The following is a 115,343-nucleotide window of genomic DNA, read 5'->3' on the forward strand; positions in this document are numbered from 1 at the left end:
TAAATGTGATGTAACGTCGTTAGACTTTGGCAGCTTATCAATTTCAGCTTTAAACTTTGACAAATCTAAAGATGCATAATTGGTTTTCATGGTACCGATTAAATCCAAAAAATCATCTTTAAGCGCATTACTGATTTTTGACCTATGCTTCTCAAAAAATGCTTCGACTTTTGCAACATCTGACGCTTCTGGTTGTCCATGAATCTTTATCCTTAAATCCATAAAGGGACTGTAATCCTCTGAAATTGTCTTGGATTGACTACGCATCAATTGTGCTATGTTGCTATCACCATTGTGCGGAATATCTTTTAAAGCCTGCTTAATGAGGTAATAATTGTTCTCAACAAAGTGTTTGTCTTTGAGAATGGTTTCAAAAAATTCCCTTCCCCAAACTTCTTCATCTTCAGATTGAATGGCGCCTCTATAAAACTGACCCCTTCTTAGCACCCAACCATCGTCTACGCTTGCAAGATATTTGTTGATCTGGTATTGTTTTAAACGGTCGAAATTTTTCTTTTCATCAAGAAATTCATATTTATCATTCGAAGCTAAAATCTCACCAAAATACAAACCATTGGTCTTTCTGAGACTTAAAGCACTCTCCTTAAATGTAGCATGTTGAATACCGTCAATCCCGTCTGGACAAGGATCTTTTGGATCTCTTACAGTACCGTCTTCACAAAACCACTTAATGCGGTAATATGGTCCTCTTATATCATTTTTATAAGACGTTATTAAATCTTTAATCTGGGTACTGGAAAGGGATTTTTGTGCAGCTATACTTTGAATGGCAAATACACTTGCTAAAACAACGGTTAGGGCTTTCATTCTAAATAATTAAAATATAATACAAATGTAACGTTTTTAGGTACTGCATAAACAGAAGGGATGTATTGCGTTAACATTTATATGCATTGTATCCATTAACATCTAAAGTATGACGATACATACTATTCAAAATAATTTCCCATAGTAGTTTAAATCTACGATTTCGCCTTTGGTAGTTTTATAATCTCTTCGGATTGTCCCTTCCAATTCAAAACCATTTTTAAGGATAACAGCAATACTGCCTTTGTTTCTAGAATTAGCCCTACATAAAAGCTTTATGAACTCATATTCTTTAACTATATGGTCCACCACCAAGCTTGTGGCTTTAGAGATAATGCCCATTCTTTCGTATCTGCTGTCTATAAACGACCCTAATTCTGCCTTAGGCACATTCATATCTATATTTTTTACATCCACCAGCCCAACAAATTCATTGGTATCAATATCTATAATCATGTAAGGCAAATAGCTAAGGGTTTTGATTCGTTCTTGTATATCATCACAATAGTTAAGAGTATCTTCTAGAGTTCTTGTTTTTGATACTGTTCCTGCAAAGAAATCCTCAAGTCTTGCTCTATTTTTATTAATTAAGTTATAGAACGCTTCTCCTCCACTTTCGCTTAATAGTTCGATTTTAAAATTGCTAAAAGTCATAGGCTATCTATCTAATAAGCGTCTGTGGTAATTAATTTGTCCTAAATGATAGGCTAAATGCGTCGTTAAATGCACTAGAAAATACTCGGTAGTCATAGGTTCCTTAAAAACACTAATCTTATAGTTCTGTTGTAAATCGGCTTCGGTCAATTGGCTCAATACGTCTTCTACAACTGCAATAGTATCATCAACATGTTTTATCAATTCTCTCCTAGGGACATCTTTAAGAGAAAATTCTAAATCCCGTTGCCTTATATATGCTGTATTGCCTAGAATCGCCCCTATAAAATGATTTAGGTTGCCTACCAAATGTAAGCATAGGTTGCCAGCAGAATTAGACACCAATCCATCAAGCTTCCACAGATTAGCTTCATCATTATACAAACTGATTTCCTCCTTCAGCTTATATAAATCTCTTTTAAACAGCTTTCTTAAAGTCTCTGTTAGCATATTGAATTGTTGTTGAATATTAATGTAATATCTATCCAAAAATAGGCAATAATTGACTTACTTTTACGCTATGCAAAATCAAAAGCGGTCTCAATTTGAATTCGTCGTCTTAATGGCTGCTCTAATGTCTATTGTAGCATTATCGATTGATGCTGTATTGCCTGCTTTACCAATGATTGGTGACTATTTGAGTGTTTCTAATCCATTGGACAACCCTAAATTGATTACATCAATATTTTTAGGGCTTGGTGTAGGCCAACTTATTTTTGGTCCGTTATCCGATAGTTTTGGTCGCAAACCTATTGTTTATTTTGGGTTTATACTATTTATAATTGCATCCATTATCTGTATAACGACCAAGAGTTTTGAAATGATGCTTTTTGGTCGTGTGTTACAAGGTATAGGTTTAGCGTCGCCGAGAACCATGTGTATTGCTATGGTTAGAGATTCTTATGATGGCGATTATATGGCTAAAATTTTATCTATTGTAGTGATGGTCTTTATTTTAGTACCTGTCGTTGCACCTACCTTGGGACAATTTCTTATGAACCATTACGGTTGGAAATTTATATTTACCTTCACACTTGCTTTTGGTGTTTTAGTTATGCTTTGGTTTTGGCTGAGACAACCAGAGACCTTAAAAGATAAATATAGAATTCCGTACCGATTATCTATTTTTAAAACAGGAACTATTCAATTTTTGAGAATCAGACCTGCCGTAATTTACACATTGCTTTCAGGGTTTATTACAGGCTCGTTTATGGTGTATTTGAGCACATCTCAGCAAATTTTTGAAAACCAATACGATTTGGCAGAAGAGTTTCCTTTAATATTTGCCAGTTTAGCTATTTCGGTAGGCTTAGCAACCTTTATGAACAGCCAACTTGTTGTAAGATTTGGCATGAAATGTATTGTACATTTGGCCATGCTAAGCTTTGTATTGACTTCATTGGTTTTTATTGTCTTGTTTAACTCTGGCAATAACCCTAGCATAGAAGTCTTAATTGCTTTTTTCGCTATTCAATTTTTCACTATAGGATTCTTATTTGGTAACCTGAGAGCCCTGGCTATGGAACCGATGGGACATATTGCAGGTATCGGATCTGCATTAAATGGATTTATTTCTACTGTAATGGCGGTACCAATTGCTAATTATATTGGAGGTTTTGTTACCAATTCTGTAACTCCGCTGTTTATCGGCTTTTTGGTCTGTGGACTGATTTCTCTGGTATTATTTTATGCAAATAGCAATAGAGTTAGAAAAACTATCGGAAATCTCACTTAAATAAGTGTCACATCCTTAAAGTATTATTTTGCCAAGCTTAGTACTTAAACTCAAAAGGGACAATCGTCAAAATATTTCCAAACTACCTTTACCTTCCCTTATAATCTCTGGTGGTTTAACAGATAAATCTATAATGGTAGATGCTTCATTACCTCCATAACCTCCATCAATTACAACATCGACTAAATTATTCCATTTTTCTAAGATGAGTTCTGGATCTGTAGTATACTCAATAACCTCATCTTCATCTCTAATAGATGTGGACACAATTGGATTGCCAAGTGCGTTGACCAAAGCCAAAGCAATAGAACTATCCGGCACTCTAATACCTACAGTTTTTCGTTTTTTAAACGGATTAGGGAGATTTTTAGAACCGGGTAAAATAAACGTATATGCACCAGGTAATGCACGTTTTAAGATTTTAAAAGTCGTTGTGTCAATTTGTTTTGCATAATCACTAAGATTACTCAAATCCTCGCAAACGAAAGAAAAATTAGATTTTTCGAGCTTTACACCTTTAATTCTCGCTACACGCTCTAAAGCTCTGATATTAGTAATATCGCACCCTAAACCGTAAACCGTATCAGTAGGATATATCACCAATCCGCCGTTTTTCAAAACTTTTACAACTTTTTGAATCTCTTTGGGATTAGGATTTTCGGGATATATTTTAATAAATTCAGCCATCAATTAAATATACGCATAAATACTAAAAAAAATATAATTTTCATCAATACTGTAACATTTAGCATTAACTTACAGTCTATATAGTATGCATCAATCAATCAAAATCATCATTACCCTGTTTATTTCAGCGAGACTTTTCGCTACAGAAGTCTCACCGCCTGAAGCTAAACCACCAATTATTTTTACCAAGGCCGAAATAGTGAACGCTTCTACTACGCGTATTCCTTTTAAGGTTGTCGATCAACTCATAATTGTTGAAGTAGAATTACTAAATCAAGAAGGTAATTTTATTATTGATACGGGATCGGAGTCTCTTATCCTAAATGGCAATCATTTTAAACCCACACGAAAATATAGAGATGATGGCAAAAATAAAAGTGGCGTACATAGGGAGATAGAAAGTATCAAAGAAAAATATTTAGATTCTTTAAGTTTTAATAGGCTCAGCTTAAAAAAACTCAATGCCGATGTAATCGATCTTTCGCACATTGAAAAAGCAAAGAAAATTAGGTTGCTAGGCATTATTGGTTATAGTATTTTAAAAGATTTTGAAGTCTTTATAGACATGCACCTTAACCAATTGACCTTAACCAGAATTGATAAAAACGGTAACAAACTATCTGATAAGGTTTATGCAGAAACCATTAATGACAGCATTGATTTTGAGCTTAAAAAGCACACTATAATTTTAGAGGCATTTGTTGGCAATAAAAAAGTTAAGTTTGGTTTAGATACTGCTGCAGAGTACAATCAACTCAACAAAAAAGTAGATTCAGAAATTTTAGACTACTTTTACCCTAGCAAAGAATTAAAACTTACAGGTGCAAGCGGTAAAAGGAAAAAAGTTTTGGCAGGGAAATTGTATAGAGTTAAGTTGAACGATTCAATTTACTTTGGACCAATGAAAACTGTGCTCACCAATTTAAGAAAAATGAACAATGCTTTTGGCACAAATCTCGATGGTATTTTAGGTTTTGAATTCTTCGCTCAAAAAAGAACCATTATTAATTATAAAAAGAAGAAGCTCTACTTTATTAAGAGTCCTATCATTAAACCTTGAAAATAAAATTAAAATATTTTCACTTTTTTATTTTTCTACTACTCTTTTCGTTTAATAGTTATGCACAAGACAACACTATTAAAGGTTATACGATAGAAGGAGAAGATGTCATTTTTATATTCAATATCAATGATTACCCAAACATTAAAAATAATGGTGACACTGTAGATAATGTCTATGTTTCAGGCGAATTTAATAATTGGGCAAAGGATCAATGGAAGATGAACAAAGTCAATGATTCCTTATACAAGCTGAGAAAAAACTTGTCCCTATTTACTTCAGATTTTGATTGGGAATTCAAATTCATAGTTAATAGTGAACACTGGGCCGAGCCTTCCAGCGATTTTGAAAACATTGTAGATGCCAGAGATTACAAAGGTCATAGACTGATGGTTTATAACCTAAAATTATATAGTGCCTTTGCAACAGATTATGGAAACGTAAGCTTTAAACTTAAAGGCTACAAAGATGCCGAAAGTGTCATATTATCTGGTACGTTTAACCGTTGGGATGAATCTGGGTTTGTAATGAAGCCAACTGAAGACGGTTGGGAAGTAACCCTACAATTAAGACCAGATATATACCAATATAAATTTATTATTGATAATCATCATTGGATAGAAGACCCTCATAATCCATCAAAAATTGAAAATGAATTTGGCGGTTTTAATTCAGTTATTGATGTTCAAAAAAATATTGAATTCATATTATGCGATTTTCAAGATGCCGAAACCGTTATATTAAGTGGTGATTTTAATGATTGGTCCGAAGACAATTATAAAATGGAAAAGATAAACGATTGCTGGACCTATAGCATAAGATTATCTGGTGGGAAATACCATTACAAATTTATTGTTGATGGTGAATGGATAACTGATCCTTATAATACAGTAAAAGAGTATGATGGCAAAGGCCATATAAATTCTGTTTGTATGGTAAAGTGATTAACTTATCACTTCGAGCTTTGCAAAGCGCAATAATAGCTTTTTGGTATCACCATTTTCAAATTTAATTTCTGCTTTTAAATCTCCACCTTTACCTTCAATATTCATCACTTCTCCCCTACCAAAGCGTTGGTGGTTTACTACATTACCTACCGTAAGCTTACTATCAAATAAGTTTGAAGTATCATTAGACTTACTGACAGGCTTTAATTTTTTTGGAGTACTAATTTTGAAATTTTCTGGTTTCTTTTTCGTTTCTTTCTTTTTAAACTTTGGAGATTTAGGTTTTACAAATCGTATTTTATTCGGTTCAACATCACCAAATATTGAAGCATCTAACATTGGGTTAAAACGTTGCTCTTTGAGTGGAGTTGTAATATTTATATATTCGTCCTCTATTTCTTCAATAAATCGGCTAGGCTCAGCATCAATGAGTTTTCCCCAACGGTAACGTGAAACCGTGTATGTTAAATAGGCTTGTTTTTCGGCCCTGGTCAATGCCACATAAAACAAACGGCGTTCTTCTTCGAGCTCGCTTCTAGTATTCATACTCATGGCACTAGGAAATAAATCTTCTTCCATACCAACAATAAATACATGTGGAAATTCTAACCCTTTTGCCAAGTGAATGGTCATTAAAGCCACATGGTTGGGATCGCCTTTATCACCATCTAAATCTGTGGCTAAAGCTATATCTTCTAGAAATTCCGCTAAGGAATCCCCAGCATCAGCTAATTCAATTTGACCTTCAACAAAATCCTTTATACCATTCAGCAATTCCTGCACGTTGTCCATTCTGGTAACACCTTCGGGAGTTCCGTCTTTATTTAGCTCTCTAATAAGTCCACTTGTTTTGGTAACGTGTTCGGCCAAATCAAAAGCATTGGCATTTTGGTTCATTACTTTATAGCTCTCAATGAGCATTACAAAATCCCTAAGCTTATTTTTGGTTCCATTATTAATATTGATAGTTACGTTATCAATATCCTTCATAACATCATAAATCGTCTTACCAGTTGCATTTGCAGCAACTACCAAACGGTCTATGGTCGTTTGTCCTATACCTCTTGCTGGGTAGTTTATAACACGTTTTAAAGCCTCTTCATCTGAAGAATTTAAAATTAAACGTAAATAGGCTGTAACATCCTTAATCTCTTTACGCTGATAGAATGATAAACCACCATAAATTCTATACGGAATATCACGTTTTCTTAACGCATCTTCAATGGCACGAGATTGGGCATTAGTACGATACAGCACAGCGAAATCGCTATTTGGTAATTGCTGGTTCATTTTGGTTTCCCAAATCGTGCTCGCTACATAACGTCCCTCATCACCATCTGTCATAGAGCGATGTACAATTACTTTTTCACCTACTTCATTGGCCGTCCATACAATTTTATCGAGTTTGGTTTTATTGTGCTCAATAACTGAATTTGCCGCACCAACAATCATTTTTGTAGATCTATAATTTTGCTCTAAACGATAGACTTTTACATCGTCATAATCTTTTTGAAAATTGAGAATATTATTGATGTTCGCCCCTCTAAATGCATAAATACTCTGTGCATCATCACCAACAACACAAATATTTTGAAAACGATCCGACAAAGCTCTAACGATTAGATACTGAGAATGGTTAGTATCTTGATACTCATCTACCAGTATGTAACGAAATTTGTTTTGATATTGAGCTAAAACATTCGGAAAACGCGTCAACAATTCATTGGTTCTTAGCAATAAGTCATCAAAGTCCATAGCGCCAGCTTTAAAACAGCGGTCTACATACTCCTTATAGATTTCTCCCATTTTAGGACGACGTGCCATGGCGTCTGCTTCCATCAATTCAGGATTACTAAAATAGGCCTTGACGGTAATTAAGCTATTTTTATAAGATGAGATTCTGCTATAAATCTGCTTGGTCTTATAAATATCCTTATCCAAACCCATTTCCTTAATGATTGAGCCCAAAAGCTTTTGGGAATCTTGAGTATCGTAAATCGTAAAATTGCTCGGAAAGCCTAAATGGTGCCCTTCAAATCTTAGAATCTTGGCAAATACAGAATGGAATGTCCCCATCCAAAGATTCTTTGCTTCACTATCCCCCACAATATCTGCAATTCTACCCTTCATTTCGCGAGCAGCCTTATTGGTAAACGTTAGTGCTAAAATATTAAACGCATCTACTCCTTGACTCATCAAATATGCAATGCGATACGTAAGCACACGAGTTTTGCCAGAACCAGCACCAGCAATGACTATCATCGGACCGTCTTTCTGAATTGTTGGTGCTAATTGGGCGTCGTTAAGTTGACTGAGATACTTTTCCAAAGTTTGATTTTTTCGAACTGTGAAAATACATATAGTCTTAGATTTTTCCATACTTCAAGACCATTAATTATAAACAATATATTAAGAGTTTTCTTTTACTAAATTTCAATATATTAGTCCAAATTTTAAATCATAAATGGATACCATTTCAGAATTTTTAAGTTCAATTCCTTGGTGGCTTTGGGTTATTATGGTAATTGCTATCGTTGCCATAAGAGATATTTTTTTTCAGCGTAGACATACTATTAGTCATAATTTTCCTGTTGTTGGCCATTTGCGCTATCTGTTGGAAAGTATTGGGCCAGAAATGCGTCAGTATTTCGTAGCCAACAACAGAGAGGAACTGCCTTTTAACCGTATTGAACGTGGATGGATTTATGCCTCCGCAAAAAAAGAAAACAACTACGAAGGTTTCGGAACCGATAGAGACATCTATGCACATCAGCATATTTTTATAAATAATGCTATGATGCCCTTCAAGGTTAAAGATGACCATCCTAGCAAAACAGATAAGACCTTTGCGCCATGTGCCAAAGTTATGGGAGAATACAATAAACGTAAGCGACCATACAGACCTGCATCGATCATTAATGTATCTGCCATGAGCTTTGGATCTTTATCAGCCAAGGCTATCGATTCCTTAAACAAAGGTGTTAAAATTGCTGATGCATACCACAATACTGGTGAAGGCGGATTGTCTCCTTACCACAGTAATGGTGGTGATGTCGTCTTCCATTTCGGAACAGGTTATTTTGGAGTTAGAGCCGAAGATGGCGGATTTTCTATGGAAAAAATGATAAAACTTGTTGAAGATAATCCATTTATAAAGGCTATTGAAGTAAAGCTTTCACAAGGAGCAAAACCCGGTAAAGGTGGTGTTTTACCTGGTGCAAAAATAACTAAAGAAATAGCAGATATTAGAGGTGTAGAAGTTGGTAAAACCGTCTTATCACCTCCAAATCATAAAGCTTTCTCTAACGTTCCTGAATTGGTTGATTTTATAGAAGCCATCGCAAAAGCCACAGGGTTGCCAGTAGGCATTAAAGCCGCTATCGGGAAACTCGATGAATGGAAAGAACTTGCCGAAATCATGAAAAAGGAAAACAGAGGCCCTGACTTTATTGCTATTGATGGTGGTGAAGGTGGTACCGGTGCAGCTCCACCAAGTTTTGCCGACCATGTGTCCTTACCTTGGATTTATGGCTTTAGTGATGTCTACAAATTGTTTCAAAAGCATGATTTGACTGATCGTATTGTATTTATTGGTAGTGGAAAACTTGGTTTTCCGGCTAAAGCCGCTATGGCATTTGCCATGGGAGTAGATTGTATTAATGTGGCGCGCGAATCGATGATGAGCATAGGCTGTATCCAAGCACAAATTTGTCATACCAATCGTTGTCCTGCCGGCGTAGCTACACAAAGTAAATGGTTACAAAATGGTATTGATGTGCCCTTGAAATCTGAACGCTTGGCACAATATTTTAAAACCTTTAGAAAAGAATTGATAGAAATTACCCACGCCGCTGGTTACGAACATCCTTGTCAATTTACCATGAATGATATTGAAATGAATGTCGATGACCATAACTTAGCCAAAAACTTTGATCAAACGTTTAGATACGAAAAAACGCCTATTGCATTTAAAAGTATGCAACATTTAAAAGATTGTGTTTATCTTGGCGGAAAAAAGAACAACTAAATTTATGGAACAACAGCTTTTAGATCTTTTAATGTATTCAGTTCCTGCTTTGATTACAGGAGCGATTGCATATTTGTTTTTTAGAGAACATGTAGAAAACGAGAACAACCGTCGTAATTTTTTAATCACAAAAGATTTACAAAAAGAAGCCTTTCCTACTAGGTTACAAGCTTATGAGCGTATGTCGCTTTTCTTAGAGCGCATCGCTCCTTCAAAGTTGCTTACCAGAATTCATCCAACATCCTCAAATAATGAGGATTACGAAAATTTACTTATAGCAACAATCGAACAAGAATTTGAACATAATTTATCACAACAAATCTATGTCAGTGACCAATGTTGGAGTATTATCATGGCTGCTAAAAATGCTACTATTCAACTTATTAGAAAAGCCAATATGAATGATAAAACCGACACAGCAAACAAATTACGTGAAGTCGTTTTAACCGAACTTATGGACAGACCCGCACCGAGCAATGCAGCGCTTTCCTTTATAAAAGAAGAAGTTGCAGAGTTGTGGTAGTTAGATTTAGACGAGTAAATAATCAAAATTCTAAAAAATAGTCTGATTAACTTCCAATAGACAATTTCATTTAAGTTAAGGTAAATTGAGATTCACCATAAACTAATCAGAGTGCTTTTGCTCTGCATAATCATAACCTTGTTGCCACCATTTTTCCATTAGGCGTTTACTGAAAATTAGAGAGTTTTCGGTTAAGCTTGTTGGCGTATAATACAAGTTAAGCTTTACATTTTTATTCATAGCGGCTAATTTTCCAATAACTATATCGTTTCGCTCAACTTGGTCAAGTAAGTGCCCGAATAAATTCATCATTAAAGAAAATGGGTTTTTACCCAACACACGTTGCTTTCCCATATTTTCAGCCTCTAAAACCACAGCATCAACTTCGGTAGCACCACGAATAATAGCTTCTCTAATCGGAATTACGCAACCCAAACCTCCATCTGCATATTCGTAACCATCCACTTTAGCCAAAGACATAAAGGGAATATAATTGCACGAGATCCATACCCAATTGCAAAACTCTTCGTAGGTACAATCGTTTATAGACTTATACTCTACTCGGTTCATTGATAAGTTAGATACGGTAACAACCACATCGTGTTTTGTTTCCTTAATTTTCTGATATTCTTGATGTGTAAAGTTCTCTCTGATGTTTCGCTTTAAAGCCTTGCTTTCCCCAAAAGTACGCTTCATTCTAATAAACTGCCACAGTGAATTCATAAAGTCTATAGACACATATTCCCTATCCCCTTTTTTTCGTTGTACAAAAGGACTAACGCTAAAGATGTCTTGCTGCTGCACATTAGTAAAAATATCGTAGAGCTTAGAAATATCATTAACGGCTAAATGTGGTACTAAAAGACTTCCTGTAGAAGTACCCAAAAACATATCATAGTTTCGCTTTTCGCGCTCTATAAGATACTGCGCAACTCCACCTGCAAAAGCACCTTTACTTCCTCCACCAGATATAACCAATGCTCGCATTACTCTTTGTTTTGAAGTTTTTCTGAAAATTCTTTTGCAAATTTAACCAATCTCCAATTGTGGTGAGACTTAGCATTCTCGATATTTGATATGCATTTTTCATTACAGGATTTTATGAGGTCTAAATATTGAAACGCGCTAATTCGTAAATCGGCATTGTATTTCTCGTCTGTATAACTAACCAATTCTTCAAACAACCCTTGTTTATTATCTGCTTGATAAAAAGGTGTGCTAAGATTTAGAACAATCCATAGCAATCGTACGTTTTTATCACTAAGACCAACCACATTTCTGGTTTTTGACAAATATTTAGCACGTTCTTCTGGAAAATTTGACCAGAGGTTATAAAGTGCATTTTCAATGGTCATGTAAGATTTATCATTGAGTAATGATTCGTACTCCTCTTTTAGGTTTTTAGGAATTTTAGTTACGTACTGCGATATGGCCTGTCTTACTTTTAGTCCATGCTTAAATGTATCTTTAGTGACCAAATCCGGAGCTTGGGAAATAACTTTTACCTTAGCCTCATCAGACACATAATACTTGAGATATTCTGTACATTTAGACGATTTTGTCTGGCAATCTACCATGAGATACTCATTGATATAGGTCGAATGGTTTTTAAGTAAGTTGAATGCCGCATCAACAGGAAACTCTTTTTGTTTTATCCAAAGATTTACAAAGCCATATAGAGACTTTCCATATAAACTCTCAACTTCAGAAATAAAATCTGAAGTTTCAACATTAGCAAATTGATGTTTATTTAAATAATTCCTTACAGCCTGTTTAAATATGGCATCACCAACTTTATTACGTAAAGCATGTATAACCCAAGCTCCTCGTTGATAAAACGTCAGACTACTTGATTTTGGATTTAAAAGCGAAGTGCCTTTACCAGCAATATCCTGTCGACCCAAATCTACAGCAGACTCATAAAGTTTGAAAAAATAATGGTTGTCGTCAAATATATCGCGCTCGGCCAATAATGCATAGTAAGTTGCAAACCCTTCTTGCAACCAATGATGCTTGCCAGATTTTGCCGTTACAAGGTTACCAAACCATTGATGCGCCAACTCATGGGCATTGACATTGATGTAGTTTTTATCATTAAAGCCAATGGAATCCACCACAAAAGCATCCGAAAAAATCGTGCAACTTGTATTTTCCATTCCTGCGTACAAAAAATCGTGCACGGGAACTTGCTTATAGTTTTGCCAAGGATAAGCAAAACCAATTTCTTCTTCTAAAAAATCGAACATTTGTTTGCTGTAACGATAGGTTGGTTCAACCTTTAATGAATCTTCCGGATAATAGTAATATTCTAAAGGAATTCCGCTTTTTGAAGTTTCTATTTTTTTATCGTATTCGCCAATAGCCAAAGCGACAAGGTAACTTGGCATGGGCATTTGCATATTGTAATTCCAAGTTGTCGTAGAATCATTAACATGCTTCTTCTCTAATAGTCCGTTAGAAATAACCTCATATTTTTTATTATGGGTTATCTTTAGGTCAAATTGAATCTTATCGTTAACATCATCTATACTTGGCAACCAATTACTGGTATATTTACCTTGGCCTTGAGTCCATATTTGCAAATTTCCATTTCGCTCTACAAAATAAAGTGCTTTTTTGGGTGTTGCAGTGTACTTGAAGCTTAGATGATATGTTTCATTTTTTTTGAAGTCACTGTATATAATTAGACGTTTCTCGTCATTTTTAAGCACCATTGGCACGGATTTGGCATCGGTGTTGTTTTTAATCAATGTTAGATCAAAAAATTTCATTTGTCTAGCATCAATGTATACTGAATCAATATCCTTTATAATATCAAACTCAAAATTAAGAACACCTTTAACATTCGTAGAATCAGGAATAAAAAACAAATCAGCATTGAGTTGCTTAAAATCCACATAATCCGTTTGCTGAGCAAAAGACACGCTTAGTAAAAAGAAGACCGAAACCGACAGTAATTTTTTCATACTATAAAACTATACAAGGATAACGCCAAAGTACAAATTTATGGTATTACAAGTTAAGTTGCTGGCTCCAAAAGATCAATAAATGTCTCAATGAAACTATTTTTACTGAATGGTACAAATTGACTATTTTTAGTCTATGAAAAAGCACATTGTTGTATTAACCGGCGCTGGCACTAGTGCCGAAAGTGGTGTCAAAACATTTAGGGATCATGATGGACTTTGGGAGGGACATGATGTAATGCAGGTCGCTTCCCCCTTGGGTTTTAGAGATAATCCCGAACTGGTTTTAGATTTTTACAATCAAAGACGACGACAGCTAAAAACTGTTGAACCCAACCAAGCACACAAAGATTTAGCCAAGCTAGAAACGGATTATAAGGTGACCATAGTCACCCAAAACGTTGATGATTTACATGAGCGTGCCGGTAGTAGCGATGTAGTGCATCTTCATGGTGAATTATTAAAGGTGAGAAGTACAGGAAACCCAAGCGACATAAAAGATTGGACAGAAGATCTCAACTTAGGTGACACATGTGAAAAAGGACATCAGCTAAGACCTCATATTGTTTGGTTTGGAGAAGATGTACCCATGATAGACATTGCTATGAAAATTTGCTATGCAGCCGATATATTGGTTATTATTGGCACGAGTATGCAAGTCTATCCTGCAGCTGGTTTAATAAATTATGTACAACCAGATACACCAATTTATTACATTGACCCTAAACCTGCCGTGACGAGAAACCCTAACATTAACGTTATCGCCAAATCGGCTACCAAAGGTATGACAGATCTCTTAACTATTTTAAAAACCAGTTAATATAAAATTTTGCCATACCAACTTAGTCAGTTCGATTAATCGCCATTTTTCAAATAAAGGTCAGAACATCATTATCACTCCGACCTTTTTAAGGTATGTGAACTTAATAGATTATTCATCAAATTTTGTAAATATAATAGTGAAGTCCTCTGTTACACCAACATGTTGATCGTTAACCTCATCATAAAGTTCCATTTCAAAACCATTTAGTATAGTAACTGTTATAGTATTTCCAGAGATGGTTCCGACTATATCGCCTTGCTCATCATCATTTTCGACTGTAATGGTATTTCCATCTTGTGTCCAGGTCGAAGTTAATCCAAAACCATTTTGGCATTGATAAGCCTGCTCATTGTTAATATCTACATAAACATTAGTAAAATCGATATCTATGATGACATCTCCATCATCAAAAAATTCGATAAAATTTCCATCGTAACAAGGAGTTTCTTCAAACAAATCTCTTGAGGTTGTACCATCTCCGTTAAAATCGAAGGACGATTCTACTAAAAGTGAACTTACAAGCCATCGTCCTTCTGGAGTTAAATTTGTGTTTCCATCATCATCAGAAGAACAAGACGACATAGCGATACATAGTACAAAAAAAATTAAAGATTGAATTTTAGTTTTCATATTAGTGTTGATTTTGTTATTCGTCACTATATAGAAATACTAAAAGAATGTCATCACTAAATGCAAAAACAATTTAAAAATAATAATGACCACACTAATCATTATCACTCAACTTAAAAAAGTCATTAACGGGTTTATTAAATACTTTTGAGAGCTTTAACGCTAAAACCGTTGAAGGTACATAACGATTAGCTTCTATTGAGTTTATAGTTTGGCGGGAAACCCCTATTTTTTTAGCCAAATCATCTTGTGTTAAGCTTAAAATGGCACGTTCTACTTTAATTGTATTTTGCATTATCTATTGCGCTTTAAGACTTCAAAAAACATCATCTGAATTAACAGCATAAAAGATAATACCTGAAAATAACTAAAACCATTGTTTTCGCTAGCTTCATACAAAAAATTATGTATTACATAATCTACTACAGGTTGTATCAAGGCATATAAGACTCCGATAATAAATGCCAAAGTAAAAGACTTGGCACGCAAGGATACGATCATCTCGTCTTCCATCTTTTCTTTGGATAAGATAATGATGAGAAGCCCCACTAATAATACTTTTCTTAAAATATCTTTTAACCATAAAGGCTCTGCTTCTGTAAATTTTAGACCTATCATAGTTAAAAAAGTGACCAAGCATAATACTGTCCCAATAGTTTTCCAACGGTTAGATAACTGAAATTGTGACCATTTTTCAATTTTGGTACGCTCACATTCTATAATCTTTTTGGTATTCATAATTGACAAATATATTTCATATTAAGTAAAATTATTTTTACTATATGACAAATATACTTTACATTTTTTTATTACACAAATTGAATTTAACATACTTTAATTTATCAAAATTTTCCTCAAAATTCGTTTAAGATTTAGATAAGTCTATTACTGGGCTTAATAGATATATTAAAACAGACAAAATCACTAAAATCAACAAAAATCAAAACTACCGATTCTTTTCCTCTATCCACTTGCTCAAATACTTGGTACTTTGCAACGTTTGATGTTGTAACATATTCCCAATAAAATTATTTTGTCGATGCAATTTTAAATTTTCTTTTAACTCTTCAAGCTTATTGAAAAATGCACCTTCAAAATCAGACATATTATAGCGTTGCTTTAATACTTCAAATCCATTTTGTTGTTTGCCTTGCCAAACCTTATTATTAGTATAAAGCTCAACAGCTTTTAATGTAAAAGCAGTTGAATTGTCTTCAATAAAACCTGGTACCTTCAAATTACCAAACATACCTTCTGCTGCAATACTGGACATTATACAAGGTGTTCCGTTTTGTATCGCATCAATCAGTTTACCTTTTAGTCCAGCTCCAAAGCGCAAGGGCGCCAAACATACTTTTACATTTTGCATCACTTTGTTTACATCTTCAGTAAATCCCTTTATTAGAAATCCTTCCTTTTCATTGAGCAATTGTGTTACTTTTTGGGATTCATAAGCGCCATAAACATGTAACTCAGCTTTTGGTAATTGTTGTCGTATTAAGGGCCAAATCGATTGTTTAAGGTATAGAACCGCATCATAATTTGGTGGATGCAAAAAATTACCAATGGTAATAAAATGTTGTCGTTCTTCAAACGTTGGTAATTGATTTTTGTTTGCTTCAGAAATTGGCTCTAGCAGAAATGGCAAATAATAGAGTAAGCTTCTATCAATTTTGAATTGCTTCGTCAATACTTCAATTTCGGCTTCCGAAATAATTAGGTTCAAATCGCAACGATACATACTAGCTATTTCGCGTTTTGCAATATCGTTCTGTAAATGTTCTACTGAAACTTCAACGTCTTCCTTTAAAGCCAATTGCCTGGCTTTTCTTAAACCATGAAAATCTTCAGTATCCAATATTCGTAGTGCATCAGGACATTGCTCAGCAACACGCCAACCATATTGTTCTTCAGTCATAAACCGATCGAACATTACAATTTTTGGATTTAATTCAGATATAAAAACATCAAACGAGATGTCATTCAAAAGAATAGCTTGCGTTTTTACATCAAGCTGAGATAAATCATAAGTGTTATTAGACGTTTTGGCAGCACAAGCAAATGTAATTTCATAACCATTGTTCTGAAACAGTTGAACTAATTGCAACATTCTACTGCCAGCAGCAGAACTTTTGGGCTCAGGCCAAACCAGACCAATTATTAATAATTTTTTCGAACCCATAAACTACTGCTAACTATTCAATACGGTCACAAACTTATTACTGTGGATCTTTTAAAAACGAATATTTTATTCGTGCGGCTTTTGCCCAAGACACCATGGCATCAATCTGTTCTTGAGATAACTTTGCATAACCATGTGACCACGTGTAGCTTTTCAACGGCATGGTTTTGGCCTCAACCATTTCTATTAACTCCTCAAGTTTATGATCTTTTTTCTTCTCGTTGTAGTCCTCCCATTTTGATACATTGAAATGTCCCTTGCCATGGTCTATATGACTCGCCAGCCAATAATTAACAGGTGTTACGGCATTATACCAAGGATAGCGTGTATGGTCACTGTGACAGTCTAAGCAAGCATTTTTTAAAACCATTTTTACATCTTCTGGTGGATTGGTGTCTGCAAAGAATGCATTGACCGAAACGATATTGCCATCGTTCTTTTCTGGACCAAAAAATTGCGCAATTATAAAAACTATTAAAAGTAGTAGTCCAAGTTTTTTTACAATCTTCATTTTTGATTAATTTTAAGGCTCAAAATTAAGGATTTTCTATTGACAAAAGCAGAACTTTATAACGAATTAAGTTACGTTAACCACTCTCGCGAAAAACGATTGTATTACGCCAATCTGGTTATTGATAATCCAGAACTGATAGCGCCACTTTTGGAGATTCTATTCGATGTGGATGATAAAATATCTTGCAGAGCAGCTTGGGTTTTTGAGTTTATGTGTGGTGAAAATCTTGAGGAAATCATTCCGCACCTAGACACATTTACCCAAAATGTCTCTAAGGTACATTTAGACTCAGCTGTGCGACCAATGGCTAAAGTCTGCGAATATTTAATAAAAGCTAATTACTCTAAAGCAGACCATAAAATAAAGCACCATCTTACCGACATACACAGGGAAAGAATTGTTGAAGCCTGTTTTGATTGGATGATAAATGACGAAAAAATAGCACCCAAGGCCTACTCAATGAATTCGCTCTACCTGTTAGGTTCTGAGTACGATTGGATCCATCCGGAATTGGCCATGATTTTAGAGCGCGATTTCTCAATGCAAAGTTCTGGGTTTAAAGCTAGAGCTAGGCATATTTTGAAGAAGATAAAACAATAATTAGTTTAAAGTGGTGGTATTAAGTGTCTCGCAAAACTACCTCTAAAGAAGAACGCAAACTGAATACTGAGACTGCAACCACAAAATTTATACTTTATACCAACATACTTTTTACTTAACACTAACATACTTCAAACTAACTTCACTATCTTTGATGCTTCAAAATTTTACAGCAAATGGCACTTACACAGCTTAGCGCAATTTCACCAATAGATGGTCGTTACAGATCTAAAGTTGAGGCTTTAGGGAACTATTTTTCTGAAGAAGCATTGATTAAATATCGTGTTTTGGTAGAAATCGAATATTTTATTGCATTATGTGAATTACCATTACCTCAATTAAAATCTGTATCTAGTTCAGTTTTTGAAGATTTAAGAGCCATCTACAAAAATTTTACTCCAGTAGATGCTTCAGCAATTAAGGACATAGAAAAAGTTACCAATCATGATGTTAAGGCTGTAGAATACTTTATTAAAGAAAAGTTTAATGCTCTAGATCTGTCGGATTACAAAGAGTTTATTCACTTCGGATTAACATCACAAGATATTAATAATACAGCGGTTCCTTTGAGTATTAAGGAAGCCATGAACGATGTTTATGTTCCTGAATATCAAACTTTATTAGAGAAAATAGAAGGGTTGGCTAAAGAATGGGAAGCCATACCAATGTTGGCAAGAACGCATGGTCAGCCTGCATCACCAACACGATTGGGCAAAGAAATTAAAGTGTTTTCAGCACGATTAAAAGAGCAGTTTAACTTATTAAATGATATACCTAGTGCTGCTAAATTCGGTGGTGCTACAGGAAATTTTAATGCACATAAAGTTGCCTATCCCAATGTAGATTGGAAAACCTTCGGAACCAAATTCGTTCAGGAAAAACTGGGTTTACAGCATTCTTTTCCAACAACGCAAATTGAGCACTACGATCATTTGGCTGCTTTGTTTGATGCCCTAAAACGTATTAATACCATTATTATAGATTTAGATAGAGATATCTGGACTTACGTATCAATGGATTACTTTAAACAGAAAATAAAAAAGGGTGAAGTTGGCAGTTCTGCTATGCCACACAAGGTAAATCCTATAGACTTTGAAAATAGTGAAGGTAATTTAGGAATTGCCAATGCTATTTTTGAACATCTATCTGCCAAACTGCCTATTTCGAGATTACAACGCGATTTAACAGATAGTACTGTTTTAAGAAATGTTGGTGTGCCATTTGGCCATACAATTATTAGTTTTAAATCTACTTTAAAAGGTTTAGGTAAATTATTATTAAATGAAGCTAAGTTTCAACAAGACTTGGATAATAATTGGGCCGTTGTTGCAGAGGCGATACAGACCATACTAAGGCGTGAAGGCTATCCTAACCCCTATGAAGCCCTTAAAGGATTAACACGCACCAATGAAGCAATTACGGAAACATCCATTTCTAACTTTATAGATACATTAAAGGTTTCTGACTCTATTAAATCTGAGTTAAAGGCGATTTCACCAAGTAATTATACAGGTATTTAAACTTACATGCCAATGAAACTCTTTCCCTTAAGTAAAAACGCCATGGCATTAAGCTTTATAGGTATTATTGCTATTGGCTTTTTTGTTGCCGGTTTATTTGAAGTATTGGACTATTTTATAATAAAAGCTTTGCTATTTAGTAGCTCTGGTGCTTTATTTTTTATTGCCTTAAACTATGCTTTAAAAAATGAAAGCAAAAAAAACCGCCCTAAAGATTAACTTCAAGACGATTCCCATTAACATTTTAAATAATTGTCAGTTTATTTAAAAAAACTCTTTTAAAAGTCCCAGTTGACCTTCATCTACATTAGAACTTTCTATAATATCAGATAGTTTCATAAGTTCCCCAGCATTCATATTATCGCCCAGAACTCTCACTATGGCAAAACCTTTGTCACTTGAGCTTCCAAATACAATAAGCTCATCAATACTTGTTTCAGATTCGCCTAAAAATTTCACCACAAACTTTCCTTCTTTTGTAGATCCTCGCATTAGTTCTTCATACTTAACATCATTGAGAATACCTTTTACCTTCTTTAATTCTAGCTTGTATTCTTCAGTATTATCCTCAGATAATTTAAAAGCAAGTATGTTAAGCTTATCTACAGACTCATAGGCTTCTCGTTGTTCGTCAGTCATATCTACACTTTCAACATTCAATAAACTTGTTGGTGCATCTATAGAGATAAAACCGTTTTTTTCCTGATTATTTACATAATAGGTTTGTAATGTTGGTCCTTGGTTGCAACTCGTAAAAGCCGCAACCAAAAACAACACCACTATTGATTTTTTGATTGATTGTAACATTAGTTCTTAGTTTTTCTTTCCTGCTTTTTTCAATTGCTCACCACCTGGCATATCGATTTGATTTGCGATTTTTGATACCTGTCTTAAATCAATATCTCCAGTTAAGGTCATAATTACAGTTTCAAACTCACGTTTCTCACCATTAATTTTAACTTCGCCACCTGTCATTTCCTTAAGTCCGGTGATAAACATTAAAAGCTCTTTAACATGGTTTTCGTCCTTTCCTTCTTTAACATAGAACTTAACGGTTTGCTCACCATCTTTAATTCGCATCAGCTCTTCAAGATCAGATGATTTTAAATACTTGGTTACCGTGGCTTTCATGTCTGATGATATACCTTTATCTCCAGTAGTGAATACTTTAAAGCCTGTAATGCTTTTAGCCATCTGTACATATTCCTTAGCTTCTGGATCATCAATATCGACACCCATAGTGGCCAACATCTTAAACATTTTTTGATTTAAAATAACCGAAGTTACACCTTCTAAATCTTCAAACTTATCAAATACACTCTGACTGAATGAGGTCATCGAAGTAAGCATTATCGCTGCTATAATTACTATTTTTTTCATAATTCTTGTTTTTAATTTTTGTTTTTAATTCTTTAATAATTTGTTTGTTGTTTTACTAAATTCTGCAACGTGGCTGGCTTTTTCCAAACCAACGTTAAAGTTTTCAGAAGCTAAGCTTAAGGCGTTTATGCTCGAAGTTCCATCGCTGAACTTATCTGAGAGCATCGCCAAAGCAGCTTTAGTTTCTAAATACATTTTTTGCTCTTCTGGCGGATAATCTGCCAAAGTTTTTGGGCCATTATTCCAATTAGGAATAAATATTCCAAGCATAAGAACAACAACAGCTGCGACAGAAATCCATTGGTACAATTTTGTGTTCTTAGGTTTTAATGGAACGTCTTTTGTGTACTGTTCTTGTTGCGATTGCGAAAAGTATAAGAACATTGGTTTGTAATGTTCTAAATGTGGGGCTACATCTCCGTTTGCAAAATAGGCTCGTAATTGAACTTCTTCCTGTAATGTAGTCTCTGCATTATTATACTTTTCTAATAATTTTTCTATATCATTTAATACCATAGCGATGTGTATTAGTTAATTTTTCTCGTATTGTTTTTCGTGCTCTAGATAATGCAACTCTTACTGCTGTTTCGCTCATATCTAACATTTCAGCTATTTCGGCAAAATCGTATTGTTCTATATCTCTTAGCTGCACTATTATTTTTTGTTGTTCGGGTAAATCTTCCATAATCTTAGATACCCAATCTATACTATCTCTGGCTTCAACCTGTTTTTGTAATGACGAATTGTTATCTGTATAATTACTGTGAACAATTTTTAAATTTTGTGCTTGCTTGGATTTTAACCGGTCCAAACAAAAATTCTTTGTCATGGTCATTGAAAAGGCTTCCACATTTTTATAATCACTTATCTTTTCTTTATTTCTCCACAATTTCAACAGTATCTCTTGCGTAGCATCTTCAGCTTCTTCACGAGAAACCAGTAATCGTTTTGCTAAACGAAACACTTTATCCTTAAACGGCATTACTAAGCTTACAAAATCTGCCTGCTTCATTACTAATTTGATTGGTAGTAAAGTCGGTTTATTTCCTTCTTCATACTTACGACGATACACATTACATTTTGTTACAAAGTTTTTTTATTTGTAATAATGTAAGTAAATTTAGGGTTTTACAGACATAAGTAAGAAATTGTTATAAAAAGAGAAAGATGAAAAATTTTAAAACATTACTATTAACGAGCCTAATTCTATTATCCGTAACCAGTTGTTTTGATGACATAGACGATAATACCAGCTTTTCTAATAGTGAAGTAAAGGATTTTGTTTGGAAAGGTATGAACGCCGTGTACCTATACAAAGCTGAAATCCCTGATTTGGCAAACGACAGATTTAATTCGAATGAAGAATACAACGATTATCTTAATAGTTTTGCTACACCTGAAGCTTTGTTTGAATCCTTAAAATATTTACCAGAGTCCGTAGATAGGTTTAGTCGTATCGTTGATAATTATTTCGATTTACAAAACCAACAACAAGGAATTACCTTAAGCAATGGCATTGAGTTTAATTTTGAGAGGATTGCTCCTGGTAGTGATGAGCTTTATTGTGCAATTACCTTAGTTCTAAACAATAGTGTAGCCAGTGATCTTGGTTTGCAACGTGGACAAATCTTTAGAGCGGTTGATGGCATTGATATAAATGTAAATAATGCTGTAGCTTTGCTCTCCCAGAATTCATATACCTTAAATTTCGCAGACTATGATGATAATGACACACCACAAATTGATGATGATACGATTAACTTAAATGGAAATAGTGTAACACTATCGCAAGAGGAATATACTGAAAACCCTGTCCATATTGCTCAAACAATTACACTAGAAGACAATACCAAAGTTGGCTATTTAATGTACAATCAATTTAACTCTAGTTTTAATAATGCCTTAAACAATGCTTTTGGAGATTTTCAAGCAGAAGGTATTGATGAGCTTGTGCTGGATTTAAGATATAATGGCGGTGGTTCAGTACAAACTGCTGCATATTTGGGCAGTATGGTCACTGGTCAGTTTACAGGACAAGTGTATTCAAAATTATTTTATAATGAGAATTTACAGGACAACAATGAAGATTTCCTTTTTACGAATTCTATAGCTGGCGGTGGCTCTATAAATAGCCTTAACTTATCTAAAGTTTATGTGCTTACGACCAATTTAAGAACGGCTTCAGCAAGCGAGTTGGTTATTAATAGTTTAAGCCCTTACATTGATGTTGTTGTTATTGGTGAAAATACAGTAGGAAAAACACAAGCTTCAATAACCATTTATGATTCACCAAATTTAGCTTTTGAAGATGTTAACCCTAACCATACCTACGCTATGCAACCACTTGTAGCAAATTCCACCAATGTAAATGATGAATTGGTACCATCTTCAGGCTTAACTCCAAATATTGGTCTTTCTGAAACATTGAATAATTTGGGGACTCTTGGTGATGTTAACGAACCACTATTAGCTGCGGCTATCGCCTATATAATGGGAATGGGCAGAGTGTCCTATAACACGACCTCAATTGATATTGATAGATCGGTTAAAATTCAATTAAACACTAATCCTTTTGAACAAGACATGTTTTTAGATTAGATAATAATTTAAGGTTAAACACAATTAATTGTCTAATCTAAAAACATATTCTTCATTCGCTTAGCATAAAGTTGTTTTTAATTGAAATGAAAACTATTTGGTGCAACATCAGTAGTTATAGTATTTAGCAAATTACCGCTCGTGTCGTATTCGTATGCAGTGCCTGCCGATGCGAAATCACCAGCATCTGCTATGTACAATACGTTATTTCTAGCTGAAAAGCCATACATAGAACCGAATTGAGAGGTAGAAACATAGGTCATCACAGGCACATCTGACACTGCTGTACTACCAGTAGCAAAGCTATATACTGATGTACTATTTGTAAAATAAATGGTATTGCCATCTATATCTAAATGTCTTGGAGATGTTAATGTTGCAGGTAAGTCTATTGAAGAATCAATGGCATCATCAGATAAGTTTATTTTAAAAACTTTACCATTAGATGTAGAATTACCAGACAGCACATACAAGAAACCATCATCAGCCTCAAGTGAATTTGGCGAATTACCCATACCTAAATCTATAGTTGTCATTGAACCCAAGTTTGAAGGATCTAAAACTGTTACACTATTACCTGAACCAAAGGAACCGTTTGCTATATATAATTTACCATTTGCCGCTTCAATACGTTCCGCTATTTTACCAATAACAATGGTGGTTGTAGAATAATCAGTAAGGTCTATAATAGTAACAAAATCATCTGTTGATGTACCAAAGTCCCCAGAGTTTGTTACATAAGCTTTATTATTATAAACTGCTCCGTATCGTGGATTAATTAAATCCGTGGTCACAGTTGCTATAAACTCGAAAGTATACCTATTTAAAACAGTAACTGTTTGTCCACCACCCGAAACGATAAAAGCTCTTGTATCATCAAAGAATAAATCTTGCTTAAATGCTCCAATGGGGTCAGCAGTTGGGTTTACATTTTCAAAGACATTCTGTTCCACCGTGCCATCTTCGTCGACATAGGTAACCGGAGTAATTAAACCACCTCCTTCATGCAAAATAAAATATCCATTTTCGTAGTCACCCAAAGGTTCAGATGGTGTAAAATCATCATCATCGCTACATGATGTAACTAATAATGCTAAAGCAAAACTGTAAATGGAAAATTTAAATAAGTGTTTCATTATAATCAAAAATTAAAGGTTAAATAAATATTGTAGTTTATGCCAGGCATATAACGATTAGCTACGCTCTGGTAATTTTTATTAAATAGGTTTTGAATTCTAAATCCAAGAGTACATTGATCCAAAGGCTTGTATTCCAGACCTAGGTTGTGCACCCAAAAAGGTGCCACAACACGATTGGGATCGTTATCTGACTGAATAAAGACTTCACCCACATAAGCAGTTTGCCAATAGACACTAAGCTTGTTATAGGCATAATTGAATGATCCTGAACCTTTATGATATGGCACATAAATCAGTTGTTTATTATCAAATTGATTTTCTGAAATCGTATAAGCATAATTGGCGTTTAATTGAAGTTGATGCCCTTTGAATTGCCTAGAGTATTGCAAGCGAGACTCTAGACCATAGGAAACAACGTTGTCTGTATTTATAGGTCTCCAAACCCCACTGGTATTTGGCACCCAACGAATCATGTTTTCTATATCATAATAAAATCCTGTAAGACTAAATAACCCGTTTTTAAAATTGAATTGATTGCCCAATTCTATTTGATGGGAAGTCTCTGGGCTTAAATTTGGATTACCTGCATTAGCCCAATACAAATCATTGTAAGTTGGAATTCTAAAGTTTTTAGAACCATTGACGTTGACCGTATAAAAATCCCCAAATTGCTGTTTTACGCCTAAACTAAATAATAAAGGGCTTTCATAAGTATTGGTGACTTCCTTTCTAACTGTGGCTTCGTAATAAAATGATTTAATACGTTGGTTTAACAATACACTAAATGCCGAAATGGTACGAGAGGCTTCGACAATACTAGAGCCTTCACCATTAGTGTAATTAATATCTGCTACGGCCATGGCCTTTGCATTATCTGCCCATTTGTAACTTAGCTGATAATTACCAATAAAGGTCTCGGCCTCAGCAAACGTAAAGTTGTCATTTTCAATATTCCCAAAATATTTATACGATTCTGTTAGATATGCCGCTCTTAAAACTGAAAGAAACTTACCATATCTTCCCTCCCATTCCAGTAACTGCCGTGTATTGAAGTCTCTATATTTTGTTCGAATTTCAGTTGGCAATATCAATGAAAAATGACGTTCACCATCAAATACATGATTGTAATAGCGCAGTATATTTTTTTGGTCAATTTTATAGCCTAAAGTTGTACTAAGCCCTACATTATAGAATTGACCGTTTAAGTTTTTCCTATCGCTGTCCAAATAGTCATAATCATTATCAGAATGCGTATAAGTCACGGTAAAGCCCACACTGAATTTATCATCTGCATACCGAGTTCCGTAACTCAAGTCCTGCGTATTAAAACTACCAAAACCAGCAAACAAGTTATTTTCAAAAGGCATATTAAAATCTACCTTGTCGCTTAAATGAATACTTCCACCAATGGCTCCACTACCATACAACACGCTTCCCCCACCATGTCTAATCGTAATTTCATCAAAATTTCTGGTGTTTATGGTACTAAAATCCGTTTGGCCATTAAACTGCGAATTTATATTAATGCCGTTCCAGATCACTGCTGTTTGTTGTGCTGTCGTACCCCTAAATGAAGGTGAAGAGACCATACCCAACCCATTTTCTTTAAAATACACAGGCGAATTAAAATTTAACAATTGTGTCAAAGAAGAAGTGTTTCGCTTTATAATACTATCTGAAAGCACTTGAGTAGTTTGTGTCTTAGAAAATGTTTTTAACAAGCGATCGGCTCTCAAAACAACCTCATCAAGATTTTGAATTGAATCTAGTGTTTGAGACACTACCACAAACGGTGATATTAAAAAAAATAATATAAATATATGTTTCATACCCATTGAGCCTTTTACCCGAAGACTAATTTTATTAGCGGAAATTGGCAGGTCTCCTGACTTGCGTCTTGTTATCGGTCTTCCCAGAAAATATTTCCAGTGACATTGAAGGTAATAACAAGCTTTATAGCTTACAGTTGCGGGAACAGCTCAGGAATGGAGATTTTAGAATTAATATGTGATATTTTTGAGGTCTAAACTCATCAATCAGCAACCATAAATCTTTAATCGCTTCACCTGATTCCCTTTTAATCCATTTAGTAGAACTAAACAGAACCAAAATTCTCTGCGAAATTAAACAATTTGTTTAAGGATTTACTTTAAACTTTAAATAATCTTACTTTTGGACTCAAAATAAACCTTTCCTTTAAAATGAGATTATCCGCTTTTTTTCTATTTTTAGTTGCTTTTGTTTCTTGTAAAAATGAACGAAAGATAGATTTGCCCAACACATCTGAAACAAAAACATTGGAGCTTAAATATGCTGAAGGCTTTTCCGTAACCGACAATGGCAATCATAAAGTACTTACTATTTTAAACCCTTGGCCAAATGCTGATAAGAGCTATAAATATTTGATAGCATCTAGTGAGGCGTTATCAAAAATGACTTTCCCAAAAGATTACTATGACGGTGTAATAACCAATGATATAAAAAAATTAGTTGTAACCTCTACAACACATATTCCTGCTTTAGAATTGCTTGGTGCAGAACAAACTTTAGTCGGTTTTCCTGGTACGGATTATATATCTTCAGAAAAAATAAGAAAACGTATTGATGAAGGTAAAGTCAGGGACTTGGGTAAAAACGAAGGTATAAATACCGAAGTGTTATTAGAACTAAACCCCGATGTCGTTATTGGTTTTGGAGTTGATGGTGTAAACAAAACATTTGAAACCATTAAAAAAGCTGGAATTCCCGTAATATATAATGGTGATTGGGTGGAGTCTTCTGCGTTGGCAAAAGCAGAATGGATTAAGTTTTTTGGTGCATTATTTAATAAAGAAATGGAAGCAGATGCTATTTTTAATCAAATTGAAAACGACTATTTAGCTGCAAAAGCCATTGCAAAGCAAGCCAAAAACCGACCAACAGTTTTGAGTGGAGCGATGCACAAGGATGTTTGGTATTTACCAAACGGCTCTAGCCCTGAAGCTCAATTTTTAAAAGATGCGAACGTCAATTATTTATGGGGTGAAACTTCTGGAAACGGAAGTTTAGCATTGAGTTTCGAAGCCGTTTTAGACAAAGCTAAAGATGCAGAGTTATGGTTAAGTCCTTCATACTATAGAAGTTTTGACCAACTTAAAGAAGCTAATGCACTTTACACCAATTTTAGTGCTTTCAAAAATCAATCAATTTATACGTTTACCAACACAACAGGTGTTACAGGTGGTACTCTGTACTATGAATTAGGTACTGCAAGACCAGATTTGGTTCTAAAGGATTTAATAAAAATTTGTCACCCAGAACTATTGGAAAATTACAAGCCATTTTTTTTTAAAAAGCTAAAATAGATTATAGGTATTCGTAATTAAAGCAAAGAATCTTTTTTGTCTAAATTTGCATCAAAGCATTACATGACCGTTCTTAGGAACGATAAACAATAATTGAATACTCAAAAGACATATCACTTTCAATTTACATTACTTGTTGTAATCTTACTTATATGTTTTTTCACCAACATTAGTTTAGGCTCAGTAAGCATACCTTTGAACAGTATTTTTGGAAGTCTTTTCGGAACTATCGATAATTCAACTTGGCAACTCATTATAACCGATTTTAGATTACCAAAAGCGATTACGGCAATTTTAGTGGGCTCTGGTTTAGGTATTTCAGGTCTCCTCATGCAAACACTTTTTAGAAACCCTTTGGCCGGTCCTTTTGTTTTAGGAATAAGCTCAGGCGCCAGTTTGGGTGTAGCCTTAGTTATTTTAGGCTCAGGATTGTTTGGCGGTTTGTTTACAACAGCTTTAATTTCTAAATGGAGCATTGTAGTCGCAGCAAGTTTAGGAAGCTTCCTTGTATTACTTGCGGTCTTGGCAGTTTCGAGTAAAGTACGCGATACCATGGCTATTCTAATTATAGGTTTAATGTTTGGAAGCATTACCGCAGCTGTGGTTAGTGTTCTCTCCTACTTTAGCTCAGCCGAACAATTACAACAATACATTTTTTGGGGTTTTGGAAGTTTAAGCAACTTATCCTGGAGTGATCTCATCATTTTCTTCGGAATTTATTTAACAGGACTCATCTTAAGTGTAGCTTCCATAAAAGGATTAAACAGTCTTTTATTGGGCGATAACTATGCCATGAGCTTAGGCGTAAGCTTAAAGCAAAACAGGTTAATAATCATTTTGGCAACAAGTTTAATAGCTGGTACTATTACCGCATTTGCTGGACCAATTGCTTTTATAGGTTTAGCAATACCGCATTTAACACGTCAGTTGTTTAAAACCTCTAATCATAAAATTTTAATACCAGCCGTTTTTTTATTTGGTGCCATTGTTATGCTAATTTGTGATAGTATTGCTCAAATTCCTGGAAGCGACTACACATTGCCTATCAATGCCATAACAGCTTTAGTTGGTGCTCCAGTAGTGATTTGGTTATTGGTAAGACAACGTAAAATGATGTTTTAATTATAATGGAGACCACAAATCAATGATTGAAAAAAAAATAAATATCATCCTTCAAACGGAACAACTTTCCATAGGCTACAAAACCAAGAAAGCTGAAACTGTTGTTGCTTCTAATATTAATTTCGAGTTACATAAGGGACAATTAATAGGTTTGGTTGGTGCTAATGGCATTGGTAAATCCACACTTTTAAGAACATTGATAAAAGTACAACCCGAGCTATCTGGTTCTATAAAACTAAACGGCATCGCTCTAGAATCTACCAGCAACTTAGATTTAGCAAAGCAATTGAGTATTGTATTAACCGAGCCGTTAACCTCTAAAAACCTTTCAGTCTATGAACTTGTAGCTTTAGGAAGACATCCATACACCAACTGGATAGGGAATTTAGCCCAAGTCGATACCGATATTATAAACAATGCTTTGGAGCTCATAAATATTAACGATTTAAAAGACAAACGATGCTATGAGTTAAGTGATGGCCAATTACAAAAAGTAATGATTGCACGGGCTTTGGCTCAAGATACAGATATAATTGTTTTAGATGAACCCACCACACATCTCGATATGTACCACAAAGCATATATATTAAAGTTGCTTCAAAAATTGACTAAAGACACCCATAAAACCATTTTGTTTTCTTCTCACGAAATTGATCTCGCCATCCAATTGTGTGATACCATGATTGTAATGCGCAAAGATGATGTAGTTTGCGACCAACCCTGTAATTTAATCTCGGAAGGTGTTTTTGAATCGCTATTCCCAAAAGATTTAATTTCTTTTGATGATACGACTGGAAGTTTTAGAATTAAAAAATGACACTGTTAGTAAGGCATTATACTTGGTCGAAGCAAATGAAACGACCTAATAATCTCTTAATAAATATAGATTCTTCGCTTCGCTCTGAATAACAAATCGATTATCTTTGATAAATTTCTTTCGGTTAAATATGAACGACATCATCCTTTTTACAGCTATAATTGTTTCTGCAGGAATTGGTGCTTTTATTGGACTTAAATTCGCTCAGCTTAAAAGTAAAAGCGATAAAAGTACACTTGAAGAACGCCAGCTACAACTCAATAATACCATTGGAGAACTAAAACAAACGATTGAAAAAATTGAAACCGATCGAGAAGCGATTAGACAAGAAAAGGAATTTTTAAATACCGAACTGTCGAGACGAAATACAGAATTTGAAAATCTGCAACAGCAAAATCTAAAACGCGATGAAGAATTAGTAAAGCAACAAGAGCAATTGCGTAAAGATTTTGAATTGATGGCTTCAAAAATTTTGGATGAAAAATCAGAGAAATTCACACTTCAGAATAAAGAAAATATTAAAAACATTCTCAATCCGCTTGAAGAGAAGATAAAAACCTTTGAAAAGAAAGTTGAAGACACACAGAAAGAAAGCATTAGTATGCATTCTGCTTTAAAAGAACAGCTTTTGGGTTTAAAAGACCTCAACCAGCAAATGGCAAAAGAAGCCACTAATCTTACTAAAGCTTTAAAAGGTGACAGTAAAACGCAAGGAAATTGGGGCGAACTGGTTTTAGAACGGGTTTTGGAAAAATCTGGTTTAGAAAAAGACAGAGAGTATTTTGTACAACAGAATTTTATACGCGAAGATGGCTCTCGTGTTATGCCAGATGTCGTACTTCATCTTCCAGATTCTAAAAAAATGATTATTGACTCTAAAGTATCGCTAACGGATTATGAGCGTATGGTCAATGCAGATGATGATGAGCGTACGCTCTTTTTAAAAGCGCATGTTAACTCAATAAAAAAACATGTGGACCAACTGTCTGCCAAAAACTATCAGGATCTTTATGATATAGAATCGCCTGATTTTGTGCTGATGTTTATTCCTATTGAACCTGCTTTTGCAGTAGCCATTAATGAAGATAACACATTATACAACAAGGCTTTTGAACAAAATATCGTAATCGTTACACCTTCTACCCTATTGGCAACGCTTCGCACAATAGATTCCATGTGGAATAACGAAAAGCAACAGCAAAATGCTATTGAAATTGCTAGACAGGCTGGTGCACTTTATGATAAATTTGAGGGCTTAGTTTCTGACCTGACTGGTGTTGGCAAAAAAATTGATGCTGCCAAAAACGATTACTCCTCTGCCATGAATAAATTAGTCGAGGGTAAAGGCAACCTGATTTCGCGTGTTGAAAAAATTAAGAAAATGGGTGCTAAAGCTAAAAAATCACTTCCAGAAAACGTTATTAAACGTGCTTCGGAAGATGAATAAAAAAATATAAATAAAATCTGACTTATGTATAAAACCGCAGACGATTCCAGGATTCAAATCTCTGAGTTAATGCTACCATCTTTTGCCAATTTTGGAGGTAAAATCCATGGGGGTTATATTCTGGGTCTTATGGATCAGATTGCATTTGCCTGTGCTTCTAAACACTCCCGTAGTTACTGTGTAACAGCATCAGTTAATAAAGTTGACTTTTTAAACCCTATTGAGGTTGGAGAATTAGTGACCATGAAAGCTTCTGTTAATTACGTTGGCAAATCATCCATGGTTGTAGGTATTCGTGTAGAATCCGAAAACATTCAAACCGGTCTTAAGAAACATTGTAATTCGTCGTATTTTACCATGGTTGCAGTTGATAAATTAGGAAAAACAGTTACGGTTCCGGGTTTAATACTTACAACCAAAATGGACGCTAAACGCTTTATAAAATCCATCATAAGACGGGAAAGTGATGCCAAACGTAGTAAAGACTTAGAAGGTCTTTATAAAAATGTTGAAGATCATTTAGAGCAACTTAAGGATTATCGTGTTAAAATAGACTTTAAATAAAAAAAGCCATTTCTCTATAAGAAACGGCTTGTATATTATTTGTGCTTAATTTATTACTGCTTAATAAATCGCTTGGTTTGTGTCGTTTTATCATTAGATACTCTAACCAAGTAAATACCACTTCGCCAATTAGATACATCTATCGAAGATTCCAACTGATTAATTGAGCCTCTATAGATACGCTTACCTAAGACATCAAAAACCTCTAGTTTTGAATCTGTATCTAATACAGGCAACTTAATAGTAAGCTTATTTTTAGCTGGGTTAGGAGAAATTATAAACTCAGTATTTTGAAGTCTAAAATTAGAAGCACTCAAAGGAGCACCAGCGGTAATGTTATCCAAATGCATTTCTGCATTAGTAACTTCACCAATCCAAGATGGATTAGGGTTACTTAGTATTCTAATTTCAGTAACGCCAGATAAGGTAGCGTTTATGTCAGTACCTTCTGCACTACCATCGTTTCCAGCTGGTGCTGAAATCATGTCCGTTTCAGAAATTGGAATTGTAATTTGACCCCATCCAGATCCTGCTGTCACCACTACTGCAGGAGATGAAAAATTACCACCAGGACCAGTCAAAGATACACGGACGGATACATCAACATTTAATGCTCTTACATCCATTAAAATAGATCCTACACCAGCAGAGGTGTAATTGCCTATCCATTGCGTTAAGTTTCTTACAATCAATCTTGATCCGGCACCACCTGGGTTTTGCGTCGTATAGTCTCTTAGATAATTATCATCGTCGCCACTTGGCCCGCCAGTGTCAATATTCTCTGCTGGAGCACCAGAAGCAACGGCTTCAAACCAATTCTGCTCAGTACCATCCTCAAAATCATCAGATTGATTTAAAACTATCTGAGCTGGTATGGCATAAAGCATGAAAAATGCTAAAAACGTGAGTAAAGTTCTTTTCATATGTTATTCAATTTTAAGCTAAGTTAATAATTTTATGCCACTATTGCTAAATAGTCCATCGAAAACTATGCCATTATTTACTCAAATACATTTTTCTTCTAGAGTATAAATCGTAGAACTCATCTTCTTTTAAACTATTGATAAACAAAATACTTTCACCAGTACTCTTCATCTCTGGTCCTAACTGCTTATTAACATTAGGAAATTTATTAAATGAAAATACAGGCTGCTTTATAGCATAACCTTCCAACTGAGGATTAAAGTCAAAATCAGTGACTTTTTTCTCGCCCAACATTACCTTGGTTGCATAGTTAACATAAGGCTCTTTGTACGCTTTTGCTATAAATGGTACTGTACGCGATGCTCTTGGGTTAGCTTCAATGATGTAAACTGTATCATCTTTTATGGCAAATTGAATATTAATTAACCCAACAGTATTTAAAGCTCTAGCAATGGTGTGCGTATGGTCTATTATCTGTTGCATCACTAAATCACCGAGATTAAAGGCAGGTAACGTAGCGTTGCTGTCACCAGAATGAATACCACAAGGCTCTATATGCTCCATAATACCAATGATATATACATTACCATCCGCATCGCAAATAGCATCTGCTTCGGCTTCAATGGCACCATCCAAGTAATGATCTAAAAGCAGTTTATTTCCTGGTATGGATTTTAATAAGTCGATAACATGAGCTTCCAATTCATCTTTATTAATTACAATCTTCATGCCTTGGCCACCAAGTACGTATGAAGGTCTTACCAATATAGGAAAATCCAAAACATCGGCAATAGCCAAAGCTTCATCTGCAGTTTCAGCAGTATCGAATTGTGGATATGGAATGTTATTTTCTTTCAATAATGTTGAAAAGCTTCCTCTATCTTCAGCCAAATCTAAAGATTCAAAGCTCGTTCCCATGATCTTAACCCCATAGCGTTCTAGCTTTTCAGCAAGCTTTAATGCTGTTTGTCCCCCAAGTTGAACAATGACTCCTTCTGGTTTTTCATGCTGAATAATATCATAAATATGTTCCCAAAATACAGGTTCAAAATAGAGTTTATCTGCAATATCAAAATCTGTCGATACGGTCTCGGGATTACAGTTAATCATAATGGTTTCGTAACCACACTCAGATGCCGCTAAAACACCGTGCACACAGCAGTAATCGAACTCAATACCTTGACCAATTCGGTTAGGGCCCGAGCCTAAAACAATAATTTTCTTTCTATCGGTTACTATACTTTCGTTATCGACAAATATCTTACCATCAGCAGATTCTACCTCACTTTCAAAGGTAGAATAATAGTATGGCGTTTGTGCTTTAAATTCCGCAGCACAAGTATCAACTAATTTGTATACACGATTGATATTTAGTTCGCGTCGTTTATTATACACCTGACTTTCTAAACATCCAAGCATGTGCGCGATCTGTCTATCACCATAGCCTTTCTGTTTGGCTTCAAGTAACAATTCTCTATCGATTGTGTCAATATTAAACGTAGAAATTTCTTTGTGCAATTGGAATAATTCTTCATACTGTTTCAAGAACCACATATCAATCTTAGTGATCTCGAAGATACGGCTCAATGGAATACCAATTTCAATAGCATCATAGATGGCAAAGACACGATCCCAACTAGCATATTTCAATTTCTTGATTATAGTCTCATAATCTTTGTAGCCTTTTCCGTCTGCTCCCAGTCCATTTCGCTTAATTTCTAAAGATTGTGTTGCTTTATGCAGTGCTTCTTGGAAAGAACGCCCTATTGCCATAACTTCACCTACGGCTTTCATCTGCAAACCAAGGGTTCTGTCCGAACCTTCGAACTTATCAAAATTCCAACGTGGAATTTTAACAATGACATAATCTAATGTAGGCTCGAATAGTGCCGATGTTGACTTTGTAATTTGATTGCTCAATTCGTCCAAAGTGTAACCTAAAGCCAGTTTTGCCGCTATTTTTGCTATAGGATAACCTGTTGCTTTACTCGCTAATGCTGAGGAACGTGATACACGTGGATTAATCTCAATCGCTATAATTTCTTCCTCTTTATCTGGGCTTACTGCAAATTGCACATTACAGCCTCCTGCAAAATCACCAATACTACGCATCATGTGAATTGCCATATCCCGCATTCTTTGAAATGTCTTATCAGATAAGGTCATTGCTGGTGCTACGGTAATGGAATCCCCTGTATGAATTCCCATAGGATCCATATTCTCTATGGTACAAATAATAACTACATTATCGTTTTTATCTCGTAATAATTCTAACTCATACTCTTTCCAGCCCAATAATGCTTTATCTATCATTACCTCATGGATTGGAGAAATTTCCAATCCTCGGGTTAAGGATTCATCAAATTCTTTTTCATCATATACAATGGAAGCTCCTGCTCCACCCAATGTAAACGACGCTCTAATACATAAAGGAAAACCAAACTCTTGCGCTATCTCCTTACCTTTTAAAAAAGATGTTGCCGTTTCTTGCGGTGCCATACCAACACCAATCTTTGTCATTAGATTTCTAAACTGCTCTCTATCTTCTGTAATGTTAATAGCATCAATATCTACACCTATAATTTCAACATTAAAATCTTCCCAAATTCCTTTTTCATCTGCTTCGATACATAGGTTTAAAGCTGTTTGTCCACCCATTGTTGGTAAAACTGCATCAATTTGAGGATGCTCCTTTAAAATTTTTATGATAGACTTTGTTGTTAATGGCAATAGATACACATGGTCTGCCATTGTTGGGTCTGTCATAATCGTTGCAGGATTGGAATTGATAAGAATCGTTTCTATTCCGTCTTCTCGTAACGAGCGTAATGCTTGAGATCCTGAATAATCGAATTCGCAGGCTTGGCCAATAATAATTGGACCAGAACCGATAAGTAAAATAGATTTGATGTTTTTGTCTTTTGGCATGAGATTGTTTTTTAGTATTATGCCAAATAAACTTCAAAATCATTGATTCGGAAATTCATTTGGCTTTGCAAAAATAAATATCAATAGGGTATAAAAAAAGGTGTTACACCTAAGTAACACCTTTAAAATATTAACAATTGTTAATCATTATTTTTTATGTCTTAATTCTGAAGATACAGACAATTTCTTTCTTCCTTTAGCTCTTCTACGCGCTAAAACTTTTCTTCCGTTTACAGAAGCCATTCTTTCTCTAAAACCGTGCTTGTTTCTTCTCTTTCTCTTTGACGGTTGAAACGTTCTTTTTGGCATGTCTTATCTTTTTAAAAAATCTTATATACTTATTTAACGTTTGAGTGCTATCTCAAAACTGCGTGCAAATATACAACAAGTTTTTACTTTAGCAAGTGCCAAAATAAAAATATTTCAACAGAATTTTATTAACTTTGCCAACCTTAAAAACTAAGCGAACTATGTTCAATAAAAATATAAAGTTAGTCATTGCTGCATTAATTATTGGTTATGCTATATACCAATTCACTGAAGGTTACATAGGCAATGGTGTAATGTATATACTCCTTTCAACAATATTTATTTTTCTTTATTTTAAAAATGAATTGATTTTGTTGGCCTTCTTAAGATTACGTAAGCAAGATTTCCCCGGTGCAAAGAAATGGCTGGATAAAATAAAAAATCCTGAAGCAGCTTTGGTAAAAAAGCAACAAGGTTATTTAAATTACCTGAATGGAATTATGGTTTCCCAAACCAATATGAATGAAGCCGAGAAGTATTTTAAAAAGGCAATTAGTCTAGGCTTATCTATGGACCATGATTTGGCTATGGCAAAATTGAATTTAGCAGGAATAGCATTTTCTAAACGTCGTAAACAGGAAGCGCAAAAATTATTATCCGAAGCAGAAAAACTAGATAAAAGAGATATGCTTGCTGAGCAAATTAAAATGATGAAGCAACAGATGAAAAAAGCTGCGATACCAAAGCAGCATTATGGCCAACCTACTTCAGCCAGACAACATCGCAGAAGTCGAAGATAAGTATCTATAGTAACGGAGCCGCTAATCTAGCAATGGCTTCAATAAATTTAGTGGTTTTAGAACGGTTTTTCCAAGATTGATAATCTATTTTTTCGGAATCCTTTAAGTCGTCATTGAAAAGATTTTTGAGTTCTTCACAAAAATCTTTTTCATACACCAGTGCATTGACTTCAAAATTTATATTAAAACTTCTATAATCCATATTTGCGGTTCCTACGGTACCAAAAACGCCATCGACAACCATAGTCTTGGCATGTATAAAACCCTTGTTGTATTGATAAACCTCTACTCCAGCCTCTAACAATTGCTCTAAATATGAGTTGGTCGCATACTCCGCAACCCATGAATCTGATTTTTTTGGAACAATAACCTTTACATCCAAATTACTACGTGCTGCCACTTGCAATGCTGTAATGATTTCATCGTTTGGAATAAAGTATGGGGTCGTAATATATATTGAATCTACTGCGTTGGTAATGGCCACAAAAATAGCTTCCATAATATTAGACCAATCCGTATCTGGTCCGCTTGCTGCAATTTGAAGCGGAACGTTCTCTTTGATATTATGGTTTGGAAAATAGTCCTTAGAGATTTTGAGTTCCTCACCGCTGGCAAAGTCCCACGTTGTGAAAAATAAAATCTGAAGCGGTTTTACGGCTTCTCCTTCAATTCTTAAATGGGTGTCTCTCCAGTACCGTTTGTTGTTTGAATTCACATAATTATCCGAGACATTGATACCGCCAACATAGCCTATCTTACCATCAATTACTATAATTTTTCTATGGTCGCGATAGTTCATCTTTCCTGTAGAGCCCGAAAACAAAACTGGCATAAAAGCATGCATCTCAACACCGCTTTGCTTGATTTTTGCTTTCATTTTGGATGAAATATTACTACCTACATCATCTATAACAATTCTAACATTAATTCCTTCCTTTGATTTTTTGCAAAGTTCATTTAGCAGTTCTGTTCCTATAATATCATCTTTGATAATAAAGTATTCTAAATGTATATGATGCTCTGCTTTTTTAATGTCTTCAAATAGTAATTTGAATTTTGCGTCACCATCTTTAATCAACTCCACCTTATTATTGATGGTCATTTTTGACTTTTCGCTATTGTACAATAAAGGAATGAGCTTGGATTTTTCATCCAATAATAGGTCTACTTCTTCAATTTCTTTGGTACCCAGTTCAAGTTCTTCTTGAACTTTCTTTACCACAGATTGATTGAGTACGTTTTTTCTACTAAAGATTTTAGATTTACGATATTCTTGTCCGAATAGATAATAAACCAACAAGCCTATAAATGGAAAAACCAATAAAACAATAATGTAACTTAATGTTTTTGTTGGGTTTAAGCGTTTAAACAGAATCGTAGCTACTGCAGAAAGTGCTAAAACATAGTTTAGAGCTATGAGAATCTGCCAAATATGATTTTTTACATACTCCAATCCTTAAGGTTTAGATGTGTAGTAACCTTCTTTAGGGATTTCTATTGTGTATAATTTCCTGGATTTGTTGTTTAAATGGTTTTCTCTCAACCAAGGGTTGTGCAACTTTAGAATTTTATAATTGATCCCGAATCGTTTTGCAAATTGTGAAAAATCAGTTACCGCAGTATCTACTTCAACTTTGTATGTTGGTATGTATTTGTATAAATCACTTTGATTAAAATTAAAACCGTATTTCGAAGGATTACTCATAATTTCTTTCAAGGCTAAAATTCTAAAAACATATCTTTCAGTCTCATCTGGCAATAGCGCATCATAATAACTATCAACTTGTTGGGTTTTAAGGCGTTTTGATACACCATAAATTCCTGCATTATATGAAGCGGCAGCTAAAGTCCAACTTCCAAAACGTTCTTTTGCCTTCTTCAAATATTCGGCTGCAACTTTTGTTGACTTTTCTATATGGTAACGCTCATCAACATTTTCATTTATTTCCAATCCATATTCTTTACCTGTTTCACGCATAAAATGCCACATTCCTGCAGCACCAGCACTTGAGGTCTCATCTATAAATCCACTTTCAGCCAAAGCCAAAAATTTAAAATCGTCTGGTAAATCGTATTTTTTTAGTAATGGTTCTAAAATAGGGAAATATTTTTGAGCTCGCTTTAATAAAAGCAACCCATTAGACTGCCAATAAGTATTTACCAACAATTCCCTATCCATACGTTCATAAATATCCGGATTCTCCATAGGAACCATTTCTCCTGCAAAGTTTAAACCCTCTGGCATCTCCAAGGCATAGACATTATAATCGTTTACAATTGGCTGCTCTTTTCCTAAGGTATCGTCTGATGGTGCTTTTTGCATCGAAAAGATAAAAAGACCAGAAATGCAGACCAATCCTAATGCGGCTAATATATTTTTTAAATTTTGCATGGCATCTTATTTTTTTACAATGTAAAAAATCTATTGAATTATACCAACCTAAGCTTCAATAAGTTTAGGTATATTTTCATTAAACCACTTATACTTATTAATAATCATAATATGCGTGCCCCCTTTTATAACAATACAATTACCTTCGCAGGAATGCGGAAAAACAACGTCTTTATCTCCGTGAATGTAAATGGCATTAGGATGAGGCTCTGCTTGTTCCCAACACACCACTTGTTTAATGGCCCAATCCAAATAGACTTTATCACTTACCGAAAGGTATTTTTTGTATAAATCCACACGTTTTTTAATCGTTTCGCCAAGCGCATATTTAGCCAACAAATCGATATTGCTAACCAATTGCGTTGGCAGAATTTTATAGGCTTTGGTAATTTTGAGCAACTTTAATCGTTTTGGCAATTCATGATGCGATTTCACACTAGATACCACAAAGAGCTTTTTTAAGTTTAAAAATTGACTCATTTCCTGTACCAACATACCTCCAAAAGAAACACCGAGCAATACCGCATTATCGTGTTCTATATATTTGCACATACGTTTTGCGTAATCTTGTAATGTTTCATTTTTATTAGGTATCTGCCACTCTAACCAGTGGATTTTATAATTTTCCTCTGGTAATTTAATGTGCTCAAAAATGGTTGGATTTGCTGCCATACCTGGCATTAAGTAAACATGTGTAACATTAGAATCCATGAGTTGTGACTTGGTTTTATTTGTTCAATTTTTAGTAAAAAAAGAGACACATAATTGTCTAAAATTTAAGGTTTTAACACCAAAAACTCTAAAGTGTCATTGATTTTTTGTACCTTTGCACTGCAAAACTATATAAAATATAGTATCTACTTGCCAACCGCTAACTTTAAAAACAAAGAAAATTATGACTGAAACTGCTGAACTGATTGATAATGACTTTCTGCGTCAATATGAATTAAAGGTTGAAGATGAAATGGCTGTTATTGAATATTCTTTACAAGAGCGTAAGATATTCTTAACTAAAATGGTTATTCCCGAAGCTATCAAAACTACAGAGTTTGAAAAAGAGTTCCTGGCAATGGTATTTAACGACATTAAGGAACGTAACATTAGTGTTGTGCCTACAAGCCCTGAAATTGCAAAATTTGTAAGAAGTAACAGAAAGTATAAACGAATGCTACCCGTTGGTATTCGCATATAACCTGAAAAAGAAATACACTTAAAAAGCCCAAAACTTTATTGTTTTGGGCTTTTTTCATTTTTAAATAGGTCTTTATAATCTTAGGATTTTCAATCCATTTCAAAAAAATAATCATAACAATGATATTTTGTTGATAAAGCATGAATTTGGATCACAAACTCACCAATTGATTTGTAAATATAGAGAAGTAACCTTATGTAATGATTGCTATAGGTCTTATTACTGAACTTCTTTAAGATGCATTAAAACTGACTTAAATTACTTGAGCTAAAGAATTAACAAAGCTACTCAGCCAACAACTCAGCTACAAAACCTTCAAATTCTGTCTTAAACTCGGTATATTTTTCGCCAGTAGCAGGCCCGTTAAAACCTGTATGTATTTTTCGAACTTTACCTTTTTTATCTATAAAAATTGAAGTGGGATACGACAACACATGGTTGAGCATTGGCAATTTTTCTTGGGCCTTTACTTTGTCTGACGTTCCATATTGTGCCAATAGTATAGGATACTCAATCCCAACATTAACAGCCAAGCGATCTATACGACTAAAAGCGGTTTCCTTATCCTTGGCATATTCAAAAGCCAATGCTATGATTTCCAAATCTTTATCTTTATTTTTCCTGTAAAAATCAGCGTAATATTTGCTTTCATCCAAACAGTTTGGGCACCAAGTTCCCATAATCTGTACAACCACTACTTTATCCTTAAACTTATCATCTTTTAATCCAACCAACTCATCAGAAGTATTAGGAAAGACAAAATCTATACTATCGTAACCCTCTTTTAAAAAGGTAAGGTCATTGGCACTTGGTAATTCGTAATCCGCATTGAACTTTGCGACAAAAGTTTCTTTCCAATGGTTACCAGAATAGAACGTACCCACCATTTTGGAATCTGTCACCTTGGCTTTAAATAAAAAAGCGTGCGCACCATCAAAAGTCGATAATTTTAGGGTATCACCATCTAAAACTCCTTCCAAATAGCGATAGTCCCCTGTTGTGGTTCTAAATGTTCCTGTTACTTTCTCTTTATCTTGTTCAAATACTCCTTTTGCAATATACCTGTCGCTTTTAATATTAGGGCTAAATACGGTTTCCCATGTGCCAGCAACAGTCTGCTTGGGTTCATTATTTGCTTTAAATCGTCGTCCATTATTATATACAGCTTTAAAAGGTACTATGCGATCTAAGCTTTCTTTTATAAAACTGCCTTTTAAATTATTTCCTTCAAAAATAGCGGCGATATAACCTTCAAAAACAGGTGCTTGTATAAAAACAGAATCGTTTCGGTACGTTATTTCATCAACTTCAATAACTTCTTCAGCATTGAAGATGTGCAATTTTTCAGGAGATTTTACTTCAAAAATAAAAGGCAACTCTTCATCATCTTGTACTTCTAAAATGGCTCTGTATGTCCCGACCTTAAGACCAGTCTCATTTACCATTTCTGTTTTAGTTGCTTCTTTACAAGAAAAAGCCGTTAATGCAATTAAACATGCTACAATATATCTCATGGGAAAAATCTTTTATATAAAGTTCGAAATTATAACAATGTCCTTACATAAAAAAGTAAACCAACGTGCATCTAAAATTTAGAGGAGGATGTTTCATTGCCTTACAGCTTTTGCTATCTTTGTGGCTTGATTAATTTGACAAATGAAGATATCGTACAACTGGTTAAAACAGTTTATAAATACAGATTGGGACGCTGAGAAAACTGGTGAACTCCTCACAGATCTTGGCCTAGAAATTGAAGGCATTGAGCGTTACGAATCCGTAAAAGGCGGATTGGAAGGTATTGTTGTCGGTGAGGTTTTAACTTGCGAGCAGCACCCAAATGCAGATCGACTGAAAGTAACTACTGTAAATATTGGGACAGATGCACCTGTGCAGATCGTATGTGGCGCTCCAAATGTAGCTGCCGGACAAAAAGTACCGGTTGCCACTATAGGCACCACACTTTATACAGCAGAAGGTGAAGCCTGGAAAATTAAAAAGGGGAAAATCCGAGGTGAAGAAAGCCATGGTATGATTTGTGCTGAGGACGAACTCGGTCTTGGCGAGTCTCGCGATGGTATTATGGTCTTGGATAAGCAGTACGTGGTTGGTACTCCTGCATCAGAAATATTTGATATTGAAAATGATGATGTTTTTGAAATCGGCCTTACTCCCAACCGAGCCGATGCTATGAGCCATTACGGTGTCGCCAGAGATCTCAAAGCTGGCTTATTACAAAAGGAAGTATCGCTAGAGTTGATTACTCCTTCGGTAAGTTCTTACCATGTAGATACACGTTCACTAAAGGTCGATGTTGATGTTAAGGACAAAGAAAAATGCCCACGCTACTGTGGCGTTACCATTTCTGGGGTTAAAGTAGAAACTTCGCCTAATTGGTTGCAACATCGCCTAAAATCCATAGGCTTATCTCCTATCAATAATATTGTTGATATCACCAACTATGTACTGCACGAACTAGGACAACCGCTACACGCCTTTGATGCTCATAAAATAATTGGCAATAAGATTGAAGTAAAAACGTGCAAAGCTGGCACAAAATTTACCACTCTAGACGAAGTCGTTAGAGAATTGCACGATGACGATTTAATGATTTGCGATGCTGAAAAACCGATGTGTATTGCTGGTGTTTTTGGAGGTATAGATTCTGGCGTAACCGAAAGTACAACCAATATTTTCTTAGAAAGTGCATATTTCAATCCTGTGAGTGTTCGTAAAACAGCTAAACGCCACGGACTAAATACAGATGCATCCTTTAGGTTTGAAAGAGGAATAGATCCAAACATTACTGAATATGCACTAAAACGAGCTGCATTATTAATTATTGAAATTGCAGGTGGTGAAATTACAAGTGATATTTCTGATACGTACCCAAATAAAATTAAGGACTTTGAAGTGCGTTTAAGCTTTGAAAACGCTAAGAAATTGATTGGTGAGGAAATTCCTAGAGAAACTATAAAAAGCATTCTTACGTCTCTAGATATAAAAGTAAATAATGTCACTGAAGCTGGTTTAGGGCTTACTGTGCCTGCTTATAGAAACGATGTGCAACGTGAAGCTGATATTATTGAGGAAATCCTTAGAGTATATGGCTACAATAAGGTTGGCACTACCGAAAAGCTAAATGCCTCAATTTCCAATTCGTCGCGTTTTGAAGATTATAAACTTCAAAATATCATTGGTAATCAGTTGGCATCGCAAGGGTTTTTTGAGATTATGGCGAACTCATTGACTTCTCCTAAATATATGGAGTTAAGTGAGCAGCTCAATGCAGAGCATAATATAAAAATTTTAAATCCGTTGAGCAACGATCTCGAAGTAATGCGCCAGTCCTTATTATTTTCTGGTTTAGAAGCCGTATCCCATAACATCAATAGAAAGCGTGAGGATTTAAAGTTGTTTGAATTTGGCAAAACCTACCATCAATATGCTGAGGAAAGAGAAGAACACAAACACTTATCGCTATTTGTCACAGGAAATAAAGTAGCAGAACGCTGGAATTCAAATGCTACACCCAGTGACTTCTTTTATCTTAAAGGTACTGTTGAAACCATTTTACAGCGATTAGGATTAAATCGTTTAAAATCAGCAGCCACAAAATCAGATATTTTTAGTGAAGGTGTAGGTCTTTCTCTAGGAAAGAAAAAAATGGTGGATTTTGGATTGGTTAAAAAGTCCGTTTTAAAACATTTTGGTATTGCACAAAACGTACTGTTTGCCGATTTTAATTGGAGCAATGTTTTAGATATGGCAAAACACAATAAAATTAAGTTTAACGCTATACCAAAATATCCAGAAGTAAGACGCGACTTTGCTTTACTTATAGACAATAGTGTTTCTTTTGATGATATACATACCATTGCCAAGCAAACCGAAAAACAGTTGCTGAAAAATGTAAATCTGTTCGATGTATACGAAGGCAAGAACTTACCTACAGGTAAAAAGAGTTATGCTGTGAGTTTTACATTGCAGGACGAAAACAAAACACTTACAGATAAACAGATTGATAAGATTATGTCTAAGTTGCAATCTAACTTTGAGAATAAGCTTGGTGCTGAACTACGATAAAGAAAACACTTGCACAAAAAAGGCCTTAATTTTACTTAAGGCTTTTTTTATTATGCTTCAACAACGTTACTGTTTTTATTTTTTTTAGGTTTAAACCTTACCTTAAGATTCTTAAATTCTGTAGTTATATATACCAGTAATGCATAGAAAAAAACTACAGCACCAGACATTTCCAATAATTCTTCGAAAGAATACATCATGGCATAAGCAAAAGTGTATTGCCCTTCTACTTCAGCATGCATACCGCCTATGGCTTCCATACCAACTGCGCCAAAAACGTAAAGTATACCAGCAATTACAAAAAGTTTCAATACATGTTTGGGCAAACGCATCATAAATTTAAAATAAGCCAATGCTATAATTATAGTTACTAAAGTGTATGGTATAAACCAAGCAAAATATAAAAGCCCAGTGGTATTAAATAAAGATTCCATTGGAGCTCTTAACTGTTCGTGGATTTGAATCATTTCATCAAAAGCCAAAAAGACAAAAATTATCGATAAGCCCAACCAATGCCAAAACTTATTTCCTATTGCCTTATGCCTACTTCCAATTAATGCCAATAATACTCCATTGGACAACAATACTAAAGAAGAAAAATACGTTGGTAGATTAGCTTCGAGATTAAAATCAAACAACTTAATTATCAGCCTTGTCATCTTGCTGTTCATACCTTCGGTATTAAACCTCAAAAAAACCGCAAAAAGATTCCCTAACAAGAGTATACCTACCACAATAAATAGATTACGTATAACCTTTGATTTTCGTAATTCAAATTTCATAAAAATAATGATTGAATAAAGGCAAATAGGGAGTTCTGCCTTTGCAATTTTAATATAATTAATAGCTCTTGCAGTCGCAAGTTATAATTTAAAATCTATAGTAATCAAAAATTTATGCGAAAGACAAAATACTTCGATTAAATGTTAATAAATTGTAAATTTTAAGTTAAGTCGTTATTTGTTTAAGAAGAGACGTGAACTAAATTTCTAAAAACATTATAATTTATTTAGCAATAGAAACATTAATAATCTTTAAATTTAGGCTTTAAAAAAATTCAACTAAAATGGCAAACGTAACATTAGGTGGCACACCTGTAGAAACAATAGGAAATCTTCCAAAAATTGGTGATAAAGCACCAAAATTTAAACTGACCAATACGGACTTAGAAGATAAAACAAATACTGATTTTGAGGGAAATAGATTAGTCCTTAATATTTTTCCAAGTGTAGATACGGGGACTTGTGCACAATCTATTAGAACCTTCAACGAAAAAGCTGGTCAATTAGAAAACACAAAAGTACTTTGCATCTCTAAGGATTTACCTTTTGCTATGGCTCGTTTTTGTGGAGCAGAAGACATTGACAATGTGGTGAGCCTTTCGGATTATAAGACTGGGAAATTCGGCAATGATTACGGTTTGACTTTTACTACCGGTGCATTTGAAACACTGCTATCGCGTTGTATCGTCGTTGTTGATACAGATGGAACCGTATTGCATACTGAGCAAGTCCCTGAAATTGCTGATGAGCCAAATTACAAAGCAGCATTAGATGCTTTGAAATAAATCAATGCAATTACAAAGCAGCATTAGATGCTTTGAAATAAATCAATGCAATTACAAAGTAGTAAAATAAATACTCATTCGTTTTTAGAGTAGCCATAGAAGCTTCGAGATGAATCTATTAATACATACATTATTGAGGTAAACTAAAGATGCCTTAGCTAATTTTAAAAAGTTAAACTGCCTTGGCAGTTTTAGCGCAGTTCTATGCATAAAAAAGAATCTTTTCTTATTAACCGCCTAAAAAGTATTGGCTTTGCTTTTAAAGGTATGCTCATTCTTATTAAGACAGAAGCAAGCATTAAAATTCAGCTTTTTATAGCTGTTGCCGTAACTATAGCTGGCTTTTACTTTGAAATTTCTAAAACCGAATGGCTAGCGCAGATGACCATGATAGGTATGGTTATGAGCATAGAAGGTGTAAACACAGCCATTGAATACATTGCAAATTTTGTGCATCCAGACCACCACCCAAAAATTGGTTTAATAAAAGATGTTGCAGCTGGTGCAGTTTTTATAGCTTCCATTGTAGCTGTAATAATCGCAGGAATTATTTACTTACCGAAGTTGTTTTAAATACCAAAACCACCAGAACAAGCGTTACATAATCGTATTTTTGCCAAACTTTAAAAACGCAATATTTCTAAGTCACCAAATGAAACAGCTATCGGTAATTTTTATTTTAATTTGCTTTGCTTGCAATAGTAAGACTAGAGAAACTACCAAAACCAAAGTTGCAGAGGTACCTACTGAAACTAAAAAAGAAGTCAAGAAAACACCAACTGATATTACTAAAGACTTTGTGCTTGGAAAGTTTGATTATAGAAAGGATTCCACATTTGTAAAGGTAGCCTCAAAACATTCCGCAAAAGAAATCTACCTAAAAAGCAAAGTATACGATGCGTTTTTACAAATGTCAGATTCTGCAAACAAGGTTGGAATAACATTAAAAATCATCTCTGGTACACGTAACTTCCATGAGCAAAAAGCCATTTGGGAACGCAAATGGAACAAATATTCAGACCTTAAGCCCATTGAGCGCGCTCTAAAAATTTTAGAGTACAGTTCCATGCCAAGCTCGTCAAGACATCATTGGGGAACCGATGTAGATTTAAATAGTTTAAATAATTCGTATTTTAACATCGGAAAAGGACTTGAAGTATACAATTGGTTAACAGTACATGCTAATGCCTTTGGGTTTTACCAAGTCTATACCAACAAAAAGAACGGAAGAACTGGTTATAATCTTGAAAAGTGGCACTGGTCTTACTTACCTTTGGCAAGTCAATATTTAGAGTTTTTTAATTTAAATATTGGCACTGAAGATATTAATGGATTTGAAGGCTCAAAACTTGCAGTAGAGATCAATATTATTAAAGATTATGTCAATGGTATTTCAGAAGAGGCAAAGAATTATAAATAAAACAGAGATTCTCATTTTTATGAGAAATACATATGGCAAAAAGAACAACTAAAAAGAAAAGTACAATCAAGGCAAAACCTAAAGCTAAACTAAAAAGGCCTTCGTTTAAATTATCGAATCAGCAAAAACTTATTTTTGGTAGTTTGCTGATTATTCTTGGTGTCTTACTGTTTATTTCGTTCTTATCTTTCATATTTACAGGAAAAGAGGACCAAAGTATACTAAGTACATTTCCAGAGCGATCCACCGAATATAAAAACTGGGCCAGTCAACTAGGCGCTAAGGTTAGTGAATTTTTTATTACTAAAGGATTCGGAATTCCTTCTTTTATATTTTCTGGTCTTATTTTTCTTTCCGGTATTTATGTGACCTTAAATTTAAAAAAGGCCAAGCTTAGAAAACATTGGATCTGGGGAACATTAATTATTATTTGGCTTTCCATCTTTTTTGGTTTCTTTTCACACAAATATGACATTCTTGGTGGTACTATTGGTTTTGAGATGAACCATTTCTTTCAAGATTATATAGGCAAAATTGGTACTGCTTTATTATTACTGTTTGGTCTTATCTCCTACTTAGCTATTCGCTTTAAAGTTACGGGAGATACATTTGCCAATTTATTCAAAAGTGCCAAACACGATCTTAAAACGGATTTACAATCTAAAGACAGCTCTAACAATACAGATGCCATTGTAGATAATAGCCATTCTGAAGAAGCTGAAGCCATAAAATCTGCCTTTGAAGTTCCTTTGGATAAAACCGAACCCACCATCAGCAATCATTCTAAACCGCAACCAAAAGCTGAACATCTAAAAATGGAGGTTGCTGAAAAATCCGAAGAGGAAACAATTGAAGAACCAGAGTTAAAAATTGAAGTTGAAGAAGCTAAGGAAGAAAAATCTGAAACTGATAATCTTGCTGATAAATTGGTTGAGGACTTTGGACAGTTCGATCCTACCTTAGAGTTGAGTAATTATCAATTTCCTCCTTTGGACTTATTGAAAAAATATGATAACGAAGGAATCTCAATAGACCAGGAAGAACTTGAAGAAAACAAAAACCGAATTGTAGAAACGCTTCTTAATTATAAAATAGGTATCAATAGCATTAAAGCTACCATAGGGCCAACGGTAACACTTTACGAGATTGTACCAGAAGCAGGCATTAGAATCTCAAAAATTAAAAATCTTGAAGATGACATTGCATTATCCCTTGCTGCTCTCGGTATAAGAATCATTGCGCCAATTCCAGGAAAAGGTACGATTGGTATAGAAGTACCCAATAAAAATTCGACCATTGTATCGATGCGTTCCGTAATAGCATCACAGAAGTTTCAACAATCCAAAATGCAATTACCAATTGCTTTTGGTAAAACCATTAGCAACGAAACCTTTGTGGTTGATTTGGCGAAAATGCCACACATGCTTATGGCAGGTGCAACCGGACAAGGTAAATCTGTAGGTCTAAATGCTGTACTGACTTCATTACTCTATAAAAAGCATCCTGCTGAAGTTAAATTTGTATTGGTCGATCCAAAAAAGGTTGAACTTACACTCTTTAATAAAATTGAACGTCATTATTTGGCTAAACTTCCAGATAGTGAAGATGCTATTATCACAGACAACACTAAGGTTATCAACACCTTAAATTCTCTCTGTATAGAAATGGATAACCGTTACGAAATGCTTAAAAACGCATTTTGCAGAAACATTGCCGAATACAACAAAAAATTTAAAGCCCGAAAATTAAATCCAAATGATGGCCATCAATTTTTACCATACATTGTTTTGGTTGTCGATGAGTTTGCCGATTTAATAATGACAGCAGGTAAGGAAGTAGAAACACCTATTGCTAGATTAGCTCAATTAGCGCGTGCCATTGGCATTCACTTAATTATTGCGACACAACGACCTTCCGTTAACGTCATTACAGGTATTATAAAAGCCAATTTCCCTGCCCGTATTGCGTTTAGAGTGACCAGTAAAATCGATTCTCGTACCATTTTAGATGGTTCTGGTGCAGATCAATTGATTGGTCGTGGTGATATGCTCTACACTCAAGGTAATGATTTAATTAGAATTCAATGTGCATTTGTTGATACACCTGAGGTTGAAAAAATAACCGAATTTATTGGCTCTCAAAAAGCCTATCCAGATGCACACTTATTACCAGAATATGTTGGTGAAGAAGGTGGCACAAATCTTGATATAGATATTTCCGATAGAGATAAGTTGTTTAGAGAAGCTGCAGAAATTATTGTTACCGCGCAACAAGGTTCTGCATCTTTGTTACAACGAAAACTAAAGCTAGGTTACAACAGAGCTGGTAGAATTATAGATCAGTTAGAAGCTGCAGGAATTGTCGGTAATTTTGAGGGCAGTAAAGCAAGACAGGTTTTAGTACCAGATTTGGCAGCTTTAGACCAATTGTTAGAAAATGAAATATAATAAATAAGTTTATACCAAAATAGAGATGAAAAAATTAATTGCAATAGCATTTTTAACACTCGGATTTACAGGTTTTGCACAAAACGATACCAAAGCAGAAGCCTTATTAAATGAAGTGAGCACTAAAATAAAAGCTTATAAAAATATTAGCTTAGATTTTAAATACGAACTAAATAACGTTAGTGAAAATATAAACCAAGAAACACGAGGAGATGTCGTTATTGAGGGCGAAAAATACAAACTCAATATTCTAGGTGTCACGCGTATTTATGATGGCAAAACACTTTATACCATTAGTCCAGAAGATGAAGAAGTAACAATTTCTTCAGACAATACCGAAGATGAAGGTACTATTACGCCAAGTAAAATGTTATCATTTTATGAAGATGGTTATATCTACAAAATGGATATTATACAGAATGTAAAAGGAAGAAAGATTCAATATGTAAAGTTGAGTCCTATCGATACCAATTCTGAAATAAAGCATGTACTGTTAGGCATTGATGCCACAACTAAGCACATATATAATCTTATTGAAGTTGGTAAAAATGGTACAAAAACCACATTAACCGTTAATTCTTTTAAAACAGATGAGCCTATCTCAAAAACCTTATTTACATTTGACGAAAGTAAATACAGCGATTACTTTATCAATAGAATCGATTAAGGTTTTTTAAATCCAAATACGTGAAAATATTAGATAGGTACATACTTATCACATTCTTAAGGACGTTTTTTAGCGTCTTTATTATATTCATGTTCATCTTTGCCCTACAAGGTATATGGCTTTATATAGCTGAACTTGCTGGTAAAGATTTAGATATTATTGTTACTGTAAAATTCATTATGTACTACATGCCAAAACTTATTCCTTTGGTAGTACCATTGACGGTTCTTTTATCCTCAATCATGGTGTTTGGTAACTTTGCAGAAAACTATGAGTTTGCTGCCATGAAATCTACAGGTATTTCACTTCAGCGTGCTATGCGAAGCCTTAGCGTTTTTATAGTAATACTTGGCGTAAGCTGTTTCTTTTTTGCAAATAATGTTATTCCTTGGGGAGAATTTAATTTCCACAATTTAAGACGAAATATTGCAAAAGTAAAGCCTGCCCTTGCCATTGCAGAAGGTCAGTTTAATGAAATTGGTGACATTAACATTAAAGTAGATAAAAAAACTGGAGATAGAGGTCAGTTTTTAGATGGTGTTATTATACACGATAAAAATACCGCCAGAGCAGGAAATTATAAAGTCATCGTTTCTGAAAAAGGGGAACTAAAAAGCAGTCCTGATTCTAATGTCCTTCAATTAGAGCTCATTAATGGAAATTATTACGAGGAAGTGATTGATAAAGATGCGCGTAAAAATGTTAATAAACCACATGTAAAAAGCTATTTTGATAGTTATACCATAAATGTAGATCTCGAAATTTTAAATTCTGAAGATTTAGACGAGAAAAACTACAAGGGCAAGCATACAATGTTGAATATTGATCAGCTCAATTACACCTTAGACAGTTTAAAAAAACGCCGAAAGGAGGATTATAAAAACCTATCAACCACACTACTTAACCGTACAACTTATGCTGCTTTAGATCTCAATATAAAGCCTCAACAAAAAGACACCTTGTATACAGGCGAAGTCTTAGATCTCTTTAACACCAAGAGAAAGCTTCAGACTGTTAAACTGGCAATGAATTCTGCGAATAGTACAAAGCAAATCTTAGATTCCAACAGGAAGAATTTTCAAAATAAGCAGGTACATATCAACAAACACGTTATTGCATTACACAAAAAATTTGTACTTGCGTTTGCTTGTGTTATTCTATTTTTTGTCGGTGCTCCACTTGGTGCTCTAATTAGAAAAGGTGGAGTTGGCTTACCAATGGTAATTGCTATTGTTCTATTCCTCACTTATCATTTCTTTGGGATTTTTGCTGAAAATAGTGCTGAAAAAGGAAGCTTTAGTCCAATCATTGGCTCGTGGCTGTCAACTGCAGTGATGCTACCACTTAGTATTTATTTAACGACTAGAGCTACAAATGACAAAGGAGTATTTCAGTTTGATGCTATTTCGGTACCATTAAAACGTTTATTTACACCTAAGAACAAGATTCAGCTTTCTGAAAGCGATACCAAATCTTATAACTATTACAAAAAATATTCTGTACAAGAGTTGGTTAAGATCATTAAAGAACAAGGAGAATTTGACTTAAACAAAAAACCGAAAGAAATTGCACTCCACAATCTTTTAAATAGAAACATTCCACTTGAATCATTAAAAACGGAAGGTTTAAATATTCCGGACAAACTCATTAAAGCCAAAAGATTATTTAAAGATTATAAAGATTATTCCAAAACAAGTCTAGTTAGCTATAGCATTGGTGGAATCCTACTGATTCTTCACTTTGTCTTTAAAAACAACAAATTGCCCGAAATTGCAGAAGCATCACTTAGTTTGAGTATTATAGCTTTTATCTTCTTTGTAATATATACTGTCGTTGATGCAGTAGTCTATTCAAAATTCTATAAAACCATAGAACAAAAAAATAGGGCTACCAATCCGTTAATCTTAATTTTAACGCTTCCTTTCTATCCTTTAAAATTCATTATTCTCAGAAATAGGATTGGGCAGGACTTCTACCGAAGTTGCCTTCAAAATATAAATTAAGCGTATCTTTGCTTTATAAAATCAGTGTAGATGTCCATTAAAACCGTGAATAAAAACATAAGTTTAAACACTATAGAAGAAGCCATTGAAGACATTCGCAAAGGCAAAGTCATTATTGTTGTAGATGATGAAAATCGTGAAAACGAAGGTGATTTTTTAGCTGCTGCCGAAAAAGTAACACCAGAGATGATCAATTTTATGGCAAAACATGGTCGAGGGTTAATTTGTGCTCCGCTTACCGAACACCGCTGTGAAGCTCTAGAACTGAACATGATGGTTAGAAACAATACAGATCCTATGGAGACGGCCTTTACGGTTTCTGTAGATTTAAGGGGCAATGGGGTAAGTACTGGTATTTCTGCAAGTGATAGAGCAAAAACGGTGAAAGCTTTAGTTGGTAACGACACCAAACCTTTTGAACTGGCTAGACCAGGTCATATCTTTCCATTAGTGGCAAAAGAAGGTGGAGTTCTTAGGCGTACAGGACATACAGAAGCGGCTATAGATTTTGCACGGTTAGCAGGGTTTGAGCCTGCTGGAGTTATCGTAGAGATTATGAACGAAGATGGTTCGATGGCACGTTTACCTCAACTTATGGAGGTAGCAAAAAAGTTTGACTTAAAAATTGTTTCTATTGAAGATTTAGTGGCCTATCGCATGGAGTACGATTCACTGATTGAAAAGAAAGAAGATTTTGATATTGAAACAAGGTTTGGCAAGTTTAGACTTAGAGCATATCTACAAACCACCAATAATCAGGTACATATTGCACTAACTAAAGGTAACTGGAAATCTAACGAACCTGTGCTTACTCGTGTTAATTCTAGCTTAGTAAATAATGATATTCTTGGAACGCTGACTAACAACGCCGACCAAAAATTAGACTATATGTTTAATGCTATAAACACAGAAGAAAGAGGTGCTATTATTTTTATTAATCAACAAGCAGAATCCATGAATTTGTTATCGAGACTTTCTGCTCTTAAAGATCTTCAAGTTGAAGGTCAATTGATAAAAGCTCCAAGAATCCTTATGGATTCTAAAGATTTTGGTATTGGAGCCCAAATTCTGCACGACCTTAAAATAAGTAAACTTAAATTAATGTCCAATGCTTTGCAAACCAAACGTGTTGGTATGATTGGTTATGGCTTAGAGATTGTTGAGTATGTTAATTATTAAATCTGTACTAATCTATTAATATATTCTTGGTTGCAGATTTACCTTTAGAAAACATTTTAAGAATGTAGACACCAGAATTTAGACCTTCTACGTTTAATTTTGTGGTATTATTATCTTTTGATAGTATTAACTGACCCATTGCACTATACAATTCTACACGTTCAAAACTTTCTTCAGAAACTATGTTAATAACGCTTGAAGCAGGATTTGGATAAACGCTAAACTTATTTTCAAACACGTCGCCAACACTTAAGCCTGTATTCTGATATATCCTTACATAGTCAATTACCATAGAACTCTGAGTGAAATTTGGATCAATTACCCCAGAAACCCCACCCATAGCAATATTTAAAAGCAAGTATTGATCTTCATCAAAAGGCCAAGTATCTGCATTTTTTACTGAAGGATTATAGGTGTAATACCCTACTCCATCTATCATAAACGTAATTTGGTTGGGTGACCAGTTCATGGAATAAACATGAAACTCATTAGCAACATCATTTAAAACATAAGATTGTGTATTCACTGTATTGCCAAAACTAGAAGGGGTATGTAGAGCACTGCTTACATGATTTGTCGCTCCCAATCCATGCTCCATGATATCAATCTCACCACAAGCAGGCCAAGACGTAGTACCAAAACCCTGAGTTTGCCAATATGCGCCAGCTTCATTTACGTTTTTCCCTAAAGTCCATATAGCTGGCCAAGTTCCGTCACCAGCTGGCAATTTTGCCCTAACATCTACTCTGCCGTAAGTAAATGCAAATTTAGAATTAAGTCGTGCTGAGGTATATTGTTTTGTTTCACCTTGGTCTGTAAACAATTCTTTTATAGCTACTATATTTAAAAGCCCACTATCCACAAACGTGTTTTCTATGCGATTGGTATAGTGTTGTTCTTCTCCATTAAACCAGTTTCCGCCAGCAGGCAATTGTGTTTGATGAAACCACTTATTAAAATCTACAGCTCCATTTCCATCAAATTCATCCGCCCATACCAAATCATTATAAACAATATCCAGTTCATTAAGGTCTATAGGCACAGAACCATCACTAATATCATCAATTAAGTAAGTACCATTAGTATCCGCACCACCATCAATAAAAATGGTTAATCTTGAGTAAGTTTCTGTTGCATTTATAGAAGTTGTTGTTCCGCTTAGCGTAGCATTAGAAAAGTCAAAGACGATACCATTCGTCCACCCTAAACCAGAATTACTTTGTACAACCTCAACATCTGGATTAATTCCGTTTTCTAATTTTACGGTTATAGTATGTGAATTAGGATCGAACTGATAAAAGGATAGGGTAATAATTTGCGTTTCATCTAAATCTATAGGGGAAAATAAATTAATATAAAATCCTTGCCATATATCAGAGCCATCGTTGAAAAACTGACCTACATCATCACTACCATCCTCTGGATTGGTATTAAATGAAAAACCACTATTACCAAAGGTTGCGAAGTTATCTGAGCTTTCCGAGAAATCAATTGGCATTTGTTGTGCATACAATAAAGAAAATGATAATAGAGAAAGTACAACGGTGTAGTTTAAATTCATAATTTTAATTTGTTCTAAAATTATGAATATTAAAATCGGAAACAGAAAAACGCACCTATACACGAGCAGTACAAGCGAAAATTAGCTAGTGAAAACTATAGAACTTCTCTAATGATTTTTACCATCTTCTCTGCTCTATTTTTCACTTCTTCCTCAGTCCAAGACAGTTTTATTAAGCATGAAATATTTCTACCGATCCAATAATCGGATTGAGAAAAATCTCTTTTTGAAAGCTTTGATAATTCTGATGTCATCGCTTCGGATAATGGATATAGAGATTTAGCATCTTTTAAATGCTCCCACTTACGAATGTAGTGCCAGTTGTTCTCATAATAATTCCAGCAGACATCCACACCGTTTTCTTTAAATGCAGCTGAAACTTTTAGAGCTGTTTCTAAATCTGGCAAAAAGAAATTTAAGAATGCATAGCTTTCTTCACCACCATCTGGTACAGTTCTAAATGTAACTTCGGGTATTTGTACTAATGCTTCTCTTAGGATTGTATAATTTTTCTTTTGAATGTTTATAAACTCAGGCAATCGTTTAACCTGAGCTAAACCAACAGCAGCATTTAATTCTGAAATTCTAAAGTTATAACCTAAAAACGGATGGGTTTCGGCACCTCTATCATTGCCTAAATGGTCATGCCCATGATCGCTGTAGTGGTCTGCATTTATATAATATGTTTTATTATTAGTGACTACCGCTCCACCTTCCCCACAAGTAATGGTTTTTACAAAATCGAACGAAAAACAGCCAATATCCGCTATACTTCCTAAAGGTTGTCCTTTGTACGTTCCGCCGATAGCTTGGCAAGCATCTTCAACAAAAATTAAATTATTTATATCGCAAACAGAACGAAGTGCATCCATATTAGCCATACTACCACACATTTGTACAACCATAACTGCTTTAGTTTTGGAAGTAATAGCAGCTTCAACAGCTTTTGGATCTAAGGTTAAGGTATCATCAATATCAACTAAAATAGGTATGGCACCTAGCATCATTATAGCTTCAAAACTCGCTACAAAAGTAAATGTTGGCATAATGACCTCATCGCCCGCACCTACACCTGCTGATGCTAAAGCTACAGAAACTGCAGCAGTTCCACTAGAAACCAATTGCACATATTTAGAATCAAGGGTCTTTGTTAATTCTGTTTCTAGTTCTTTAGCCTTCCAATGGCCTTTTCGCATGCCATCAAAACCATAACGCATTAGTACTCCATTATCCAAAACGTCATTAACCTCTTTGCGCTCTAATTCACCAAATAATTCAAATCCTGGCATAAAATATATTGAAATTAAATATTAAAAATAAGCTAACAAATATAATGCTTAGCTTAGGTATAGTTATAAAAATCTACAATTCAATTATAGTTTCCGACAATGACTTTCTCACCTTTTTAAAATCGGCAAACATATCATCAGTAGCCCTAAATCCCACGGGAAGCAACAATACTGAGCTTAAGCCATGCTGACCTAATTCTAAGACCCTGTCCATTTCCTTAGGTATAAACCCTTCCATTGGGCAGCAGTCTATACCTTCTACCGCACAAACCGTCATTAAATTACCCAAAGCAATATACGCCTGTTTTGTTGCCCAAACTGTTTTTTTATCTTCAGGCATATTTTCAATAGTAGATTTCATTTGAGATTTAAACGGCTCTAAAATACTATCAGGTGTATTTCTCAGTGTTTTTACCTTATCAAAATGCTGGTCAACATCTTTTTCATCAATTCTATTCTGAATACAGAGTATTAATAGATGAGATGCATCTGCAACCTGTCGTTGTCCATAAGAAACGGGAATTAACTTTTCCCTAACTGCTTTGTCTTCTACTACAACCAACTTTAGTGTTTGTAAGCCATAGGATAATGCCGTAAGATTAAACGCTTCTTTTAAAATCAACAATTGCTCATCTGACAATACTCTCGAAGTATCAAATTTTTTGGTGGCATAGCGCCATTTTAAATGATCTATTATAGTCATTGTTTATTTTTTACAAAAATAAGGAATAAGCATTTTAATTTTAGTACAAATTATTTTAATGCTTCACATACAAAGAATTGTATAATAGCGAGGCAATCACAAATGTCGCTAAAGACATATATTAGAATTTAAAAATGAAAATGTTTACTGTGTTTCTAGATGAGATCTATTAGACTTTAACAACGCTCTTTTTTGATCTGTACGCTGGAAAAAAATCAATATTACTTATTTCTGAATCTTCACCAAGCACATTATTTGTTATTGTTCGGTATGGCTCTTCATTGACAATGTACTTCCAAGTCTTAAACTCTTTGAAGTCTTTTGAAAAACCGCTTTTAAACTTAAAAAGAGAATCTTCCCTACTTCCTAAACCTCCACCTAGATTGAAGTATTTGTAACCCTCATTAGTAGATTTAATACGCATTTCATCAATAATCAGTTTAATGGGGTTGAGCTCAAAATGATCTTCGCTCAATCCTGATAAGTGGTACTGAACAATATTATCTTTTTTCATAAACATAGAAGCTCCTATGATTTCTTGTGTTTCATTATAAATACACAGGGACAATTCAGACTTATATTCATTACTTAATAAAATCTTACGGTAATAGTCATCACTGAAAAAATAATTATCATCTGCATCAACGCGTTTCATATTTTTATGATATAGGCGAATAAAATCATTGAGATGCTCGTCTAAATTTCCTTCTATTACGGTACAAGATCTTCGCGATTTATTCAAATATGTTTTTAATCGTCTATTAAACTTTGCCCTTTGGTTTTCAATGGTGTCGGTTAAATCAATATTAACAACCTTTCCTAAAGTATTAACTTTACCTAATCCATTTAGGATCATCTCTTGATGCTCAATGTAAGGATGTAATCTAGAAAATACAGAAACTATATTATGCTTATAAAAAAAGGCATTAAGCTCTTTTTGAAAGTTGTCTACATCAATATCCCCATTAGTCTGCTGTACCAATGGCCCTGCATATCCATATACAGAAGTTGCATCCTTATAGTTTGTGTTGTCAATATTTCTAATGAGCAACGGAATCAATATAGATGTTTGACCATCACTATACTTTAAAAGTACAGGCTGCTCCTCTTCATTTTTGGAGAGACAATGATAGTCGTAACTATAATAAAAATCTGAATTGGCCACTAAAGCAATTTGCTTCCTCCAAGCTTCCTTATCTTTTATTGCTTCAATCATTTTATAGCTAATTATATTATTTTGAAATTGAAAAAGATTTTTCCTAAGTTTAAATATTCAGAATAAAATAAAACTATATTCTAAACATTGCTCCCTTGGGCTTAATACCTAGGTAAGCCATACCAGCTTGATTCATCCAATGGGGCTGTACAATGCCATGTTGCAAAACAGCATGAACATCTCTGTGTGCTCTTTCAATTTTATTTTCAGTATATAATGAAACCGTACCCGCTGCTGCATAAATTTCTGTGACCATAGATCTCGCAGTCGTTGCTGCCTGTATGGATGCAGACCATACATCGGCGAGTTGTTTGTCTGTATATGTATTTCCATTTACGGACTCATCCCATAAAACAGAAACTGAATTGTGTAATTGACATCTCATAGAACTCAGTAATGTTTTGCTTTTTGCAACAACACTTTGAATTCTATCTCTATCTCTTAAATCCGGGTTTTTACCTGGTGTGATTTTTTCAAAGCATATTCTTATAAGATCATCCATTGCTGCTTTAAATATCCCCAGAGCAATAGCAGCATTGCCCGCAGCATTTAAACAACCTATTGGTAGACGACTGTAGGGATTATCAATCGCTACTGGACTATCAAAATCTACGGCATAAGCTTCTTTAACAAAATGATTATCTACTTTCACATCATGGCTACCCGTACCTCTTAATCCACCAACATGCCATGTATCAATAATTTCGATGGCTTCTCTAGGAATAAAAAACAACTTTAAATTTGCTCCTGGCCCTAAAGTAGATGGCAAACCTTTACCTGTTACCAAACAACGTAGAACAAACCAATCTGATATTTGGCATCCAGACACTAAAGTCCATCTTCCAGAAACGTTATAACCTCCCGGAACTATTTCTGCAACACCTTCTGGACGTGCAGAGTTAGCATATACATGTGACGGATCGTTGTAAATCTCTCTCATGCTATCCTCATCAAGATAGCGTCCAAAAGTACAAGCCAAATGGTTATTCCAAACACTCCAACCAACTGCAGCTTCACTACTACTTAATACCTCATATGATTTTAATAGTTCTACTGGATTATCTTCCCAACCCCCAAGAAATCTTGGTAATCCCAATCTAAACAGTCCCGTTTCCTTAATGTGGTCTACTAGTTTTGGCGCTAATCGTCTTAAATCTTCTGTTTCGTCGCGATGCGATACTGCAGTTTCATAAACCTCTTTAGCGGCATCAGAAGGTAAAATTGTCATAATGTCTGTAGCTGATTCGTGCATAATTATATTTTTAGATGGATGATTAAGGTGTATCATCAAAATTTTACATAATTTAATTATATAGCTGAATTTTAATTCTTAGGGAAAATTACTTTACATAGGTGTCAATAAAATTCAGGGCTTTATACGTCGAAGGTATTATTTAAAAGTAGAACACTTGATAATTAATTGTTTAAATGCTAAAAAAATTGATGAAATAAAAAAACCAAGTGCATAACACTTGGTTTCTTTGCGGAGAAAGAGGGATTCGAACCCCCGGAGGTGTGACCCTCGCTGGTTTTCAAGACCAGTGCATTCGACCACTCTGCCATTTCTCCTAATGAGGGTGCAAATATAAAATCCTTTTTGAAGTAGGCAAAGGTTTTTTTCTAGTTTTTTGATAAATTCAATTTAGAGATTTAAAACTCAAAATTAGCATCATTTAAATTAGCATTGTATTTTTCGGCACAATATATGCTAACTTAACTTTGTTATCGTAAATCAATCTTTATGAAATACTATATTTTTTTAGTAATGGTACTTTTGAGTCTTAACGGTATCACCCAAAATAAGACCATAGCATTTGGCGAAAAATTAGTTTATACTGCTTCTTACAATATGTCTGGTTTATTGACAGATATTGCTCAGGTAAAAATGGAAACCAGTGAAGTTAAAACATCAAAAAGTACACTGATGCGTTTAAAGTGTACGGCCACTACTTATAAGAAATGGGATAATTTCTTTAAAATTAGGGATTTGTACGAGAGCTATGTTAACCCAAAAACGCTGACTCCCTATTTGTACAAGAGAGATATTAGCGAAGGCGGTTACTATAAGTTTATGCAATATAAATACAATCACAAATCGCAATTGGTAAAAAGCTTAAAGCGTAAAAAAAATAGTGAAGGTGAAACTTGGGATGAAAACAAAACCGTAAAGATCAATGCTTCTACAAAAGACATTGTAAGCACATTATACTATATTAGAAACTTGGATATCCACAAAGCAACCCCTGGAGATCAACAAAATTTTACAGTTCTCTTTGATAACATAGAAAAGACAATTTCGGTAAAGTATATTGGCAAAGAAACCATATCGACCAAAATAGGTTCTAAAGAATGTTACAAATTGGCAATATCCATAAAAGGTAGCGATATTTTAAAAGGTAGTAATTCTAATCTATTATGGCTAACCGCTGATGCTAATAAAATTCCTGTATATGCCAAGTTTAAAATTCCAGTAGGTAATGGTGAATTAAAAATAGTTTCAGCTACAGGACTAAAAAATTAATCAAATGAAAAAGCTATTTATCATTTTAGGTTTTATCACAGCTATCTTGGCGGAGATCTTAGCAGTAACTCCACTTTCAAATTTAGCAATAGCACCTATAATTGTTGCTTTTTTAAGTGGGTTGGCAATACTTTTCATTTCAAAAAAGGAAAAAACCAAAACCAAAACCATACAATATATTTACCTCTTGGTTATCATTGCGTTAGGCTTAACCATTTACAAAGCAGTATTTAATACCTCCGAAATTGGTGATACCGAACAGTTAGAACAACGTGAAGAGGAAAACCTAAAAGACTCAAAAGAAATTCTTGATGATTTAGAGATTGATGAGAATTTATAAAATTTCATTCGGATTGTAAGAAAAAATATTACCTATTTATCTATTTTTGCGCAAATCAATCAGTTAGATGAAAGTTTTAGTCGCCTCTGCACTTATTTTAATTGGGTCTTGTTCTACACTTAGACATAGCGAAAAAATAGATAATCTTAAGAACAGTATTTCTTATGATGATGAAACTGTGGTTAATCAATATTTAAACACTATTGATCCCGAAGAGTTAAAGATTCATATTGAAGAAGTGTCTTCAGATAAATATAAGGGTAGAATGACTGGTGAGGAAGGTCATAACCAAGTTTGTGACTACATAAGGAATTATTACAAATCCCAGAGTATTAAGGCTCCAGAGACGCATCCGGATTACTACCAAAAAGTTCCAAAAGATGCGTTGCCAGACGAGCTTAACGAATCTCAAAACGTCATAGCATACATAGAAGGCTCTGAGTTTCCAGACGAATATGTTTACATCTCCGCACATTCCGATCACGAAGGTATTATTGACGGCGAAATTTATCCTGGTGCTGACGATAATGGATCAGGTACAGCCGCAGTATTGGAAATGGCCGAAGCATTTAAAAAAGCAGTAGAAAACGGTCACAGACCAAAGCGGAGCGTTGTTTTTTTACATGTTACAGCTGAAGAGGTTGGACTTCATGGATCTCGTTATTACACTAATAATCCTATTTTTTCAATTGAAAACACAGTTGCCACATTAAATATAGATATGATTGGTCGTGTGGATGAAAGAAACAAAGAAAAAAACAATGAAAATTATATCTATGTTATTGGAGCTGATCGCATAAGTACTGAGCTCGATTTTATTATACAAGAGGCTAATTCAGAATTTGTAAATCTAGATTTAGATTATAAATTCAATGACGAAAGGGATACAAACCGTTATTATTATAGGTCAGATCATTATAATTTTGCACTAAAGGGAGTTCCGGTTGTCTTTTTCTTTAATGGCGAACACGAAGATTATACCAAACCTACAGACACAGCAGATAAAATCAATTATCAGCTTTTAGCCAAGCGCACAAAACTTATCTTTGCAACGGCTTGGTATTTAGCGAATTCCCCAAATCGTTTAACCGTAGAAGTCATCTAATGTTAAAGTCTGTTAAAAGAGATTTGCCCCTTATCACTAGCCTACACGATTTTCGTAATTTTAATGCATAATTTAAAGTAAGCCATAACTTTCTTTAAACAGTAAATATTCTAATTATATTAAAATGAAAAAGTTATTAATCCTGTTTGCCTTAGGTATATTTTTAGGCTGTGGTACATCATCAAAAAACAATACATCTTCCGTACAAATAAATAGCAAAAAGTTAGCAGATCCATCTGAGTTTGCAGCTTCTATTACAACAGACGAGTTAAAAACCATGCTATATAAATATGCTTCAGATGAATTTGAAGGAAGAGAAACTGGCGAAAAAGGTCAGAAATTGGCCGTAGAATATTTAAAAGAACAATATAAAGCTATGGGAATTGAATCACCTCTCAAAGGCGATGATTATTTTCAAGAAGTACCATTAGAAAAGCAAAGTGTCTCTGAAGCAAAAATCTCAGTAAACGGAAAAAACTTTGATAGTTTTAAAGACCATATCGTATTAAGAACACCTAGCAATATTACTATTTCTATAGATGAAATTGTTTATGTTGGCTACGGTATTGATGCGGACAACTATTCCGATTATAAAAACATAGATGTTAAAGGAAAAATAGTATTGGCAAAAGCTGGTGAACCAAAAGATGATACTGGTAATTATATTACCTCAGGCAGCGCAGAAGACACAAAATGGTCTGGTGGTCGTCAGTCATTATCCAGTAAAAGAGATGCAGCAAAAGATAACGGTGCAAAAGGGTTAATATATATGGACAGTGTCCTGTTTTTGAGATATGCACCTTATTACCAAAGACAAGCAGCTGCTGGTGCTTTTGGTCGTTTATCTTTAAAAAATAATGATGAAGACATTATGATGCTTTTAGTAAACGAGAGCTTAGCAAAGGCATTACACGCTTCAATAAACGAAGACCATACCTCAAAAACGATTTCAACAAAAATGGATTTAAATATTGAAAATAAGTCTGAAACTATTTCATCTGAAAATGTTGTCGCTTACATTAAAGGTTCAGAGAAACCAGATGAAATCGTGGTCATTTCTGCACATTTAGACCACGAAGGAATTAAAGATGAAGACATATATAACGGTGCTGATGATGACGGTTCGGGCACGGTAGCTATTTTAGAAATTGCCGAAGCCTTTAAAATGGCGGAAAAAGCTGGTTCAGGCCCAAAACGCTCTATTTTATTTTTGCATGTTACAGGTGAAGAAAAAGGCCTTTTAGGCTCTAGACACTACACCGATAACGACCCAATTTTTCCATTAGAAAATACAGTTGCCAACCTCAACATTGACATGATTGGCCGTACGGATCCAAAGCGAAAAGAAGGAGATAGAAATTATATATATCTTATAGGAAGTGATAAGTTAAGTACAGAATTACACAATATTTCCGAAGAAGTGAACGCCAAGTATTGCAATGTAGAATTAGATTACACCTATAATGATGATAACGACCCAAATCGTTTTTATTACAGATCTGACCATTATAACTTTGCAAAGAATAATATTCCTGTAATCTTCTATTTTAATGGCACACACGATGATTACCATAAACCAACTGATACAGCTGACAAGATCGAATATGATTTGTTAGAGAACAGAACACGCTTGGTATTCCATACTGCTTGGGAAGTAGCTAATAGAGATGATAGAATTATAGTTGATAAGGTTACTGAATAAGCGCAAAAAACACAAAAGATCAAAAGCCTTTCAATCCGTTTTTTGAAAGGCTTTTTATTTAAAATTAGTTTAAAAAAGGTTTTGCAGAAAATTGGAAATAATTTACATTTGCAGTCCTAATTAAAATGGTGGTTGTAGCTCAGCTGGTTAGAGCGTCGGTTTGTGGTACCGAAAGTCGCCGGTTCGAACCCGGTCTTCCACCCAAAATTAGTAAGCCTTTCAGAAATGAAAGGCTTTTTTGTTTTTCTACTTTAAATCAAACAAAGAATCTACAGCAGGATAACGTTCAACAGTAAAGCCCTCACCATGCTCAACTCCAACTAATCTTCCTAAATTACGAGCTCTGTATGCTATACTATCTGTAAAGTTCTTACTCGAAATAGGTGTCTCGGGTTCATCACTATTAGGATCAAAAAACTGGGTTTTATAAGCTAAAACAGATGCCATTTTCTTATCCATAAATCCAGAAACATCAACGACAATTTCTGGCTCTAAATCTTTCCACTGTATATAGTGATAGACAGCCCTTGGCCTCCAGGCTTTCTGGATTGTAGTTTCATCTTGATGTACAGTTTCTATTTTCCGCAATCCACTCAAAAAACAAGCATCACTAACCAATTGGCTACCTTTACCGTGGTCTATATGTCTGTCTTCTATTGCATTACAAATCACAATTTCTGGTTTATAATAACGAATCATCTTAATCAATTCTATTTGATGCGCTTTGTCGTTTTTAAAAAACCCATCTGCGAATCGCATATTCACTCTAGAGTGCACTCCTAAAATTTTGGCGGCATTAAATGCTTCTTCATCACGTGTCTCTGCTGTACCACGCGTTCCTAATTCACCACGTGTTAAATCTATAATACCAACTTTTTTGCCATTGGCAACTTCCTTTGCAATGGTTGCCCCGCATCCTAATTCTACATCATCTGGGTGTGCTCCAATAGCCAAAATGTCTAATTTCATAAAACTATTACTTTTCTGTGATGCCAAAAATATTAAAAAGAAGGCAGTTTATAGATTTCTTTTTATTTCGCAAACGGTTTCGTTTAAATTATTTTCTTATTTCATAGAAAACAAATCATAATAATTGAATAATTCGCAATTCCTATAAAGCATGACATTCGTCATAATAATTGCCTTGTATTGACAGTAACTTTACACTATAATTATAAAGCATATTATGAGCTTAATGCTGGCCATCTTAATCATTACCATAGTCCTTTTTATTTGGGGCAAGTTTACACCAGATATTATTGCTCTCTTATCTATGCTGAGTCTTTACATATTTGGTATACTGGATTTACCAGAAACATTAAGCGGCTTTAGTAACCCGACAGTTATTATGATTGCCGCTTTGTTTATTATAGGAGAAGGATTATCCCAAACAGGTTGGACAGCTTTAGCCGGACAGAAGTTTATTAAAATGGCAGGTAAAAGTACCACAAAGCTATTACTTATTACTACATTAGGTTCAGGGTTATTATCTGGTGTTGTTAGCAATACCGGTACTGTTGCCACGTTAATGCCTGTGACCATATCTTCTGCTTGGAGCATAGGAACTTTACCATCTAAACTTTTAATGCCAGTAGCTTTTGGGTCTAACACAGGAGGGTTATTAACGTTAACTGGCACGCCACCAAACATTATTGTAAACAATACCATGTTAGAGAGTGGCTTAGAAGGATTTTCATTTTTTGAATTTGCATTGATAGGCCTACCGCTTTTACTAATGGCACTACTCTATTTTAGATGTATCGGATACCGATTATTACCAAAAAACAAAACCAACAATAAACCGGTTGATATAAGTACTACATTCCATAAATGGATCGAAGCTTATAAAGTTGATGGTGATTATTATAGGCTTAGAGTACGTTCAGTCTCACCATTATTGAACACCAAAATTAGAGATTGGAATTTTGAAACCAATCATAATGTATCAATTCTAAGAATTAAAAGAAGACATCCCAATCGTTTAAAGGGAAACGAACCATACATAGAGTTTCCAACCAATTCCACAGAGTTCCTTTATCACGACATAATTACAGTTAAGGGAGATACAAAAGCTATCAATGCCTTAATGATTAAATTTAGGTTAGGTCTTTTACCATTAGAACCTATTGCAGACGAATTGAGAAATAATCTTGTTAATCAAGAGGTAGGCATGGCAGAAGTCTTAGTGACCCCAAAATCGGTATTAGTAGGAAGAAAAATTAGACTTGGAAACTTCTTTAAACGTTTTGGTGTGCAATTAATGGCAGCATCTCGTAATAACAAACCTTTTACGGAAAGAGAAATAAAAGTAAAAGCAGGTGATGCTTTCCTTATTAGAGGTATTTGGAAAGACATAGAACAGCTTAAGGAACATCACGAAAATTTAGTGATTTGCGGAAGCCCGGAAGGTATGGCAAAAACTGTAACCAACCTTACTTATAAATCTTACATTGCTCTTATAGCTTTAGTATTAATGATTGCTTTATTGGTTTTTAAAATTGTTCCGGGTGCTATTGCCGCATTAATAGCTGCTGGTGTTATTTTAATAACTGGCTGTGTACCAATAACTAAAGCTTACAAAGGAATTAGCTGGATCAGTGTAGTAATGATTGCAGCAATGATACCTATGGGAATAGCGCTTCAAAAAACAGGGACTGCAGAACTCATAGCAAATGGCCTTGTAAATTCATTAGGAAGCTTGCATCCTATTGTACTCCTAGGAGGTGTTTTTCTTTTGACTACAACATTTAGTCAGGTGATTAACAATTCAGCCACAGCAGTTCTAATGGCACCAATAGTAATTATTGCTGCAAATACATTAAGCCTATCTGCAGCACCTTTTATGATTGCCGTAGCCATAAGTGCTTCAACGGCTTTTTTAACACCTGTTGGCACAACCACAAATGCTATGGTGATGACAGCTGGTGGTTACAAATTTATTGATTATGTCAGAGTTGGTGCACCATTGCTTCTGCTCTTCTTAATAACAACATTGTTAGTAGTGCCATTGATTTGGCCATTTTAAATTTTTAACTCATGGAAACATTATTAAAAGAATCGATTATGAAAACTAGAGACCTCACAAAGTACGGATTGAAAGATACCAATGCACATTGGAACTTATCTCCAGAAGAATTACAAGCCATTACCGTAGAAAAAGGAATGGGAAAAGAAACTGTTAACGGCACTTTAGCCATAAATACAGGTAAATTTACAGGGCGTTCTCCTCAAGACCGCTTCTTGGTAAAAGACGATTACACAAAAGATCGTGTTTGGTGGGGAAAAACAAATAAAGGTATTTCTCCCGAAAATTTTGATTTCTTACAATCTGAAATAGAAAACTACTTAAGCGGAAAAGAAATTTATGTACGAGATGGGTACGTATGTGCTGATCCTGCTTATAAAATGAATGTTAGAACCATTACCGAATATCCATGGTCCAACATGTTTATTTATAATATGTTCTTGAGGCCAGAGGCATCAGAATTAGAAAATTTTAAAGAAGAATGGCTAGTGCTTTGTGCACCAGGATACGTAGCAAAAGATCCTGAAAGTTGCGGCTTGAGACAAGGTAATTTCTCAATATTAAATTTCACTAAAAAAATAGCACTTGTTGGTGGTTCTGCCTATACAGGTGAGATGAAAAAAGGTATTTTCTCTGCTTTAAATATGATTTTGCCTGTTGACAAAAACGTTTTACCAATGCACTGTTCTGCAAACGTTGGTGAAGATGGTGATACAGCTATTTTCTTTGGTCTATCTGGTACTGGTAAAACGACATTATCTGCCGATCCTGATCGAAAATTGATAGGTGATGATGAGCACGGCTGGACAGCAGAAAACAGAATCTTCAATTTTGAAGGTGGTTGTTACGCAAAAGTTATTGACCTGACTGAAGAAAAAGAACCAGACATCTACCGAGCAATTAAGCCAGGCGCTATCTTAGAAAACGTAATCTTCAAAGATAATGGAGAAGTAGACTATATGGATAGCGGTATTACTCAAAACACACGTGTCAGCTATCCTATTTATCACATTGATAACATTCAACAACCGTCTTATGCAGACAATCCTAAGAATATTTTCTTCTTAACCTGTGATGCTTTTGGTGTGTTGCCTCCAGTATCTAAGTTAACTCCTGGTCAGGCAGCTTATCACTTTATTTCAGGATATACAGCCAAAGTTGCTGGTACTGAAGCCGGTATTACCGAGCCTGTGCCTTCATTCTCCGCATGTTTTGGCGAACCATTTATGCCATTGCATCCAACGGTTTATGCAGAAATGTTAAGTAAAAAAATGCAAGAAGCTGGTGTTAATATTTGGTTACTAAACACGGGCTGGAGTGGCGGTCCTTACGGTGTTGGCTCTCGTATAAAATTAAAATATACCAGAGCAATGATTACGGCCATTCTTAACGGCGACTTAGATAATGTGGATTATGAACAACATCCAATATTTGGATTAAACATGCCAAAATATATTCCTAATGTTCCAACAGAAATGTTAGACCCAATGAATACTTGGTTGCAAAAAGGAGGCTATATCAGTAAGGCTATTCAATTAGCGCATTCGTTCCACTTGAATTTTGAAAAATTTGCAAGTGAAGCCTCTGATCAAATTATAGAAGGCGGTCCTTTAATTGATGAGCATCATCATTTAGGTGACCATGTTTAATAGTTCCATGACTGAAAAGAGCCCAGAAATGGGCTCTTTTTTAATTTAAATATTTTTTAAAGTGAAAAGGTTTTCAATCTTATTCTTTCTTCTCACTCTTCAAACATTGTGGTCCCAAAACCCCTCTGAAGATTTCTTAGGTTCTTGGTATACTTACGGAAGTCATCATCGTTTAAGTGAAAAGCTAAGTATAACACCTTATGGAGAATTGCGATTTTATGAAGCATCTTCAAACTATAATTTAGCATTTGTATCATTGAGAGGCAATTATCATTTAGATTCAAAATCTAATTTAGGTTTAGGCTATGCCTACTTAGACATTGACACCGTTTTTGAATTTGATAATATACCCCATGTTTTAGAGCATAGAATATTTGAACAGTATGTCTATAAACATCGTATTAATACTATTCGATTTGTTCATCGTGGACGTTTGGAACAGCGTTTTTTGGAGTTTAGGGATAGAAACGAGCTTCAGAACCGATTTAGGTACAAACTAAGTCTTAAGTACAATCTCAATAAAACCCTTTTTTTAGTACTATCTGATGAACCTTTTATAAACTTTCAAGATCAGGTTTTTCATGAAAATAGATTCTATTCAGGTATAGGGGTTAATGTCTTGAAGAATTCACAAATTCAAATAGGTTATTTAAAGCAACATATTAGAAAAAACAATCTTAACAGAATACAGGTTGGTATCAGTTTTCAAACGGATTCCAGAAAACCAAAAACTACTTTAGCGCAGCTATAGCTTGGTTAATATCGCGCTTTAAATCTTTAACCTCTTCTATTCCAACCGAAAAACGAATTAACTGATTGCTTATACCAACCTTATTGCGTTCTTCTGGGCTTAACAATGCATGAGATGTTAAATGTGGCGAGAGCACAGTGCTCTCAATCCCAGCTAAACTCATAGAAGACTTAATTAGTTTTAATTCATTTTGAAATTGTTGTGAATCCAAATCATCTATCAATTCAAAAGACAGCATGGCACCAAAACCCTTCATCTGAGATTTTGCCAGCTTATACTCAGGATGTGATTTTAATCCCGGATAATAAACTCTTGAAATCTTAGGATGCTTATTGAGCCATTTAGCGAGTTTCATGGCGTTTTTAGTCTGTGCTTTTACTCGAAGGCCTAGAGTTTTCATACTGCGCTCTAACATCCATACCGTCATATCGCTGAGGCTTCCTCCTAGATTTTTACTAACATTCCATATACGTTCAATATGTTCTTTAGAGCTTGCGATTGCCCCTGCACAAATATCACTGTGACCTCCAAAATATTTAGTGGCAGAATGCATAACCATATCAATACCTAAATCTATAGGATTTTGATTGACTGGTGATGCAAATGTATTGTCAATTGAAGTTAAAATATTCTTGGATTTGCCCAATTTAGCAATGGCTTTGATGTCCGTAATCGTCAACAGAGGATTTGAAGGAGATTCAATATGAATTAAACGTGTATTCTTCTGAATTACTGCTTCAAAATCTTTTAACGTATGGCCATTAGTAAAGGTGTACTCTATTCCGTATTTAGGAAACTCTTCCTTTATAAAATTAACTGTTCCCCCATACAATGTATTTTGTACCACCAAATGATCTCCCTTTTGTAAAAAGGCAAAAAACATATGGCTAATCGCAGCCATGCCAGAACCAAAAATCATAGCAGCTTCAGTATGTTCTAAAGCGGCAATCTTTTTGGACAAATATTCTTGATTTGGCGTGTTAAAATAACGTGGATAGCGTTTTACATCAACATCTAAAAATTCATACGATGAGCTCAAGTATATTGGAGATACAGCACCTTTAAATTGTTTGTCCTTTATTTCACCAACATGTGCGCATGTGGTATTGAGTCCTAAATGTGGTTTTGGCATTTTTAATAATTTTGATTTCTAAAATTACTAAAAAATGCTCTTAGGTTTATTAATTCGTAATACAAACTTTAGTTGAATACACAAAAGTTGGAGTTTCTATTCTAACCAAATAAACACCTTCCGAAATCCCTGAAGTACTGATATGATTTTTATTATTGGAGATGTCTTCTTCTTTGACTTTTTTTCCAACAATATTATAAAGCGTTAATCTTCCATTGCTATTATGTGATAAATCTGAAACGCGTATTTGATTCTGTTGACTAGAATACCAAACATTGATATCGTTTTTCTTTTCATCATTTATAGACAACAAGTAATTGTTACTGATTTCTGAATGCACATTATTAGAAAATGTAATGAAGAACCTGTTAATGTAATCGCCCGTTAACATACTTTGGGTGAAGTCCGTATCGTTAAGCTGTAAGTAAGAATTCAATTCTAAATCATACAAATAAACATCCACTTGATTTTCAAAATTTTCTAATGCATTTAATGAAACTGTAACTTCGCCTGCGTTGGAAAGAAACATTCCCAAAGGATAATACTTCTGTATACTGAATGCCCCTACTCCTTGAATAACAAAGCGGTCATTCTCTATCATCCAATTTAAGTCATCTTGCAAGTCATTAATATATGGTGCATCATAACCATAGTCTACTCCATCTGTAGCAGAATTATCTTCAACAAAACCCAAGGCCAAATGTCTTGTAAAACCTTCGGGATTTTGAAAGTCTATTCTAACAGTTTGTATGCCTTGTGCATAAGAAAGCTTAAAGCATATCAATAAAACCAATACATACTGAAATTTGATAAAAGTTCTCATAAGATTTGGGCGGTTTAGTGAACTATCAGCTCGAAATCTAACCTAAAATCTTCTAAAAATCTATAAAAAGCTTATTTTTACGATGAAATGCATATAATATTAACATTTAAACAAATAAATCGGATGAAATGCAATTCAATTACAGTTAAACGTTTACTGATTTCCAATGTCCTTTCTTAAACCAAAGTATTCCTATTACCGTGATTAAAACTTCAGCTAAAGTAATAGCTACAAAAACTCCCATTGGTCCATAATCGAAAGTTAAAGCCATTAAATAAGCAAATGGAAGCTGCAGCAACCAAAAGCAAATAAAGTTGATCCAAGTTGGTGTTTTGGTATCTCCGGCTCCATTAAATGCATTTATAATAACCATTCCATAGCCGTAAAACACATAACCTGCAGCAATAATCCTTAGGCATAAAGCACCATTTTTAATCACCGCAGCTTCCTGTGTAAACCATGAAACGATCTCAGGAGCAAATATGAGATAGATAATTGAGACCAAGCCCATAAATATAGCACTATACTTTCCGGTTTTCCATACGGAGTCTTCAGCACGTTGTGGTTTTTTTGCACCTAAATTCTGTCCTACTAAAGTAGCTGCAGCATTACTCATTCCCCATGCTGGCATTAGAGTAAACATCATTACACGAATTGCTATTGTATAACCCGCAAGGACTTCACTTCCGAATTCACTCATAATACGCATTAAAAACACCCAAGAAGATGTCCCAATTAAAAATTGACCAATGCCACCAAGCGATACTCTAATAAGATTGAGCATTACCGCTACGCGTAATACCAGATCCTTAAATCCTACCTTTATTTTACTCCAGCCAAAAAACAACACCATGAGTTGAAAAATAACCGCTGTTCCCCTACCAATAGTTGTGGCAATAGCTGCACCTTCTACTCCAAAAGCCGGTATTGGTCCAAAACCAAAAATAAACATGGGATCCAAGATGATATTTAATCCATTGGAAAGTACTAAAGCCCACATGGCTATAGATGCATCTCCAGCTCCCCTAAAAACTGCATTGATTAGAAATAATAGCATTATGGTGACGTTTCCACCTAACAATACTTGTGTATAACCATATCCCTCAGCAATTAAGTCTTCTTCACCTCCCATAAGTTGAAGGATTTCCTGTGGGTAAAGAATACCTATAACACTAATAATTGCTGCCACAAAAACACCTAAACCAATAACCTGTACAGCTGCTTGTGACGCTCCTTGCCTGTCTTTCTCACCTATTCGTCTTGCTACAATAGCTGTTGCAGCCATACTTAAACCTATTGCTACTGCATACACCAGAGTTATCACAGACTCTGTAAGACCTATGGTTGCCACGGCATTAACACTAACTTGAGATACGTAAAAAATATCCACAATGGCAAATATCGATTCCATGAGCATTTCTAAAATCATCGGAATGGATAACATAAAAACTGCTCGACGAATACTGCCCGAAGTAAAATCTTGTTCCTTACCTGAAACTGCGATTCTTAAATATTTAAAAAATTGTTTTACTGAAATTTTATTGGATTGCATAACTTAAAAATGTATAATATAATATAGCTAAACAAACAAGTTTGTCTAACAACTGACGTCACAAGGTCTTGTGATAATTTTTTCCGAAGAGTGTATTAAGCAATCATAATGGCACAAATATGCACATTATTTTCAAAAAAATAAAAGTAATCAATGAAATTAATCGTTTCGACTTGCTCTATTATATGCACGAATCATGAGAATAGCCCATAGTGCTACCAATGCAATAACTATAACGGAAAACCACAATACGATATCATTTGCCACCATGGTCTACAAGTTTTAAGTAAATCATAACGCCCAATAATGTTGGTGCCCATAGGCCAACAAATAAACCATGCATCTGATCTCCGGTTAGAAATAAATATTCAGCAACAAGAACTATAACTGCACATAATATTAACATTAACAAGTTTGCAGTTCCTAATTTTTTGAAGTAATTCATTGAGAGGGTTAGTTTAAAACCTCAAGTTATGAAAAATTCTTTTTGCTTATAATATGATTTTGAAAAATGCGCCTATTTATAATGAATCTTATACTTTCTATAAGCTAAGAAAGCTAAAATTGCAATGATTGCTATGGTAATGGCTATAAATTGAAAACTCAAAATTTGATCACCACTGGCGTAAGCATGCAACCCAGACAGATAAAAATTAACGCCAAAATAGGTCATCAAAATACTTCCGAAAGCAATAATGGACATTAAGTTATAAAACCAACGGCCTCTGAGTCCTGGAACCAGTCGCATATGAATGACAAAAGCATAAATCATAATACTAATCAACGCCCAAGTTTCTTTTGGATCCCAGCCCCAATAACGTCCCCAACTTTCGTTTGCCCACATACCACCAAGAAAGTTTCCGATGGTTAGCATTACTAAGCCAACGGTTAGTGCCATCTCGTTAATAATGGTCAATTCTTTAATGTTAATGAGCATACGCTCTTTATTCTCTTTGTTTGTAAGAATCATAAGCAATAGAGCTACGACACCTAAAATCATCCCTATCGCAAAAGGTCCATAACTAGCTACAATTACAGATACATGAATCATTAACCAATAGCCTTGAAGCACAGGTTGTAAGTTTGCAATTGCTGGATCCATCCAGTTCCAATGTGCTACCATTAAAATCATGGAACAAACAAAAGCCGATGCAGCAACTGTTAAGTTACTTTTTCTGCCCAATAGAAGTCCGAATAACATAACCGACCAAGCTACATATATCATAGATTCATAGGCATCACTCCAAGGTGCATGTCCAGACAAATACCATCTCCAGATGAGACTGCCAAGATGCATAGCAAATAATAGTACTATAACTCCAATTAAACTATTGATTGCAACCTTTAACCAGCGACTTCTATAGTCAAAAATCTGAACAATAATTAATATAAACAGAATAGTCGCCGCATACATATACCAACTAAAAAGCTTTTTGAATATATCGTACTTGTTATACAAAATTTCAGACTCTATCTTTTCGTCCGAAAGCATAATTTCACTGCCAAACTTTTGCTGAGTCTTTTTTATGCCTTCCAAAAGTTCTTCAGCTTTAGAAAAATTCCCTGTTTGCTTTGCATTATTTAAGGTGACCAAATAGGCACTAAAACCATTATTGATAAAATTACCGTAAAGTGAATCCTTGATTTTATCGCGATAACTTTCTCTAAATTCCAATGATGAAATCCAAGTGTTATTTTCATCTTCCGGAACAGGAAATATTTTAATTGAACGTCCCTCTATGGCATTATATAACAAATTAACGCGAGAATCAGCTTCTTTAACTTCTTTCTGAAACCCATTAGGTACTTGCGCCTTATAGGCTTCTTCTATGTAAGAACCAAGTTTATATCGTCCATCTGGTGTGAAAAAATCAACGAGACTTGCATATTTTTCTCCATAATCAACGCCAATAATTGTACGTATGGAATCTGCTTTTCTTGGTTTTAAATAAATGATGGGCACATTATACCACAGCAATGGGCTTTCTTGAATGGATAAAAATACTTGAGTGGCATTAAAATCTTCATATATATCCTTTTTACTGAGTTTTCTCAACATCTCAGAGGCATAGGTATGCATTGGCATCATTCGACCACTATAATCTTGAATGACCATTTTCGCAAACTTATCTGTGTGTTCTTCTGGTGTGATATTTGCCTTGAGTATAGAATCTATCTGGATTTTGTTTTGTCTTGTATTTTTTGAGTGGTCGTGACCATCATTTTCAGAATGTTGTTGTGCAAAACTTGAAAAACTAAGCAGCAAGACTATCATAGTCATTAGCTCTGCCTTCTTCTTTTTCAACTTATTCAATCGCTTTCTTATATCATCAAATCGAGTGTTTTTGGCAAATAAAATAGCCATTAGACCAAAATACAATAGCATATAACCCGTATAGGTAATATACGTTCCCCAACGATCATGATTTACAGAAAGTACGGTTCCTTTTTCATCTGGATCGAAACTCGCCTGAAAGAAACGGTAGCCTCTATGGTCGAGTATATTATTCATATATATGTGGTAATCAAAATCGCCTTGTTCTTTATCTAAAACCGTTACTTTACTTTCGTATGACGAATAGGCTTTTTCTGTACCTGGATATTTTTCGGCAATAAAATCATTAAGCTTTACTTGAAATGGCAACTGCTCTAATCGAGATCCATAGCGTAAGGCGATATCTAATCCGCCGACCTTAATTTCCTCAATTCTTGGGTAAGTGCCTGGCCCACCAAGTAGATTAACGCTTTTGGTTTCGCCATTGGCATTGACATCGAGGACAATACCGCTTTCATCACCTTTTAATATTCTTGGTTTCTTAACAATGTCAAAGACACCTTTAACAACTGGTTTTGGAAACACCAATTGCATATTTCCTATAATATATCGAGATCGTAAAGCTAAAGGCTGTAGACTATCCTTAACCAATTTACCTGTTGTACCGGTTGCCATGGTCATATACTCACCCTCATAAGGGGATTTTATAAATAATCCATCTTCTGTATTGGTAATATTAATAGCTCCTTCTTGTTCCTTGTTTAGGGAAATAAGTACGTTGTGTAAGTTAGATACCTGACCTGACCTTAAAAAATGATTGTGAGGTCGCCCATCACCAGCTTCAACTATTTTTAGATAGCTATCACCATTTTCATCTGGTACAATATCCTTCTCTGCTCCTTTTATGAATTTTCGTAGCTTAAGATTTACTTCTGTATCACCATAATCAAAGGTTTCATCAAAATCATTATCCAGTCGAGGGGAAAAATCAACAACTTCCATAATGTTTCGTTGTTGTAATTGACCATTGATTTTGTAATCGCCAAGAATACGACCACTGATATAAGTCTTTTGAGAACGGAACTGACTTTCGGTTTCACCTTCTCTAATGTTCATCATACCTTCGTAACCTATATATCGTGTTACAAAAGCACCTACCAGAATAAAAATAAAAGCCAAATGAAGTATTAAAGTCGCCCACTTCTCTTTTTTATGAAGCCTAAATCTAAAAATATTACCTACAAAATTAATTACAAAAAAGACCATAATCGCCTCAAACCACCAAGCATTATAAATCAATTGTCTTGTATAAGGTGTTGGAGAGGTCTCCATGTTTCTGTCCAGGATGGTTCCCGTTGCCATAGCAAAGGCAAAAACAATAAATAAAACAGCAGTGAGTTTAGTGGAGAATAGGAAATTCGCGATTTTCTTTTGCATAGCTCGATTGGCTTTTTTAAGCTCGTGCAAAGATATGGCTTTTTGATGATTTATACTTTGTTTTTAAACCATGAAAAAGCGTTAAAATTCATTAAGAACCTTTCAGTTAATTTGAAACCTTTGATTTTAAAAGTTGATTCTGTTCTTCCATTAAATGTTTCAAATCTGATAGGAGTTCAATATCCTTTGGCGTTACAACTGTTTCGTCTTTAGTATCCTGTGCTTTATTGCGCAATCGGTTCATAGCCTTTACAACAATAAAAACTGTAAAACCAATAATTATAAAATCTAAAAAGACTTCAAACAGTGCACCATAAGCAATCGCAACTTCACTTGTTGTTATGGTACCAGAGGCATCTGTAACGGCATCTCTTAGCACTAATTTTTTATCCTGAAAGTTAACATCATCGGACAATAGTGATAGTGGTGGTAGCAATACTTGTTTTGCCAAAACATCTATAACTTTATTAAATGCAGCACCAATGATAATCCCAATGGCCATATCCATCATATTACCTTTTACTGCAAATTCTTTAAATTCTTTTAGGAGTTTCATAATTATTCTCTATTGTTTATTATTAATCTTAATCTTCTGTTCTGGCCTCAAAAATCTTTAGGTATAAAAAGGTTCCCATTTTACGAGCACGTCGCTTGGCATTCTCAGCATAATCGCCTTCAAAAAGTTCATCTATGGTCTCAAACCAAAGATTTAACCACAGACCAAAATGTAATTCGGTTATGCTGTTATTATGAGCAGCATCAACTTTTACATGTGCTTCTATGGGATTACCATGATATTTGGTTTTTAAAAATAGACTTGATTCCCAAAACGTAGTGAGATGCTGAAGATGTGCGTCCCAATCTTTTATAGTGTTATTGAAAAAAAGTCCCAGTACTTTATCTTTTCTAACTTTTATATAAAAATTAGAAACTAATTTAAAAATATCTTCTCTAGTTTTTATATCATTTTTTTCCATCATCACAAAGTTATTGTTTTTAATTATCTAAGTGTTTACCCAAAACAGATAATCTTAGTATTTTTACACTATGATATCAGTTGTGTTACTTGGTGCCGGAAACGTTGCCACACATTTATACAAGGCATTCTCTAGAGCAGAAAATATTTCTGTTAAGCAATGGTACAACCGTTCTTATAGCGCAATTTCCTCCTATTCTAATGATGTTGAAACCATTGACAATCTCACTGAATTAAAAGAAGCTGATATCTATATCATGGCAGTAAGTGATGACAGTATTTCAAAGCTATCTAAAGACTTACCCTTTGAAAATCGACTGGTGGCACATACTTCTGGAAGCGTCTCCATTCATGATTTAGACAAAAAAAATCAACGTGCTGTGTTTTATCCGTTGCAAACATTTTCTAGAGATGCCGAATTAGATTTTAGTAAAATTCCTATATGCATAGAGGTTACTGAAAAATCCAATTTTCAATTTATGAAAGATTTGACTGAAGCCTTGGGTTGCAAGTCTTATAAAATTGATACCGAGCAAAGGCAGACCTTACATTTATCGGCTGTATTTGTGAATAACTTTACCAATCAACTCTATCGTATTGCCCACGAAATCAGTGATGCAAAACGCATAAATTTCGATATCTTAAAACCTCTAATTTTAGAAACAGCTAAAAAAGTGCAAGATCTATCACCCTACATGGCGCAAACAGGACCAGCAAAACGCAATGACAAAAAAACGATAAAGCGTCATTTAAAACAAATAGAATCCGAAGAGCATAAAGCAATATATGAGCTTTTAACTGCTTCGATAAAAAAGACACATGGTGCTTCAAATACGTTCGGCAACCATAGAAAAGCTAAAAACAAAACTGGTCACTGAGCGTAGTCGAAGTGACACATTATAAAAACAAATGAATACATCTAACACTAAAAGCTATAAAGAATATCTAGCAGACATAACCACTTTAATTTTTGATGTAGATGGTGTACTTACCGATGGTACAATTACCGTAACCACAGAAGGAGAAATGCTACGCACCATGAATATTAAAGATGGATTTGCGCTCAAGACCGCCGTTGATGCCGGTTTTAATGTCTGTATAATTTCTGGTGGCTCTAACGAAGGTGTGAGAAAACGTTTGGCTGGTTTAGGTATTAAAGACATTTATTTAGGCGCACATAACAAAATTGAACAGCTTAATGAATATATGTGTAAGCACAATATCACTAAACAACAAATGTTATATATGGGTGATGATATACCTGATTACCCTGTGATGAAATTAGTAGGTTTGCCCTGTTGCCCGCAAGATGCTGTTTCGGAAATTAAAGCGATTTCTAAATATGTTTCACACAAAAATGGTGGAAAAGGTGCAGTAAGAGACGTAATCGAGCAAGTACTTAAGGTACAAGGTAAATGGAACGGTAACTTTAATGCAAAATATGATTGATTAATATGGGGCGTAGAAGCAGAAGACACAGCACAGGTTTTGGTTATATCGGTTTTGGCAATAGCCAATCTACATTTAACCAAAAAACTAGCAAACCGTTTTCTGTGTATAAAGAGAAACTAGATCTCGAAGCACATCTGCATTATCAGATGGAGTTTTTGCACAAAGACCTGACCAAAGAAGACAAACAAAAGATTAAAGATAAAATACGAAAGCAAGAGCAAAAACTATTTATTAGAACTACTATAGTAAGCATTGTTGTTTTTGCCATTTTCGCTTACACAGCTTATTACCTAATTAACAAAATTATTTTTCGCTAATCTCAAACATGATTCATTTCCTCAATTTAATCCGTTGGAAAAACCTAGTTATGATTGCACTTGTGCAAATCTTAATTAAATATACACTACTCCTTCCCTTTTTTGAAGGTCATGGAGTCGTCACCACGCTAAGTCCTTTAGCATTTTTTTTATTGGTTTTGGCCACAGTTTGTATCGCTGCTGGTGGTTATGTTATCAACGATATTTATGATGTCGAAGCAGATAAAATCAATAAGCCAAATAAAGTTATTGTTAACACGTACATCTCAGAAAAAGTAGCATTACAACTATTTATAACTCTTAATATTGTTGGTGTAGGCATAGGTTTTTATTTATCTAATGGCATAGGTAAATCGGGTTATTTCGTTATCTTTTTTATAGCTTCGGCATTGCTTTATATATATTCATCATATCTAAAACAGATACTTTTGGTTGGGAACATTATCGTTTCACTTATAGTTGCCTTGAGTATTCTTTTAGTTGGAATTTTTGAATTACTCCCTGTAATTAATGATAGTAATAGAGTGGTTCAAACTTTCTTTTTTAGAATTATATTAGACTATGCCATTTTCGCTTTTATGATTAATTTCATAAGAGAACTGGTAAAAGATATTGAAGATATTGATGGAGATCATAAGGTTGGCATGCAAACACTACCAATTGTTTTAGGAAGAGAACGCACCAATAAGATTGTTTTTGTGCTGTCACTCATTCCTTTATTTTCGGTAATTTATTATGTAATCGCCAACCTGTTCAAGCAACAACTTTTAGTTGGATATTTCTTGGTATTCGTCATTGCACCACTCATTTATGTTACCATAAAACTATTTAGCGCAGAACACAAATCGCACTACAAGCATATGAGTTCAATATTAAAATTAGTAATGTTAACAGGTATGTTTTCTATGTTGCTTTATAATTATGTCTTAAAATAAATGCTGAACGAAAAACTTAAAGATTATAACATTATACTGGCTTCAGCTTCACCACGTCGCCATGCCTTTTTAAAATCCATGAATATAGATTTTGAAGTTCGGCTTAAGCCTGTAGATGAAATTTACCCAAAACATTTAAAGAGGACAGAAATTACAGACTATTTAGCAAAGTTAAAAGCTGAAGCACTTAAGGATAATCTCAAACCAAAAGACATCTTAATAACGAGTGACACCATTGTTTGGCTGAAAGATAAAGCTATTGAAAAACCGAAAAATGAAGCGGATGCGTTTAGAATGATTAAATCCTTAAGTGACAAAACACATGAGGTAATGACATCGATTTGTTTTACACAGAATTCCGAACAAACATTAGTGAATACTACAACCAAAGTTACCTTTAAAGCTTTAACTGATGATGAAATTTGGTACTATATCAACACTTATAAACCATTGGATAAAGCTGGTGCTTATGGCATACAAGAATGGATTGGAGCTATTGCCATTACTAATATTGAAGGTTCTTATAATAACGTTGTAGGGCTACCAACGCATTTGCTTTACGAAACGTTAAATGCTATTGTTGAAGATCATTAGAATTGTAACTTTGTAATTCCCTGCAATGCGTAGTTCTGAGATGTCGCAATGAGCAAAGTCGAAGTGTTGTTTCAGAATCTAAAAATCTTGAAGTTATGAAATTCACAAAATACCTATCGTTCATTTTAATAGTTTTAATACTGGGGTCTTGTAAAGAAAATAAAACTGAATCCCCAGAGAACTTAGCCATATCCGAAACTAAAGAAAAACCTACTCTGCCAAAAACAGAGCTTTCAAAAGAATTTAGAGACTATTGGTATGGTGGAGAAGCCGAAATTACTTCATACAAATTAGAACAAGCGCGCTACGGAGAAATGCGGGATGGAACAGCAGTATTGGTATTTGTGACTGAAGATTTTCTACCCAAAGTACAAGTAAAAGCCGATAATTACAGCGAAATAAATATCCCTGTTTTAAAACTTAACGCCACCAAAAACTTTAATACAGGTATTTACCCGTATTCCATAATGCAAAGTACATTCTATCCTGTTTCAAATAATAAACATGCGATTAAGATTTCGGCATCGGTGCAAGAATGGTGTGGTCACATTTATACGCAACTTAATAACCGTGATGATTTTGAAGTAATGTCACATTCCTACTTTCAAAACGAAGCAGATCAAAGTTTCAATATTGAAAAAACCTGGACAGAAAATGAATTATGGACCAAGCTTCGCATCGATCCAAGAAGTTTACCTATTGGAAACATAAATAGTATTCCATCTCTAGAATACACAAGATTAAGCCACAGAAGCATAAAAGCTTATAGTGCTTTTGCCACTTTACAAAATGGAAATTACACACTCACTTATCCTGATTTAAATAGGACTTTAAAAATTAATTTCAACACCAATTTTCCATACGAAATTTTAGGTTGGGAAGAAACTTTTAAAAGTGGCTATGGCAAATCTGCTAAGATCTTAACGACTAAAGCCACTAAACTAGAGTCGATTAAATCTGCATATTGGAACAAAAATAACAATGGCGATGAAGATTTAAGAACCACTCTTAAACTACAATAAATAAAAGAGTATCCCTTTGTTAGCCTATGTGATTTTAAGTTATAAAATCACATAGGCTGACGTTTTATTTTAAACTATATTTGTTAAAAGACAAATTAGCTATACCATGTCCGAATTCTTCAAGGCTTATCAAACTGAGATCATACGTACAGCCGTATTACTTATTTTACTTCTTATTATTAGAAGTATAATTGTAGTCACAGTAAAAAAAATTGGTCGAAAAAGTGGGACTACGGAAGCCAGAGCAAATCTTATAGGACGTTACGCCACAGTGACCTTAATCCTCATAGCAATTTTAATAGAAGCTTTTATTCTAGGTTTTGAAACACAAGATATTACATTGGTATTTTCTTCAGTGTTTGCCGTAATAGGCATTGCATTGTTTGCCATTTGGTCTATATTAAGCAATGTCACCTCAGGTATCATCATGTTTTTTTCGTTTCCGTATAAAGTAGGCGATAAAATAAAAATCCACGATAAGGATTATCCCCTAGAAGTTATTATAGAAGATATTAGAGCTTTTCAGCTAATTTTAAGAGAAGATACCGGAGATTTGGTCACTTACCCAAATAATTTAATTCTCCAAAAAGCTGTAACTTTAATACAAAAAGATGCTTTGAGTGACAACAGTACAACTTAATTATGATAAAAAGAAAAACAAGGAAAAAACGTACTGAGGAATCCAAAAAACACATAGGTCAAGTTCCTGGCACCCTTATCTATACAGGAAAAAAGTCCGACAAAGATTTTCATGTTGAATGCTTTGACTATACCAAAGATAATGTAGAAGAGTCCATTCTTCTCAATATTGAAGAAGCAGCCAATTATAAGGACTCAAGTTCAGTAACTTGGATTAATGTTGATGGGCTTAAGCATACGGATAAAATTGCGAATATCGGTCAACAGTATAGTTTACATCCCTTGGTATTGGAAGATATTGTCAATACCACTCAACGCCCAAAAATAGATGAATACGAAGACTACCTATTTTTAGTCTTAAAGATGCTATATTATGACGAAAAAGAAAACATCATTATAGAACAGGTAAGTATGGTTCTGGGCAAAAATTATGTACTCACATTTCAAGAATCTGAAGGTGATGTATTTGGGCCAATCAGAGACCGTTTGCGGTTTGCCAACGGAAGAATTAGAGGGTTAAAATCCGATTACCTTATGTATGCCTTAATCGACGCTATCGTCGATAATTATTTTAGCATCATTGAAGTCTTAGGTAATAAAATTGAGGATTTGGAAACCGAATTGTTTACCGGCAATGCACGCGAAGATGTTAATATAGAGGTACAACAGCTTAAGCGAGAAATTCTAAAAGTACGCCGTGCCATATTCCCACTCAGGGAGATCATTACTCGTGTTGAAAAGGGCGAACATCCCTTAATATACAAACGTACCATAACCTATTACAGAGATATTTACGACCATTTAATTCAAGTATCTGAAAATATAGATATATATCGCGAAATGATATGGAGTTTAATGGACATGTATATGACGACCATTAGCAACAAGATGAACGAAGTCATGAAAGTCCTCACTATAATGTCGTCCATTTTTATTCCGCTTACTTTTCTTGCAGGTATTTATGGTATGAATTTTAAATACATCCCAGAATTAGAATATCGCTATGGTTATTTTGTGCTTTTGGGAGTGATGTTTATCCTATTTATTGGACTATTGTTTTATTTTAAGCGGAAGAAGTGGTTGTGATAAAGAAAAAATCCTAAATTTCCGAATGATGTATTTTTGGTGTATATTTACACCAAAAGAAATCTATTATGGGAAGACAAAGCATATCACTAACCGAGCCAAATGATAGATGGCTAAAAAGTCAGGTAGAAAATAAAGAATACTCCAGTAAAAGTGAGTTGATAAATGATCTCATTAGACAGGCAAGACGGCAAAATGTTCAAATCGATTGGGTTAGAGCTAAATTAGAGCGTGCTGAAAACAGTGGATTCACAAACGATAGCAAAGCACAAATCTTAAAACAGTCTAAAGCTTTACTTAATGGCTAAATACAGATTAAGTAATGTGGCCAAAGAAGATTTAATTAGAACTCACCATTACGGTTTTAAAACGTTTGGAATGACTCAAGCTGATGAATATTTTAATTCGTTTTTTAAACATTTTGATACGATCGCTCAGAGACCATTTTCATTTGAAGCTGTTGATTTTATTAAATCAGGATACAGGCGTTGTGTTTGTGGTTCGGATACCATCTATTTTAAACTTAGCAATGATGCAGTCGATATTATGGCAATTGCAGGTAAACAAGATTTAAATAACGCCCTAAAATAACCGTTAAACAAAACCTAAAACCAAGGTCAAAAACAACGACTTTTATATATTTGGAAAGCAACTAACTAATACATACAATGCGCCAGATAAAACTTTGCCTGTTACTACTCTTAGGCACCATAGTTTCTTTACATGCACAACAACCAAAAAAGCTAAATTCTTCCGAAATATACGAAGCTGTTCAAAAACTCAATGTTTTAGGCTCAGTACTTTATATTGCTGCACATCCAGATGATGAGAACACGCGTTTAATTTCATACATGTCTAATGAAGTTAAAGCACGTACAGCCTATTTATCATTGACACGTGGAGATGGCGGACAAAACCTCATCGGTCCAGAAATAAGAGAACTACTCGGAGTCATCAGAACACAAGAATTGTTAGCAGCTAGGCGTGTCGATGGTGGTGAACAACGCTTTACAAGAGCAAATGATTTTGGTTACTCAAAACACCCTGATGAAACTTTAAAGATTTGGAACAAAGACGAAGTTCTTTCGGACGTAGTTTGGGCAATTAGAGAATTTAAACCCGATATTATCATCAACCGTTTTGACCATAGAAGAGCCGGTAGAACACATGGCCATCATACAAGTTCAGCAATGTTAAGCATGGAAGCTTTTGATTTGGCAAATGATCCTTCAAAGTATGCTTCGCAGTTAAAATTGACTGAGACCTGGCAACCAAAACGTCTATTTTATAATACATCTTGGTGGCGCTACGGAAGTCGAGAAGCATTCGATAAAATTGATAAAAGCAATATGCTCAAATTTGATATTGGTGTGTATTACCCAACTAAAGGCATGTCTAATAACGAAGTTGCTGCACTGGCAAGTAGCCAACATTTATGTCAAGGCTTTGGTCGTTTAACAACTCGTGGCACCCAAGATGAATATATCGAATTCCTAAAGGGCGAGCCGCTAAAAGATAGTAATGATGTATTTTCTGGCATAGATACATCATGGAATCGTATTGAAGGCGGACAAGACATCGGTAATATCTTAAATGCAGTTGAAAAGAAGTTCAACTTTGTGAATCCAGCCGCTCACCTACCTCAACTGTTAGAAGCTTACAAACTGCTTCAAAATGTGAAAGACAACCATTGGAGAACGATAAAAACAAAAGAATTAAAAGCAATTATTGAAGCTTGTACAGGATTATATCTTGAAGTTTCTGCCAATACTGCCCATGCATCACCAAATTCTACTGTGAGTCTTCAAATGGAAGCCCTAAACCGAAGTAGTGCAAAAATCAGTTTAGAATCATATAAGCTATCTACACTAGAAAATGGGATTTCCAAAACTATGATAATGCCAGAAAACCAACGCTTAAGTTTTGAAGAAGGCATAACCATACCTAAAAATATAGTTTACACAACGCCTTATTGGTTAAATAAAAAAAGTACCTTAGGCATGTATCATGTTGAGCAGCAAGAACTAATTGGTTTACCAGAAACTCCAAGAGCAGTTTTTGTAGATTTCAACTTAAATATTGAAGGAACCCCAATTACAATTACCAAACCTGTGGTATATCGTTACTCAGAACCGGACAAAGGCGAACTCTACAGACCTTTTGAAATTATTCCTGCGGTATCAGCCAGTATTAGTGACAAGGTTTTCATTTTTGAAAGCGACCAACAAAAAGAAATTGAAGTTATTGTAAAAGCAGGCAGAGATGCTGTAGAAGGTTATGTACAAATGGCTTATCCAAACGATTGGAGCGTCTATCCAGAAAAGCAAAAAATAGAAATCGTCAATAAAGGGGACATTCAAAAAGTAGTATTTACTGTGATTCCGCCAAAAGATCAGAGTGAAGGTTTAATCACCCCAATGGTAAATCTTAATGGAGAATTTTATACGGATGAACTTGTTGAAATTGATTACAGCCATATTCCATATCAAACCGTGTTAATACCAAGTGAAAGTAAGGTCGTAAGGTTAGACATTAAGAAGCATGGAAACAATATTGGTTACATTGAAGGTGCTGGAGATGCCGTTCCAGAAAGTCTGCGTCAAATAGGATATAACGTTACAATTATTAAACCTGAACAGATTTCACCAGAAAACTTAGTAAATTTTGATGCCATAGTTCTCGGCATTAGAGCCTATAAGGTAAACCCAGAGCTAAAGTTTAAACAAAAAGACTTGTTAAGTTTTGTTGACCAAGGTGGCAATCTTATAGTACAGTACAACAAATCCATTAGAAGAGGTGGAAAAGACCTGCAAGCACCTCACGGTCTTAAGATATCTTACGACAGAGTTACAAATGAAAATGCTGAGGTTAGATTTTTAGAACCTGACCATCCTTTACTCAATTTTCCGAATAAAATTACTCAAAAGGATTTTGAAGGTTGGGTTCAGGAGCGTGGTTTATATTTTCCCCATGAATGGTCTCAAGACTACACAGCATTACTATCAATGAATGACAATGGTGAAACACCAAAAAATGGAAGCTTATTAGTAACTAGGTATGGTAAAGGTTATTACATCTACACAGGTTTGAGTTTTTTTAGAGAATTTCCAGCAGGTGTTTCTGGAGCCTACCGTCTTTTTGTAAATCTACTTTCTGCAGGAAAAGAAGATACCCCTAAATTGAAAAATTAATCTTAATGAAATAAATTATAAATAAGAGACAATCAACAACTAAACTAATGAACAACCAATCACAACCGAAACAAAAATGGGATAAAATGTATACCATTGTATTAATTGCCAATGCCTTATATATTCTACTATTTTACTTTATAACAGCTTCATTCGCTTAACTTTATGCAACAAACTTTAGATTGGATTGACTGGACGGTTTTAATTGCCACCTTAACTACTATTGTCGGCTATGGCACATGGAAAACTAGAGGCAGTAAAAATGTTCAAGATTACGTAAGAGGAGGAAATACGTCTAAATGGTGGACTATAGGATTGTCTGTAATGGCAACACAGGCAAGTGCAATTACATTCCTTTCTACTACAGGCCAGGCATTTTCAGATGGTATGGGCTTTGTTCAATTTTATTTTGGACTACCAATTGCCATGGTAATTATCTGCTTAGTTTTTATTCCACTCTATCATCGCCTTAAAGTTTATACAGCTTATGAGTTTCTCGAAAATAGATTTGACCTTAAAACCAGAAGTCTTACCGCTATCCTATTCTTAATTCAACGCGGATTGGCTGCAGGAATCACCATTTTTGCCCCTGCTATTATCCTATCCGTTGTATTGGGGTGGAACATCGTTACACTCAACATTGTTATTGGTGTTTTGGTTATTATCTATACCGTTTCGGGTGGTACAAAAGCAGTTACAGTAACACAGAAACAACAGATGTTTGTCATCTTTGCCGGTATGGTAGCAGCTTTGGTTATTATCATTAATTTAATCCCTAATGAAGTTTCTTTTACTGATGCCATTGATATTGCTGGTGCTACTGGTAAAATGGAAGTTTTAGATTTTTCATTTGATTTGGAAAACAGGTATACGGTTTGGACTGGACTTATCGGCGGAACCTTTTTAATGCTCTCTTATTTCGGCACAGACCAAAGTCAGGTGCAACGTTATCTATCGGGTAAATCCATGAAAGAAATGCAAATGGGGTTACTCTTCAATGGCTTACTGAAAGTACCAATGCAGTTTTTTATTCTTTTGGTTGGTGTTATGGTATTTGTTTTCTACCAGTTTAATCCATCTCCCCTTAACTTTATCGATGCTTCAACGCAAACCGTTTTAGCTTCGGAATATGGTGATGAATACAGATCACTTCAAGATAAACAGGCCAAACTTTTTACCAAGAAAAAAGAACTAAGTTTGGCCTACTCTAAAAACGATAATCCTAGTTTAAAATCAGAATTATTCACATTAGATAGTATCGAAAAAATCCATCGACTAGATTCTAAATTCTTAATAAAAAAAGCTGTTGATACAGAATATAGAACACGTTATTCAAAACTTCAAAAAGAAGTTGAAGGGTTAAAATCTAATCCTGAAAGCGAAGCCTATATAGAAAAATCTGCTGAACTGACTTCTCTCTACAATGATGCTGCCAAGGATACACAGACCAATGATAGGGATTACATGTTTATTCGATTTATATTAAACCATTTACCGACTGGACTTATTGGATTATTATTAGCCGTAATTTTATCAGCTGCCATGTCCTCAACTGCATCAGAGATAAATGCCTTAGCCACTATTACTTCTATTGATTTATATGGAAGGAACCAAAAGGAAGATAAAGGAGAAGAACATATGGTAAAAATGACCAAATGGTTTACGTTTGGCTGGGGAATTGTTGCCATAATAATTGCATGTTTTGCTAATCTCGCCGAAAATTTAATTCAACTCGTTAACATCATTGGTTCCATATTTTATGGAAATGTACTAGGTATTTTCCTTTTAGCATTCTTCTTTAAATACATTAAAGGCAATGCTGTTTTTACGGGTGCATTAATTACGCAAACTATAGTAATTGTTGGTTGGTGGCTAGATTGGATGCCTTATCTATGGCTCAATTTATTCGGGTGCGTTCTAGTTATTGTGATCGCTCATATCTTGCAAATGTTAGGACAATCGAAAAAGTAAAGTGTAATACCACAAACCATCTCGCCCAATCCATAGTGTCTTATAATCAATATAAATTGCAACGCTATGCTCGCGATAATAATAATTAGGAGATAAACAAAAAAACGCAACTCTCTTGGTTACTAGCATAGCCAAAGTAGAATTGCGTTTAATAAATATTCTAATGTTTAAAAAACGAAGCGTATCTAAAATCCAAAATTACATCGCTCCCCATTCTTTTAAAGATTCCTTATTCATCTTTACATAATCTGCATTTTCAGCTTTCTTAGCTCCTTCAAGAGATTTTTTAGCAGCAGCTATTGCGCCTTTTTTATCACCATTAGCTGCATGGATTAGAGATTGTTGTCTTAAATACCAAAAACGTGGTTGGTCTTTTGTCATATCGACCGCTTTATCAATCCAATGCATAGCCTTATCCAAATCTTTACCTTCGCTTAGTTTATAGACAGCAGCTGAGTAATAATCACCAGCTGAAGGACCATTCATCACCTTATTAATCGATGCCGTTGCCTTTTCTTCTGTTGGTACTTTAAAGGTTACAGCAGCATAGACGTTTTCCCAAATAAACCCGATGTTCGCAGAACTATTGGTCAAATCATCAAAGCCTATGGTCCAAGTTTCTACGTCCATTGGCATTTTATATGTTTTAGCAGAAACTTTAGCTGCTACTTTAGAGTCGTCCCACTCCCTTGGCGTTCCCCAGTTATTGGTGTCCGAATAAAAAATTACATCCCAATTGTTTTCGTTTGGAGAAATAAAAATCGCATAAGAACCCGCTTTTAAGTTGTTACCATCAATAGTTACATCATCACCAAAAGTAATCATTGTGTTTTTATTTGCGCCAGCTCTCCACATTTTGCCATATGGAACTAAATCGCCAAATATTTTTCTTCCTTTCATACTCGGGCGAGAATATTCCAGGGTAACGTCAGTTAAACCAACCTTCTGCTCTATTTTAGTCATAGGGCTTGGTTGAGGTGTTTCAACCTGTGCATTTACAGAAAACATTAAAGTTAACGCAAATGCAAAAAGTACTAATTTCTTCATTTTGTCTAGTGTTAAGTGTTTATTATTTAGTGCGATAAAGATACGACCAAACCTATGCCTTGTGTGTTAACAATTCCTTAAAATGGAATTAAGAACATGTAATTTTTCAATTAAAATTATATCATTTCCAATTTATTAATCGTAATATTGCAATATAATAATATATAACAATATGGGGCTAACAAAAAGTGAGATCTTTACTGAGGAACAAAATCAAATAGCAAATATCGCAAAAGCATTCGGACATCCTGCCAGGGTTGCTATTTTGCAATATTTATTCAAAATAAATTCTTGCATTTGTGGTGATTTAGTTGAAGAAATAGGCCTAGCCCAACCAACGATTTCTCAGCACCTTAAAGAACTTAAAAATATAGGTCTCATAAAAGGCAATATTGAAGGCACCAGTATTTGTTACTGTATCAATAAAGACAATTGGTCCAAGATGAAGACCATTGTCAGTGAATTTTTAAACCAAGACCTAAACGAAAATATTAATTGTTGCTAAACATTTATTAATGAAACTATTAGAATTAAAATCGAAATTAAATCAGCTAGAAACCATAGCCTTTAAATTACCAAACGGAACATTAGTTCCTAATCATTTTCACGTTACAGAAGTTGGAAGAATTACGAAAGACTTCATTGATTGTGGCGGAACTGTTAGGCATGAAGAAGTGGTTAACTTTCAGCTTTGGGAAGCGAATGATTATAACCACAGGTTACACCCAGAAAAGTTATTGAATATCATTGAGTTATCTGAAAAGGTATTAGAACTTGAAAATAGAGAGATAGAAGTAGAATACCAAGGCAATACCATTCAAAAATTCGGAGTTGATTTTGATGGAAAAAACTTCTTGCTAACCACTAAGCAAACCGATTGTCTGGCAAAAGATAAATGTGGTATCCCAGTAGAAAAACAAAAAATAAAACTATCTGATTTGAGTGACGAACCTTGTTGTTCACCAGATGGAAATTGTTGCTAAAGCTCATAAAAATGACAACTACAAAAACAATCCTATTTTCGGAAATAGAAAAATCAATTAAGAAATTGAATATTCAAACTATTTCCAAAGAACGCAAGGCAGTTTTGCAACCGCTAACCGAGTTCATTCAAACGAAAGTTGATAGCGCTAAAGAAATTCGTATCAACTTTATTTGTACCCACAATTCAAGAAGAAGCCATTTATCACAAGTTTGGGCGCAAACCATGGCGCAATATTTTAATATTAAAAACGTGTATTGCTATTCTGGTGGAACTGAAGCAACAGCACTTTTCCCAATGGCTTCTGAAACATTGAAAAATTCGGGTTTTCAAATAAAAATCATTTCAGAAAATGACAATCCTATTTATAGTATTAAATATGCTGAAAATGCACATCCCATAATAGGGTTTTCAAAAAAACTTGATGACGATTTTAACCCAAAATCAGAATTTGCGGCAATTATGACTTGCGATTCTGCAAATGAAGCTTGTCCTTTTGTTCCTGGTGCAGAAAAACGCATTCCGATAACTTTTGAAGACCCAAAAGCTTTTGACGACACACCGCAACAAAAAGAAAAGTATAAGGAACGAAGCCTTCAAATTGCAACAGAACTTAAATATGTCTTTTCAAATATTGAACATAAATAAGCATCAAACCTGTTTTGTTTAATTGATTCTCGATTATAAAATTCTGAAAATAAATTCGGAATAAAATGAAATCGAAGGTTCACAAACACAATAAAACAAATGGAAAAATACGTGGGTAAAAAAGAAATTGCCGAACTCATCGGAACATTTGCTATGGTATTCTGTGGCTGTGGAGCTATGACTGTAGATGAAATCACTGGCGGAAGCATAACACATGTTGGTGTTGCCATAACCTGGGGACTTATTGTTATGACCATGATTTATGCTTTTGGCGAAATTTCTGGTGCACACTTCAATCCTGCTGTTACTGTAGCTTTTGCTTTCGCAAAAAAATTTGAATGGAAAAAAGTTCCTAGATATCTATTATTTCAAACCATTGGTGTCTTTTTGGCCATTGGTATTTTGTGGGTTTTATTTCCAGAAAGTGAAAGTTTCGGACATACTTATCCCGCCGAAGGTTTTCAGCCTTACAAAGCTTTTATTCTAGAATTATTACTAACTTTTTTCTTAATGGTAGTCATCATAAACGTATCTACAGGCAGTAAAGAAATTGGTACTATGGCTGCCATTGCAGTAGGTGCAGTTATACTTTTAGAAGCCATGTTTGCAGGCCCAATGACTAAAGCTTCTATGAATCCTGCTAGATCTCTTGCGCCGGCTATTATTTCTGGTAACATCCAGCATCTATGGCTTTATCTTACAGCACCATTCATTGGTGCTTTGTTAGCAGTTGTGAGCTGTAAATTGGTAAAAGATGATAATTGTTGCGATAAAGATTGTTAAAATTTAGCTAGATTAACTCACATTTTCTTGTTAAATTTTGTTTAACTTAATTACAAAATAGTTAAACAATTTATATCTTTACATTATAAATAAATTATAATGGCAAAGAAAAAATCTATTTCTCAAGAGGATATTATCAGTGCTTACATGGATTATGTATTAATCCACAATGAACAACCAAAGTCAGTATACGCCTTTGCAAAAGACAACAACATGGAAGAACAGAAGTTTTACGAGTTCTTCTCATCCTTTGATTCATTAGAACAGTCTATTTTCAAAATCTTTTTTGATAATGCCCATGCAGTATTAGAAAAAAGTGAAGATTATCTAACCTTTGATGCACGTAACAAATTACTGAGTTTTTATTATACTTTTTTTGAGATATTAACTGCTAACAGAAGCTATGTTGTACATGCGCTTGGTGATAATAAGAGTTCTTTAAAATATTTAAAGACTTTAGCCCATCTCAAAAAACGTTTTACAAATTATATTGAACATCTCAATATCAAAACAATTGATTTAAAGCAAGATCAATTGACTAAAATTCAGAATAGGAGTCTAAAAGAATCTGCTTGGCTACAGTTATTAGTAACCATAAAATTTTGGACGGAAGACACCTCACCTTCTTTTGAAAAGACAGATATATTTATCGAAAAATCTGTAAGAGCCAGTTTCGATCTTATTGACACAACACCTTATAAAAGCTTGGTAGACCTAGGTAAGTTTTTGTACAAGGAAAAAATGCACATGAGCTAAATGAAGACAATCGACAGTATACCAATTACAAAAATTTCTCGCGCCTCTAAACTTGTCTCTACTGGTGCAAAAGTTGGAGTTAACTATTTAAAGTATTACGGAGACAAAATGGTAAACCCCAAAGAAGAAGCCAAAGAACGCCTCAATCAAAATAATGCAGAGGACATTTATGATAGCCTTAAAAAATTAAAAGGTAGTGCACTAAAGGTAGCTCAAATGCTAAGTATGGAGAAAAGCATATTGCCACAAGCCTATGTTGAGAAGTTTTCCCTATCACAATTTTCAGTTCCGCCATTATCACCGCCATTAGTTATAAAAACATTTAAAAAGTATTTTGGGAAACATCCCGATGAACTATTTGATACTTTCAACGCAACTTCGGTCAATGCTGCAAGCATTGGGCAAGTCCATATTGCAGAAAAGGATGGGAAAAAATTTGCTGTGAAAATCCAATACCCTGGAGTTGCGGAGAGTATCGCTTCCGATTTAGCTTTGGTAAAACCAATAGCTATAAAAATGTTTAATATTAAAGGAAAAGATTCGGATAAATATTTCAAAGAAGTTGAAAATAAACTGGTTGAAGAAACCAATTACCTGCTAGAAATTGAACAAAGCATAGCTGTTGTTGCAGCCTGTAAGCACATTCCAAATATAAAGTTCCCAAATTACTATGAAGATTATTCGTCTGAACGTATCATAACTATGGACTATATGAAAGGTAAACATCTTTCTGAATTTGTAGCACAAAATACCAATCAAGACACATCAAATAGATTAGGGCAAGCCTTGTGGGATTTTTACATGTACCAAATCCACAGATTAAAAAAGGTGCATGCAGATCCACATCCCGGGAATTTTTTAATATCTGAAGAAGGGAATTTAATCGCTCTCGATTTTGGATGCATGAAATCTATTCCTGAAGATTTTTACAAACCCTATTTCGAGCTGGCCGACAAAAAATGTATTGATAACCATGAGGCATTTACCCAAAAAATGTATCAATTAGAAATACTTCGAAAAGATGATTCTGAAGAGGAAATAAAATTCTTTTCATCCATGTTTCATGAATTGCTAAGTCTATTTACTGAGCCTTTTCAGAATGAAGAATTTGACTTTTCTAATCCTGAATTTTTTAACCAAGTTGCAGAAATGGGTCAAAAATATTCAAAAAGTACAGAATTACGTAACATGAACGGTAACAGAGGATCTAAACATTTTATCTATATCAATCGTACCTTTTTTGGTCTTTATAATTTAATGTTCGACTTAAAAGCTCAGAACGTTAAAATCAACAATTTTTTAAATCTTTAGAATGGCCGAATTTAGCTTAGAAGATATTAACCAAATGCATCATTTGTACCGCATCAACTTAATCAATAGTTGCTCCGGTTATAAATCTGCTAATCTAATTGGCACAAAAGATGAATTTGGAAATAGCAATGTGGCCGTATTTAGTTCGGTGACACATTTGGGTTCTAATCCTAGTTTGCTCGGTTTTTTCTTAAGGCCAACAACAGTTATCAGAAACACCTACGATAATATCAAAACTACTGGAAAATATACACTTAATCATATTTATGATGATATTTTAGAAGATGCACACCATACATCAGCAAAGTATGATGCGTCCATTTCAGAATTCAATGTGACCACTTTAAAAGAAGAATACAAAGACAATTTCTTGGCACCATTTGTTAAAGGATGTCCTGTACAACTTGCTATGAGCTTTGTAGAAGAATATCCTATAAAGGCCAATAATACCATCTTATTGATTGGTAAAATCGAAAAACTTTATGTTCCTGATGTTTTATTGGAAAAAGATGGTTTCATCAACTTATCAAAAGGAAAAGTAGCTACCATTAATGGACTAGATGGTTACGCTATACCAGAGCTAAAGAAACGGTTAGAATACCAACGGCCTAAGGCTGAATTTGTAAAAACTTAATTTTTATGTCAGTTCGAGTATTTTTTGTAAAATGTAAATGAACAAAAAATGTATTGAGAACCTTTTAACTAAAAATATTCTCGATACACTTTTCCTAAAGTCAAAGCACTCGAATTGACGACATAGGAATAATTATAAATGAGAATACTCATAACAGGCACAACAGGTTATATTGCCAAACGACTTGCACTTCAGCTTCTCGAAGCTGAACACGAGCTTATTTGTTGCGTCCGTGATGTGAACCGTATCCCTGATGAAATAGAAGAACATCCTTTATGCTCTTTTATTAAAATGGATTTCTTAAGCCCTGAGCCCGATAAAATTCCAAAAGATATCGATGTCGCCTATTACCTTATTCATTCCATGGCAACAAATACGGATGATTTTGAATCTTTGGAAAGGCAATGCGCTAAGAATTTTAAAAACTTAGTTGAGGCAACCAACTGCAAACAGGTTATTTATCTCAGTGGAATAGTAAATGACGACTCTTTATCTAAGCATCTAAAATCGCGATTACAAGTTGAAAAAACTCTAAAATCAGACCTATACGCCTTAACAACATTTAGGGCAGGAATTATAGTTGGAAGCGGAAGTGCCTCCTTTGAAATCATTAGAGATATTGTAGAAAAGTTACCATTTATGATTACCCCAAAATGGTTAAACACCAAGACACAACCCTTAGGCATAAGAGACGTACTGACCTATCTATCTGGCGCATTGGGCAAGGAAGCACTTTACAATACATCTTATGATATTTTCGGGCCAGAAATATTGACCTATAAAGAAATGTTGTTGCAATTTGCTGAAGTACGCGGCCTTAAACGCTACATCTATACGCTGCCAGTGCTAACACCTAAACTATCGTCTTACTGGTTGTACTTTGTAACTTCAACATCGTTTCAATTGGCGCAAGCTTTGGTCGATAGTATGAAAGTGGAGGTGATTGGCAAACCAAGTGATATAAATGATCATATAGATATTCAGCCCATGACCTACAAAAAAGCTGTGGATTTGGCATTTCAGCGTATTCAACAAAATTCTGTGGTTTCCAGCTGGAAAGATGCCGTTAGCAGTGGTGTTTTTAAAGATCAATTATCAAAACACATTGAGTTGCCACAATACGGTTGCTTTAAAGATGTAAGATCCAGAAACATAAAAGATGAAGAATTTACATTAAATCAAATTTGGGGAATTGGTGGTCGCAACGGTTGGTACAGTTATAATGGCCTATGGAAAATAAGAGGTTATGTAGATAAGCTTTTCGGTGGAGTTGGCTTACGAAGAGGGCGAACGCACGACACTTATTTAGAACCTGGTGATCCACTGGATTTTTGGCGTGTTTTGTTTGCAGACAAAAAAGAAAAACGACTTTTATTATTTGCTGAAATGAAACTGCCTGGTGAAGCTTGGCTAGAATTTAAAATAGTTAAAAATAAATTGTATCAGCGTGCTGTATTTAGGCCAAAAGGTGTTTGGGGAAGATTGTATTGGTATATGGTACTACCATTTCATGCTTTTGTTTTTAAAGGAATGATTAACGCACTAGTAGAACCAAAATGATATACTGACCTGTAAGGTTTCCAAAACCTTGTAGGTCTAAAAAAATACCTACAAGGTACCTAAGACCTTGCAGGATAAGAACGAAAAATGCCAAAAGGAATAAAAAAACAACATCTAACAGAAAAAATATGCCCCGTTTGCAAACGTCCTTTCAGTTGGCGAAAGAAATGGGAAAAAGATTGGGAAAAAGATTGGGAAAACATAAAATATTGTAGCGAAAAATGCAGAAGACAGAAAAAACAAACTTAATCTGGTTCAGAAATGATTTGAGAACCATTGATAATGCTGTTTTAAATGAAGCTTGTAAAAATGGCAATAAAGTCATTGGTGTTTACTGTTTTGACCCAAGACAATTTAAAGTCGATACGTTTGGATTCAAAAAGACAGAAAAATTCAGGGCCAAATTCTTAATTGAAACCATTCAAGACTTAAAAGAACAGCTGAACCGGTTAAATATAGACCTGTTGATTTTTCAAGATCTGCCCGAAGTTGTTATTCCAAAAATTTACAAAAGATATCATATAACTGATATTTACCTTCAAAAGGAATGGACACAAGAAGAAGTAGATACTGAAAATTTGGTGAAGGCAAAAATAGAAGATGTCAATTGGCATGATATTCACAATCAATTTCTCTTTCATCCAAGTGACATCAATTTTGAAGCTACCAAAACACCACAAGTATTTACAGTATTTAGAAAGAAGTTAGAAAAACATGTGCCAATACGTCAAGAGGTAAAAACGAAAAAGCAAACTAATGATAATAGAATAGAAAATGACACAGCCATACCTACATTATCAGACTTAGGTTTTGAGGAATTTAAAATGCACCCACATTCAGCGTTTCCTTTTAAAGGTGGTGAAACTAAAGCTTTAAAAAGGCTTAATGATTATTTCTTCAACACTAAAAAGCTAGGGTTTTATAAAAAAACAAGAAACGGTTTGGTTGGTGTAGATTACAGTTCTAAACTTTCTCCTTGGTTGGCAAATGGCAGCATTTCTGCAAAAACAATCTATTGGAATGTTAAACAATTTGAAAAAGAACATTTTAAAAACCAATCGACCTATTGGCTCATTTTTGAACTGATTTGGCGCGATTATTTTAAATATGTGTCCATGAAGTATAGTAATCAAATTTTTAAGCTAGAAGGTATACTTCAAAAGGATTATAAATGGTCAACAAATCAATCCCAAATAGAACGATGGATAAATGGTAGAACTCCCTCTGATTTTGTTAATGCCAATATGGTTGAACTAAAAGAAACGGGCTGGATGAGCAACAGAGGTCGCCAAAATGTAGCTTCATATTTCGCTAAAGAATTAGAGCTCGATTGGCGTATTGGCGCTTCGTATTTTGAATCATTATTGCTAGACTATGATGTACATAGCAATTATGGCAATTGGATGTACGTGGCAGGTGTTGGCAACGATCCAAGGAATAGGAAATTCAATGTACAATTACAGGCCGAACGCTATGATACCAAAGGAAAATTCAGAAATCTTTGGTTGCAACCAAGTCTATTCTAGACCTTCAAGGATTCCAGAACCTTGTAGGTCTTAATTGAATACCTACAAGGACTTAAAGACCTTGCAGAATATAAAACTTAAAAATGAAAAAGAAAGAAGTCATATTATTATTTCCACATCAACTCTTCAAGGATTCACCAATTCTCAATATTGATGCCGACATCTATCTTGTTGAAGAATTTCTATTCTTTAAGCACTATAAATTCCATAAACAAAAAATCGCTTTTCACAGAGCTTCCATGAAGGCTTATGCTAATTATTTAAAAAACAAAGGCAAAACCGTTAACTATATTGAAGCCACATCAGAATTGTGTGATGTGAGACAGCTCATCCCTAATCTTATTGATAATGGCGTTAGAAAACTTTATGTCATAGACCCAACGGACAATTGGCTGCAAAAGCACATTAATGCAGTTTCTAAAACCATAGAAATTGAGTGGTATAACAATCCGCTTTTTATAAACTCTAAGGAAAATCTCAGTACATTTTTTAAACCCAGTAAAAAGAAATTCTTTCAAACCTCATTTTATAAAGATCAACGAAAAAAACGTAATATTTTAATGGTTTCTGATAAACCAGAAGGTGGGAAATGGACTTATGATTCTGATAATCGCAAAAAGTATCCTAAGAACAAAATACCACCAAACATTCAGTTTCCTGATAAAACAAAATATCACAAGGAGGCTGAGGACTACGTACATTCTAATTTCAGTGATCATTATGGTAAACTCACCGAATTTGCAATTTACCCCATCGATTTTAAATCTTCCGAAAATTGGTTACAACAATTCTTTGAACAGCGCTTTGATGAGTTTGGCGCATACGAAGATGCCATTGTAAAAGAAGCGCATTTTTTAAATCATAGCATACTCTCACCATTAATAAATATTGGGTTACTCAACCCGTTAGAAGTGATTGAAAAAGCGATTGATTACAGAAAATCAAATGATGTTCCTATAAATTCGATAGAAGGATTTGTGCGGCAGATACTTGGTTGGAGGGAATTTATCCGTGGGGTTTACGAAGCAAAAGGCACGGAAGAACGTACAAGGAATTTTTGGGATTTCAATAGAAAAATACCCACATCATTCTATGACGGCACCACTGGTATTAAACCCGTTGATGACGTTATTAAAAAAGTTTTGAAAACAGGCTACGCACATCACATAGAGCGCTTAATGATACTTGGCAACTTTATGGTACTGTGCGAATTTGATCCAGATGAGGTCTATAAGTGGTTTATGGAATTATTTATCGATGCCTATGATTGGGTTATGGTACCCAATGTCTATGGCATGAGCTTGTATGCAGATGGTGGCCTCATGTCAACAAAGCCATATATCAGTAGTAGCAATTATATTATGAAGATGAGTAACTATTCTAAAGGAGATTGGCAAGACACGTGGGATGGTTTATTTTGGGCCTTCATGGACAAACATCGTGATTTTTTCTCAGGCAACCCTCGATTAGGAATGCTATTGGGCAACTTGGATAAAATGAAAAAAGAAACCTTGAAAAACCACTTTAACAATGCAGAGCAGTTTTTAAATGAACTAGATAAAAACTAACGTTATGCTAAGGTATTTAGAAATATTAAACATTGCATCAATAGAGATGTAGTTCTCGATAGAAGTCTGAAATTCATCCGAACTGACGACTGAGAAATTATGTCACTTTGAGTGTTTTTTGAAGTACAAGAAAAACGTTTCGAGAAGTATATAAATTAAAGTAATTGAAAAAAAACAAAGAACATATTAACGTCGTTTGGTTAAAACGTGACCTAAGATTGGAAGATAACGAGGCCATTGCAAATGCTTTAAAATCCAAAAAACGTACGCTTATCCTTTATGCCTTTGAGTTTATCTTACTTAATGATAAACATTATAATGAGCGTCATTTCAATTTCATTAAAGAATCCATAAGAGATATAAACACTAAACTAGAGGCTCATCAGACAAAGGTTTTATCTGTTGATTGCGATATACAAAGTACATTTAATCTCATTCAAGAATTTTATAAGGTTAATGCCATTTACTCACATGTCGAAACTGGATTGTTAGTAACCTACAACAGGGATAAGGAATTTACACGCTATTGCCGAAATAACCTTATTGAATGGAAAGAAAGCAAAAATAATGGTGTTGAGCGTGGATTAATAAACAGAGAAAATTGGTTTGAAAATTGGGAAGACTATATGAATCAAAAGCTTGAAGTTTTTCAACCCAAAACCGATCAACTATTACATAAAGATGAAATCGAAACTTTAGAAAAACTATTTACAGTAACCAATTTAGATACTCCTTCCGAAACAAAATTTCAAAAAGGTGGAAGTTCTACAGCTTGGAAGTATGCCAATTCATTTTTTGAGAGTCGTCATAACGACTATATGTTCAACATATCAAAACCAGAGGCATCACGCACAAGTTGTAGTAGACTTTCACCTTATATTGCTTGGGGAAACCTATCTATACGTCAAGTTTTTCAAAAAGGAAAAGCAATAAAAGAAAAGACCAACGATAAACGACATATAGGTGCATTTTTGTCCAGATTGCGATGGCAAGCGCATTTCATCCAAAAGTTTGAAATGGAGCATACCATGGAGAATGCCAGTGTAAATAAAGGATATCACAAACTTAAAAAGAGCATTTCTGATGACTATCAAAATGCATGGAAAGAAGGCAAAACCGGTTTTCCTTTAGTCGATGCCAGCATGCGCTGTTTAAACGAAACTGGTTATGTTAATTTTAGAATGCGTGCCATGCTAGCTTCTTTCTTTACCCACATTCTATGGCAACCTTGGCAAGCAGCTACCACACACCTATCGCAGCAATTTTTAGATTTTGAGCCTGGCATACATTTTCCTCAATTACAAATGCAAGCCGGAGAAACCGGAATCAATAACTTGAGTGTTTATAACCCTACAACCAATAGCCTTAAACACGATCCTGATGCCACATTTATAAAAAAATGGGTTCCAGAGTTAGCAAATTTAGATACTCCTTTTGTACACGAGCCTTATCTTATGACAGAAATGGAAAAGGCATTTTATAATTTTAAACTTGGTGAAGATTATCCTCAACCCATTGTTGATATTAAGGAGAATCGTAAACGTGCAAGTGAAATCCTCTGGAATATGAAAAAAGACCCTGAAGTAGTTCGTGAAAGTTTAAGGATCCTTAAACGACATACCATAAGTGATAGAAACCGAATGCTTAGAAATGAATAAAAAGATAGTCTCATCGAGTGATTCTGAAGTATAAAAATTGTATCGAGATGTTTGCAAAAATAGATTCTCGATACAATTTCAAGTTTCATAAAACTTGAAATCACTCGAACTGACAACTGCTCACAATGAAACCAAACTTAACTTTTCTTGCATTCTTAATTCTGTGTTAATTTTTGTTTAACTTTTTAAATAAAAAATTAAACATTTTGTATATTTACGATGTAATGATATTAAATACTACGCATAACAACCCTGAGCACAAACAAATTATAGCTGACCTAATTGGCAGTCCCTATAGTTTGGTACAGAAATTGAAAATGAAAGGTATAGGTTCTAAACGCATGATTATTGACGAAGTAAGTCCTAATATGCAGAACATGATGAACAAAGTGTCAGATATAAATTATGCTAATATAGAATTACGTCCAAAGGGTATCATGATAATGATTAATCAAGGATTAAACAATTTTACGTGGATCATACCTTATTATCAATTGGTAATATATAAAGTAAACGGTTCGAGCTTACATGCACAAGGACGATTTATTCACTTTAGAAACAGTAAAACCTTCAAAGAAAACAAAAGATTCTTCGATAAATTACTCGATGAAAAAGTTAAATACGATATGCAATTTGCAATGCCACAGAGTGTATGAATTTAGATTTAAGGGACATTGATCGTATTATAGAAATGGCATGGGAGGACAGAACACCGTTTGAAGCAATTACATTCCAATTCGGTTTAAAAGAGCAAGAGGTCATTGATTTAATGAGGAGAGAAATGAAGCTAAGCAGCTTTAGAATGTGGAGAGAACGTGTGCAAGGAAGAGCCACAAAACACAAGAAACTAAGGTGCAATCAAACGCGCTATTTAGAAGAAACAAATCTTGATTTTGTAGAAAATATTGGCATAAATAAATCTCGACTATCGAGTAAAAAAAGAACGTTTGACAAAGGCAGATTTAAGTGTTCGCGTCAAAGAACAATAGCAAACAACTCTATTTCAAAACGTTAACACGTGCTTTGATTTAAGCTTGGAGTACTTAAAGACAGCACATTAAAAAGATTCAATGAGCACAAAAACAATTTCCAAACAAAATGGGCATCCGCTTAACGGTTTTACTGTTGAAGATATAGGAGACGACCATCTATTTACAAGTCTAGATACACCTATGAAGCCCAATGCTTTTGATATGTCTAATGACGAAAAAAAGCAACGAATTTCAATACTGTTTTCCGAAATAATGGATGTTTTGGGCTTAGACCTTACTGACGACTCGTTAAAAGGAACACCAGATCGTGTTGCAAAAATGTATGTTGAAGAAATATTTTCAGGATTAGACCCAGATAACAAACCAAAGGTTGCACTTTTTGACAACAAGTACCAGTACAACCAAATGCTGGTAGAAAAGAATATTACATTTTATTCTAATTGCGAGCATCATTTTGTTCCAATTATTGGTAAAGCTCACATTACTTACAAATCATCAGGTAAAGTTATTGGGCTTTCTAAGTTAAACCGTATTGTACAATATTATGCAAAGCGCCCACAAGTACAAGAACGCTTAACAAACCAAATCGCAAACGAACTCAAAACAGTTTTAGAAACTGAAGATGTTGCAGTTATTATTGACGCAAAGCATTTATGCGTCTCTTCTAGAGGTGTAAAAGATGATACCTCAGCAACGGTAACAACATATTATGGAGGTGAGTTTAACACTTCAGAAAAAATCGCAGAATTACAAAACTATATAAATAATTAAGCTATGGATATATTACAAAGAGCAGATGAATTCGAAAACAGAAAGTTCTCATTCAAAACAACAAGTGACAGAATCTTAGCCGCAAGAGAAGCTAAGGAAATTATCCTTGGAGTAAATGAAATTTACAAGAAAAAGAAAGATGCCAAATTAATGGACTTAATGAAACGTTTAACCGTTATCAAACAAAAAATTGAAAAACGATTAAAAGGCCGTCCATTAACTGCAGCGTAAATAGAATATGAACACTATTATAGTAGTCGGAGGAAGCAAAGGTATAGGCAATGCAATCGTCTCATCTTTGCTTCCCTCGCAAAAGGTTATAAACATCAGCAGAACATCTCCCGAACAATCTCACGAAAATTTAACACATTATAATTGCAATGTGTTGAACGATGAATTGCCAGAGATTGAATCTGCAGACGGCTTGGTATATTGTCCCGGCAGCATCAATCTTAAACCTATAAACAGACTGAGTATTGATAATTTTAAAAGTGATTTTGAAATCAATGTGCTTGGGGCTGTAAAATCAGTACAGAAGTATCTTCCTATTTTAAAGAACGGCAACAAACCAGCCATACTTCTATTTAGTACTGTGGCAGCAAAATTAGGAATGCCGTTTCATGCTAGTGTTGCTGCATCAAAATCTGCCGTAGAAGGTCTAACAAAATCTCTGGGTGCTGAATTAGCACCAACCATTAGAGTTAATGCCATTGCACCAACCGTAACAAATACTGATTTAGCATCTAAGCTACTGCGCAATGAACGCATGATAGAAAACATGAATGAACGCCATCCATTAAAAAAATACTTGCAGCCAGAAGAAGTTGCTGATATGGCAACATTTTTATTGTCTAAAAAAGCAGCATCTTTATCAGGACAAATCTTTGAAATGGACTGTGGGATTGTAAGTTTCAAAATATAGACCATGAATCCATTAAAAGCATTTGTTAGTACTTTAACAACGACAGATAAGAATGTTGTTCAAAAAGCATCTGAGTCTATTTACGATATAAAAATCAATAGTCTTCAGGGAAAACCAATCGACCTATCAGAATTTAAGGGTAAGTACATCTTATTTGTCAACGTTGCGTCAAAATGTGGATTTACTCCACAATACAAAGATTTACAGAAACTCCATGAAACTTATAAAGATAAATTAGTTGTAATTGGTGTACCCTGCAACCAATTTGGAAAGCAAGAACCTGGCAACTCTAATGAAATTACGGAATTCTGTGAAGTTAATTATGGCGTATCCTTTTTAATTACTGAAAAAATTGATGTTAAGGGTTCTAATCAACATGCTATATATCGATGGTTAACGACCAAAGCTATTAATGGGAAACAGAATTCTACAGTAAAATGGAATTTTCAAAAGTATTTAGTAGATAAAGATGGAGAATTTTTAGACGTCTTCTACTCTATTACCAAACCTATGAATTCAAGGATTACAAAACATTTAAAATAAAGACCATGTTCGGATTATTTAAAAAAACCTCAGAACTAGACAAGCTTCAAAAACAATACGAAAAACTCATGGCAGATTGGCACAAATTGTCTACTACAAACCGAGCAGAAAGTGACAAAAAATATGCCGAAGCACAGAAAATTCTAGAACGTATAGAAGCTATTAAAGCATAGATCTGTTTTGAAAAAAGGGTATTATTTCATTATTTTTTTAATCATCAATTTTGGTGGCCTAGCTATTGGCAATTGGTTTATGGGAGATGCCGTTACCGGTGAATGGTATAACAATCTCAATAAAGCTCCTTGGACACCACCTGGATGGGTATTTGGTTTTGCATGGACAACAATAATGTTATGCTTTTCTTACTATTTAGCTGAGCTATTTATTGAGCGATCAAAAGTAACACTTTGGTTTGTCTTTTTATTTGCATGGCTGCTAAATATGAGCTGGAACTGGTTTTTCTTTAACCAAAAAATGGTTAATGTGGGATTAATTGTTTTAATCTTATTAACACTGACCATACTTTATTTCTTCATCACCTTTAGACACGACAGATTAAAGTGGGCAAAATACTTATTGCTCCCTTACCTTATTTGGCTTTGCATTGCCACGTCTTTAAATGCCTATATTCTATTAAATAATTACCTATGAAAATTTACACCCTACATAAAAAACAAAATCTACCAATAAGTATAGATGAAGCTTGGGAGTTCCTATCCAGTCCAAAAAACCTAAAGACCATAACGCCAGATTATATGGGCTTTAATATTCTTTCAGGTGCAGATAGACCTATGTTTCCAGGTCAAATTATTCAATATATTGTAACACCAGTTCTAGGTATAAAAACGAAATGGGTTACAGAAATAACCCATGTTAAGGACAAAAAATATTTTGTTGACGAACAACGTTTTGGTCCCTATGCGCTGTGGCACCACAAACATTTCATTAAAGAAATTGAAGGTGGTATAGAAATGGAAGACATTATAGATTATAAAGTTCCTATGGGAATTCTAGGTCAGATGGTTCATCCATTTTTGGTAAAACCAAAATTGGAAGAAATCTTTAACTATAGGACTAAAAAGTTAGAGGAATTATTCGGAAAGTATGAGTGAAAAAGTTAACATATTCTGGTTCAGAAGAGACCTAAGACTAGACGACAACAAAGGTTTTTATGAAGCCTTGAAAGGAGACCATACTGTTTTACCAATATTTATTTTTGATTCAGAAATTTTAGACAAACTTCCCAAAGATGATGCACGGGTAACTTTTATCCATGAAACACTTCAGACCATGCGACAAACGCTTCAGGACGAACACGGAAGCAGTATTGCCATGTTCCACGGAAAACCGATTGCTATATACAAACAAATAGTTGAGGATTACGATATAGAAACCGTTTACACTAACCATGATTATGAACCTTATGCTAGGGAACGTGATAAAGAAATTAAATCCTTTCTAGAAGCAAATGGCATCACTTTCAAAACCTATAAAGATCAGGTTATTTTTGAAAAAGATGAAGTCGTCAAGAAAGATGGTGATCCTTACGTTGTATACACACCATACATGCGTACTTGGAAAGAAAAATTCAAGACCATAGATTTAGAAATTTTTTACACAAACAATTATTTAGACAATTTGGTAGAGCATTCGAGATTACCTAATCTGAATTTGTCCGATATAGGGTTCGAAAAATCTTCACAAGAGATTGCTCCTTATGAAGTGACACCAACTTTGATTCAGCAATATGAAGCAACTCGAAATTTCCCAGCAAAAGATGCTACATCCCGTTTAGGTCCACATCTACGCTTTGGAACCGTTAGCGTTCGTAAAATGATGAAAAAGGCAATTGCAGAAAAAAACGAAATCTTTTGGCAAGAATTAATTTGGCGCGAGTTTTTTATGCAAATTTTATGGCATTTTCCTCATACCAAAGACAAAGCCTTCAAATCTAAATACGATAGGATTGAATGGAGAAACAACGAAGATGAATTTAAGTTATGGTGCGAAGGCAAAACGGGTTACCCTTTGGTTGATGCTGGTATGCGAGAATTGAATGAAACTGGTTTTATGCACAACAGAGTCCGAATGCTTGTCGGAAGCTTTCTTTGTAAACATCTCTTGATTGATTGGCGTTGGGGCGAAGCCTATTTTGCAGAAAAACTGCACGATTATGAAATGGCCAGCAATGTTGGTAACTGGCAATGGGTAGCGGGTTCTGGAGTAGATGCCGCTCCATATTTTAGAATCTTTAATCCAACTTCACAAATTCAAAAGTTCGATAAAGAACATGAATACATCAAAAGATGGGTTCCCGATTATCAGGAGTTAACCTATCCTCAACCTATGGTAGAACATAAAGCTGCTAGAGAACGCTGTTTAAAAACTTACAAATCAGCATTAAATTAACATTTAAAATGAAATGATTTTATTTTATTTTATTAACAATATAGACAATAATTAAAAAAATATGACGTTAAGAAATTTAAGACTTGCCAAGTCTTAATCGAAATAACCATTTCAATAAACAATTTTAAAAGCTCTGATTAGCCTCAGGGCTTTTTCTTTTCTTAACTATTATTTAAACCCTAAACAAATCAGGTCAGTTTTTTAATATCAATTTCTAACATTCTTTTAAGATAATGTCACGACGCTTTTAGTTAAATTTAATCCACTAATTAAAAATCAAAACAATATGAGTACTTGGGATGTTGCTAAAAAATGGCATCAAATGTGCGCCGAAGGTAAAAACCTAGAGTGCGTTAACGAGCTATACGCAGAAAATGTAACCAGTAGAGAGATGCCCGGAATGCCTGGGGAAGTCACTACTGGAAGACAAGACGTTTGGAACAAAAACAAAAAATGGCTAGACAATGTTGCAGAATGGCACGGCGGAGACATTAGCGAACCCGTTGTCGCAGGAAACCATTTTACAACTAAAATGACTTTCGATGTTACTTTTAAAGACAGAGGTAGACAACAAATGGAAGAAGTTGCCGTATTTGGTGTCGACGATGGGAAAATTGTTAGCGAACAATTCTTCTATTTAATGGAATAGATTTAGTGTTTAAATGTAAAGTAAAAAGTGTAAAGCAATGTCTTATAACGATCTTACTTTACACTTTTTACTATGTACTTTACTTAATACTGAAAACTAATTTCCTTCCAAACGCTCAATCTTAGCGCCGATAGCTCTTAAGCGTTCGTCTATATTTTCATAGCCTCTATCAATTTGTTCAATATTATGAATGGTTGATGTCCCTTTAGCAGATAAGGCGGCAATTAACAAAGACACACCTGCCCTAATATCTGGTGATGTCATTGTAGTAGCTTTTAAGGTCGACTTAAAATCGTGGCCTATAACCGTGGCTCTATGTGGATCACAGAGTATGATTTTCGCTCCCATATCAATAAGTTTATCAACAAAGAACAAACGACTTTCAAACATTTTTTGATGGACTACAGCACTTCCCCTAGCCTGAGTTAAAACCGTTAGGATGATACTTAATAAATCTGGAGTAAAACCTGGCCAAGGTGCGTCAGCAATGGTTAATATAGAACCATCTATATAACTTTGTACTTCATAGCCATTAATATGCGCAGGAATATGTATATCGTCTCCTTGGCGTTCTATATTGATTCCAATTTTCCTAAATACGCTAGGTATCACACCCAAATCATCCCAGCTTACGTTAGTAATGGTCAATTCACTTTTTGTCATAGCAGCTAGACCAATCCAACTACCAATCTCAATCATATCTGGCAGCATTCTATGCTCAGTTCCACCAAGCTCATCCACCCCTTCAATAGTCAATAAATTAGAACCGACACCAGATATCTTTGCGCCCATTCGGTTTAGCATTTTACATAATTGTTGCAAGTAAGGTTCACATGCCGCATTATATATTGTAGTTGTGCCTTCCGCTAATACTGCGGCCATAACGATGTTAGCAGTTCCTGTTACGGAAGCTTCATCTAAAAGCATGTAAGTTCCTTTTAATTTATTGGCCTCCACTCCATAAAACAAATCATCTCTATTGTAACGGAATTTAGCACCAAGATTAATAAAACCTTCAAAATGGGTATCTAAGCGACGACGGCCAATCTTATCGCCACCAGGCTTTGGAATGTAACCCTTGCCAAAACGCCCCAGTAAAGGCCCAACAATCATAATAGAACCTCTTAAACCTTTTCCATCTTCCTTAAATTCAGCCGATTCTAAATATTTTAGGTTAACCTCGTCTGCTTTAAACGTGTAAGAACCTTTACCTAATTTATTGATTTTTACCCCAAGCTTTTTTAGTAAAGCTATAAGTTTATTAACATCAATAATGTCTGGTATGTTGTCTATTTTTATTTCCTCGGCAGATAAAAGTACTGCGCATAAAATTTGTAAAGCTTCGTTTTTTGCTCCTTGAGGCTGAATTTTTCCTTTGAGCTTATGACCTCCTTCTATTTTAAATGTTCCCATACGTTTTAGTAACGTTTTCTGTTATTGGAATATTTCTTCTTAGGCTTTTTTGAATGATTCTTATTACTGTACTTAGATTTAGAGCGCATTAGACTAGAAGAATCGCTTAAATCCTCGTCACTATCCTTAAGATTCAATTTTCCTCCAGAAAGCTCATAAAGATGATCAAAAATCACTGCATCTTCGACAGTATCTTTATTCCAATTCAGGAAACACTTTTTCATATGGTTGGCAATGGTATAAACCAAAGCTTCCTTCAGTTCACTATCTTCCCAACTTACGGCCACATCAATCATCGTTTTAATATTGTTACCATAAAAACGGTATTTAGGATGATTTTGTGGATATTTTAAAGGTTCTGGTCTAGACTTTAATTCTTCTTCTGAGGGTTTCTCAAAAGGTGAATCTGCATCCAATTCAAAGTCGGACATTATAAAAAGTTGATCCCATAACTTATGCTGAAAGTCAGGCACATCGCGTAAATGTGGCTGTAGATTCCCCATAACCGAAATTATGGCCTTAGCAACTTTATTACGTTCTTCTTTGGTTTCGCGGGTTTTTGCATAATTAATCATCTTTTGAAGATGGCGTCCATACTCCGGTATAATTAAATGCTCGCGTTCTGTGTTGTATTCTAAATCGTCAATCAAAATTAAAATTTGTGTAGTAAATAATATAAAAAAACCTGAAGTCTCTAGGTTTTGCTGCAAAGTACAAAAATTTAAGCAGCCAAAAAGAAATTTTATAAGGAAATTACTCCTTCCACATTTTCTGCCACTTCTTTATACTTAGCTATAACTGCATCAGGGTTTTTCATTCTAACATTTATGGACACGCTCGTATATTTACCATTTTTAGATGTATTGGTATTAATTACAGCCCCCAAATCATTAAAAAGGTTTTCTATGTCCTGGATTCCCGATCCTTTAGAAACCACAATAAACTTATATAAATACTCAGACGGCCAGAGCGTGGTATCGTATAATTGTGATTTAAGTTTCTCGTAAAATTCGTCGCTTTTCTTAGAACTATCCATGTCAAAAATTTTCAGATGCAAAGATACATTTAACTTTACATTTTTTATATTTAATTTTACTGCAAAAATATTGCCAATTTGAATCCATTAAAAGTTGTCATTGCTGGTGGTCCCGGAACAGGAAAAACATCGATTATAAACCACTTGAAAGTCCGTGGTTTTTTTTGCTATGATGAAGTTTCTAGAGAAGTGACACTTCAAGCCAGAAAAGAAGGAATCGATCAGCTTTTTATAACTGAACCGCTTTTATTTAGTAGAAAGCTTTTAGAAGGAAGAATACGACAATTCTTGAATGCTGAAAAAGAGAATGAAAATGTAGTTTTTCTAGATAGAGGTTTACCAGATGTTATTGCATATATGGATTATGTTGGTGATGATTACCCCAAACATTTTATTGAGGCGTGTGAAAATCATAAATACGATCTTATCTTTGTTTTGGCACCTTGGCAAGAGATTTTCACCAGTGATAGTGAACGCTATGAAAATTTTGAACAGGCTATAGAAATTCACCATCATCTTTTAAAAACCTATATGCGTTTTGATTATCAACTCATTGATGTTCCATTTGGAACCATAGAAGCACGAACTGATTTTGTTTTGGATTACTTAAATTTAGGGTAATGCATCCAATAGAAGTTTTAGAACGTTACTGGCATTATACTTCGTTTAGACCTTTACAAGAAGACATTATCGCTTCAGTTTTAGACAATGAGGACACTTTTGCGTTATTGCCAACAGGAGGTGGTAAATCGATATGTTTTCAAATTCCTGCATTGATAAAGGATGGGATTTGTATTGTAGTCTCGCCTCTAATCGCTTTAATGAAAGACCAAGTGAATACATTAAAACAAAAAGGTATTAAAGCCATAGCTTTAACATCTGGCATATCTTATAAAGATTTAGACACCCAATTAGATAACTGTATTTATGGCAACTATAAATTTCTATATCTATCACCAGAACGTTTACAACAACCAATAGTACAAGAGCGGATTCAGCAAATGAAAGTGAATCTTATAGCTGTAGACGAAGCACATTGCATCAGTCAATGGGGAAATGATTTTAGGCCAGCATATAAAAACATTTCCATTTTAAGACAAATCCACCCTCATGTTAATTGTATAGCGCTCACGGCAACAGCGAAGCACCATGTAATCAATGATATTACAGAAAATCTCGATTTTGTTAACCCCAAGGTTTATAAAACATCCTTTTCTAGATCAAATATTGCTTATCATGTGATCCATACGGATGATAAACTGTTTCAGTTAGAGCATATACTGAAAATGCATAAAGGATCATCCATAATTTATGTAAGAAATCGAAGAGCGACAACAGATATTCATAATTATTTAGAGTCCAAAGGGTTTTCTTCCACTTATTATCATGGAGGTATTACCAATAAAGAAAAACAGGAGCGTCTACAACAATGGCTTAATAGCCAAAAGGAAATTATAGTGGCGACGACCGCCTTTGGAATGGGAATTGATAAAGCCAACGTAAAAACCGTAATTCATTTCAATTTACCAGAGAGTTTAGAAAGTTACTATCAAGAAGCTGGTCGTGCTGGTCGCGATGGAAAATTGGCGCACGCCATTATATTAAAACAACATATTGATGAAGATCATTTACGTAGTCAGTTTTTAAGTACACTGCCATCGGTTAGTTTTGTAAAAAAGGTTTACTCAAAGCTGTGCAGCTATTTTCAAGTTGCTTATGGTGAAGGTGAAAACACTACTTATCAGTTTGATTTTAAATCGTTTTGTAGCATATATAAATTAAATCCAAGTATTACATACAATGCTTTGTTGTTGTTAGATAGAAACTCAATTATCACTTTAACGCAGCATTTCAATTTTAGAACAAAGATTCAGTTTGTAACCTCTAACGCTGCCCTATTTCAATATTTGGAAAATCATTTAGAGTTGAATACTGTAGTAAAGGTATTGTTGAGAACCTATGGTGGTATTTTTGATTATGACACTAAAGTGAATCTCAACTTAGTGATTCAAAAAGCAAATCTTTCGGAAAAGCAAGTCATTGCTCAGTTACAAAAACTGGAAAATGATAATGTAATAAGCCTAAATATAGCAAATACCGATTCAGAAATTACATTTTTAAAACCTCGAGAAGATGATATTACTATAAACCCGATTGCAAAAGTTATTGAGCAACAGCATAAGTTAAAACACCAGCAGGTTGAAGCTGTCCTTAATTATATCAATAATAATTCTGTTTGTAAGAATCAGCAACTCCTTGCCTATTTCGGTGAAAAAACAAAAGCAATTTGCGGACAATGCTCAGTATGTTTAGAGAAAACTTCTAATACCAATAGTACTTCAAAAGATGATATTTTTAATGAAATACTAAAAGCTTTAAGTTCAGAAGATTTATCTTCGCGGCAATTATTAAATAGACTTCGTTACAGTGAAAAAGCACTTTTACAAAGCCTTTCCGAACTGATTGAAATCAATAAAATAAAGCTAACCCAAGCCAATACCTATACACTTATATGACAAAAAAACGCGACTTACGAATTGTTTTTATGGGCACGCCAGATTTTGCTGTAGCGGCCTTAAAAGCGCTTTTAGACAATGGATACAATGTTGTCGGAGTCATCACGGCTCCGGATCGTAAGGCTGGTCGTGGGCAAAAATTAAGAGCTTCTGCCGTTAAGGAGTTTGCCTTGGAGCATAACCTACACATTATGCAGCCCAAAAATTTAAAAGCCGAATCCTTTATAGAAGACTTAAAATCACTTAACGCAAATTTACAAATTATTGTGGCCTTTAGAATGTTACCAAAAGTTGTTTGGCAGATGCCAGAATATGGTACATTTAACCTTCACGCATCATTATTACCACAATACAGAGGTGCAGCACCAATTCATTGGGCGATTATTAATGGTGAAACTAAAACAGGTGTGACTACATTTTTTATAGATGAAAAAATTGATACTGGTGCTATTGTTTTGAAAGATGAAACCGAAATCACTGGTGACATGACTGTTGGTGAACTCCATGATAAATTAATGGCCATTGGAAGTAACCTGGTAATTAAAACCGTTCAACTAATTGAAACGGATGAAGTAACAACCACTATTCAACCAAAATCTAAAGATTTAAAAACCGCATACAAACTCAATCGCGACAATTGTAAAATTGATTGGTCACAAAGTTTAGATACTATTTATAATAAGATCCGTGGTTTGAATCCCTTTCCGACTGCATGGTGCTACTTAGATAACGATGAAGACGAACAACTCGCTATTAAATTATATGATGTAAAAAAAGAAATTGCCAGTCATGAATATGCTGCAGGATTAATTTTTACTACCAAAGATGAATTAAAAGTTTCTTGCGCAGGAGGTTATATAAAAGTAAAAGAAATGCAGTTACCAGGAAAGCGAAAAATGGATATTAAACCACTACTAAATGGTTTTGAATTTTCAGAATCTGCAAAACTTCTGTAAAGCCCTATTACCATTGGTATCATAAAAAATCCGATAAAACGCATTCCTTTATTAACAAATGCTGTAACTTATTAACAAAATCGCTTATTTCCCTTGCTATTACTTGCGTAGCTTAATATTCCTAATAATTTTGTGTATGGATTTTTATATTCTTTATTAAAAACCAAATTTTTAACAATTTAAATTTAAAATTTATGAACAAAACAGATTTAATCAATGGTATGGCAGAGAATGCTGGAATTACAAAGGCGGCTGCAAAAAAAGCATTAGATTCTATGTTAATTGACATCGAGGGAGCTTTACAAAAGGGAAACAGAGTTTCTTTAGTAGGTTTTGGTTCTTGGTCAGTTTCTAGAAGAGCTGCAAGAGACGGAAGAAACCCACAAACTGGTAAGACTATCAAGATTAAAGCTAAAAATGTAGTGAAATTTAAGGCAGGTTCTGACTTAAGTAACGCTGTAAACTAAGACATTTTTTTCTTAAAAATACAGAGCCTGCTCAATGAGCAGGCTTTTTTTGCTTTAATTTTAAGGTGTTTAAGTTGTTTAATTAACAAAAATAGCCTAGATTTAGTTGTCATAAAGTAAACGGCAAAGATGACCAAACCCGAAAAAGGCAATTTATTAATTGCAGAACCATCCATTATCGGAGACATCTCATTTAATCGTGCAGTGATTCTTCTGGCAGATCACAATGCATTGGGATCGGTAGGGTTTATACTAAACAAGCCTTTGGAATACAACCTTAAAGACTTGATTGAAGGTACCGAATCTGAATTCACAGTTTATAATGGCGGGCCGGTAGAACAAGACAACCTTTACTTTATACACAAATCGCCCGAATTAATCCCAAACAGTATTGAAATATCTAATGGTATTTTTTGGGGAGGTGATTTTAATGTGGTATTAAATCTCATAAATGAAAATAAGATTACAAAAGATGATATCCGATTCTTTTTAGGCTATTCTGGTTGGGCAGAACAGCAGTTAGATGATGAACTGGAATCCAATGCTTGGCTAGTTTCAAAAAATGTTTATGACAATAACATCATCGCGAAATCGTGCAATTCTTTTTGGCGAGAAAAAATGCTGGAACTTGGTGGTGATTACAGTATATGGTCCAATGCACCTGAAAACCCGAGTTATAATTAAGAGGTTAACCTCAGCTTTGCATTCAATTTAGTCACAACTTTTTGGGCAAACTCATTCCCATAGCTTTTTTTACGATACCGGGTAATTGGAACAATACCTTTAATAACATTGGTAACAAACAACTCATCTGCCTTTTGAAGTTCAAATGGGCTAATCGATGCTTCTTCCACAAATAAATTAACGTCTTTAGATAATATTTCTAAAACTTGTTTTCGCATTACACCTTTTAAACACCCATCTTCTAAAGGTGGTGTTTTAATCTTATCGCCTTTTACTAAAAATAGATTTCC

The 115,343-nt window shown here is 34.5% G+C and carries 116 protein-coding genes, 2 tRNA genes and 1 riboswitch (2 of these 119 cut by a window edge); of the genes, 73 read left to right on the forward strand and 45 right to left on the reverse strand.

The features are described 5' to 3' along the window. The 3 genes from KCG49_RS00265 to KCG49_RS00275 form a co-directional block, all read right to left on the reverse strand. Nucleotides 1–828: the 5' portion of a PEP/pyruvate-binding domain-containing protein gene (locus KCG49_RS00265; RefSeq protein ID WP_218544178.1), read on the reverse strand. 2,079 nt of this gene lie to the left of the window's left edge; 828 of the gene's 2,907 nt are visible here — the first part of the coding sequence; the start codon lies at nt 826–828; the stop codon falls past the left edge of the window. A gap of 126 nt (nt 829–954) precedes the next feature. After that, nucleotides 955–1,482: a GNAT family N-acetyltransferase gene (locus KCG49_RS00270; protein ID WP_218544179.1), complete on the reverse strand. Its 528-nt coding sequence runs from the start codon at nt 1,480–1,482 to the stop codon at nt 955–957. Between the two features lie 3 nt (nt 1,483–1,485). Continuing rightward, nucleotides 1,486–1,932, reverse strand: coding sequence for a DinB family protein (locus KCG49_RS00275; protein ID WP_218544180.1), 447 nt, complete (start codon nt 1,930–1,932; stop codon nt 1,486–1,488). Nucleotides 1,933–2,002: 70 nt separating this feature from the next. On the opposite strand from KCG49_RS00275, the gene KCG49_RS00280 reads away from it, so the two are divergent. Further along, nucleotides 2,003–3,217, forward strand: a complete 1,215-nt coding sequence (locus KCG49_RS00280; protein ID WP_218544181.1) for a multidrug effflux MFS transporter — start codon at nt 2,003–2,005, stop codon at nt 3,215–3,217. 66 nt (nt 3,218–3,283) lie between these two features. Here KCG49_RS00280 and KCG49_RS00285 read toward each other — a convergent pair whose 3' ends face one another. Continuing rightward, the gene (locus tag KCG49_RS00285) at nt 3,284–3,904 is read right to left on the reverse strand and encodes an L-threonylcarbamoyladenylate synthase (protein ID WP_218544182.1); all 621 of its coding nucleotides are present in this window, start codon (nt 3,902–3,904) and stop codon (nt 3,284–3,286) included. Between the two features lie 85 nt (nt 3,905–3,989). On the opposite strand from KCG49_RS00285, the gene KCG49_RS00290 reads away from it, so the two are divergent. Both KCG49_RS00290 and KCG49_RS00295 read left to right on the forward strand, forming a co-directional pair. Next, on the forward strand, nt 3,990–4,964 hold the full coding sequence (locus tag KCG49_RS00290) for a pepsin/retropepsin-like aspartic protease family protein (protein WP_218544183.1): 975 nt from the start codon (nt 3,990–3,992) through the stop codon (nt 4,962–4,964). After that, nucleotides 4,961–5,908, forward strand: coding sequence for an early set domain-containing protein (locus tag KCG49_RS00295; protein ID WP_218544184.1), 948 nt, complete (start codon nt 4,961–4,963; stop codon nt 5,906–5,908). The genes KCG49_RS00290 and KCG49_RS00295 overlap by 4 nt, the downstream gene beginning before the upstream one ends. Here KCG49_RS00295 and KCG49_RS00300 read toward each other — a convergent pair whose 3' ends face one another. Next, entirely contained in the window at nt 5,909–8,239 is a 2,331-nt protein-coding gene (locus KCG49_RS00300; RefSeq protein WP_218544185.1) for an ATP-dependent helicase, read from the reverse strand. Nucleotides 8,240–8,375: 136 nt separating this feature from the next. Here KCG49_RS00300 and KCG49_RS00305 point away from each other — a divergent pair, with 136 nt between their 5' ends. Both KCG49_RS00305 and KCG49_RS00310 read left to right on the forward strand, forming a co-directional pair. Beyond that, the gene (locus KCG49_RS00305; protein WP_218544186.1) at nt 8,376–9,938 is read left to right on the forward strand and encodes an FMN-binding glutamate synthase family protein; all 1,563 of its coding nucleotides are present in this window, start codon (nt 8,376–8,378) and stop codon (nt 9,936–9,938) included. Nucleotides 9,939–9,942: 4 nt separating this feature from the next. After that, nucleotides 9,943–10,461, forward strand: coding sequence for a DUF7935 family protein (locus tag KCG49_RS00310; protein ID WP_218544187.1), 519 nt, complete (start codon nt 9,943–9,945; stop codon nt 10,459–10,461). A gap of 102 nt (nt 10,462–10,563) precedes the next feature. On the opposite strand, the gene KCG49_RS00315 is transcribed toward KCG49_RS00310, so the two are convergent. Continuing rightward, the gene (locus KCG49_RS00315) at nt 10,564–11,448 is read right to left on the reverse strand and encodes a patatin-like phospholipase family protein (RefSeq protein ID WP_218544188.1); all 885 of its coding nucleotides are present in this window, start codon (nt 11,446–11,448) and stop codon (nt 10,564–10,566) included. Next, nucleotides 11,448–13,427 (reverse strand): M1 family metallopeptidase, encoded by a 1,980-nt coding sequence (locus KCG49_RS00320; protein ID WP_218544189.1) that lies wholly within the window; start codon nt 13,425–13,427, stop codon nt 11,448–11,450. Before KCG49_RS00320 ends, KCG49_RS00315 begins: the two co-directional genes overlap by 1 nt. 136 nt (nt 13,428–13,563) lie before the next feature. Here KCG49_RS00320 and KCG49_RS00325 point away from each other — a divergent pair, with 136 nt between their 5' ends. After that, nucleotides 13,564–14,247, forward strand: a complete 684-nt coding sequence (locus KCG49_RS00325) for an SIR2 family NAD-dependent protein deacylase (protein WP_218544190.1) — start codon at nt 13,564–13,566, stop codon at nt 14,245–14,247. A gap of 111 nt (nt 14,248–14,358) precedes the next feature. On the opposite strand, the gene KCG49_RS00330 is transcribed toward KCG49_RS00325, so the two are convergent. From KCG49_RS00330 to KCG49_RS00350, 5 genes are all read right to left on the reverse strand, one after another. Continuing rightward, complete coding sequence (locus KCG49_RS00330; protein WP_218544191.1) at nt 14,359–14,880, reverse strand: hypothetical protein; 522 nt, start codon at nt 14,878–14,880, stop codon at nt 14,359–14,361. A 94-nt stretch (nt 14,881–14,974) separates the two neighbouring features. Then, entirely contained in the window at nt 14,975–15,175 is a 201-nt protein-coding gene (locus tag KCG49_RS00335) for a helix-turn-helix transcriptional regulator (RefSeq protein ID WP_218544192.1), read from the reverse strand. Then, nucleotides 15,175–15,618: a hypothetical protein gene (locus tag KCG49_RS00340; RefSeq protein ID WP_218544193.1), complete on the reverse strand. Its 444-nt coding sequence runs from the start codon at nt 15,616–15,618 to the stop codon at nt 15,175–15,177. The genes KCG49_RS00335 and KCG49_RS00340 overlap by 1 nt, the downstream gene beginning before the upstream one ends. A 208-nt stretch (nt 15,619–15,826) precedes the next feature. Then, entirely contained in the window at nt 15,827–17,062 is a 1,236-nt protein-coding gene (locus KCG49_RS00345) for a glycosyltransferase (RefSeq protein WP_218544194.1), read from the reverse strand. A 37-nt stretch (nt 17,063–17,099) separates the two neighbouring features. Continuing rightward, nucleotides 17,100–17,573 (reverse strand): heme-binding domain-containing protein, encoded by a 474-nt coding sequence (locus tag KCG49_RS00350; protein ID WP_218544195.1) that lies wholly within the window; start codon nt 17,571–17,573, stop codon nt 17,100–17,102. A gap of 39 nt (nt 17,574–17,612) precedes the next feature. Here KCG49_RS00350 and KCG49_RS00355 point away from each other — a divergent pair, with 39 nt between their 5' ends. The 3 genes from KCG49_RS00355 (at nt 17,613) to KCG49_RS00365 (ending at nt 19,915) form a co-directional block, all read left to right on the forward strand. Further along, complete coding sequence (locus KCG49_RS00355; protein ID WP_218544196.1) at nt 17,613–18,176, forward strand: HEAT-like fold family protein; 564 nt, start codon at nt 17,613–17,615, stop codon at nt 18,174–18,176. A gap of 176 nt (nt 18,177–18,352) precedes the next feature. Then, nucleotides 18,353–19,696: an adenylosuccinate lyase gene (gene purB, locus KCG49_RS00360; RefSeq protein WP_218544197.1), complete on the forward strand. Its 1,344-nt coding sequence runs from the start codon at nt 18,353–18,355 to the stop codon at nt 19,694–19,696. A 42-nt stretch (nt 19,697–19,738) separates the two neighbouring features. Continuing rightward, complete coding sequence (locus KCG49_RS00365) at nt 19,739–19,915, forward strand: hypothetical protein (protein WP_218544198.1); 177 nt, start codon at nt 19,739–19,741, stop codon at nt 19,913–19,915. A 45-nt stretch (nt 19,916–19,960) separates the two neighbouring features. Here the strand turns inward: KCG49_RS00365 and KCG49_RS00370 are convergent, their stop codons facing one another. From KCG49_RS00370 to KCG49_RS00385, 4 genes are read right to left on the reverse strand one after another with little or no spacing between them, the layout of a single operon-like run. Beyond that, complete coding sequence (locus tag KCG49_RS00370) at nt 19,961–20,503, reverse strand: GFO_1091 family lipoprotein (protein WP_218544199.1); 543 nt, start codon at nt 20,501–20,503, stop codon at nt 19,961–19,963. A gap of 6 nt (nt 20,504–20,509) precedes the next feature. Further along, nucleotides 20,510–21,076 (reverse strand): GFO_1090 family protein, encoded by a 567-nt coding sequence (locus KCG49_RS00375; RefSeq protein WP_218544200.1) that lies wholly within the window; start codon nt 21,074–21,076, stop codon nt 20,510–20,512. Nucleotides 21,077–21,100: 24 nt separating this feature from the next. Further along, nucleotides 21,101–21,592 carry a PG0215 family putative anti-sigma factor gene (locus KCG49_RS00380; protein WP_218544201.1) on the reverse strand — a complete coding sequence of 164 codons (492 nt, stop codon included), beginning with the start codon at nt 21,590–21,592 and terminating at the stop codon, nt 21,101–21,103. Beyond that, complete coding sequence (locus KCG49_RS00385) at nt 21,579–22,088, reverse strand: GFO_1088 family ECF-type sigma factor (RefSeq protein ID WP_218544202.1); 510 nt, start codon at nt 22,086–22,088, stop codon at nt 21,579–21,581. The genes KCG49_RS00380 and KCG49_RS00385 overlap by 14 nt, the downstream gene beginning before the upstream one ends. Nucleotides 22,089–22,243: 155 nt before the next feature. On the opposite strand from KCG49_RS00385, the gene KCG49_RS00390 reads away from it, so the two are divergent. Next, complete coding sequence (locus KCG49_RS00390; RefSeq protein ID WP_256259804.1) at nt 22,244–23,674, forward strand: GFO_1087 family putative carboxy terminal peptidase; 1,431 nt, start codon at nt 22,244–22,246, stop codon at nt 23,672–23,674. Between the two features lie 77 nt (nt 23,675–23,751). Here the strand turns inward: KCG49_RS00390 and KCG49_RS00395 are convergent, their stop codons facing one another. After that, complete coding sequence (locus KCG49_RS00395; protein ID WP_218544203.1) at nt 23,752–24,810, reverse strand: DUF5074 domain-containing protein; 1,059 nt, start codon at nt 24,808–24,810, stop codon at nt 23,752–23,754. A 5-nt stretch (nt 24,811–24,815) separates the two neighbouring features. Beyond that, a complete protein-coding gene (locus KCG49_RS00400; protein WP_218544204.1) occupies nt 24,816–26,642 on the reverse strand; it encodes a TonB-dependent receptor plug domain-containing protein in 1,827 nt (608 codons plus the stop codon). Nucleotides 26,643–26,671: 29 nt separating this feature from the next. After that, nucleotides 26,672–26,938, reverse strand: a riboswitch (cobalamin riboswitch). Between the two features lie 76 nt (nt 26,939–27,014). On the opposite strand from KCG49_RS00400, the gene KCG49_RS00405 reads away from it, so the two are divergent. The 5 genes from KCG49_RS00405 to KCG49_RS00425 all read left to right on the forward strand — a co-directional run bounded on the left by KCG49_RS00405 (nt 27,015) and on the right by KCG49_RS00425 (nt 32,107). Next, nucleotides 27,015–28,157, forward strand: a complete 1,143-nt coding sequence (locus tag KCG49_RS00405; protein ID WP_218544205.1) for an ABC transporter substrate-binding protein — start codon at nt 27,015–27,017, stop codon at nt 28,155–28,157. 93 nt (nt 28,158–28,250) lie between these two features. Then, on the forward strand, nt 28,251–29,279 hold the full coding sequence (locus tag KCG49_RS00410) for a FecCD family ABC transporter permease (RefSeq protein ID WP_218544206.1): 1,029 nt from the start codon (nt 28,251–28,253) through the stop codon (nt 29,277–29,279). A 22-nt stretch (nt 29,280–29,301) separates the two neighbouring features. Next, on the forward strand, nt 29,302–30,096 hold the full coding sequence (locus KCG49_RS00415) for an ABC transporter ATP-binding protein (protein ID WP_218544207.1): 795 nt from the start codon (nt 29,302–29,304) through the stop codon (nt 30,094–30,096). 130 nt (nt 30,097–30,226) lie between these two features. Continuing rightward, on the forward strand, nt 30,227–31,543 hold the full coding sequence (locus tag KCG49_RS00420) for a DNA recombination protein RmuC (RefSeq protein ID WP_218544208.1): 1,317 nt from the start codon (nt 30,227–30,229) through the stop codon (nt 31,541–31,543). Between the two features lie 24 nt (nt 31,544–31,567). Then, a complete protein-coding gene (locus tag KCG49_RS00425) occupies nt 31,568–32,107 on the forward strand; it encodes an acyl-CoA thioesterase (RefSeq protein ID WP_218544209.1) in 540 nt (179 codons plus the stop codon). A gap of 53 nt (nt 32,108–32,160) precedes the next feature. On the opposite strand, the gene KCG49_RS00430 is transcribed toward KCG49_RS00425, so the two are convergent. The 3 genes from KCG49_RS00430 to rpmH all read right to left on the reverse strand — a co-directional run bounded on the left by KCG49_RS00430 (nt 32,161) and on the right by rpmH (nt 36,268). Further along, on the reverse strand, nt 32,161–33,030 hold the full coding sequence (locus tag KCG49_RS00430; protein ID WP_218544210.1) for a T9SS type A sorting domain-containing protein: 870 nt from the start codon (nt 33,028–33,030) through the stop codon (nt 32,161–32,163). Between the two features lie 73 nt (nt 33,031–33,103). Continuing rightward, nucleotides 33,104–35,959 carry a carbamoyl-phosphate synthase large subunit gene (gene carB / locus KCG49_RS00435; protein WP_218544211.1) on the reverse strand — a complete coding sequence of 952 codons (2,856 nt, stop codon included), beginning with the start codon at nt 35,957–35,959 and terminating at the stop codon, nt 33,104–33,106. Between the two features lie 147 nt (nt 35,960–36,106). After that, nucleotides 36,107–36,268 carry a 50S ribosomal protein L34 gene (rpmH, locus tag KCG49_RS00440; RefSeq protein ID WP_138434274.1) on the reverse strand — a complete coding sequence of 54 codons (162 nt, stop codon included), beginning with the start codon at nt 36,266–36,268 and terminating at the stop codon, nt 36,107–36,109. Nucleotides 36,269–36,429: 161 nt separating this feature from the next. Between rpmH and KCG49_RS00445 the strand changes: the two genes are divergently transcribed. Continuing rightward, nucleotides 36,430–37,008 carry a tetratricopeptide repeat protein gene (locus tag KCG49_RS00445; RefSeq protein ID WP_218544212.1) on the forward strand — a complete coding sequence of 193 codons (579 nt, stop codon included), beginning with the start codon at nt 36,430–36,432 and terminating at the stop codon, nt 37,006–37,008. A gap of 4 nt (nt 37,009–37,012) precedes the next feature. Here the strand turns inward: KCG49_RS00445 and cls are convergent, their stop codons facing one another. Genes cls through KCG49_RS00460 form a run of 3 tightly spaced genes read right to left on the reverse strand, consistent with a single transcriptional unit; the run spans nt 37,013 to nt 40,111 of the window. After that, a complete protein-coding gene (gene cls / locus KCG49_RS00450; protein WP_218544213.1) occupies nt 37,013–38,461 on the reverse strand; it encodes a cardiolipin synthase in 1,449 nt (482 codons plus the stop codon). A gap of 3 nt (nt 38,462–38,464) precedes the next feature. Further along, nucleotides 38,465–39,400 (reverse strand): lytic transglycosylase domain-containing protein, encoded by a 936-nt coding sequence (locus tag KCG49_RS00455; RefSeq protein WP_218544214.1) that lies wholly within the window; start codon nt 39,398–39,400, stop codon nt 38,465–38,467. Nucleotides 39,401–39,448: 48 nt separating this feature from the next. Continuing rightward, complete coding sequence (locus KCG49_RS00460) at nt 39,449–40,111, reverse strand: alpha/beta hydrolase (RefSeq protein WP_218544215.1); 663 nt, start codon at nt 40,109–40,111, stop codon at nt 39,449–39,451. A 184-nt stretch (nt 40,112–40,295) separates the two neighbouring features. Here KCG49_RS00460 and KCG49_RS00465 point away from each other — a divergent pair, with 184 nt between their 5' ends. Beyond that, nucleotides 40,296–40,592, forward strand: a complete 297-nt coding sequence (locus KCG49_RS00465; RefSeq protein WP_218544216.1) for an N-acetyltransferase — start codon at nt 40,296–40,298, stop codon at nt 40,590–40,592. A gap of 284 nt (nt 40,593–40,876) precedes the next feature. On the opposite strand, the gene KCG49_RS00470 is transcribed toward KCG49_RS00465, so the two are convergent. After that, nucleotides 40,877–42,106: a peroxiredoxin family protein gene (locus KCG49_RS00470; protein WP_439901090.1), complete on the reverse strand. Its 1,230-nt coding sequence runs from the start codon at nt 42,104–42,106 to the stop codon at nt 40,877–40,879. A 142-nt stretch (nt 42,107–42,248) separates the two neighbouring features. Between KCG49_RS00470 and pheT the strand changes: the two genes are divergently transcribed. Further along, complete coding sequence (gene pheT / locus KCG49_RS00475; RefSeq protein WP_218544217.1) at nt 42,249–44,675, forward strand: phenylalanine--tRNA ligase subunit beta; 2,427 nt, start codon at nt 42,249–42,251, stop codon at nt 44,673–44,675. Between the two features lie 50 nt (nt 44,676–44,725). Here pheT and KCG49_RS00480 read toward each other — a convergent pair whose 3' ends face one another. After that, nucleotides 44,726–45,457, reverse strand: a complete 732-nt coding sequence (locus KCG49_RS00480) for a DUF8692 domain-containing protein (protein ID WP_218544218.1) — start codon at nt 45,455–45,457, stop codon at nt 44,726–44,728. A 284-nt stretch (nt 45,458–45,741) separates the two neighbouring features. Here KCG49_RS00480 and tpx point away from each other — a divergent pair, with 284 nt between their 5' ends. The 7 genes from tpx to ribB all read left to right on the forward strand — a co-directional run bounded on the left by tpx (nt 45,742) and on the right by ribB (nt 53,958). Beyond that, nucleotides 45,742–46,242, forward strand: coding sequence for a thiol peroxidase (gene tpx, locus KCG49_RS00485; RefSeq protein WP_218544219.1), 501 nt, complete (start codon nt 45,742–45,744; stop codon nt 46,240–46,242). A 204-nt stretch (nt 46,243–46,446) separates the two neighbouring features. Continuing rightward, nucleotides 46,447–46,815: a diacylglycerol kinase family protein gene (locus tag KCG49_RS00490; RefSeq protein WP_218544220.1), complete on the forward strand. Its 369-nt coding sequence runs from the start codon at nt 46,447–46,449 to the stop codon at nt 46,813–46,815. Between the two features lie 79 nt (nt 46,816–46,894). Beyond that, on the forward strand, nt 46,895–47,662 hold the full coding sequence (locus tag KCG49_RS00495) for a M15 family metallopeptidase (protein WP_218544221.1): 768 nt from the start codon (nt 46,895–46,897) through the stop codon (nt 47,660–47,662). A gap of 32 nt (nt 47,663–47,694) precedes the next feature. Further along, nucleotides 47,695–50,109 (forward strand): FtsK/SpoIIIE family DNA translocase, encoded by a 2,415-nt coding sequence (locus tag KCG49_RS00500; RefSeq protein WP_218544222.1) that lies wholly within the window; start codon nt 47,695–47,697, stop codon nt 50,107–50,109. 25 nt (nt 50,110–50,134) lie between these two features. Beyond that, entirely contained in the window at nt 50,135–50,776 is a 642-nt protein-coding gene (lolA1, locus tag KCG49_RS00505) for an outer membrane lipoprotein periplasmic chaperone LolA1 (protein WP_218544223.1), read from the forward strand. A 20-nt stretch (nt 50,777–50,796) separates the two neighbouring features. Continuing rightward, the gene (locus tag KCG49_RS00510; protein ID WP_218544224.1) at nt 50,797–52,779 is read left to right on the forward strand and encodes an LptF/LptG family permease; all 1,983 of its coding nucleotides are present in this window, start codon (nt 50,797–50,799) and stop codon (nt 52,777–52,779) included. Nucleotides 52,780–52,809: 30 nt separating this feature from the next. Further along, on the forward strand, nt 52,810–53,958 hold the full coding sequence (gene ribB, locus KCG49_RS00515) for a 3,4-dihydroxy-2-butanone-4-phosphate synthase (RefSeq protein ID WP_218544225.1): 1,149 nt from the start codon (nt 52,810–52,812) through the stop codon (nt 53,956–53,958). A 7-nt stretch (nt 53,959–53,965) separates the two neighbouring features. Here ribB and KCG49_RS00520 read toward each other — a convergent pair whose 3' ends face one another. The 6 genes from KCG49_RS00520 to KCG49_RS00545 form a co-directional block, all read right to left on the reverse strand. Beyond that, nucleotides 53,966–55,519 carry a glycoside hydrolase family 16 protein gene (locus tag KCG49_RS00520; protein ID WP_256259806.1) on the reverse strand — a complete coding sequence of 518 codons (1,554 nt, stop codon included), beginning with the start codon at nt 55,517–55,519 and terminating at the stop codon, nt 53,966–53,968. A gap of 95 nt (nt 55,520–55,614) precedes the next feature. Continuing rightward, on the reverse strand, nt 55,615–56,808 hold the full coding sequence (locus KCG49_RS00525) for a DegT/DnrJ/EryC1/StrS family aminotransferase (protein WP_218544226.1): 1,194 nt from the start codon (nt 56,806–56,808) through the stop codon (nt 55,615–55,617). Between the two features lie 73 nt (nt 56,809–56,881). Next, complete coding sequence (locus tag KCG49_RS00530; protein WP_218544227.1) at nt 56,882–57,511, reverse strand: NAD(P)H-dependent oxidoreductase; 630 nt, start codon at nt 57,509–57,511, stop codon at nt 56,882–56,884. 169 nt (nt 57,512–57,680) lie between these two features. Next, nucleotides 57,681–58,727 (reverse strand): GNAT family N-acetyltransferase, encoded by a 1,047-nt coding sequence (locus KCG49_RS00535; protein ID WP_218544228.1) that lies wholly within the window; start codon nt 58,725–58,727, stop codon nt 57,681–57,683. Nucleotides 58,728–58,800: 73 nt separating this feature from the next. Continuing rightward, complete coding sequence (locus KCG49_RS00540) at nt 58,801–59,979, reverse strand: acyl-CoA dehydrogenase family protein (RefSeq protein WP_218544229.1); 1,179 nt, start codon at nt 59,977–59,979, stop codon at nt 58,801–58,803. Nucleotides 59,980–60,211: 232 nt separating this feature from the next. Further along, nucleotides 60,212–60,296: transfer RNA gene (locus tag KCG49_RS00545), tRNA-Ser, on the reverse strand. Between the two features lie 172 nt (nt 60,297–60,468). Here KCG49_RS00545 and KCG49_RS00550 point away from each other — a divergent pair. The 5 genes from KCG49_RS00550 (at nt 60,469) to KCG49_RS00570 (ending at nt 64,598) form a co-directional block, all read left to right on the forward strand. Then, nucleotides 60,469–61,248, forward strand: coding sequence for a DUF3108 domain-containing protein (locus KCG49_RS00550; RefSeq protein ID WP_218544230.1), 780 nt, complete (start codon nt 60,469–60,471; stop codon nt 61,246–61,248). 4 nt (nt 61,249–61,252) lie between these two features. Beyond that, entirely contained in the window at nt 61,253–61,588 is a 336-nt protein-coding gene (locus KCG49_RS00555; RefSeq protein ID WP_218544231.1) for an FUSC family protein, read from the forward strand. Nucleotides 61,589–61,655: 67 nt separating this feature from the next. Beyond that, entirely contained in the window at nt 61,656–62,693 is a 1,038-nt protein-coding gene (locus KCG49_RS00560) for a M28 family metallopeptidase (protein ID WP_218544232.1), read from the forward strand. Nucleotides 62,694–62,817: 124 nt separating this feature from the next. Next, nucleotides 62,818–64,395, forward strand: coding sequence for a M28 family metallopeptidase (locus tag KCG49_RS00565; protein WP_218544233.1), 1,578 nt, complete (start codon nt 62,818–62,820; stop codon nt 64,393–64,395). A gap of 127 nt (nt 64,396–64,522) precedes the next feature. After that, nucleotides 64,523–64,598, forward strand: a tRNA-His gene (locus KCG49_RS00570). Nucleotides 64,599–64,641: 43 nt separating this feature from the next. Here KCG49_RS00570 and bshB1 read toward each other — a convergent pair. Continuing rightward, nucleotides 64,642–65,364, reverse strand: coding sequence for a bacillithiol biosynthesis deacetylase BshB1 (gene bshB1 / locus KCG49_RS00575; RefSeq protein WP_218544234.1), 723 nt, complete (start codon nt 65,362–65,364; stop codon nt 64,642–64,644). A 217-nt stretch (nt 65,365–65,581) separates the two neighbouring features. On the opposite strand from bshB1, the gene KCG49_RS00580 reads away from it, so the two are divergent. The 3 genes from KCG49_RS00580 to KCG49_RS00590 all read left to right on the forward strand — a co-directional run bounded on the left by KCG49_RS00580 (nt 65,582) and on the right by KCG49_RS00590 (nt 69,820). Further along, nucleotides 65,582–67,420 carry an SLC13 family permease gene (locus KCG49_RS00580; RefSeq protein WP_218544235.1) on the forward strand — a complete coding sequence of 613 codons (1,839 nt, stop codon included), beginning with the start codon at nt 65,582–65,584 and terminating at the stop codon, nt 67,418–67,420. Nucleotides 67,421–67,431: 11 nt separating this feature from the next. Further along, nucleotides 67,432–69,069, forward strand: a complete 1,638-nt coding sequence (gene pckA, locus KCG49_RS00585) for a phosphoenolpyruvate carboxykinase (ATP) (protein ID WP_218544236.1) — start codon at nt 67,432–67,434, stop codon at nt 69,067–69,069. Between the two features lie 61 nt (nt 69,070–69,130). Continuing rightward, nucleotides 69,131–69,820, forward strand: a complete 690-nt coding sequence (locus tag KCG49_RS00590; protein ID WP_218544237.1) for a DUF2490 domain-containing protein — start codon at nt 69,131–69,133, stop codon at nt 69,818–69,820. Here KCG49_RS00590 and KCG49_RS00595 read toward each other — a convergent pair. The 7 genes from KCG49_RS00595 to KCG49_RS00625 form a co-directional block, all read right to left on the reverse strand. After that, nucleotides 69,801–70,952, reverse strand: a complete 1,152-nt coding sequence (locus tag KCG49_RS00595; RefSeq protein ID WP_218544238.1) for a trans-sulfuration enzyme family protein — start codon at nt 70,950–70,952, stop codon at nt 69,801–69,803. The two genes, KCG49_RS00590 and KCG49_RS00595, sit on opposite strands and share 20 nt — an antisense overlap. A gap of 49 nt (nt 70,953–71,001) precedes the next feature. Then, entirely contained in the window at nt 71,002–71,775 is a 774-nt protein-coding gene (locus tag KCG49_RS00600) for a T9SS type A sorting domain-containing protein (RefSeq protein WP_218544239.1), read from the reverse strand. A gap of 145 nt (nt 71,776–71,920) precedes the next feature. Further along, nucleotides 71,921–73,327, reverse strand: a complete 1,407-nt coding sequence (locus tag KCG49_RS00605; RefSeq protein WP_218544240.1) for an MATE family efflux transporter — start codon at nt 73,325–73,327, stop codon at nt 71,921–71,923. 256 nt (nt 73,328–73,583) lie between these two features. Next, nucleotides 73,584–73,772: a hypothetical protein gene (locus tag KCG49_RS00610; protein WP_218544241.1), complete on the reverse strand. Its 189-nt coding sequence runs from the start codon at nt 73,770–73,772 to the stop codon at nt 73,584–73,586. A gap of 72 nt (nt 73,773–73,844) precedes the next feature. Beyond that, complete coding sequence (locus KCG49_RS00615) at nt 73,845–77,039, reverse strand: cytochrome c biogenesis protein CcsA (protein WP_218544242.1); 3,195 nt, start codon at nt 77,037–77,039, stop codon at nt 73,845–73,847. A gap of 106 nt (nt 77,040–77,145) precedes the next feature. After that, nucleotides 77,146–77,595 (reverse strand): large conductance mechanosensitive channel protein MscL, encoded by a 450-nt coding sequence (gene mscL / locus KCG49_RS00620; protein WP_218544243.1) that lies wholly within the window; start codon nt 77,593–77,595, stop codon nt 77,146–77,148. A gap of 28 nt (nt 77,596–77,623) precedes the next feature. Further along, nucleotides 77,624–78,016, reverse strand: coding sequence for a group III truncated hemoglobin (locus tag KCG49_RS00625; protein WP_218544522.1), 393 nt, complete (start codon nt 78,014–78,016; stop codon nt 77,624–77,626). Between the two features lie 70 nt (nt 78,017–78,086). On the opposite strand from KCG49_RS00625, the gene KCG49_RS00630 reads away from it, so the two are divergent. The 12 genes from KCG49_RS00630 (at nt 78,087) to KCG49_RS00685 (ending at nt 89,222) form a co-directional block, all read left to right on the forward strand. Beyond that, a complete protein-coding gene (locus tag KCG49_RS00630; protein ID WP_218544244.1) occupies nt 78,087–78,893 on the forward strand; it encodes a Rossmann-like and DUF2520 domain-containing protein in 807 nt (268 codons plus the stop codon). A gap of 31 nt (nt 78,894–78,924) precedes the next feature. Further along, on the forward strand, nt 78,925–79,464 hold the full coding sequence (locus tag KCG49_RS00635; RefSeq protein WP_218544245.1) for a KdsC family phosphatase: 540 nt from the start codon (nt 78,925–78,927) through the stop codon (nt 79,462–79,464). A 5-nt stretch (nt 79,465–79,469) separates the two neighbouring features. Next, entirely contained in the window at nt 79,470–79,784 is a 315-nt protein-coding gene (locus KCG49_RS00640; protein ID WP_218544246.1) for a hypothetical protein, read from the forward strand. An 8-nt stretch (nt 79,785–79,792) separates the two neighbouring features. After that, nucleotides 79,793–80,719: a geranylgeranylglycerol-phosphate geranylgeranyltransferase gene (locus KCG49_RS00645; protein WP_218544247.1), complete on the forward strand. Its 927-nt coding sequence runs from the start codon at nt 79,793–79,795 to the stop codon at nt 80,717–80,719. After that, complete coding sequence (locus tag KCG49_RS00650) at nt 80,720–81,313, forward strand: Maf-like protein (RefSeq protein WP_218544248.1); 594 nt, start codon at nt 80,720–80,722, stop codon at nt 81,311–81,313. Nucleotides 81,314–81,408: 95 nt separating this feature from the next. Beyond that, nucleotides 81,409–82,335 carry a septum formation inhibitor Maf gene (locus KCG49_RS00655; RefSeq protein WP_218544249.1) on the forward strand — a complete coding sequence of 309 codons (927 nt, stop codon included), beginning with the start codon at nt 81,409–81,411 and terminating at the stop codon, nt 82,333–82,335. A 106-nt stretch (nt 82,336–82,441) separates the two neighbouring features. Further along, entirely contained in the window at nt 82,442–82,975 is a 534-nt protein-coding gene (locus tag KCG49_RS00660; protein ID WP_218544250.1) for a mechanosensitive ion channel domain-containing protein, read from the forward strand. 2 nt (nt 82,976–82,977) lie between these two features. Beyond that, nucleotides 82,978–84,060 (forward strand): magnesium/cobalt transporter CorA, encoded by a 1,083-nt coding sequence (gene corA, locus KCG49_RS00665; protein ID WP_218544251.1) that lies wholly within the window; start codon nt 82,978–82,980, stop codon nt 84,058–84,060. A 68-nt stretch (nt 84,061–84,128) separates the two neighbouring features. Beyond that, nucleotides 84,129–84,368: a ribbon-helix-helix domain-containing protein gene (locus tag KCG49_RS00670; protein WP_218544252.1), complete on the forward strand. Its 240-nt coding sequence runs from the start codon at nt 84,129–84,131 to the stop codon at nt 84,366–84,368. Further along, nucleotides 84,361–84,651, forward strand: a complete 291-nt coding sequence (locus KCG49_RS00675; RefSeq protein ID WP_218544253.1) for a type II toxin-antitoxin system RelE/ParE family toxin — start codon at nt 84,361–84,363, stop codon at nt 84,649–84,651. The genes KCG49_RS00670 and KCG49_RS00675 overlap by 8 nt, the downstream gene beginning before the upstream one ends. Before the next feature lie 77 nt (nt 84,652–84,728). Further along, the gene (locus KCG49_RS00680; protein WP_218544254.1) at nt 84,729–87,251 is read left to right on the forward strand and encodes a PIG-L family deacetylase; all 2,523 of its coding nucleotides are present in this window, start codon (nt 84,729–84,731) and stop codon (nt 87,249–87,251) included. A 165-nt stretch (nt 87,252–87,416) separates the two neighbouring features. Next, nucleotides 87,417–89,222, forward strand: coding sequence for a sodium:solute symporter family protein (locus KCG49_RS00685; protein WP_218544255.1), 1,806 nt, complete (start codon nt 87,417–87,419; stop codon nt 89,220–89,222). Nucleotides 89,223–89,420: 198 nt separating this feature from the next. Here KCG49_RS00685 and KCG49_RS00690 read toward each other — a convergent pair whose 3' ends face one another. After that, a complete protein-coding gene (locus KCG49_RS00690; protein ID WP_218544256.1) occupies nt 89,421–90,269 on the reverse strand; it encodes a DUF2911 domain-containing protein in 849 nt (282 codons plus the stop codon). 172 nt (nt 90,270–90,441) lie between these two features. Here KCG49_RS00690 and KCG49_RS00695 point away from each other — a divergent pair, with 172 nt between their 5' ends. From KCG49_RS00695 to KCG49_RS00805, 23 genes are all read left to right on the forward strand, one after another. Then, complete coding sequence (locus KCG49_RS00695; RefSeq protein ID WP_218544257.1) at nt 90,442–90,774, forward strand: ArsR/SmtB family transcription factor; 333 nt, start codon at nt 90,442–90,444, stop codon at nt 90,772–90,774. A 10-nt stretch (nt 90,775–90,784) separates the two neighbouring features. After that, on the forward strand, nt 90,785–91,252 hold the full coding sequence (locus KCG49_RS00700; protein ID WP_218544258.1) for a DUF6428 family protein: 468 nt from the start codon (nt 90,785–90,787) through the stop codon (nt 91,250–91,252). Nucleotides 91,253–91,263: 11 nt separating this feature from the next. Next, nucleotides 91,264–91,899 carry a low molecular weight phosphatase family protein gene (locus tag KCG49_RS00705; protein ID WP_218544259.1) on the forward strand — a complete coding sequence of 212 codons (636 nt, stop codon included), beginning with the start codon at nt 91,264–91,266 and terminating at the stop codon, nt 91,897–91,899. 99 nt (nt 91,900–91,998) lie between these two features. After that, nucleotides 91,999–92,682 carry an MIP/aquaporin family protein gene (locus KCG49_RS00710; protein WP_218544260.1) on the forward strand — a complete coding sequence of 228 codons (684 nt, stop codon included), beginning with the start codon at nt 91,999–92,001 and terminating at the stop codon, nt 92,680–92,682. Nucleotides 92,683–92,781: 99 nt separating this feature from the next. Further along, the gene (locus tag KCG49_RS00715; RefSeq protein ID WP_218544261.1) at nt 92,782–93,438 is read left to right on the forward strand and encodes a TetR family transcriptional regulator C-terminal domain-containing protein; all 657 of its coding nucleotides are present in this window, start codon (nt 92,782–92,784) and stop codon (nt 93,436–93,438) included. Further along, complete coding sequence (locus KCG49_RS00720) at nt 93,439–94,749, forward strand: ABC1 kinase family protein (RefSeq protein ID WP_218544262.1); 1,311 nt, start codon at nt 93,439–93,441, stop codon at nt 94,747–94,749. Between the two features lies 1 nt (nt 94,750). Then, nucleotides 94,751–95,383, forward strand: a complete 633-nt coding sequence (locus KCG49_RS00725; RefSeq protein ID WP_218544263.1) for a flavin reductase family protein — start codon at nt 94,751–94,753, stop codon at nt 95,381–95,383. Nucleotides 95,384–95,521: 138 nt separating this feature from the next. Beyond that, nucleotides 95,522–96,943 carry an SDR family oxidoreductase gene (locus KCG49_RS00730; RefSeq protein WP_218544264.1) on the forward strand — a complete coding sequence of 474 codons (1,422 nt, stop codon included), beginning with the start codon at nt 95,522–95,524 and terminating at the stop codon, nt 96,941–96,943. Between the two features lie 87 nt (nt 96,944–97,030). Then, on the forward strand, nt 97,031–97,192 hold the full coding sequence (locus KCG49_RS00735; protein WP_218544265.1) for a DUF2256 domain-containing protein: 162 nt from the start codon (nt 97,031–97,033) through the stop codon (nt 97,190–97,192). Further along, complete coding sequence (locus tag KCG49_RS00740) at nt 97,165–98,469, forward strand: DASH family cryptochrome (protein ID WP_218544266.1); 1,305 nt, start codon at nt 97,165–97,167, stop codon at nt 98,467–98,469. Before KCG49_RS00735 ends, KCG49_RS00740 begins: the two co-directional genes overlap by 28 nt. A gap of 83 nt (nt 98,470–98,552) precedes the next feature. Then, nucleotides 98,553–100,037, forward strand: coding sequence for a cryptochrome/photolyase family protein (locus tag KCG49_RS00745; protein ID WP_218544267.1), 1,485 nt, complete (start codon nt 98,553–98,555; stop codon nt 100,035–100,037). Nucleotides 100,038–100,201: 164 nt separating this feature from the next. Next, nucleotides 100,202–101,695: a cryptochrome/deoxyribodipyrimidine photo-lyase family protein gene (locus KCG49_RS00750; protein WP_218544268.1), complete on the forward strand. Its 1,494-nt coding sequence runs from the start codon at nt 100,202–100,204 to the stop codon at nt 101,693–101,695. A 224-nt stretch (nt 101,696–101,919) separates the two neighbouring features. Further along, nucleotides 101,920–102,351 (forward strand): hypothetical protein, encoded by a 432-nt coding sequence (locus tag KCG49_RS00755; protein ID WP_218544269.1) that lies wholly within the window; start codon nt 101,920–101,922, stop codon nt 102,349–102,351. After that, on the forward strand, nt 102,348–102,710 hold the full coding sequence (locus tag KCG49_RS00760; protein ID WP_218544270.1) for a TIGR03643 family protein: 363 nt from the start codon (nt 102,348–102,350) through the stop codon (nt 102,708–102,710). The genes KCG49_RS00755 and KCG49_RS00760 overlap by 4 nt, the downstream gene beginning before the upstream one ends. Before the next feature lie 55 nt (nt 102,711–102,765). Then, nucleotides 102,766–103,458: a GTP cyclohydrolase I FolE gene (folE, locus tag KCG49_RS00765; RefSeq protein ID WP_218544271.1), complete on the forward strand. Its 693-nt coding sequence runs from the start codon at nt 102,766–102,768 to the stop codon at nt 103,456–103,458. 3 nt (nt 103,459–103,461) lie between these two features. Continuing rightward, complete coding sequence (locus tag KCG49_RS00770; RefSeq protein ID WP_218544272.1) at nt 103,462–103,689, forward strand: hypothetical protein; 228 nt, start codon at nt 103,462–103,464, stop codon at nt 103,687–103,689. 7 nt (nt 103,690–103,696) lie between these two features. Beyond that, nucleotides 103,697–104,380 (forward strand): SDR family NAD(P)-dependent oxidoreductase, encoded by a 684-nt coding sequence (locus tag KCG49_RS00775; protein ID WP_218544273.1) that lies wholly within the window; start codon nt 103,697–103,699, stop codon nt 104,378–104,380. 3 nt (nt 104,381–104,383) lie between these two features. After that, on the forward strand, nt 104,384–104,923 hold the full coding sequence (locus KCG49_RS00780) for a glutathione peroxidase (RefSeq protein ID WP_218544274.1): 540 nt from the start codon (nt 104,384–104,386) through the stop codon (nt 104,921–104,923). Nucleotides 104,924–104,928: 5 nt separating this feature from the next. Then, complete coding sequence (locus KCG49_RS00785; RefSeq protein ID WP_218544275.1) at nt 104,929–105,096, forward strand: Lacal_2735 family protein; 168 nt, start codon at nt 104,929–104,931, stop codon at nt 105,094–105,096. A 7-nt stretch (nt 105,097–105,103) separates the two neighbouring features. Beyond that, nucleotides 105,104–105,574: a TspO/MBR family protein gene (locus tag KCG49_RS00790; RefSeq protein WP_218544276.1), complete on the forward strand. Its 471-nt coding sequence runs from the start codon at nt 105,104–105,106 to the stop codon at nt 105,572–105,574. After that, nucleotides 105,571–106,035: an SRPBCC family protein gene (locus KCG49_RS00795; RefSeq protein WP_218544277.1), complete on the forward strand. Its 465-nt coding sequence runs from the start codon at nt 105,571–105,573 to the stop codon at nt 106,033–106,035. The genes KCG49_RS00790 and KCG49_RS00795 overlap by 4 nt, the downstream gene beginning before the upstream one ends. Next, nucleotides 106,028–107,332 carry a cryptochrome/photolyase family protein gene (locus KCG49_RS00800; protein WP_218544278.1) on the forward strand — a complete coding sequence of 435 codons (1,305 nt, stop codon included), beginning with the start codon at nt 106,028–106,030 and terminating at the stop codon, nt 107,330–107,332. Before KCG49_RS00795 ends, KCG49_RS00800 begins: the two co-directional genes overlap by 8 nt. Nucleotides 107,333–107,618: 286 nt before the next feature. Next, on the forward strand, nt 107,619–107,981 hold the full coding sequence (locus KCG49_RS00805) for a nuclear transport factor 2 family protein (RefSeq protein ID WP_218544279.1): 363 nt from the start codon (nt 107,619–107,621) through the stop codon (nt 107,979–107,981). Nucleotides 107,982–108,077: 96 nt separating this feature from the next. Here the strand turns inward: KCG49_RS00805 and murA are convergent, their stop codons facing one another. From murA to KCG49_RS00820, 3 genes are all read right to left on the reverse strand, one after another. Continuing rightward, nucleotides 108,078–109,394, reverse strand: a complete 1,317-nt coding sequence (murA, locus tag KCG49_RS00810) for a UDP-N-acetylglucosamine 1-carboxyvinyltransferase (protein ID WP_218544280.1) — start codon at nt 109,392–109,394, stop codon at nt 108,078–108,080. Nucleotides 109,395–109,399: 5 nt separating this feature from the next. Beyond that, on the reverse strand, nt 109,400–110,044 hold the full coding sequence (locus KCG49_RS00815) for a DUF4290 domain-containing protein (RefSeq protein WP_218544523.1): 645 nt from the start codon (nt 110,042–110,044) through the stop codon (nt 109,400–109,402). A 92-nt stretch (nt 110,045–110,136) separates the two neighbouring features. Beyond that, the gene (locus tag KCG49_RS00820; protein WP_218544281.1) at nt 110,137–110,430 is read right to left on the reverse strand and encodes a DUF493 family protein; all 294 of its coding nucleotides are present in this window, start codon (nt 110,428–110,430) and stop codon (nt 110,137–110,139) included. Between the two features lie 78 nt (nt 110,431–110,508). Here KCG49_RS00820 and KCG49_RS00825 point away from each other — a divergent pair, with 78 nt between their 5' ends. From KCG49_RS00825 to KCG49_RS00845, 5 genes are all read left to right on the forward strand, one after another. Next, nucleotides 110,509–111,051: an AAA family ATPase gene (locus KCG49_RS00825; RefSeq protein WP_218544282.1), complete on the forward strand. Its 543-nt coding sequence runs from the start codon at nt 110,509–110,511 to the stop codon at nt 111,049–111,051. Continuing rightward, nucleotides 111,051–112,946: a RecQ family ATP-dependent DNA helicase gene (locus KCG49_RS00830; protein WP_218544283.1), complete on the forward strand. Its 1,896-nt coding sequence runs from the start codon at nt 111,051–111,053 to the stop codon at nt 112,944–112,946. The genes KCG49_RS00825 and KCG49_RS00830 overlap by 1 nt, the downstream gene beginning before the upstream one ends. After that, nucleotides 112,943–113,902 carry a methionyl-tRNA formyltransferase gene (gene fmt, locus KCG49_RS00835; RefSeq protein ID WP_218544284.1) on the forward strand — a complete coding sequence of 320 codons (960 nt, stop codon included), beginning with the start codon at nt 112,943–112,945 and terminating at the stop codon, nt 113,900–113,902. The genes KCG49_RS00830 and fmt overlap by 4 nt, the downstream gene beginning before the upstream one ends. A gap of 194 nt (nt 113,903–114,096) precedes the next feature. After that, complete coding sequence (locus KCG49_RS00840; protein ID WP_076620986.1) at nt 114,097–114,369, forward strand: HU family DNA-binding protein; 273 nt, start codon at nt 114,097–114,099, stop codon at nt 114,367–114,369. Nucleotides 114,370–114,498: 129 nt separating this feature from the next. Beyond that, on the forward strand, nt 114,499–115,053 hold the full coding sequence (locus KCG49_RS00845) for a YqgE/AlgH family protein (protein WP_218544285.1): 555 nt from the start codon (nt 114,499–114,501) through the stop codon (nt 115,051–115,053). On the opposite strand, the gene KCG49_RS00850 is transcribed toward KCG49_RS00845, so the two are convergent. Continuing rightward, nucleotides 115,050–115,343, reverse strand: the end of a protein-coding gene (locus KCG49_RS00850) for an aminotransferase class IV (RefSeq protein WP_218544286.1). The gene runs 561 nt beyond the window's last position; 294 of the gene's 855 nt are visible here — the last part of the coding sequence; its start codon lies off the right edge, out of view — the gene reads right to left on this strand; its stop codon occupies nt 115,050–115,052. The genes KCG49_RS00845 and KCG49_RS00850 overlap by 4 nt on opposite strands.

The sequence above is a fragment of the Winogradskyella luteola genome (assembly GCF_019203985.1).
GTDB lineage: Bacteria > Bacteroidota > Bacteroidia > Flavobacteriales > Flavobacteriaceae > Winogradskyella > Winogradskyella luteola.

Bases quoted from the DNA above. Each gene is read 5' to 3' on its own strand.
- KCG49_RS00270 (WP_218544179.1), bottom strand. From the start codon at position 1,482: ATGACTTTTAGCAATTTTAAAATCGAACTATTAAGCGAAAGTGGAGGA.
- KCG49_RS00275 (WP_218544180.1), bottom strand. From the start codon at position 1,932: ATGCTAACAGAGACTTTAAGAAAGCTGTTTAAAAGAGATTTATATAAG.
- KCG49_RS00280 (WP_218544181.1), top strand. From the start codon at position 2,003: ATGCAAAATCAAAAGCGGTCTCAATTTGAATTCGTCGTCTTAATGGCT.
- KCG49_RS00285 (WP_218544182.1), bottom strand. From the start codon at position 3,904: ATGGCTGAATTTATTAAAATATATCCCGAAAATCCTAATCCCAAAGAG.
- KCG49_RS00290 (WP_218544183.1), top strand. From the start codon at position 3,990: ATGCATCAATCAATCAAAATCATCATTACCCTGTTTATTTCAGCGAGA.
- KCG49_RS00305 (WP_218544186.1), top strand. From the start codon at position 8,376: ATGGATACCATTTCAGAATTTTTAAGTTCAATTCCTTGGTGGCTTTGG.
- KCG49_RS00310 (WP_218544187.1), top strand. From the start codon at position 9,943: ATGGAACAACAGCTTTTAGATCTTTTAATGTATTCAGTTCCTGCTTTG.
- KCG49_RS00315 (WP_218544188.1), bottom strand. From the start codon at position 11,448: ATGCGAGCATTGGTTATATCTGGTGGAGGAAGTAAAGGTGCTTTTGCA.
- KCG49_RS00320 (WP_218544189.1), bottom strand. From the start codon at position 13,427: ATGAAAAAATTACTGTCGGTTTCGGTCTTCTTTTTACTAAGCGTGTCT.
- KCG49_RS00325 (WP_218544190.1), top strand. From the start codon at position 13,564: ATGAAAAAGCACATTGTTGTATTAACCGGCGCTGGCACTAGTGCCGAA.
- KCG49_RS00330 (WP_218544191.1), bottom strand. From the start codon at position 14,880: ATGAAAACTAAAATTCAATCTTTAATTTTTTTTGTACTATGTATCGCT.
- KCG49_RS00335 (WP_218544192.1), bottom strand. From the start codon at position 15,175: ATGCAAAATACAATTAAAGTAGAACGTGCCATTTTAAGCTTAACACAA.
- KCG49_RS00340 (WP_218544193.1), bottom strand. From the start codon at position 15,618: ATGAATACCAAAAAGATTATAGAATGTGAGCGTACCAAAATTGAAAAA.
- KCG49_RS00345 (WP_218544194.1), bottom strand. From the start codon at position 17,062: ATGGGTTCGAAAAAATTATTAATAATTGGTCTGGTTTGGCCTGAGCCC.
- KCG49_RS00350 (WP_218544195.1), bottom strand. From the start codon at position 17,573: ATGAAGATTGTAAAAAAACTTGGACTACTACTTTTAATAGTTTTTATA.
- purB (WP_218544197.1), top strand. From the start codon at position 18,353: ATGGCACTTACACAGCTTAGCGCAATTTCACCAATAGATGGTCGTTAC.
- KCG49_RS00365 (WP_218544198.1), top strand. From the start codon at position 19,739: ATGGCATTAAGCTTTATAGGTATTATTGCTATTGGCTTTTTTGTTGCC.
- KCG49_RS00370 (WP_218544199.1), bottom strand. From the start codon at position 20,503: ATGTTACAATCAATCAAAAAATCAATAGTGGTGTTGTTTTTGGTTGCG.
- KCG49_RS00375 (WP_218544200.1), bottom strand. From the start codon at position 21,076: ATGAAAAAAATAGTAATTATAGCAGCGATAATGCTTACTTCGATGACC.
- KCG49_RS00380 (WP_218544201.1), bottom strand. From the start codon at position 21,592: ATGGTATTAAATGATATAGAAAAATTATTAGAAAAGTATAATAATGCA.
- KCG49_RS00385 (WP_218544202.1), bottom strand. From the start codon at position 22,088: ATGAAGCAGGCAGATTTTGTAAGCTTAGTAATGCCGTTTAAGGATAAA.
- KCG49_RS00390 (WP_256259804.1), top strand. From the start codon at position 22,244: ATGAAAAATTTTAAAACATTACTATTAACGAGCCTAATTCTATTATCC.
- KCG49_RS00395 (WP_218544203.1), bottom strand. From the start codon at position 24,810: ATGAAACACTTATTTAAATTTTCCATTTACAGTTTTGCTTTAGCATTA.
- KCG49_RS00400 (WP_218544204.1), bottom strand. From the start codon at position 26,642: ATGAAACATATATTTATATTATTTTTTTTAATATCACCGTTTGTGGTA.
- KCG49_RS00405 (WP_218544205.1), top strand. From the start codon at position 27,015: ATGAGATTATCCGCTTTTTTTCTATTTTTAGTTGCTTTTGTTTCTTGT.
- KCG49_RS00415 (WP_218544207.1), top strand. From the start codon at position 29,302: ATGATTGAAAAAAAAATAAATATCATCCTTCAAACGGAACAACTTTCC.
- KCG49_RS00420 (WP_218544208.1), top strand. From the start codon at position 30,227: ATGAACGACATCATCCTTTTTACAGCTATAATTGTTTCTGCAGGAATT.
- KCG49_RS00425 (WP_218544209.1), top strand. From the start codon at position 31,568: ATGTATAAAACCGCAGACGATTCCAGGATTCAAATCTCTGAGTTAATG.
- KCG49_RS00430 (WP_218544210.1), bottom strand. From the start codon at position 33,030: ATGAAAAGAACTTTACTCACGTTTTTAGCATTTTTCATGCTTTATGCC.
- carB (WP_218544211.1), bottom strand. From the start codon at position 35,959: ATGCCAAAAGACAAAAACATCAAATCTATTTTACTTATCGGTTCTGGT.
- rpmH (WP_138434274.1), bottom strand. From the start codon at position 36,268: ATGCCAAAAAGAACGTTTCAACCGTCAAAGAGAAAGAGAAGAAACAAG.
- KCG49_RS00445 (WP_218544212.1), top strand. From the start codon at position 36,430: ATGTTCAATAAAAATATAAAGTTAGTCATTGCTGCATTAATTATTGGT.
- KCG49_RS00455 (WP_218544214.1), bottom strand. From the start codon at position 39,400: ATGCAAAATTTAAAAAATATATTAGCCGCATTAGGATTGGTCTGCATT.
- KCG49_RS00460 (WP_218544215.1), bottom strand. From the start codon at position 40,111: ATGGATTCTAATGTTACACATGTTTACTTAATGCCAGGTATGGCAGCA.
- KCG49_RS00465 (WP_218544216.1), top strand. From the start codon at position 40,296: ATGACTGAAACTGCTGAACTGATTGATAATGACTTTCTGCGTCAATAT.
- KCG49_RS00470 (WP_439901090.1), bottom strand. From the start codon at position 42,106: ATGAGATATATTGTAGCATGTTTAATTGCATTAACGGCTTTTTCTTGT.
- pheT (WP_218544217.1), top strand. From the start codon at position 42,249: ATGAAGATATCGTACAACTGGTTAAAACAGTTTATAAATACAGATTGG.
- KCG49_RS00480 (WP_218544218.1), bottom strand. From the start codon at position 45,457: ATGAAATTTGAATTACGAAAATCAAAGGTTATACGTAATCTATTTATT.
- tpx (WP_218544219.1), top strand. From the start codon at position 45,742: ATGGCAAACGTAACATTAGGTGGCACACCTGTAGAAACAATAGGAAAT.
- KCG49_RS00490 (WP_218544220.1), top strand. From the start codon at position 46,447: ATGCATAAAAAAGAATCTTTTCTTATTAACCGCCTAAAAAGTATTGGC.
- KCG49_RS00495 (WP_218544221.1), top strand. From the start codon at position 46,895: ATGAAACAGCTATCGGTAATTTTTATTTTAATTTGCTTTGCTTGCAAT.
- KCG49_RS00500 (WP_218544222.1), top strand. From the start codon at position 47,695: ATGGCAAAAAGAACAACTAAAAAGAAAAGTACAATCAAGGCAAAACCT.
- lolA1 (WP_218544223.1), top strand. From the start codon at position 50,135: ATGAAAAAATTAATTGCAATAGCATTTTTAACACTCGGATTTACAGGT.
- ribB (WP_218544225.1), top strand. From the start codon at position 52,810: ATGTCCATTAAAACCGTGAATAAAAACATAAGTTTAAACACTATAGAA.
- KCG49_RS00520 (WP_256259806.1), bottom strand. From the start codon at position 55,519: ATGAATTTAAACTACACCGTTGTACTTTCTCTATTATCATTTTCTTTA.
- KCG49_RS00525 (WP_218544226.1), bottom strand. From the start codon at position 56,808: ATGCCAGGATTTGAATTATTTGGTGAATTAGAGCGCAAAGAGGTTAAT.
- KCG49_RS00530 (WP_218544227.1), bottom strand. From the start codon at position 57,511: ATGACTATAATAGATCATTTAAAATGGCGCTATGCCACCAAAAAATTT.
- KCG49_RS00535 (WP_218544228.1), bottom strand. From the start codon at position 58,727: ATGATTGAAGCAATAAAAGATAAGGAAGCTTGGAGGAAGCAAATTGCT.
- KCG49_RS00540 (WP_218544229.1), bottom strand. From the start codon at position 59,979: ATGCACGAATCAGCTACAGACATTATGACAATTTTACCTTCTGATGCC.
- KCG49_RS00550 (WP_218544230.1), top strand. From the start codon at position 60,469: ATGAAATACTATATTTTTTTAGTAATGGTACTTTTGAGTCTTAACGGT.
- KCG49_RS00555 (WP_218544231.1), top strand. From the start codon at position 61,253: ATGAAAAAGCTATTTATCATTTTAGGTTTTATCACAGCTATCTTGGCG.
- KCG49_RS00560 (WP_218544232.1), top strand. From the start codon at position 61,656: ATGAAAGTTTTAGTCGCCTCTGCACTTATTTTAATTGGGTCTTGTTCT.
- KCG49_RS00565 (WP_218544233.1), top strand. From the start codon at position 62,818: ATGAAAAAGTTATTAATCCTGTTTGCCTTAGGTATATTTTTAGGCTGT.
- bshB1 (WP_218544234.1), bottom strand. From the start codon at position 65,364: ATGAAATTAGACATTTTGGCTATTGGAGCACACCCAGATGATGTAGAA.
- KCG49_RS00580 (WP_218544235.1), top strand. From the start codon at position 65,582: ATGAGCTTAATGCTGGCCATCTTAATCATTACCATAGTCCTTTTTATT.
- pckA (WP_218544236.1), top strand. From the start codon at position 67,432: ATGGAAACATTATTAAAAGAATCGATTATGAAAACTAGAGACCTCACA.
- KCG49_RS00595 (WP_218544238.1), bottom strand. From the start codon at position 70,952: ATGCCAAAACCACATTTAGGACTCAATACCACATGCGCACATGTTGGT.
- KCG49_RS00600 (WP_218544239.1), bottom strand. From the start codon at position 71,775: ATGAGAACTTTTATCAAATTTCAGTATGTATTGGTTTTATTGATATGC.
- KCG49_RS00605 (WP_218544240.1), bottom strand. From the start codon at position 73,327: ATGCAATCCAATAAAATTTCAGTAAAACAATTTTTTAAATATTTAAGA.
- KCG49_RS00610 (WP_218544241.1), bottom strand. From the start codon at position 73,772: ATGAATTACTTCAAAAAATTAGGAACTGCAAACTTGTTAATGTTAATA.
- KCG49_RS00615 (WP_218544242.1), bottom strand. From the start codon at position 77,039: ATGCAAAAGAAAATCGCGAATTTCCTATTCTCCACTAAACTCACTGCT.
- mscL (WP_218544243.1), bottom strand. From the start codon at position 77,595: ATGAAACTCCTAAAAGAATTTAAAGAATTTGCAGTAAAAGGTAATATG.
- KCG49_RS00625 (WP_218544522.1), bottom strand. From the start codon at position 78,016: ATGGAAAAAAATGATATAAAAACTAGAGAAGATATTTTTAAATTAGTT.
- KCG49_RS00630 (WP_218544244.1), top strand. From the start codon at position 78,087: ATGATATCAGTTGTGTTACTTGGTGCCGGAAACGTTGCCACACATTTA.
- KCG49_RS00635 (WP_218544245.1), top strand. From the start codon at position 78,925: ATGAATACATCTAACACTAAAAGCTATAAAGAATATCTAGCAGACATA.
- KCG49_RS00640 (WP_218544246.1), top strand. From the start codon at position 79,470: ATGGGGCGTAGAAGCAGAAGACACAGCACAGGTTTTGGTTATATCGGT.
- KCG49_RS00645 (WP_218544247.1), top strand. From the start codon at position 79,793: ATGATTCATTTCCTCAATTTAATCCGTTGGAAAAACCTAGTTATGATT.
- KCG49_RS00650 (WP_218544248.1), top strand. From the start codon at position 80,720: ATGCTGAACGAAAAACTTAAAGATTATAACATTATACTGGCTTCAGCT.
- KCG49_RS00655 (WP_218544249.1), top strand. From the start codon at position 81,409: ATGAAATTCACAAAATACCTATCGTTCATTTTAATAGTTTTAATACTG.
- KCG49_RS00660 (WP_218544250.1), top strand. From the start codon at position 82,442: ATGTCCGAATTCTTCAAGGCTTATCAAACTGAGATCATACGTACAGCC.
- corA (WP_218544251.1), top strand. From the start codon at position 82,978: ATGATAAAAAGAAAAACAAGGAAAAAACGTACTGAGGAATCCAAAAAA.
- KCG49_RS00670 (WP_218544252.1), top strand. From the start codon at position 84,129: ATGGGAAGACAAAGCATATCACTAACCGAGCCAAATGATAGATGGCTA.
- KCG49_RS00675 (WP_218544253.1), top strand. From the start codon at position 84,361: ATGGCTAAATACAGATTAAGTAATGTGGCCAAAGAAGATTTAATTAGA.
- KCG49_RS00680 (WP_218544254.1), top strand. From the start codon at position 84,729: ATGCGCCAGATAAAACTTTGCCTGTTACTACTCTTAGGCACCATAGTT.
- KCG49_RS00685 (WP_218544255.1), top strand. From the start codon at position 87,417: ATGCAACAAACTTTAGATTGGATTGACTGGACGGTTTTAATTGCCACC.
- KCG49_RS00690 (WP_218544256.1), bottom strand. From the start codon at position 90,269: ATGAAGAAATTAGTACTTTTTGCATTTGCGTTAACTTTAATGTTTTCT.
- KCG49_RS00695 (WP_218544257.1), top strand. From the start codon at position 90,442: ATGGGGCTAACAAAAAGTGAGATCTTTACTGAGGAACAAAATCAAATA.
- KCG49_RS00700 (WP_218544258.1), top strand. From the start codon at position 90,785: ATGAAACTATTAGAATTAAAATCGAAATTAAATCAGCTAGAAACCATA.
- KCG49_RS00705 (WP_218544259.1), top strand. From the start codon at position 91,264: ATGACAACTACAAAAACAATCCTATTTTCGGAAATAGAAAAATCAATT.
- KCG49_RS00710 (WP_218544260.1), top strand. From the start codon at position 91,999: ATGGAAAAATACGTGGGTAAAAAAGAAATTGCCGAACTCATCGGAACA.
- KCG49_RS00715 (WP_218544261.1), top strand. From the start codon at position 92,782: ATGGCAAAGAAAAAATCTATTTCTCAAGAGGATATTATCAGTGCTTAC.
- KCG49_RS00720 (WP_218544262.1), top strand. From the start codon at position 93,439: ATGAAGACAATCGACAGTATACCAATTACAAAAATTTCTCGCGCCTCT.
- KCG49_RS00725 (WP_218544263.1), top strand. From the start codon at position 94,751: ATGGCCGAATTTAGCTTAGAAGATATTAACCAAATGCATCATTTGTAC.
- KCG49_RS00730 (WP_218544264.1), top strand. From the start codon at position 95,522: ATGAGAATACTCATAACAGGCACAACAGGTTATATTGCCAAACGACTT.
- KCG49_RS00735 (WP_218544265.1), top strand. From the start codon at position 97,031: ATGCCAAAAGGAATAAAAAAACAACATCTAACAGAAAAAATATGCCCC.
- KCG49_RS00740 (WP_218544266.1), top strand. From the start codon at position 97,165: ATGCAGAAGACAGAAAAAACAAACTTAATCTGGTTCAGAAATGATTTG.
- KCG49_RS00745 (WP_218544267.1), top strand. From the start codon at position 98,553: ATGAAAAAGAAAGAAGTCATATTATTATTTCCACATCAACTCTTCAAG.
- KCG49_RS00755 (WP_218544269.1), top strand. From the start codon at position 101,920: ATGATATTAAATACTACGCATAACAACCCTGAGCACAAACAAATTATA.
- KCG49_RS00760 (WP_218544270.1), top strand. From the start codon at position 102,348: ATGAATTTAGATTTAAGGGACATTGATCGTATTATAGAAATGGCATGG.
- folE (WP_218544271.1), top strand. From the start codon at position 102,766: ATGAGCACAAAAACAATTTCCAAACAAAATGGGCATCCGCTTAACGGT.
- KCG49_RS00770 (WP_218544272.1), top strand. From the start codon at position 103,462: ATGGATATATTACAAAGAGCAGATGAATTCGAAAACAGAAAGTTCTCA.
- KCG49_RS00775 (WP_218544273.1), top strand. From the start codon at position 103,697: ATGAACACTATTATAGTAGTCGGAGGAAGCAAAGGTATAGGCAATGCA.
- KCG49_RS00780 (WP_218544274.1), top strand. From the start codon at position 104,384: ATGAATCCATTAAAAGCATTTGTTAGTACTTTAACAACGACAGATAAG.
- KCG49_RS00785 (WP_218544275.1), top strand. From the start codon at position 104,929: ATGTTCGGATTATTTAAAAAAACCTCAGAACTAGACAAGCTTCAAAAA.
- KCG49_RS00795 (WP_218544277.1), top strand. From the start codon at position 105,571: ATGAAAATTTACACCCTACATAAAAAACAAAATCTACCAATAAGTATA.
- KCG49_RS00800 (WP_218544278.1), top strand. From the start codon at position 106,028: ATGAGTGAAAAAGTTAACATATTCTGGTTCAGAAGAGACCTAAGACTA.
- KCG49_RS00805 (WP_218544279.1), top strand. From the start codon at position 107,619: ATGAGTACTTGGGATGTTGCTAAAAAATGGCATCAAATGTGCGCCGAA.
- murA (WP_218544280.1), bottom strand. From the start codon at position 109,394: ATGGGAACATTTAAAATAGAAGGAGGTCATAAGCTCAAAGGAAAAATT.
- KCG49_RS00820 (WP_218544281.1), bottom strand. From the start codon at position 110,430: ATGGATAGTTCTAAGAAAAGCGACGAATTTTACGAGAAACTTAAATCA.
- KCG49_RS00830 (WP_218544283.1), top strand. From the start codon at position 111,051: ATGCATCCAATAGAAGTTTTAGAACGTTACTGGCATTATACTTCGTTT.
- fmt (WP_218544284.1), top strand. From the start codon at position 112,943: ATGACAAAAAAACGCGACTTACGAATTGTTTTTATGGGCACGCCAGAT.
- KCG49_RS00840 (WP_076620986.1), top strand. From the start codon at position 114,097: ATGAACAAAACAGATTTAATCAATGGTATGGCAGAGAATGCTGGAATT.
- KCG49_RS00845 (WP_218544285.1), top strand. From the start codon at position 114,499: ATGACCAAACCCGAAAAAGGCAATTTATTAATTGCAGAACCATCCATT.